The following is a 115,343-nucleotide window of genomic DNA, read 5'->3' on the forward strand; positions in this document are numbered from 1 at the left end:
TGCCTGCCTGATACCACGGTGTATCTGATTGACCTATGGAATAAAGAGCCCGTTAAGGATGGTTTGTATGCCTTCCACTCAAAAGGACTCGCTCCGTTATATAACGACGGTACTCGGATGCTGAAACGCCTAACAGGGATGCCAGGGGATGAAGTCAAGGTGACCCCTGAGCATGTGCTGGTGAATGGTGCTGAAGTCTCTACCGGCATGGCATTAGCCCAGCGTCTTGGTGTGGCGGAATCACAATTTAGCCGCTCATTGACGCTGCAAGAAAACGAATATTGGTTTTCCGGTGAGGCCGCAACGAGTTTCGACTCCCGTTATTGGAATGCCGTTAAGCGCGAGCAGATTGTCGGTCGCGCTTGGCCACTTTGGTAGGAGGTGGATGATGAGAAGACTATGCCTCTTATTCTTGTTGGTTGCTCAATTGTCTTGGGTTCAAGTGTCCTGGGCACAAGAGCCTTTTCCGTTGTCTGACGAGGACAAAAAGATCGTCGAAATGAGCCGCAGCATTTTACAAAGTGCTGTGGATGGCTCATCTGAATTTATTGAGCCTTTTGCACCGGTTGAACAACCTGTGTCGCTCAAACACAGCGATGAATGGTTGATATTTGCGTCGTCCTCATTGGGTGATTCCTCACTGAAGCAGCTATTTAAAGAGGCCAGTGCTACCGGCGCTATTGTGTTGTTTCGGGGAATTCCTGAAGGAAAGACCTTGGGGGCGGCTATCCGTGATTGGCATACGCTGATGGTGGGACTTGATCCTGTTCCTCAGGTTCGAATCGATCCGAAAGCCTTTGTGCACTGGCGGGTGACTAGCGTGCCTGCCATTTTCCGCATAGAAGATGACAAGGTGACTGCAAGTGCACTAGGGGTTTACAGCAAGGACTGGTTGCAGCGTCAAATTGAAACAGGCAATACCGGTTCATTGGGTCAACGCGGTCCTATTCATTCCATTTTAGAACCGGATTTGATGCAAGTGGCGATGCAGCGTTTACAGTCGCTTGACCTGGGCGCGTTAAAGAAAAAAGCCATTGAGCGTTTCTGGTCTCGCCAAACTTTCACTGACTTACCCAAAGCCACGCAGTATCGGATAAGAATGGTTGATCCAACCATCGTCATGAAGCGGCCACTATTGGATGCCAATGGCCGAACATTGATCCCAGCAGGAACGCGTATTAACCCGCTAAAAGCCTTGCCATTTACTCAGCAGCTCGTGGTGTTTAATGCGTCGAACGCTGAAGAAGTGGACGCAGTAGCGCATTGGCTTGAGGGCCAAGATAGGACGCTGCGCCGCATTACGCTTATCACCACGCAGCTCGACCGTGCTCAAGGTTGGAATAGCCTCAATGCGCTCGAAAAGACATTGGACAGTCCGGTTTATCTTCTCAATGCCTCGCTAAAGCAGCGCTTTGATTTGCAAGTCACCCCATCGTTTGTTCAAGCAAAGGGACTCGCGTTTGAAATAGAAGAAATTCCAGCAAAGGAGCTTGTTCATGAAAAAGCTCAATAATACGTATCGTCTGATGCGGACTCTCGTTGTCATGTTTGTCCTAAGCGCCTCTATTCCTGCAAAAGCCGAATTGACTTGCCCAGACGCGGGGTTATTGTCCGGCAAGTTGCTGACGGATGTTTGCTGGTCATGCATTTTTCCTATCCGGGTTGCCGGTCTTCCTCTTGGCTCTGGCAATGTCCCAAGCGGCGCATCAAATAAGTCATTTTGCTTATGTGAAGACAACTTAGGCGTGCCAAGGCCAGGTATTGTTACCAGTATGTGGGAGCCAGCGCGTTTGATTGAACTGGTCAGAACGCCAGGTTGCTCGCCTTCCCTGGGAGGGATTCGTTTACCGTTAGGTGATAGGCGACTGCAAGGTGGTCATGGCGAGGGTGAATACGATACCGGTGATCTCGCTTTCTACCATTACCATTATTATGCCTTTCCGCTTTTGGTCATGCTCGATTTGTTCATGGATGGCAATTGCAATGCCGATGGTTACATGGACTTTGACTTGATGTATTTGTCGGAATTGGACCCAACATGGCTGAACGATGAACTGGCCTTTTTTACTCAGCCTGAAGCGGCTGCCGTTGCCAATCCATTGGCTATATCTGCTTGTACCGCTGACGCTGCTTCATCAACGCTTGGTAAACCCATCGATCAGTTGTTTTGGTGTGCTGGCAGTTGGGGCCATCTCTATCCCTTATCTGGCCACACCTTAGCCTTTGGCTCATTAGCAGAAAACACCAGCCATTTAGCGGCGCGTGCAATCGCGGCTCAACACAGGCGTGGTCTTGCAAGACGAACAATGGGGAACAGTGCGCTATGCCGACCTGTTATCGAACCCATGCTGCCGAAATCCCAATACAAGATGAGTATGTTCTTCCCTGTACCGGAAACTGAAAGTGCGCATGTCATCGGTGAAAGCACCATGAAATGGGGAGAGTGGCGAACAATACCTGGTGCCGGTGAAGATGCGCTCTACATTTTGTGGCGCTGGCAAGACTGCTGTAACTCGGGAGGTTAAATATGAAACCAACACTTTTTACCCGAGTTTTAGCGGGTGTTTTATCAATCACTATGGCGTGCTTGCCCTTACATGGTGTGGCCGCTGATGTGCAGCGCCAATCCGGCCTAAGCGGACAACAAGAAGGTAAGCAATTACTGCAAAATTGGACGATGCCCGCACTTAACGGCAATACATTGTTGGTGCCGAGTGGCAGTGGTAATGAGTCCATTAACTTGCAAGAGCTTTTCCCTGGTATGGATCAGGGCTCATTGGATGTCTTAACGGGCGTTTATGGCTCTGATGCCAGTATGAATCAATTGGGGACGCAGCGCCAAGAGAGCATGGCATCCGAAAGTGGCGCTACGAGTGAGGCGTTTCGCTCGCTACAGCAAATCAAAGACAGGTCTCGGCCAGACATGGTCAATGATCCGCTTTGGGCATTAACCGATGCGGTTCAAACTGACCCCAATCTATTAACCCAAAGCTTCCCAGGCTGTGAGTCTCAAGGTGAAGGCAGCCCAAACTACCAGCAATGTGACAGGCTCAATACAGCGGTTAACAGCTGCACTATTACTCACGATTACACGGCTGGCATCATTGAGCATGTTTTAGGACCAATGAACCTTCGCTCTTGTGGTGAGGGATGTCTTGAAGTTTGGATTGGACGAATTGGCGACAACTACTGGAGTGGCCGTTGTAAAGTGTTTGAACAGGCTATCACTCTCAAAGTCGTGAACCCCGATGCGATTACTTCAGCCGTTCTTGAGTACGCCAAATGGGATGACTACATGCAAGTGTGGCTTGGCGATCAGAAAGTCTGGTCTGGGCCGAACAATAACTTTCCACCAGAAACGGCAGGTCGCTGCGAGCTCAGTACCAGTTGGGAGCGCAATCCAAATACCGATCTCACTGCCAAGCTAAAAGCGGTAGAGCCCGGTTTAGAAGTGCCGGTAAAAATTCGCGTATCGGTTACGGGTAGTGGTGAGGGGTATGCACGCATCAAGGTGCGCTTTGATCCAACCAAGGTGGTGATGAATGATAGTTGGTCGCCGCAATCCTGTATCGAACAAGCAGCGGATATCCCGGCTAAGTTTTCAGACTACAGCATTCAATGCACGGATCAGCCGTCTTCAACCAACGGATGTACGGTGGTCAATGGTGTTTCAGTTTGTGAATCCTACTTTGCCCCAAGCCAAGTGGCTGGCATATCGCCTTTGTGTCGGCGTGTACAAGTCAGTGTGGATGATGAAAGCTATAAGGGGATTGAAAATCAGGCCTGCCAAGTGCTTGAAGCAAATCCTTCCTGTGGATTCATGTCGTCAGAATGTGCCGAGACCAATGATAAAGGTGAATGCATTCGTTTTACCGATACCTATGACTGTGGATTGCAAACCAGCGATCCAAAGTGCGTGGTATCTAATCTTATGCCGAGTAGTTTTGAGGCCTGTGAGCCTACTCAGACGATTACGCCATTCACTGAAATCAAGCATGTACCGGATTACCAGGTGTGCGAAAAGATCAGCACGCTTACTCAGTGTCAGTTAGAGCGACGTGTATCCGCTGAAACCCATCAACAAAGCTGGTCCATTGAGCGCGGTTGCTTTAGCTCTGAAACGCTCAGCTTTGTTCCACAGCACAGCAACACCATGCAAACTGGAAACGCGACGCTGAGTATTTTTGATAATCAAAATACTGAGATAAAAATCACCGAGTCGCCATCCAAGGCAAATGGTTGGAAAACGACACTCTCATTGACGGGCAATAAGGAGACGGTGACTGAGACGAAACCGTCTATTAAATACCCTGAAATGACCTGTCCAAAAGGAACTTTGGTTGGTTCATTGTGTAAGGTCGTTAATGGGTCGATTATTTCGTGGCATGAACCTCAGGAAATCACTCGTTCCAGATGCGAGTCCGGCTGGAACAAAGTCGATTTCGATACTTGCAGCCGAGAAGTTCAGAAGTGTTTGGCTCCTGCGAAACTGAGTGCTTCCTTGACCTTCTCCGGCAAGTACTTAGAGCAAGACGTTGTTCATCAATCAAGTGATCCGGGCATAGACCAATGCTTGATGCAAACGGATCAGTTTACTGCCGTGCAGTGGCAGTGTTTGGATACGGGCACAAAACGAATCGACGGGTTAACGGTTGGTAGTGGCGAGTTGGCCAATCTTGGGAGCCTTTATCCAGCGGTTGTTTCGTCTCCTGCTCATTTAACCAGTCGCGGCAGCTCTGATGGACTGGGACTCTCATGCTGGAGGGCAAGAGCAACCTACAATGCTTCGACTGCTCATCCAGAGTTCAACATGGGCAGCTCAGAAAGCTGGGTAGATGCCAATGGTAATACGCAAACCATCGTCAATAACGGACAAAACACGACCACCAATACGTGTGCCGCGCTAGAGCAAAACCCAGCCTGCCAGTACGTCAGAACCGAATGCACTGAAGGCGGGGCTGGTCATGAAGGCTTCTGCTATATCCAAAGTTTGGTGTATGACTGCGGACAAAGCGTTGAAGTGCAAAATGCACGAATGGAAACTCAATTCAACTGTGAGGGCCCAGTTCGCTGTATGGGCACAGATTGTTTAGAGCCAGAGTCAATCAAGCAGGCTAACTTTGCAGAGGCCGCTGCGATGCTCAATGCTGCGCAGTTTATGACCAATGATATGTCATGTACGGGAGCTGATGGCCAAGATAACGTCGAGTGTACGGTCTTTAAAGGTAATGCTGGCCAGTGCAAAAAAGCCGTTGGTGGCATAGTGGATTGCTGTGAAAAGCCAAGTGGCGTGTCGTTATCGGATTACATCACGATGATAGTGGCGGTTAACAAGCTTGATACGGCAGTCATGGCCATGAATCCGTCTTCGGCAATCTATGGTTCGTGGAATACGCTTAGAGAGCCAATCACGAGCACTTGGAGTGCGGTTAAAGAGCCTTTTGTGTCTGCATGGGACTCTCTCATGGGGGCTGGGCCATCAACGGCTGCTGGCGCTGGAGCGGAGCAAGCTGCGACTGGCTTCATGCAGGTGTTGACCAACAAAACGGCTGAATGGGTAGGTACGACCTTTGGTTCGGGGGCGCAATCGGCACTGTTTAGCAACGTTGGTGGCGCGGTTGGAGCCGATGGTGTCGTATCTGGTGGTAACTTTGCGCTGGGTGGCGCTGCGGGCGCTGTTCTGAGTACGGTTATGACGGCCTACATGATTTATTCAGTCACCATGATCCTCATTCAGCTTATCTGGAAATGTGAGCAGAGTGAGTTTGAGATGAACGCTAAGCGGGTATTGAAGAGTTGCCACTATGTGGGCTCTTACTGCAAGTCTAAGTTCTTAGGTGCCTGTGTTGAGAAACGGCAATCATATTGCTGCTTTACTTCGCCACTTTCACGGATCATTCAAGAACAAGTGCGTCCTCAATTGGGCCTTGGCTGGGGCAGTGCGAAGTCTCCAGACTGTGAAGGATTGACCGCGAGTCAGTTAAACCAGGTAGATTGGAGCCAAGTCAATCTGGATGAATGGATAGGTATCTTATCGATAACAGGCAACCTACCCGAAGTACCGTCACTGGATCTGGAACGACTCACAGGCTCAGGAAGTACGCTAAACGTGGATGGAAACCGTCAAAGTGCCGCAGACAGAGCTATTGAAAGGCTAAACGGAATGGATACCCAGAAACTGCGTCAGGAGGCGACGGAAGAAATTTCGGGGAATAATTGATTTGATAATTCACCATATCCGTGTGTTCTAAATTGTTGTTTGGTTCGGGATGGCCTGAAATACAGCTTATACGTTGGCGGTGATGACAGCCAAGTTTAAAAAGTATCTTTGAATTGATGCTGTTGAGTAGTTTAGTGGCTGCAGCCAAGCTACTATCGAGCAGAGATATGCCCTAAGAAATATCAATTTCGAAGCGTGAATTCTATGTCGAGAGACTAATTCGTTATATAGTGACTTAACTAGATAGTAAGAACCAAAGACAAAAGGAGATCGCTTGGCCAGTAGACCCATTTTCATCGCGCAAGAAGCATTTCCGTATGTAAAAGTCGAAGAGATCGACTTTAAATGGCATCCTGGCTTGTCGGTTACGCAAAAGAAAAATTCGATTAAATCTCTCCATGAAGCTGCAAGCGAACGCGACGCTCAACTGTCCCTTTTAGAGATCTCCACTAAGAGCGATGACCCCCTTGGCGTGAATTTAAGCGCGTTCAATTTGTCCGTTACGATGGCTGATGGTCGATCTGTCCCCGTTGAAAATATATTTCAGTCATCCAAGGTGTTTGAACGGGGAGGGCCATTCAAAGATCTTCTCAATGTCTCGCCAAAGGAGGCTAAAAGAGACCCGAGACTCTTAGAGAGCGGTGATTTAGTTGGTTTCATCAGTAAAAATCGCCTGTGGCCGTTGCAGCCCGTAACCATTTTTTATGATTGGATTTATATCAATACGTTGCGATCGAATAAAAAATTGGCCGAACAAGTCGCGACCTTTAACGCATTCACCGATATCGAGTTTAACCCCAAAAAAAGCATAAATTGCCAGGCCCGATCTGCTGCGCTTTTTGTCTCCTTACAACAAAAAAATCTGTTGGACACGGTGCTGGCCTCACCGGATGTTTTTATCGAAACCTTCTCAAAAAATGTATCTAAAGCCGATCCCAAGCAAAGCCGGCTGTTCTGAGGTTGATCTATGAACGACGTCATCGAAACAGTGCTAAACGCAGTGTTGAGAAAAATTCCCTCTAAAGAGGCGGCTGAAGATTTTGTTATCTCTGAGCTTTCTGTTGCGAATACCGGATTTCTCGAGGTTAAAAATTTCGCTAATTTGAGTGGAGTGAAGCTCGCTGCTGATCCGGCTTCGATGAACCTGAATAAGGCGAGTCTCATGCTCATGGAGTTGCTTGTACCCTTGGGTAACTATCAGTCAACGATTCCGATCAGGTTAGCTGTCATCGACCAGGTTATGAATATCTACGGTATCGGAAAGTACTCTAAAACCGACGAAAGAAATCTAATTAAAGCATTTTGTGTAGAACGGGGCATTGAGGAGCTGCTTCACTTTACCACTGTGGAGAACCTTCAAAGCGTTCTAGATCTCGGATTGAATAGCAAAAGCTATAACGGGGAGATTTTCAAACACCACAAATCTAACGATATGAACCGATTCGATGGTCGTGAACATATGATTTCACTATCCATTTCGTATCCTAACGACCTTATGTTTTACAAATATCGGATGGCTGAACCAAGCCAGAGTTGGGTTGTACTGAGCCTACCATCGAGAATTTTGTGGGAATTGGAATGTCTTTTCTGCTATCGAAACGCTGCAACGAAGGAAATATCTTCGCTGCCGGATGAGTCGTTGTCGGGAGTCAAGGCGCTTGAAAAGATGTTTACGTTTGAAGGCGGAGGCCCGGGGCCAGAGTACCCTTCTGACTCCCAGGCCGAAGTCTTAGTGATGAGTCACATTCCTAGCGAATATATCGACAATATCTACGTCCAGAGTATTGATGATGTCGATTCGAGGTACAGAAGTGTGGTGACTGCTGATGGTTTCTACTTCAACAGGCGAAGTGCTGTAGTGTAAAGAGGGTAGGTGATATGTCTTTGTTTCCATCGTTTTATAAAAAAAAGAGTGCGCTGAACAGCCTGCAAGAACGCGAGCGAAAAGGTAGAGAGCTGTTTCAAAAAGCGCTTAGATTCAATCAGGTTGGGAATCAAACCGAAGCTATCCGATTGTTTACGGAGTCAATCGAGGTTAACCCGCTTCATGCATCGGTATTTCTAAATCGCGGGGCCTGTTTCATGATTCAAGAGCGATCTCTTGAAGCTAAAGATGACTTCAATAAAGTAATAGAGATGGAGCTATCCGGTGAGTCTGTGGACGAAGAGAACTGTTCTGTGGGTGCAAAAGTAAATTTAGCCAAGTTAGGGCGCTTTCTTTCCTTCGAAGAAGAGCACGGTGAAACAGTTAGAGGCCAAATGCGAGATGACGGCATTGATCATTTTTCTAGACGATATGCAGAAGTGCTCTTTGAAAACTTCTTGCTTGAAGATGCCGATTCGGCGACCCAATTCATTTCTGAGGAACTCAGCGAGCTAGCCGAGATGGGTGGAGTTCATCAGGAATTTGCGCTTAATTGTGGGATTGATCACTCTGTTTATTCGAATATCACAACAGACTTTGATACGAACAAGGCCTTTGTATTTTTTAAGAGCGTCTTATGTTGCCTGAGCCGCGATCACGAACAGATGTTTGAAGCGCGCAAGCAAGTGCTACTGAACTTAAAAGAGTTGTCCGAGTCGCGCGAGAACCATACAGCGGGGCTTTTTGATATCAAGATCGACGACCGTTTACAAGCTGAACTTTACAGTGCGGTAAGAGAGTGCAGAACGCTGGCAAACAACCTGATTTTTGGTGCTAGCCAAGATGACATTGCAGAATTTCAATCTGCCGTGATGAGAGCGTTTGAACTGGCGATCCCTATCTATGAAGACATGGCGAGTAAAAACCTTGGTGAAATCAATGCGCTGGTAATCATCGTTGGATTTTATCTGATCGATTTGGCAGATAGTTCATTTAAGGACTCTTCAGAGTTTACTGATCTCGAGATTGAGAACACATGTGACACGTTCTTGACTGCATCTGGTGTACCCCAGGGTAAAGTCGACTCCTCTAGATTCACAAAAAATGTACGTTTAACTATTCGTTGGCTCGAGAGTCAGCAGTAAATTTCAATTTTTTCGGGGTGGTGAAAATATGTTCAACTTATTTAAAAAGACTGTTAAAGCGGAAAAACTACGAAATCTTGGCGATTTATTCTTAAGGGACAGTGAAGTATGGATCGTCGCGATTGTTAAAGGGGGAACCCCCATCTACGTCAACAAAGGGACCAAGCAAATCTTTGAGGTCGATCGTGATGGTGACGAAAAGTTAGATGGTCGAGTTTGTAACTTTATCTTCTCTGGGAATGGTTCATCTGAAGAGGTTCAAGTTTTTGTCGCTTTTGATGATGGTGACTCCTATGGAACCTTCATGATGGGTCAGGCCAATGAAAGTCGTTTAGGCTTCGTTTGTAACGATATATATAAGTCACTCTCGGCTCAGTTTTCTAAACAAGTTTTTTCGAAACCACAGTATAAAACGCAGTATGAATATGTATTCAAAATGTATCGTCGAGATGGTCGTGTATTCCTCGTTAATTCATCACAAACTAAAGCTATGATCATCACGGATGATGAGTTTAAACACGGCAAGGCAGACACTATGAAGGGCCTGTTTTTTGGCTGATAGGGCCTCGCTCATCGAGACGGCCAAGAATTGCTCCTTTCTAAAAGGATGAGCTGACATCCACTCAGATTCTTATTTGGGGTGGGTGGGGTCACATAAGAGGCCATCCTTTTTGCTTACAGGAATAGTTACTTTACTGCTAACTAAATATCGAGCCGCAAGTTTTCTTGTATTTCATCTATCAGTGTTTTTGGTACATCCCATTCCTCAGCAAGCTGACGCCAAGTTGATACGTGCTCAATCGTTGCATCAATAATATCGTCGATTTTCTTCTTGTTAAAAACTGGGCTAAGTTTCTCTAAACTATAGAAATCACTTCGTGTAAAGTTATCTCGTTTACCATTCAAGCTCATCCAATGGCTGTTCACCCATTTACTGCCTGGTTTATAGCTATAAGCTAAATCATAAGCTGGTGCGAGAGACCATTTGTCTTTTTTCAGAATAAAGGCAAAGTTCTTTGAGTGGTCGTCATGATTTCGAGCAATAATATTGAACGTCATACGCTTGAATAGCTGCTCAGCTTCAACAGCAGAAAGCCTCAACTGTCTGGCAATGCCAAATAACTCTGCGTAAGAAAATGCCCCCGGTTTTTTATAATCAACGTGGGCAAGCCCGTTTAGCGTTTGTACGTGTACCTTGCTGTTTTTAATTCGATCAAACCGTTGTGTAATAAAGTGGCGTCGATTGCCTTCATTGAGTAAGCTGCATGGCATCATATCGACACCGCATTTGTTAGCCATTAAATGATAAACAAACTCCATTGCTCCATAGCCTAATGGGTCACCGAAGGTTTCTTGATTTTTGTTGTGTTCACTAACGCCGTCAAATTTCATCAAATAATGAGTAAAACCACTTGGCACTTTGGCTTGGCCGGAGCGAACTTGAGTAAAATCTTCATTAAATGCTAATACGGCTTTCGGTCGTGCTCCTCCCGCACTCATGCCAACAGATAATAAAGACATCATTGCCTCTCTATCGTCTTGGCCATTTTGTTTGAGTTCTACTTCAAAATTACCTCGTGAATCTAAGATTTCTTGTGCAATTGAAACGAGCGATTGGATTTCTACTTGTTGTGAAGCATTTAAACTTCGTAACTTTGTAGCTGGCGCATACTCAAGAGCTCCCATGCCTCGCTTTCCCGTATATTGGAGGCGTTGCAGTGGTGTAATGTCACCCGGTGAACGACCTTGACCTGCAACCCATGCGTTGAGAACTGCGTTACCAAAATCATCAGGTAAGGAGTCAGCGATTAAGCCTGGTAGTCCTTTAAAGGTATTGAAATCCAGTTCAGGAAAGCTATAAATGCGATTCGATAATGGCATTTTGATCGGGGACAGCTCGACACCTTTTTTTATGAAGCCTGGATCATATTCAAATGACCCAAGTCCCTTTTCAGTGTCAAAACTCACTGCACCAACAACATCGTCTTGGTATGTTATTGTAATGACTTCCATTACCATTCTGGTATTTCCTCATCTTTGTTACTGCGCTGGCCAGAGGCTCTCTGCCTTTTCTTTCCTTGCAGTTTGGCCAGCTGTAAGGGAGAAATTTCTTGTTTAGGGAGAAATAGATCAATCTGCTGCGTGAGGTCTAATGCCATTAATATCGCAATCATGATGTCGAGCTGAACTTTTCCCTTTTCTGCATTCAAAACCGTTTTGCGGGCAATGCCAGCAAGATCCGCAACTTCAGATTGTGTTAGGTCTCGATTTAGTCGCGCTTGCTTCAATCTGTCGCCGATCTCTTCTGCTAATGCTGTAGCTGTCACGCCTTTCACTATAAAGTCCTACTTTGGTTACACTATGCTAGCTATTCCTACTTAATGTTCTTAATTTAGGACTTTAATTCGATATTGTCAAGTAGTGATTTCAGTGTCCTTAATTGGTTACATTAAGTAGCTTTTTGTCTGTTAGAGTAACCATTTAGGGACTTTATGTGATTTGTAGGAAGCCCCTTCGAGAGGGGCTGGTTGATGGGAGCCTAGTTGGCGGGGGTATCTGTTTCCTCTACAGTGATATCGTCATCGGTTGAAGGCACCGCTTGCTCAACTTCTGCTTCTTTACCCTTAGCTTGGGCTGATTTTCGTGCTCGAATTTCGATATCAATTATGCGTCGAGCCAGTTTGATGATGCGCTGTTGCCATGCGTAGTTGCCATCAACACGTTGCTTGTTGCTAAGCACGCTGGACAACCAGAGTGTGTCCATTGAAATCATCAATGCATCGAGTTTGCGAACTAAGCCGACAAACTGGCCAACCTGGGGCGAGCTTATTTTGGCGTTGAAGGTTATCGGGTCGGTGTAGTCAGGTACTTCATCGATGCCATTGGACTCCATCAGTTTGTCCAAACGAGCTTGTTCGTTGTCTACCGCTTTAGCACAATCCTCGATCAACTGGCTAATGATTTGTTCCACTTCATCAATTTCGTTCTCATCGCCAATGATGCGCAAGATGACATCGATTCCGTAAAGCGCACTGACCGTCCGTTTAAAAACACGGTCAACGACACGTTGCGCCTGTAAGCTATTAATTGTGAATGATTGTTCAAAGATGGGTTTAGAGTAATTAGGTTTTGCTTGGGCCATAAGTTTGCTCCTGATATGACAATAATCAGTCCCTAGCCTAATCCTCTGTGAGGTAATGGCCTTTCAGCTAGGTGGAAGAATTGAGCATCTTTCTAACTATCCTGTCTGGATAAGACGGTTACACTGACTATCAAATATTGCTGATCTGTTTCAGTGATATCTGCGCCTGAGAGCATGAGCTCAAAGGAAGCCCGCCGCTGAGTATTCTCAGTGGTACTAAGAGGTAGCTAGCCTCCTTAAACAAATAGCCTGCATGTTTTTACATGCGCAACCATGCGTTCCTTACGGTTCGCCTTTTCACCACCCAACTGGGGGAGTTTTCCCCAGTTGGGGGTGACTCCTTCACAACCAAATTAAGGAGTCACCAATGGAATATATCTTCGGATTTATTATCCAAATCGCAGGCATTATGTTGCTTGCAAAACTGAGCTGGTCGCTTTTGCGATTACTTGCTCGTCAAAGCGTGCGCCCGTTTCGATTTGTACTTACTCAAATCAAGCGATTGCTCACACCAACATCAAAACGTCGTCCAATGGCAGTGCCTAAAGCTCCTGGTATGCCCCGTTTGACATCTGCGTTTTACAAAGAGCCACATCAGTACGACATGGCTTTACTCGAAATACCAACCTATCTGCGTCGTCAGTCTTCTTTGCCCAGTCGGGTAGAAGCAACTGTGTGCACAGAGTTCAACTAAGACGAGGAGAACATCATGAAAAACCAAGTAACACTCATAGGCTACGTTGGCTCTGAGCCAGAGACGCGAGCCTATCCATCAGGTGATTTAGTGACCAGCATTTCACTGGCCACTTCTGAGAAATGGCGCGACCGTCAATCCAATGAGCTCAAAGAGCATACGGAATGGCATCGGGTCGTTTTTCGAGATCGTGGTGGATTTAAGTTAGGGCTAAGAGCAAAAGATTTGATCCAAAAAGGAGCGAAGCTTTTTGTTCAAGGGCCTCAGCGCACGCGCTCATGGGAGAAAGATGGCATTAAGCATCGATTGACCGAAGTGGACGCGGACGAGTTTCTGCTTCTTGATAGTGTGAACAAAGCATCTGAGCCATCACCGGCGGATGATGCGAGCTCCCAAGCTAATTGGGCACAAACTTATCCTGAACCAGATTTTTAACCGAGCGATAACGCTTTAACCCAGCCGGGAGTACTTTCCCGTCAGGGGCAGACTCCCACTTTGATTGTCGGAGTCCATAATGGAAAAACCAAAGCTAATCCAACGCTTTGCTGAGCGCTTTAGTGTCGATCCAAACAAGTTGTTCGATACCCTAAAAGCAACAGCATTCAAGCAACGTGACGGTAGTGCACCGACCAATGAGCAGATGATGGCGCTCTTGGTGGTTGCAGATCAGTACGGTTTGAACCCTTTCACCAAAGAGATTTTTGCGTTCCCTGATAAACAAGCTGGGATTATCCCAGTGGTAGGTGTCGATGGATGGTCTCGCATCATCAATCAACACGACCAGTTTGATGGCATGGAGTTCAAGACTTCAGAAAACAAAGTCTCACTGGATGGCGCGAAAGAATGCCCTGAATGGATGGAATGCATCATCTATCGGCGCGACCGTTCGCACCCAGTCAAAATCACTGAGTATCTGGATGAAGTCTATCGACCGCCTTTTGAAGGTAACGGCAAAAATGGCCCTTACCGTGTAGATGGTCCATGGCAGACGCACACTAAGCGAATGCTAAGACATAAATCCATGATCCAGTGTTCCCGCATTGCGTTTGGCTTTGTGGGAATTTTCGATCAAGACGAAGCGGAGCGAATTATCGAAGGCCAAGCAACACACGTTGTTGAGCCATCAGTGATTCCACCCGAGCAAGTTGATGATCGAACCCGAGGGCTTGTTTACAAGCTTATCGAGCGGGCGGAAGCTTCAAACGCTTGGAATAGTGCATTGGAATATGCCAATGAACATTTTCAAGGTGTTGAACTGACGTTTGCGAAACAAGAAATATTTAATGCACAGCAACAAGCAGCCAAAGCGCTCACACAGCCTTTAGCTTCTTAGCGCCACGCATTCATTTTACTAACCCTGGCGGGATTATTCTCCCGTCAGGGGGAAGGTCTCGTCTTTTTTTTGGAGATCTTCCATGACTAAATCAGCCTCACTTTTTCGCTTGGTATTGGTTGTTGCCCTTGTCTTAGGTTCGATTCAAGCCGGTAAAGCGGCAATTGATTCGGTTCAAGCAAGTGTTGTTCAGCACCAAACAGCGTTAGAACAAGCTGCAAAGTAACCACTTAACCCTGAAGGGGAGTTCTCTCCTTCAGGGGAGTCTCCCCTCAAAGGAGGCAATATGAAGGTTATCGACCTATCACAACGTACTCCTGCATGGCACCAGTGGCGCATTGCAGGGGTTACGGCATCTGAAGCCCCAATTATTATGGGGCGTTCACCCTACAAAACCCCTTGGCGATTATGGGCAGAAAAAACTGGATTCGTATTACCGGAAGACCTGTCGAATAATCCAAATGTGCTTCGCGGTATACGGTTGGAGCCTCAAGCAAGGCGAGCATTTGAGAATGCGCATAATGACTTTCTTCTGCCGTTATGTGCAGAAGCCGATCATAACGCAATCTTTCGAGCCAGCTTTGATGGCATCAACGATGCGGGCGAACCCGTTGAACTGAAATGTCCTTGCCAGTCAGTTTTTGAGGATGTGCAAGCTCACCGAGAACAAAGCGAGACGTACCAGTTGTATTGGGTACAAGTACAGCATCAAATACTGGTCGCCAATAGCACGCGTGGTTGGTTGGTATTCTATTTTGAGGATCAACTGATTGAGTTTGAAATACAACGAGACGCGGCGTTCTTAACTGAATTGCAAGAAACGGCGCTTCAGTTTTGGGAGTTAGTACAGACCAAAAAAGAACCGTCAAAATGCCCTGAGCAAGATTGTTTTGTTCCCAAGGGTGAAGCCCAATACCGTTGGACATCGCTGTCTCGACAGTATTGCTCAGCACATGCCGAAGTGGTTCGACTGGAAAATCACATCAAATCTTTGAAAGAAGAAATGCGAGACGCTCAGTCGAAATTAGTCGCTATGATGGGTAACTACGCTCATGCCGATTATGCTGGGGTCAAACTCAGCCGCTACATGATGGCGGGCACGGTGGACTATAAGCAATTGGCCACCGATAAATTAGGCGAACTGGACGAACAGGTTTTAGCTGCTTACCGAAAATCGCCACAAGAGCGGTTGCGTATCAGCACCAATAAGCCAGAGCAGCCCGCTGAAACACCAATCAAAATCAGCCTTGAGCAAGAGAACTTGGTTCTGCCAGGTGACTCGCCTAGCTCATTTTACTTTTAACGTTCACTTGGAGCCGATTTCGGCTCCTTTCTAATGCGCTTACATCGAGTGCATCAGAAAGCAGTTTCACTCGTAGCCAATGCTGGGTACGAATGATAGAGCGAGCTGAACTCTTATATACACAGCCATACCACAATCAACACACCACCCGACGGGGACTTCATTCCCTGTTGGGGCATGGGGCCTCGTCAAAACAGATGAGGTTTACCATGACTGAACAATCCCCATTTTTGGTTCAAGTGAATCAAGCGTTTAATGTCCCGGCTCCGGATGCTTTCGTTCTGGAAGGATTTGGTGCCGACACTACCCATCCAAACATTCCCGTTCGCAAGGACGAGTACGTTTTTAGAAAAGAAGACTTACGTGACGTATTGGCGTTCTTGTCTAACCCAGACGGTGACGGTTTGTATATTACTGGCCCCACTGGATGCGGTAAGACCTCGCTAATTTGCCAAGTTGCTTCTCGATTGAATTGGCCTGTTCAGCAAATTACTGCGCACGGTCGATTGGAGTTGTCCGATCTTATCGGTCACCACACGCTGGTTAATGGCAACATGACCTTTGTGTATGGACCGCTGGCACTGGCTGTAAAGCATGGCCATTTGCTGATCATTAATGAAATGGATCTTGCTGAGCCTGCTGAACTGGCTGGGCTCAATGACATTTTGGAAGGTGCCCCGTTGGTCATCGCACAAAATGGCGGTGAGATCATCATGCCACATAACAAGTTTCGTTTTATCGCTACCGGCAACAGTGCGGGCAGCGGTGATCAAACGGGCTTGTATCAAGGTGTGCTCCAACAGAATTTGGCTTTTCTTGATCGCTTTAGAATCATTGAAGCGACCTATGCAGAGCCTTCTGTAGAGGAAGCCATTCTGGAGAATGTTGCGCCGGGCTTGCCAGAAGTCTTTCGCCAAAAAATGGTGAAAGTGGCTGGTGACATTCGTCGTCTTTTTATTGGGGGCGCGGATGGCGGTGCAGAGCTTAGTATCACCATGTCCACTCGGACCTTGGTGCGCTGGGCAAAGTTAACACTTGCTTTTAAAGGTGCTCCTAACGCAGTGGAGTATGCACTGGTTCGGTCTTTGACAGCTCGTGCTGAGTTGGAGCAACGTGAAGCCATTCACCGTATTGCCGCTGATGTCTTCGGTGACCACTGGGAGGATTGATGATGGAAAAGTGCTTTGCTCTTTACCGTTACAGTCATTCTGATGGGACAGCCAAAGAATGGGCCATTTACGTTGGATCAGATACCCAGGAGATTGAAGTTCGGTTTGGAAAAGCCGGTCAATTGTCGCAGCAGCGATTGATTGATTCGACTGATCCTAACGCTGAAGCAGACCGACGAATCAATGAGAAAATCAACAAGGGTTATCGATTGGTTGGACAAGTCGGCATTGATCATCAAGGGCGGCCATTTGAACTCTCAAATGCGCTAGATAGTGTCGCGTGCGCCAATAACGTCAGTTGGGAGTTTCGTACTCGCAAGGACGTCAATGGCCAAGTCTCGCTGGCGCAAAAAGCGTTGTTCGATATGGCAAAGCTGCTTGAAGCCTATGGTTTGGCTGTTATTGATGATAACCAGGTCAGGATTGGAGAATGGTCATTAGGGTTTTGCAAAAGCGGATTACCTAGTACCAATCAAATCAGCATAGTGTCAGGTGAAGGCGCTGGCATTGTTAACACTGATGATGGCCCGTGGCCATTGTTGCTGTTACTGGCCTTTAAGCGTCAATTACCACCACTGTGTTCGCTCACAGTAGCGAGTCCTGAAGGGATAGAAGTATCCGACCAACTGAAGTTGGAAAAAGATGTATTGCGGTTGCTAGGCAGTGATTTAGAGCGGGTTCGCCCGATTGCTGAAGCACTGGACTTAATGCCTGCGAAAATCGATCTCAACCAATCGTCGCCTGATTCGCAAAATTACTATTTTTGATAGTGATGTTGCCATTAGCGTGTCAACTACTACCACCCAAACGGGGGCCATTGCTCCTGTTGGGAGTGGTGCGTCCCCATCTCGCATGAGGATGCACTATGAGTATTCAAACCCTCGACAAACTTTTGATTTGTCACATCGACTGTTCCATCTGGAGCGGTAGAAAAAAACTAAGGCCTGAAGATTTCAGATTAGCCAATGGCAGCCAACTTCCACCGAAGGATGTTGCCAGCTTAGGGAGTAAAAAAATTTGCGACCCAGAGGCATTGGCGAACTTTGAAAGGCTTAAGAAAGAAGCGCAGCGCTTGTGTGAGCAAGTCGGTGTGCGGTTTTTAGGTGGCTATGCCGTCCCTGAAGACCGAATTGATCAGATTGTTCCAGAGCTTGACCGGATCGGTCAGGAGTTTGCGCAGTGCAAGCAGTTGTTCTTGGACAACTATGATCAGGTGACGTTTGACTGGGTTGCAAAACACCCGGAATTTGCAGATGCAATCCGGCGTGCGCTGTCACCCATTGAAGATGTGGAACAACGGCTTCAGTTCGATTATGCCATCTATCGAATGCAACCGGCTGAACAAGCTGGTGGCTTAGATGACAAGGTCAATGGCATGGGACACACCCTCTTTAGGGAGGTGGCTCGTGATGCCAATGAACTGTTTGAGCGTTCAGTTGCAGGTAAGAATCAAATCAGCCAGCGAGCCCTTAATCCTCTGAAGCGGTTAAGAGACAAGTTGGATGGTTTGTCATTCCTGGATCATCGAGTCCAGCCGATGGTCGAAGCGATGGACAATTTATTTGTTCGTCTGCCGAAGACCGGCCCTGTGACAGACAATCTCTATCACGAACTGATGGCGACCATTTTAATTTTGTCTGATCCAGACAAGATGAGAATGCACGGTGAAGGTCAATTGGATATCAGACAACTGATGCCCAAACCTGAACCTAAACCCGCACAGCCAGTATCTGCTCAGCCAGATAACTTACGTGCAATACCACAACCAACCGTCAGACCAAACCTTGGTTCGACTGTACCAAACTCATTTTATTTTTAACGTCCTTGAGGGCATGTTGCCCTGAAGGGCGCATGTCCTCTGAACTATGTAAGAGGAAATTATGCAATCAACCATCCATAACCCCAGCCAACTGAAGCAGTTTGAAGCACATTTTCGTGGTGTGACTGATGCGGTTGAAAGTGAATCGATACCAGAAGTGGCGTGTTGTCGAACGTTAGTACAACGGTCGTACTCAACACATAGTGTCGTGATCCCCAAGAACCCTGTTTTGATCGCAGATGCGGACGCACAAGGAGCTTGGGTAACGGCCATGGTATTTGTTCCAAACATGGCATTGCAGCAAACCGCTTTTGAGCGGGCCTGGCTGCAATATCAACACGAGGTGTCTACTCAGTTACAAGACCAGTACGGTCTGACATTGGATGACATCCTGAGTTTAGACCAGCTTAAAACGTCATTTGAGCAGCACGAGAGTCCAGCTCAATTGGTGGCTTGGTTAGGTCAAAAATACGATCTGGATAAGCTAAAAGCACAGGTTTAAACACTCACATTCCCAGCGGGGAAGCGCTCCCGCTGAGGGAGTATTCCCCCTAATGATTAGGAGACTCCCATGAATCATCCATTAAAAAACGCACTGCCAATCGTTGCCGCAGCTTATGGCGAAAAGTTTGGTGTGAAGGTGCTTATTCAAGGACAAGATGCGTTTACCGATGGTGAGCGGATTGTGATCCCAACAGCAAACCCAGACGACCCACACTATCAACAGATAGCTTGGGGTTATCTGGCTCATGAAGCGGCGCATATTCGGCATACTAATTTTGACATGGTGCAGAAGGCGTCGTCCAAACCGATCCGTAAGGCACTTCTCAATATCATTGAGGACGTTCGCATTGAAAACGAATTGGCAAAGGATTACCCCGGAACCCGGCGCAGTATTTCGCAAGTGATTGAGTACATGGTGGACACTCAGCAAATGTGTGTACCTGAACAGCTTGAGCCTGCATCTAACTTGCAAGCATGGTTGTTGTTTCGCTTGAGATGCCACTTTCTGGGTCAGAAAGCGCTGACGCCATTGTACCAAGCGGTTGATGAAAGAGTGAGACAACTCTTTCCTGCCGCAGCGATGAGCCGGTTAAGCGCCATGCTGACAGCAGTGCCTAGCTTAGGCTCTACAGGTGAAGTGCTGAAACTTGTCGATGCCATCGTTGCCATGTTGGAAGACGAATCTCGTCCACCACAGGATGAGTCGGATGCTGATAGCGGTAATGACATTGGACAAGATGCGAGTAATGACAGCAATAGCAGTAGTGACAGTCAAACCCCAGAAACAGACTCGTCTGCAACAGGGGATGCTGCTGAAACGGGGGATTCAGATAACTCTGATCAAGCTGACAATTTGCGACAAGCCTTAGAGGCCAGTGCCGCTCAGTTTGAACCCGATACCTTTGCACAAGTGGCAGAAGTGTTGTCGGAACAAGCTGAAGGACATCAGGGTGTCACTCCACTCAGTTTGCCCCAAGCAGAGCAAGCTATGTTGGGTGATGAGGCCATCTTGACCTTATCGGCGTCTGAGTCCGCTCAAATTCGAGCCCGACTTAGGGGCATGGTTCAGTCCAGTCAGGACAATCGGAATCATGCCAAAAGGCACGGTCTTCGAGTTGCAACCCATCGTCTTGCCGCTTCACAAGCAGGTGAGTCGAGATTGTTTATTCAAAGGCAACCTCGCATTGCGCCTAATGCTGCTGTGCACTTGCTGGTCGATATATCGGGTTCAATGGGTAAACCCATTGGCGAAGGTAATCGAAAGTACTTTCATGTTGCCAATGAAGCCGCTTTGGCTTTGGCCATGGCACTGGAAGGCATACCGGGTGTTGTACCTGCGGTCAGTTATTTTCCTGGTATTCATCAGGAAGTTTCTATCGCGTTATTGCCCAAGCAATCGGTTCGACATCGGGCCGCCTGTTTTGACCAAAAACCACGAGGTTGTACGCCTATGGCACAAGCGATGTGGTTTGCGGCAAACAGTTTGTTAGCGCAAAAACAGAAGCGAAAGCTAATGATAGTGCTAACGGATGGTGACCCAGATGACTGGGCTGCCACGCATGACATTGTTGACCGGTGCAGACGCAGTGGCTTTGAGCTGCTGGGGATCGGGATTCAAACACGCAGTGTTGAGAAATTCTTTCCTCAAAGCATCGTGATTAACGACGTCAAAGATCTGAATCGTGAGTTATTCGAAGTAACACAACAACTGTTAATTCAGTAACCACATCAATTTTACCACCCTGCGGGGACGATTCCGTCCCCGCAGGGCATGGGTTCGTCTCCGCTTTTTTTTGGGAGACTCCTATGAAAAACAAAAAGTTCTTAGCTGGCGAAGAAGCCGGTACTTACATCGTTCCTGAGCAAGTGACTGAAGCGGATATCTTAGATATGGCGCTCAAGCTTGCCCGTGGTCGATTGAGTAAAGGTCGAAAAATTGAACAGCCATCGTCGGCGTTCTCATACCTGCAAACACTGATGCACGAGTATGAGCACGAAGTCTTTGGCGCACTGTTTCTTGATACAAAGCATCGCGTCATTCGATTTGAAGAGCTGTTCAAAGGCACTTTAGATGCGGCGAGCGTGTATCCAAGGGAAGTAACAAAACGAGCGCTAGAACTTAATGCGGCAGCAGTGATATTGGTTCATAACCATCCATCGGGTGATCCTGAACCCAGTGAAGCTGATAAACGCATCACTCATCGACTCCGTGACGCCTTGTCACTTGTTGATATTCGAACGCTTGACCATGTCGTGGTCGCATCCGAGGGCTGCGTTTCGCTTGCCGAACGCGGTTATCTTTAATGAATGGGCGCATTGCCTATTCTCCTTCATCACAAAAGCAGTCCTATCAGCACACGTCATCACAGCTCGAATTTCTATTTGAGTTTGATGATGCCCCAGTCACTTGGTCTGACACGGAAGTCTGGCAGTTACGCGAAGGCATTCTATTGGATGCGATCCGTGTATTGCTGGACGGTCGTGTCAGTACTCGATTGCGAAAGGATGTGTTGTCGTGGATTCAAAATGACGAATTAACGCCATTTTGCTTTCGTGTTTGCGCAATGGCTGCCGTTGTCGATCCTGATGTGCTTCGTGATTCCATCATGTGGCTATTAAGACGACATGGTATCCAGCTTGACTAACGTTCCTGTATTAACCAAACGGCTCAATTCAGGACCCAAGCTGACTTTTATCACTTGTGGTAGGAGTCGGCTTTTTACTTAAGGAGGTTATATGGCGATACCTTTACAGATTGACACAGTAAGGCCATATCTTAATGGCCAATGGCTTCAAATACTTGCGGCATTGGTGCCAGAACTTGATGCCGCTATTGCTCGAAAAGGCCGTCATGTGGCTTGCCCTATTCATGGCGGTCGTGATGGCTTTAGGCTGTTCAAAGATGCTGAATATACCGGAGGTGGCGTTTGTAACACCTGCGGGATCTTTCATGATGGTTTTGAACTGTTGTCTTGGATTAATGGATGGAACTTTGCTCAGTCTATTGAAGCAATCGGTCAAGTTCTAGGTATTCAACCCGGACAAGTACCAACTCGGGTAATACCGAGTAACGCTGTTGACTGGAAGACTAAAAAGCAGGAAGAGGACAAAGCGATTATCCATCGCTTGAATCAAACCTGGGGAGAAACGTTTTCTCTTGCAGATACTCGTGCGCAACCAGTTTGGAACTACATGCATCGTCGTGGCATTGTTACGCGGGTACGTCCTGAATGGGATTCGGTGCTGAGGTTTCATCCAAACTTGCCTTACCATGATGAAGATGGTCTGTTTATCGATAGCTACCCAGCGCTGCTAGGTAAAATCGTTACTCAGCAAGGGCGTTCGGCCACGTTTCATCGGATCTACCTTAGTGAAGATGGATTCAAAGCGCCGGTTGAAAAGCCTAAAAAGATGATGCCAATACCCAGTGACAGAACAATCACTGGTGGTGCCATTCCGATAGGTGAGCCTGGTGAGGTACTAGGTGTTTCTGAAGGCATCGAAACTGCTTTAGCGGTTACCAGAGCAACGGGGCAAACATGTTGGTCGGTTGTGAATGCAACGCTACTGGCTAGGTTTGAACCACCAAGTAATGTGAAAATGCTGTACATCTGGGCAGATCATGATCTCTCTGAGACCGGCCTGAATGCAGCGAATGAACTCAAGAAAAAAGCCTGGCAGAAAGGCATTCTGACACAAGTCCTGATCCCTCCGATACCAACGTCACTCGGTGTGAAAAGTTGGGATTGGAATGATGTGCTGAATGTTTACGGTGCCATGGGCTTTCCTAAAGTTCATATCTAATTGAAGGGGCTTCGGCCCCTTTTGACTAATCTGTCAAAACTCAAACTGATGAGTCTAGATTACCGAAGATGTTGGTTCGTTTTTTGATTTTTATCAATCTAAAAAGTAAGGAATTTATTGCAATCGACCCAGTCATTATATAATTTAGATAAATTATATAATGTGTCCGTCAAATGCTGGAGTTCCAGAATGAACGAATACGAGATTTTTGCGCAAATAAAGAGTGCACTCAGTGATGCCCCTCGCAATCAATACACTTCTGAGCTGCATCTGCAAATGATCAAATATGCTGATGAGTTGAAGAACATCACAGCCAAAGAGTTTTGTGAGGGAGTTGGCCTGCGAGGTAGTTTCGGTACGGAATTCAGCAAGATGCGGAATCTGACTCAGCGCTTGAAAGCGGCGGGGTTGGATACTGCAAAAATTTGAGAAATCAAGCAAGCCCATTTGATTTTCAGAAACGGAAATAAGAACAACTATTCATAGGAGACTTTAATGGCGGACTCTGAGCAAACCACAACGACCCCCGAGGCCATGAGGGATTCAGTGATCAGCATGGCGGTTGAGTCCTGGCGCTTTGGCCGGGTGTTTGACCGTCTGCTGATGAAACTCGATGCTGGGGAACAGAACCGGTACAAGAGCCAGTTCCGCTGGTTTATCAAAAAGGTCGAAGAAGCCCTTGAGCAAGCGGATCTGCGAATCGTCAACGTCGAAGGGCATCCCTTCGATCCCGGCATGGCCGCCACTCCGCTGAATATCGAAGAGTTCGATACTAAGGATGCCTTGATGGTCGATCAGATGCTCGAGCCGATCATTATGGGGAAAGAAGGTTTAGTTAAGACAGGAACGGTCACTTTGAGGAAGGTGGAACTATGAAAAATTTCGTTGGCATTGACCTGGGTACAACAAACAGCGCGATCTGCTCCTATGACGGTTCCGAAACCCGCATCTGGAAGAGTCCTGAACAGAATGATGTTACGCCATCAGCTATTTATATTGATCGTCGTGGCAATAAATATGTTGGTAAGCGGGCTTACGATTCTGCACCGCATAGCCCAGACAACTCAGCGATGCTATTCAAGCGTGTAATGGGAACAAGTACGCCAATTCAGTTATCTGCAGTAAATCTTACCAAGACTCCCGAGGAATGTTCAGCTGAAGTACTAAAAGTGTTGTTCGGCTACTTGCCAGAAGAAATTAGAAATGATCCTGATACGGGGACTGTAATAACTGTTCCGGCAGCATTTAACCAGATGCAGAAAGACGCAACAATGCAGGCTGCTAGTATGGCCGGGATCGGGAAAGTTGCACTTATGCAGGAACCCGTAGCTGCAGTAATGAGTGTCATGCGTGCCCGTAATACAGATGGAATGTTTCTAATTTATGATTTGGGTGGCGGCACGCTCGATATTGCCATTGCAGAAAGTATTGGAGGAAGGGTAAATCTTCTTGCTCATGGTGGCATAGCTATGTGCGGTGGTCGGGACTTCGATCGAGTATTAGTCGATAATGTTGTTCGTCCTTGGTTACTTGAAAAGTTTGACCTCCCAGAAGACTTTTCTGTAAATCCTAGTTATAAATCTCTCATTAGACTGGCTACCTGGGCTACCGAGCGCGCAAAAATTGAACTTTCAGCGCGCGAGGAAGTTGTTATTAGTCTCTCAGAAACTGAAACACGAGTTAGAGATCTGAGCGGAGATGAAATCTATCTCGATATCCAATTAAAACGTGAAACTTACGATAATTTGATTGCAGAGCGCGTAGCTGAATCGGTCAACTCAGCTCGCGAGGCTTTAAATAAAGCTGGGCTATCTCCTCATGACCTTGAGAGAATTGTGTTTGTGGGTGGCCCAACCAATTACAAGCCTTTGAGAGATAAGGTTGCTTATGAGCTTGGAATACCTGGAAATACCGATGTGAATCCAATGACAGCCGTGGCCGAAGGAGCTAGTCTTTTCGCTGAATCTATAGACTGGGGTTCCCAGAACCGATCGCGAAAAAGCACCCGAGGTCAAATCTCCTCCGGTGGAGGATTGGAACTATCTTTCAATTACATTGCTCGTACTCCGAATGTTAAAGCGAAGATAGCAGTGCAGCTCGCTGGGCAAGCAGCATCTGGTTCAGAGTTTCAGGTCGACTGCGTCGACACTGGTTGGACCTCAGGCCGCCTGCCTCTCAAGCATGGCGCAACCATCGACGTCACCCTGACAAAAGCTGGTGACAACACTTTCAAGGTATTTGTTTTCGATTCTGTAGGCGGACCCATTGCTCTGCAACAGGACAATATCGTCATTACCCGAACCGCTGCCTCAGTGGATGCAATTCCAGCCTCTCACTCGGTTGGCATTGAAGTATTGGAGAAACTTGGCGGTCGCCCCGTTCTCGACTATCTGGTTCGCTCGGGTGACTCGCTGCCCAAGAAGGGCAAAAAGGTATTCAAGGCCGCTGAGTCGCTCAAATCCGGTGCCTCGGGATCGCTCAACCTGAAACTCTGGGAAGGCGAAATCGAAGACCCCATTACCGACAACCGCCCCATCGGGGTGTTGAAGATTTCCGGCTCCGACTTCGATGACGGCGTGATTCCCGCCGGTGCCGATCTGGAATGCGAATATGAGATCCTGGACTCCGGCAACATCAACATTGAGGTCTCCGTACCTTGCATCGGCGGCACCTTCCACTCCGGTAAGAACTTCTATTCCCGCCAAGAGGGACAGCTCGACTACACCGCCGCGGCCGTCATGGTTTTCGAGGAAGGCGAAAGAACGCTGAATCGCATCGACGAAATCAACGAGGTGGTGGACAACCCGAAGCTGGAACAAGCGCGGCAGAAGCTTGAATCTGCTGTCTCGCTCGATCCAGAGGAAGCTGAGACCGAGAAGTCCCAAGAGGCCATGGAAAAGGTTCTCGAGGCAAGGAAACTTCTTGCCCAGGTCCGAAAGGAGCATCTGAAGGAAATCCGGCAGATTGACCTCGATGGTGTCGTTTCCTTCTTTGATGAGTATATCCGCCAACATGCCCGTCCATCAGAGGCGTCGGCTTTTGACAATCTGGCAAAGACTGCACAGCGCTCAATCGACCGAAATGACAAAGACTTTGAGCACCACCTTGATGAGCTGAAAGGCAAAAACTTCGAGATCCTATGGCGGCAGGATTGGTTCGTGGTCGAGCGGTTCAAATCGATGGTCAACTCGCCCCACCTGTTTGCCGACAAGCACCGTTTCGAGGAACTCGCCCAGATCGGCACGCAACTCATGCGCTCCGATGACATTGAAAAACTTCGCGCCGTTGTCGCCCAGCTTTCGATGATTCAGATCGGCGGCGGCCCAGACAACGAGATGTTCGATGTAGCCAACATTATCAGGGGATGATTTATGGAGAACGACTTATGGCTGCCTAAAGGGTACGAGTTGCCGGATGGTTCGAAAATCCGGTCACGCCTCTATTCCGGCGACGAGTGGCAGATTTTTGATACCAATGGCTCCAACAATATTCTGGTCACGCGCCCGGAGCTGATGCGGAAGTGGAATGATTGCGGTTTTCTCGACGAATCCCTGTTCACAGAGGTCTCGTCTGGAACTGAATCTTTCCGGAGCCTGAGTAGCCATAAGAAGTACTCCCTTACTCCAGTAGAAAATGGCAAGTCACCCGAAAGCAAGGTTGATGCACTGGCCTTTGCTTTCGCCCTCAAAGAGTCTCGGAAGCTATCGCAGGATGCCTCATTTCAAGATGCTGTTTATGTGGAGCAGTACTCCAGACTGCTCCCAACCTGGACGCTGAAACCTCACGTCGATGATCAAGTGGTTTTGGGTACCTGGATCACCGGAGGGGTCGTCATCTCCACAGAGTCCTTCAGGCGTTTGACCACTTTGAAAGGGTGGATGCCTGCTGGCGATCTGGCCGAAATCGTAAAGGCCGCGGGGTTTACCGTACCAGCTGATGCGGGCCTACTGGCCAAGCGCAAGCCCGCCTCTCAAGCTAAGAGCGACGCGAAGGCCGCTATTGCCAAGGAGGCAACCGAACCTGAACAGCCGCAAACGCCTGAAGAATCAGCCGAGGCCAAGGTTTTCAAACTTCCAGGACGGCCGCAGCTCGAGGAGTTTTTTAACGAACACGTCATCGACATAATCTTCAATGCCGAGAAATACCAGGCTTTGGGCATCGATTTTCCTTCCGCCATTGTTCTGCACGGGCCGCCAGGTTGTGGCAAGACTTTTGCCGTGGAGCGGCTTGTCGAGTTTATCGATTGGCCCAGCTACTCGATTGATTCCAACAGCGTCGGCAGCCCCTACATTCACGAAACCAGCAAGAAGATCTCCGAGGTTTTTGACAAGGCAATTGATGGGGCTCCATCCGTCGTCGTGATCGACGAGATGGAATCTTTCCTGTCGGATAGGCGCTCCGGCAGCTCGTCCGGATTGCATCACGTCGAGGAGGTAGCGGAATTCCTTCGGCGGATTCCGGAGGCCATCAAAAACAAGGTACTGATAATCGCTATGACAAATCTGATCGAGATGATCGATCCGGCCATTCTGCGTCGCGGACGTTTCGACCACATCATCGAGGTGGGCATGCCGTCGCGGGAAGAAGTGGCATCGCTGGTGAACTCACTTTTGAGCAAACTACCGAAGGCCGACGGCCTTAACGTGGACAAGATCCTCGATGCTCTCACGGGCAAGGCGCTCTCCGATTCGGCTTTTGTCATACGCGAGGCCGCACGACTTGCTGCCAAGGCCGGGAAGACAGAACTCGATCAAACCAGCATTGAGGCAGCATTGAACAGCCTTCCTAAAGACCAAGAGAAAAAAAACAGACGCATCGGATTCGTCTGGGACGACAAGTAACCGGAGGGGAGCATGGACCTTTTACAAAATCCTTTTCACATTCTAAGTGCCAGCCCCCGCGATAACCGTCGACGGATCATGGAGTTGGCTGATGAACGCAGCCTTTTGCTCGACTCAAGTGAGTGCATGGAGGCACGTTCGGAGTTGACCAACCCCCGGAAAAGGCTCTCCGCTGAAGTCGCGTGGCTGCCAGGTATTGGGCCGAAACGAGCCGGAGAGCTGTTGTCGATCATCGAATCCTCGCCAACGGATTTGCTTGCGGTCGGTAATCTGTCGTCAATTGCTCGGGCAAACCTGCTTGCGGCAGGCATCGCTCGCTTGCCTGAACACAATGCGGATGACGTTGCGGAGTGGATTCTTGAGATTGCCTGGGCTTTTGAGGACCTCGACCCCGATGAACTGAGTGTGATCATCAACGAAGAACGGATTGTTTCCGGCTTTCCGGAGGTGTCGGACCTCTCAGCCGTTGAAGCTGAAATTCAGGAACGGCGGAGACACTATCGCAAGGTCATCAAGTCGGCCCTTGACAACCTTTCCCCAAAAGAACTCGTGGAAGCAGTTACAGTTACCGTCGAATCCGCAACTGATGATGGAGAGGAACACGGCCCTATTCTAATAGCCGACCTCGTCGATTCGTATGAGGTCGAAGCGCAGGGATTCCTTGATAAGGAAGAAGGAAACATAATAGCCCTCGTGGGAAAACTGCGAGCCGCCGTCGATGCGGAACAGTCAGATTCTACCTTGGCCCCCATGGTGAACCAGCTAATCCAGATCGTAAAAAACTGGGATACTGTTGCTCAGCCGATTCAGGTTAGCACGAAGAGCCGAGGGCTCGATCACGACGCGAGTCACCGCGTTGCAAACCTCGTTCGCAGTTTGGCAATCCATATGTTTAACGAGCACGGAAAGCTCGATTTCTCGCAGCAACTCACGAATATGCTGCAGGAAGTGTTCGCGGAGGTTGCCGAGGTTGCCGAACGTACCGCTGAGGATGCAGATGCTCTTGCTGAGATTGCCGAAGAACAGCTTCGCTATGTCGAAGGTTTGGTAAACAAGGCTGAAGAGTGGCGAAGGGAAATAACCTATGAGGCGGAAGTCGGAGCCATTTTCAAGGATAAGCTTCGTATTTCCCCCGAAGGCATTGAGTGGAAAGGTCGCCGCTGGGATTTAGATTCTATCACTCGCGTTCGATGGGGTGGCACCAAGCATTCTGTAAACGGTATTCCAACTGGAACTACGTACAGTATCGTTTTCGGTAACAGCTCAAATTACACCTCAATTGAGCTAAAGAAAGAAGCTACCTACTCAAATTTTATTGACCGTCTATGGAAGGCAGTAGGTGTTCGCTTGTTAACAGAGTACCTACAGGGACTTCGAGAGGGGAAAAAGTATCGTTTCGGCTCTACCATCATGAGTGATCATGGTATGGAGCTGGAAAGGAAAAAACTTTTTGGCAGCAACGAGCGCATCTTTTGCCGTTGGAGCGAACTGGTGGTTTGGAATGGCGCCGGTGTTTTCTGTATAGGAAAAAAAGATGATAAGAAGCTGGCTGCAGCGTTCTCCTACCAAGAAGAGGACAACATTCATGTCTTAGAGGCAGTTATTCGAATGTTTTGGAAACAGGGTGGCGATAGGCTAAGTAGCCTCTTGGGGGAATAAAATTTATGGATGAAAAAGACAACAAACGCGGATTTTCTGGGCTCTCCGATCTGACCTCGGACACCCGGACTGTCCCACATGCTCAACGCCAAACCAGCCCACAGCCATCAGCGCCACAAAAATCAGTGTTCGCCTTGCTGGAGCTGACCAAGTGGCCAACTCTTCCGGCTCCATGGTCGAGCGTTGACAGCGGCGAGACCTGGATCTGGGGAGATTTCTTCCTGACCTTCCAGAAAAAGCCAAAGAACGTTCTTGACCTCACCATGGAAATGCAGGGGAAGAAAGCCGAGTACCGGGGGATGACCTATCACTACGCCATGTCGGTTTTCTACCGCATCGACAGGAATCCTCATGGACCATCGCACCGACCGATCATGACCATTGCCCTCGAGCAGGCCGATATGGGCATGCTGGCCAAAATGCTCGGCAGCGAAGCTGGCGAGCTCCTTCAAGCCGAGGGTGGCAGCAAAATGGGACCGCTGATGATTGGTCTCTTTACCGGCGAGACACGATTGAACCTTGGTGATTATGAAGGCGACACAAGCCCACAGTCGGTCAAGCGGAGGTTTTTCGAAATCCTGGGTCGGCAGTTGGGAGTAAGCGGCCAGCCAAAGATTATAGGCGACCTGGCGCAGGCGCATGGGCATCCGGATACGGGACTGCCCGCCAAAAAGAAAAACTCCGGATGCGCCCCTGTGATTCTTTTGTGCATTGGCATTGGTGGCCTGGGCGCTTGGGGGCTGACGTTCATATGAGGGAGCTCGGCATGGCGGTTTTGCGAGGCCCATATATTGGCTTGAGGATTTGAAATGAATGACAAGAAGGGATTTTCCAGATTATCGGATCTGACTTCAGATGTAGAACCCACATCTGAGAAGGATACAAGTCATACACCTATCCAGGAAAGAGGTGCATCTGGAATAAACCATGAGCATGCCTCCAGGAAACTGCCTGGTGAGGATAGTGATTCTTTTGCAAGAGAATCGGCGAAGGCAGGTTCTGGCAGTTTTTTTTCTGGGATAGTGAAGTTATTGCTGGCTATCCCTTGGCAACTTTATCTTGTGGGTGGTGTTGCAGGCTATTTCTATTTTCAAAGCGGAATTGAAGACAGAGAAATTAGTTCATTTCAAAGCGAAATTAGCTATTACCTCTCGAGAAATAACAACTCGAACAGTGTCCCTTCACTCATGCCAGGGGTTCTCCCTGTTGATCTTGGAGCAAGAACTGTCGACAGGATGCTTTTCCGGATAAAGGACGATTACAAGCCGAAATCTGCTGGAGACGTTTCTTATGTCGTGGGGTTTAATTGTTCAGATGAGGTAGTCGGCTCATATTCAGACGGAGCTTCCGGCTATCAGAAAAGTTGTGACATCTATGTTATCGATGTCCGTAGCCACACCTGGAGTTATGTCGGGAACTTCACCGGCTCCGAACCACCGAAGTCAAAAAAAGGCAGCGGGAGTAGAACGGGATCGCATCCAGCTCAGGACTATCTGAGAAGGGCTGGTGTTATGTGATTGGGGAATTTGTTCAAAGCTCGACATTAATTCAGGCTCTTTCTGGCATTGGCAACGGTGTCCGCAGCGCTTGGGAAGTGACCGTTTTATGAGTGAAATTGGAAGGTTTGACGTGCATGGCTGGTGATAACGATAATGATAAAAAAGGCTTTTCTGGTCTTTCAGACTTGGCGTCCGAGGTCAGTGACATCAATGAGCCCATAAAGCCGGAGCCAAAAACGGAGGCTAAGCCATCAACGCCTAAGCAACCACCCCAGCCCCAGCGGGACACTACGACTTCCGAACCCGAGCAAAAATCTACAAGCTCTCCTCCGCCTGTCGAAACAGTAAACACTGGCAATAACGAGGGCGGCTCTGGCGGCAAATGGATTCTTGGCATTATCAGTGTCATCTTTGTGATCTGGCTGATTAATAATGCAGAGCAGAGCAACAAAAAGCCTTCATATACTCAGCCATCGTCGTCACAGAGCTACGGTTCCCCGAAGAGCACACCGGCTCCGGTTACTCAAACGCAAAGCACCAGCCAAAGTGCCGGGCTGCAATATACAAAGCCTTCGGTCGGCTCCAATAACGTACTGTCCGTACCGGAAATTCGCTGGTGTATCCGCGAAGGCATTCGTATTGAAGCGATGCGCGACATCATTGATAACAATACGGGCATCGATGAGTTCAACCAAATCGTCAACGATTACAACAGCCGCTGCGGGAGCTACCGTTATCGCGAGGGTTCCCAGTCTCGAGCTGAACGTGATGTGGAAGCCTACAGAACCCAGATTGTCTCGGAAGCCATTCGGGAGGCCAGACAGTTGGGACGTTCCTATCAACCATCCTATCCATCTGTTTCACCAGGAGTATCGACCAGCACCGCTCCCAAGAAGCCCAATGCCCAATTCACTAGGGAGGCTCAACAGATCTTAACCGATCTTGGCTACGAACCCGGACCAGTCGATGGTGATTATGGCCGCCGGACTGCGGACTCGGTGAAGGCTTTTCAGCGTGATGCAGGTATCACCCAGGATGGTTGGATCGACCAGGATCTTCTTTCCGTGTTGAGGCGAGTTACCAGCCAGCGTTCCAGCTCGCCTCCGAGAGTTGAATCGAGACCAGCGAAAGAAACAAGAAGGTCAAGTGGAATCCCTGCTAATGCAAGTATTGATTACACCGGCCGCAAGTGGGTTTGCGATAGTGGCTATCGCCCTGAAGGTGATAAGTGTGTGAAATTCTATGTCCCACTTAACGCAAGCGTCGACTACACCGGCCGTAAATGGGTTTGCGACAGTGGTTATCAGCAGGTAGGTAACGAGTGCGTAAAACTTAAAGTTCCTGCGAATGCCAGTATTGATTACACCGGCCGCAAGTGGGTTTGCGATAGTGGCTATCGCCCTGAAGGTGATAAGTGTGTGAAGTTCTATGTCCCCCTGAACGCAAGCGTCGACTACACCGGCCGTAAATGGGTTTGCGATAGTGGCTATCGACCTGAAGGCGACAAATGTGTGAAATTTTCCGTTCCGGCGAATGCCAGCGTTGACTATACAGGTCGCAAATGGGTCTGTGATAGTGGCTACCGACCGGAGGGAGATAGATGCGTCAAGTTTTTCGTTCCTGCAAATGCCAGTGTTGATTACACTGGCCGCAAATGGATCTGTGACAGCGGCTATCAACGTGCAGGTGACAAATGCGTTTCCATTTTCGGGCAATAATTCATGCCTTGGACTTCGGAACACACTAAATGGCTGGTTGACACCGGCGAACGAACGACTGAAGACCGCCGACGGCAAGGAGGTCGAGGTCTGGGAGTTCCGTCATGAGAACGACGAGGCAGTGCTCTCCGCATGGGCGAAACACTTCCGCAATCATATTGCTTTGACGGCGAAATAGATTGTTGGCACAGAGGGCGCAAGTGCTCTCGCGGGGAGTATCTATACCTTTCTTAATTGAAGTTGCAGCGTTGTTGACAGGCACTCACAAACCTCATGACATAGTGTATCTATGTTCACGAAGTGCTCAGAGGCTTTGTTCGTTGGTCGCCTACCTGCAACTCCAAGTTGTTTGGGTATAAATACCATAAAGTTTCTGACCCCAAAGCTGCACTAGGTCCCAGCATACGCGCTGGCGATTTCGGCGAAGTGCTGGTAGCCGATTTTCTTGAATATCTATTCGGCTACTGGGTTCCACGCACTCGCTATAGTGACAAAACCATCCGAAACGAGTCGACAAAAGGCAGTCACATCGGCTTTCATATCGTCAAGGATGGCAAAGCATCTTCGAAGGATAGGCTGGAGATCTTTGAAGCGAAGGCGCAATTCTCAGGAAAGAAGGCCAAGGCGAGACTTCAAGATGTGTAGTCAGAAACACACACGATTCCTTCATCTATCTGGCCAATCACTCTTACGGGGATCTTTAGCATGTTAGCTCAATGAAATTTTCTGGAGCTGACAATGAGAACCCCTTTGTTACCTTGGTTTATCCTGTGGGTGACCATCCCAATCATTATTTTCTTTCTATTCATCTTGCCCGCCCATGCCAGTGATGGTCCATTCTATCAGCGTGGTCAGGAAGGCTGGTTTTGGTATCAGGTCATTCCTGAACCAACGGAGGCTGAAGAGCTTATAAAGCCGGAACTTGGTTCCGTTGAGCCCAGTCAGGACGAGCTAAAGCCCTTCAGTGCTGCCTGGTTTCGTGAGCACATGCAGTCGTTCATGGACAAGGCAATTGATGAGCCGACGAATGAGAACGTCAGAGCCTATCTGTATCTCCAGCGCGTCATGATGGATAAGGGCTCACAGTTTGCTGATGTTAGTCAGCAGGTGGTCATGGGCGATCCTGTCTTGGATGAAATCAGTCGCAGACCCTTGGCTACCTATGCTGCCAATCGGATGGATCGAGAAGCTGGCTCTCAACGAGATATTGCTTTAGGTGAAGTAGCAAAACGGGCTGGCTTGTTCTTCTTCTATCGTTCGGATTGCCCTTACTGCCATGCTCAAGCGCCTATCATCGAATCCATGGCTTTGAACTACGGTTTCGAGGTGTTTGCTATTGCTGTCGATGGCTTGCCTTTACCCGGTGGAGAGTTTCCCAATTACAAGATCGATTCAGGACAAGCACAATCGTTGTCCGTTACGACTGTTCCAGCGGTCTTTTTAGTAGACCCGCCTAATGTCATCACTCCGATTGGCCAGGGCGCAATGAGCCTTGATGAGCTCAATAATCGAATCATTCTTGCAGCCCATCAAGCCGGTTGGATTGACGATCAAACTTACTATGCCACCAGACCTGTTCAACCGGGCGTGTCACTCGCGATGTCAGCCCAAGAGCTTAACGAAAAGATATTACAGGACCCTGAGTTCCTTGTTCGCTATCTGCGTGCACAAGGAGGGTTATAACGATGAAAAAAGTATTTCAAGTATCGCTAATCGCGTGTGCGATTGGTTTTTCGTCTATGAGCCAAGCAAGTTTGCAACAGGAGATGAACCAGTTGTTTGGTTCAATGACCAACAGCACTGCGCCTGGTGTATTCGAGAGTCAACGACGTGGCGTTATATCTGGAGGAAGTGTTGTTGTTCGTAACAGGATCATGAATGAGAACCTCGTCTCCATGGTGCCACCGTCATTCCAAGCCGGTTGTGGCGGCATTGATATGTTCGCTGGAAGTTTGTCATTTGTTAACGCGGATCAGTTTGTTCAATTACTTCGCTCTGTTGCTGCAAACGCCAAGGGATATGCATTCCAATTGGCGCTCAGTGCTATGTGTGAGAAATGCTCCCAGCACATGGAGACACTACAAAAGAAAATCCAGCAGTTGAACGAGTATTTCGGCAATTCCTGTCAAATGGCTCAGGGAGTCGTGAACGATACCCTGGCTGCTTTTGGTAAAAAGGGGCAAACAGAAGCCAGCATGTTGAGCTCACTTAAAGGGGCTGGAGACGTTTTTACCAGTTGGAGTGAATCCAACGGTAAGAACCCTTACGAGAATGCTTCAAGTGTCGCGGCATCTGATGTGAACAAAACGATTAAAGGTAATTTGGTCTGGCGAGCACTGAAACGTCATTCGGCATCAAGCTGGTTTGCATCGGGGGATGACCGTTTTCTTGAAGCAGTTATGTCTGTGACGGGTTCGATCATTGTTGGTGATTTAGCGAATGCCGCTGATGGCCAAGGTAAAGCCCCAAAACTGACCAGACTGAATGGCAATAAAGTGACTATTGAGCATCTAATTCATGGTGGTAACGTCGCTATGTACCGATGTGACACAGTGACACAAGACGGCTGTCTGAATCCGACAATCACTAACGTGACCCTAACCGGGTTATCAACCCAGGTAGAAAATTTACTGCTTGGTACAGGTTCTAGTAACGGCATTATTTTTAAGTTTGCTCGAAATACTGGGGCAGCTAGCACCACCGAAAAGGCTTTTATGACCTCGGCTCCTGCGAGCATTGGCGGCATGATTCGAACACTTTCTGCATTAAATGAAGGGGCCGCTAGGTCGTTTGCTTCAAGAGCGGCACCATTTATTGCTGTTGAGATGGCCCGAGCATTGGTTGAAGACATGCTCAATGCTGCTAGAAGCACCTCTGGTGTGGAAGATCATGCCTATGCGAAGTTGTTAACTGAAGACCTTGAACGTGCTCGTCGCCAAATAAATGAGGAATACGCTGCGTTACAGCGAAGATACGGTTCAGAGCAAGAATTGCTGGCGCATTTTAATCAGGTGATTCAGACCATTCGCAAACAGCGTTATTACACCGTTAAATCTACGGCGCTGGGGGAATAGATAATGTGGGAGATCTATTCCATCGGGGATTCGGCTTTTTTAGAAAAGGTCCTGAATGCTGTCGCGATGATCACTGGTACAGGCGACTTTACTTCAATGGTTCGGATTGGCTTGCTCATTGGGGTATTGATGGTCTCTGTTCAGGCCTTAATGCAAGGTGGTCGTGGGATTAACTTTCAACACGTCTTAGTCTCATGGCTAGTCTTTGCAACCATGTTTGGGCCCAGTACCCGAGTGAGCATTGAGGATGCGTACACGGGACAAGTTCGAGTGGTTGATAATGTGCCCATCGGTGTTGCTGCCGCAGGCAGTACGATTTCGACTGTTGGCTTTCAAATCACGCGATTGTTTGAAACGGCGTTCTCAACTCCCGCCATGACGGAATACGGCTTTGCATCCAGTTTACAGTCACTGATTAAAGTGAGAAAACAGGTGATGGATCGCTCTGGGTTGGGTGATGCAAATCGTGTCGGCGGTTCGGACATAGAGCAATCGTGGTTTAACTACATCAAAGAATGCACCTTGATTGGCATCGATATTAGCCAAAAAAACCTCGATCAGGTGCTGAGTGATCCTAATCCGATGACTGCGATTAGGTTTGATTCGCGCATTTATGGCACTCGAATTATGCTCAGTGGTAGCAGTAGCGATCTGGACTGCACCGATGCCTACAGCCAACTGAAACTCATGACAGAATCAACCTTCATTCCAAGGCTTAAACAGGTTCTGTCGGCCTCATTGGGGACTTCGTCAGCCACGGACACTGATGACGTGATCCGAAATGCACTGAATAACCTTGGTTTGGCTTCGGTTAACACCCAAGAGTACATGACCGCGTCAGTGCTTTTGCCTATTTATGAGCAAAGCGTGACGGGCAAGTATATGGATGATCAAGCTTTCACCGCAGCCGTTATGGTTAACCAAGCGATTGAGCAGCGCAATACACAATGGGCGGCGGAGCAGACCCTGTTCCAAAGTATCGTTCGTCCGATGATGACGTTTTTTGAGGGTTTCATTTACGCCATCACCCCTTTGATGGCCTTTGTGATAGCCCTTGGCCAAATCGGGATGCGAATGGCTGGGAAGTACTTGTTAATCCTGCTTTGGATTCAACTTTGGATGCCTGTCATGGCCATCATTAACCTATATATCCATTTAACTGTTGCTGGGAAAATGTCGGCGCTTGATGCCTTTGCAGGTACAGAAGTGCCATCTTTTGCTGGGATGATGCAGATGGATTCAGTGCTGCAAACCTGGATAGCTACTGGCGGCATGTTGGCGTCGAGTGTTCCGGCGATTTCGCTCATGCTCGTGTATGGCTCAGCAATAACCGCTACCCACTTGGCTGGACGTCTTCAAAACGGTGATGCAATTGATGAAAAGATGGCAAGTCCAGATGTCGCGAAAAATGCCCCGGTAATGCAATCACAGTCAATGTTCCAAAATTCAGCCCTTACGGGTTCTGCTATGACCGGCGCGTCAAACCTACTAAGCAGTTTCTCTGTCGGAAACGCGGTGGGTTCAATGGTCGGCTCTGCAAAAGAATCCATGACTCAGGCAACCCAAGCCTTTAGTCGTCAGGTTGGGAATACTATGAGTCGAACTTTTGGTGAAAAGCTAAGTTACGACAACCTGTCTTCGGTTGGACGTCAGATCGGCTCATCTAACTCCGCATCTAGCGCCGTTGTTAATCAGGTTACTGATGACCTGCAAACTCGGTATGGTTTTGGAGACGATAAAAAAGATGCTGTACGTGGCTTGGTATCGGGCGTGCTATCGGGAGGCCTAAGGGTCGGTGGCGATGGAACCATTACTAATCCCGGTGAGAAAGAAGTTGCTGATAAGGGCTTTCTTGGAAGGCTTCTTGGTACTGGCGGCAATGATTCTCCACAGGGCAACTTGCCAGGAGTCGATAAGCCAGACTCATCTCGTGTACCAAAACTATCAAGGGTACGAGCAGGGCTGGATTTAGGTGGTAACTTTAGTGGCCAAGTTGAGTCGTCAGAAGGCAGTTCTCGATCTACGACCGCAAATACGCTCACTGGGGAGATGCAAAGCTTGGCATCAAGTGATTCACGACGTGCTGAGTATCGCGATGCGATGGTTAAGGACCTTTCAGACTCAAGACGTTCTGGCGTTGAAATGTCGTTGTCTAACCAAGACTATCAGTCACTTCAGAGTTCAGCACAAGACGTTGTCACGGCATCAAATCGCTTTAGTGAGCTTGATCAGGCCAGCTACAGTCTATCAGGACAAAGAAATACTGATGGTGCGACGTTAACCCGATTAGCGGCGGACAATCCTGAAGTCATGGATTATTTAGGTCGCTATATGAACCAGCATGTTGAAGCAGGTAACCGTTTACGTGAAAACCTTCCAATGTATCAGCGCTTGCTACCTGATGATAATCAGGCGTATGTAGCGGCAGCTATGGAGTCTTTAACATATAGCAACTCTTCAACGCCCGCTGAACGCGACAATGATTATCAAGCTGCAATGACGGTTATGGCCATGGCTACCGGAGCCGATTTACGATCAATTCAGCCGCGCTCAAATGAAGGCTTGTCATCAACTGCACCTACTTTTGGTGGTACTCAAAGCCAAGTTGAATCGGGTGTATTGGGCGGCTACGAGGATGCAGCAACAGTTCAAACTCAGTTCAACGCAGCTCAATCGGCTTACCAAACCAATCTGTCTGGTATAGATGGACAGTTGAATGCGCATCAGCAGCAAGCTCAGCAGGCCGTAGCTACTGACACAAGTACCTATCAATCTGGACTAAACAGTGAAGCTGGATCTCAGTGGCGATCACGCATTATGGCTGATGATAGCGGAGTTTCTGGTGCTGAAATGTTCTTCAACAGCGCCAGTGCTATTGGTGATTTCAGTGGCAAGCATACTGATGCAGCACTGCATACCTTGAATCACTTTGGCGAAGACTATGAGAGTTACAAAGAACAAGCGCTTGAAGATCCTGGCTCACGAGGTTTCTTGCACAATGCTACGGTGGCTAGCAAATCAACCTGGGATGGCTTAAAAGCCGCCGTTGATGCAGGAACCTCTTTGGAAAACCCTTTGACGGCGTTTAATGATGCATACAGTGGATCGAGTTCGCAGTATGCCTCCGAAGTAAACTGGGGCACTAAGTCTGAAGCCATGTTGGCTGGGGCATTCGGTGCGGCAGTTAACAATCGATATGGTGAGTTCTTAGAACAGTATGCCGATGATTTTAAACAGGAAGCATACAGCGAAGGGCAGAGAATGGGATTGACCCCGATTCAAAGTCAAGTGTTCGCTCAAGCTTTCAATGAAGGTTTGGCGGGGCGCGTTTTCAACTCTGAAGACTCATCGAGTTGGTCGCCTGAAATGCTTGGCCTAAGGGAACAAATGCTAAATGAGTATCGTCAAAAGGATGAGAGTGGCGCTTACATCCCCGACAGTGTGTCCGAAGAAGATAAAGCATTTGTGGATAAGCAGATTGCAGTGATCTCAAATGCATCCCTTGCGGGAGATTATGCTCAGAACAACTTGATCGATATTAGGGCCTATAACCAGGCATCAGGAAGGAACTAAAAACAGAAGGTAGCCAGCTTGTGGTGGGCTGGCTATTTTTTTGGCTTTTTGGGATACCTAGGATAAAAGCCATCAAAAAACGAATGGAGCTTATACCAATACCATTTTTCTTCAATGCTCAAAGTTCTACCCGAATCTTTAACTTGGCTGCTCAAGAATCTAATTCCAGTACAAATAGCTAAGAAAAAGAGTCCCAAACCAACAATTGTCCAACTCGCTTGCCAATATGCGATTGCTACAAGCATAGTAATGATGGCTATAAGTCCGATGGGATTACAGGTCGCTTTGAATCCCAAGTAGCTGAAAAAAACGACGGTGCAGAACAGAAATGGCAAAGCCGCTAACTTGGCAGATGCCGTTAATATTTCTGATGGAAAAAAATGAGCCGCAGCCAAAGTCGCCAGAAAAAGCCCCAGTGATATAACCCAGCAGCGTGCTGGTAAAGATTTAAGTAAGCTTGTCATCTTAGTACTCTCAAAGTGCACGGGCGGTGCACAATCAAATCATGTATCAGCATGTTAGTTCTCATAAAGTGCTCTAGTGGTTTGCTCGGCCATAATCTCGCACACAGGACATTTAAGCTGAATGCGCTGTTGAGATACCGTCAAATACAGACTACCGCATCGACACCGGTGTAAGGATGCAAGCTGTGATCTTAAATCACGAGCTAGAACCCAACCTTCATTGATGGTCAGTTTTTTCCAGGGGATCTCAGCTGGAAGATCTGCCTCTTCTCTTGCAACCAAGTACGCATCGTAAGCCTTCATCAAAGCATCGATATTTAATTTCTTGTAGACATTATCACCACCAATATTGACATAAAGCGCCATCAGCAGGGAGCCTTCAACTAGGGCTCTTCTGCTTTTAACGATGGCATCAGATTCTGGCAATTGACCAGGACAAGGTGACTTGCCAGTCACTTCTTTGTGCAGCCTTCTGATAATGTGGATTGGCAAACCTGTATCGAGCGCGATAATGGTCGTTCGAAATCCGTACTTAATAAGCAGCGAGGCTCGGGTAAACAGCTCACTTTTGGACAGGTTATCAATCATGCATCCCCCTTGTTGTTTAGGGTTGATAATAAATAAGCGATTCTTGGGATACCTGTGCCTTTGCTCTTCACCATCTCAATCAGTTGGCTTTGGTTACCCCTTGGTTGAAACAGCATGAATGATGAGGTCGCCACTCGTTGCAGGTCGTCAACACCGGCATTAATCAGTGCATCCACCACGTCGCGTGTAAGTCCAAAGCGCAAGACCGCCTCTTGCGGATCAATTCGCGCTAATTCACGTGCTGCGTGTAGGTACGCCAAATTTAATTGATAGAAGTCTTGTTGATTGGTTGTCATTGACGGACCTCCAGTTCATGTAAAATATTGCGATAGATAGAAAGCACTCTTTGCCCATACCAGCGTGCACGTTCTTCGTTCCAACTGTGATAGCGGCCTATGCCAAGCTCTAAATCGTTTGGTGAAGACTTGATTGCTTCGGCCAAAATACTGGAGCCGACAGTAAGGTTGGTGATGGGGTCTAGCAGTTCGGCTGCTGAGCTCACTCGATGCCCATGCCAATGCAAATTGATTTGCATAAGGCCAATATCGAGCTGGTATTTTTCACTCTCTTGAAGTGCCTGGTTTAACAGTTGCTCCGCTTCTGTCTTAGATTTGGCGTAGGTTGCGTTTGAACCATTGCGAATTGCGTATGGCCATGGACTGGTCATGTTAAGACCTCGATGTGAGGCCGACTCAGCCAAGGCAACGGCGTAGAGCATGACTGGATCAATACCAACACTTTGTGCTACTTTTTCCCACTGATAGCCCGGAAACGCATAGACTGAAGTGCTTGCGGACATGGCTATCACTAGGGCAACGGTTTTTGCTTTAATCGTTTTCATTTTTGTCCTCTAATTGATTTCCGAGAAGCGCCTGAATGGCTTTCGGGCTTATTCTTTTCAAAGGCACTGCGCTAAAATTGGCGATGCCTCTCGTGTAAACTTGTGCCGCTTTTGACCAGTCACCCACGGCAACAGGCGCTTGTATATCAAATCCTTTTTGCTGGTTGTGATGGTCTGCAATACCCTGTAATAGCCTTGGGTATTCACCCACTTCGTCCCGCAGCAAGTAAGCCTGGTAGCGTGTTAAAAACTCTTTTTGCTTAAAGGGGTATTCCCTGTCATCAACCTTGCAGAGTTCAACCCATCCACCCATATCTGAAATCACGCGGTGAATAAGCGCATCGTCAAACATCACGGATGTCCAAGCGCCAACCTGACGAACAGCCTTGTCAACTTTGTTCCAAGCAACCATGGCTCTTGAACCCGAGTTGCCATCGATATGCTTGATGACGTCAGCGGGCTTTGGAAAAAATTGCCCAGTATCCGGTGATTGAATATGCCGAGTCAGACCGATTCGCACTTCTTCAATGCTATAAGCACGAAGGGCTTCAAATGCGATGGATAGCAATTGCGGTGATACGCTTTTGCCATACATGGCCCAAGCGGCTCCCCAAACCTCAGCAAACTCGCGTTTATCAACCTCCTGCACTTGAACGAACCTCCCGAATACCTGGTCCGGCCCAACTTTCAGCGATGCGACGATTGCTTTCTTCAATATTCAACTGGTGATTGCTGCCTTTTAGGCTCGTCGGTGTTTGCTGTGCTTCATCAATGCGAACGTACTCGTCTTCCCATTGCCGGTTTAAAAGCCAGTTATGTGGCATAGGGGTCTTAGTCCGATCCTGATATTGCAATCGGTTTTCACGTTGCTCTTTCCAGCGTGTTAGCACTTCCAAGGCGAGTTCATGGTCTTCATTGAGGCCCATGCGTAGCCATTCTTCTTTGGCTTTCGCTTTCTTTTCTTTGCGTATTTGCACATCCCAGAAGTCTTCAAACTGTATGTGGGCAACAGTTTTTACTGTTGATTTATTGCTTCTCTCAGAGTCATCCGACCGTTGAGAGTCCCTTACCGGGTTGCCATCAGGCATAAACAATGATGAAAATTCTTCTGGAAGCCGAGCTTGGAAAGCGGCAAGTGACTTCAAAAGCGATGCCATACCAACGAAGTCGGCAGGTACATCTTTAAGCAACCGAAAGGCTGCCTTACCTTGGTTTGGGTTTTCGATTGGGTTGTGCTTCAGAAAGCTCCGAATCAAAGTCCAACCGGATTCCTCGCAACGAATCAGGAACTTATCTTGTTCTAACTCACTTAAAGCCTTAGCAACTTGTTGCTCATCCCAGTTCAAGTCAGAAGCAACGTAACCAATCGGCAACCGAAAGCAGCCAAGCAAATTACAATGTGGGCATGTAAGCAAATACAGTCCTAGCAACTTCGCAGAGTCACTCCAGGACAAAACGTTTTGCTTTAGCCAAAAGCGGGTGTAGACCTTGCCATAATCACGCATGGAGGTCCTCGCTTCTGTGTTTACGTAAAATGCTGACCATTACTTGCCCTTAATCCTACTGGTTACTGGCTTTCAGCTCGCTTGGGCATTCGGGGTAGATGTCCGGTCTTAACTGAGATCGGGTTACCTGTCCTTGCGTAGCTTGTTCGATGGGTAAAACGAATTCAGCGGGAACACGTCCTGATTTATTCAACCAAAACCAGACGTTTTGCTGTTTTGAGTTGATGGCTCGCGCTAATGCTGATTGCCCGCCGACCAAGTCAATGGCACGGCGGAGATGTTTTTGTGTCGTGTTGAACACTTCCATACCGTCTCCTGTTACAATAAAAACTGTTACAAGATTGAATGTTACAGTTTAAACTGTAGATAAGTCAACAGTTAAAATTGTTGAAAGGCTACAGTTTTATTTGTAGAATACGGGCTTATGAAAACTTTATCCGAACGACTAAACCATGCCTTGCAGCTTACTGGGGTGACTCAGTCTGAGTTGGCTCGTCGCATTGGTATCAAACAGCAGTCGATCAGCCAGATTTGCTCTGGTAAATCGGCTAGGTCTCGTTACACCATGCAGATCGCGGAGGCGCTTCGCGTGAATGCTCATTGGCTCGCCACAGGTGATGGCGAGATTGGCTTGGGGGTCGGTAATGTAGAAGTCGGGCCTGATATTAAGGGAAGAATTCCTCTCATTAACTGGGTTCAGGCCGGTGATTGGACTGAAATAGCGGAGGGATTTGCCCATGAAGATGCTGAGGAGTGGCGTGAAGTCACTGGGAAAGCACATGAGGGTTGTTTCGCACTTCGCGTAAAAGGCGACAGTATGGAAAATCCAAGCGGAAAAAAATCCATACCTGAGGGAGCAGTGATCGTTGTTGATCCTGAGTTACCGTACTCTTCAGGTTCATTGGTTGTTGCGCGTTTGGATGATTCGAAAGAAGCAACCTTTAAGCAGTTGGTTATTGATGGTGAACAGAAGTATCTAAAACCTTTGAACCCGCAATACCCGGCAATACCGATCAACGGCAACTGCACCATCATCGGTGTAGTACGACAAGCTATCATCGATTTCTGGTAGCGAAGGAATTTGTGGTTTAGCCACAGTTGTTCATGAGCTGAAGAAGCAACGATTGCAAACAGCTACAACTGAGCATTGGCGCACGCTGAGAGTAAATGGTAACCGATTAGATAACCATTGATTGTTTATAAAGTCAAGATCAGCGAAAATAGCGGCCAATTACGATTAACACGACGGATTTGACAAGCGAAGAACTGAAAAGAGAGTACTTCCAAAAGTGTGTACAAATCCGTGTACAAACTAAAAGAATTTATACATGGCAAACCAAGATTTTCTCAATGAAATCAATAAGCGAAGGACCTTTGCTATCATCTCCCACCCTGATGCCGGTAAAACCACTATCACCGAAAAACTGCTGTTATTCGGAAACCTGATTCAGAAAGCCGGTACGGTAAAAGGCAAAAAGGCTGATCGTCATGCGACGTCAGACTGGATGAGTATGGAGCAGGAGCGGGGGATCTCGGTTACTTCTTCCGTTATGCAGTTTCCGCATAATGGCCGTATCGTTAATCTGCTGGATACACCGGGTCACGAAGACTTCTCGGAAGATACCTATCGCACACTGACCGCTGTGGATTCCGCGCTGATGGTTGTGGATGGTGCTAAAGGTGTCGAGGACCGGACCATCAAGCTGATGGAGGTTTGTCGTTTACGTGACACGCCGATTCTTTCTTTCGTCAACAAAATGGATCGGGATATTCGTGATCCTATTGATTTGCTGGATGAGATCGAAGACGTTCTGAAAATTGCGGCAGCTCCTATTACCTGGCCTATCAGCATGGGTAAGGATTTCCGTGGGGTGTATAACCTCTATACTGATACCATTCATGTATTCACGCCTGGCCAGGGAAGTATTATTCCTGATGACATTCAGGTCAGTGGTCTTGAGTCGGACGAAGCCCGTGAATTATTGGGCGATTTATATGACGATTTCCTTGAAGAAGTAGAGTTAGTTCGTGGTGCGAGCCATGAGTTCGAGCTTGAAGAATACCTCGCTGGTCGTCAGACCCCGGTTTATTTTGGTACGGCGCTGTCTAACTTCGGCGTGCGTGAAATGCTGGACGGTTTTGTTGATTTTGCTCCATCACCTGCGCCGCGCGCTTCGCTAACACGAGAAGTTGAAGCTGATGAAGAAAAGTTCTCCGGATTCGTCTTTAAGATCCAGGCGAACATGGATCCTAAACATCGTGACCGTATTGCTTTCATGCGGGTCTGCTCCGGTCGTTACTCGAAGGGCATGAAGATGCGCCATGTGCGTATCAAAAAGGATGTGAAAATTGCTGATGCGGTGACTTTCCTTGCGGGTGACCGTTCTAATGTGGAAGAAGCCTGGTCTGGCGATATTATTGGTTTACATAACCACGGTACGATTCAGATCGGTGATACTTTCACTGAGGGTGAAGAGCTGAAATTTACGGGTATTCCACATTTTGCACCGGAAATGTTCCGTCGGGTCCGAGCTACAGATCCTATGAAAATGAAGCAGCTGCAGAAAGGTTTGCAGCAGCTCTCAGAAGAAGGTGCGGTTCAGTTATTTCAGCCGATCAATAAAAATGATCTGATTCTTGGTGCGGTTGGTCAGCTTCAGTTTGAGGTTGTTGTTTATCGCCTTAAAGATGAATACAAGGTGGAATGCATTTATGAACCGATCAGTGTGGCGACTGCCCGTTGGGTTGAGTGTGATGACGATCGGAAGCTGGAAGAATTCCGTCGTAAAGGTGGGGATAATCTGGCACTGGATGGTGGTGGGTTGTTAACCTATCTGGCGCCGACCCGGGTTAACCTGAGTTTGACTGAAGAGCGTTGGCCAGATTTACAGTTCCGTGCAACTCGCGAGCATTAATCTTCACGATTCAAAAAGACCGCTGTAGTTAAAGATTACAGCGGTTTTTTTATGTCTCGAGTTCGGCTTATGATGAAGTGAATAGTTTCAGTCGCTTTGTGAGTAAACTTTTGAATCGGATTTTTAAATAGGTAAGGCATGTGGAAATAATCGACAGTCATTGTCATCTGGATTTTCCGGTATTGCAGTCGCAATTAGCCGATGTGCTGTTACGAGCAAAAAGTGCAGGAGTAAATTGTTTTGTGGTACCGGGTGTAAATCACGCTAACTGGGCAAGGGTTCTTGAGTTAAGCCGGCAGCATATAAATATTTATGCCGCGTTAGGCGTTCATCCTTGCTTTCTTGATACTGATAGCGAAAGCTCATTGGTGGAGTTAACTGATTATTTTGCTAAGAACGCTGATGACATTGTTGCTGTTGGTGAAATTGGGCTGGATTTATATGAGTCTGATAAGGACTCTGTGCGTCAGCTAAGCATTCTTAACCGGCAACTACAGTTAGCAGCTGATTTTAATAAGCCGGTTATTCTGCATGTACGTAAAGCGCATGACCTGATGTTAAAACAGCTGAGACGAATTAAGCTTGAGCGGGGTGGTGTCGTACATGCCTTTAGTGGCAGCCTGCAACAGGCTGAAGAATACATCAAACTGGGATTTAAGTTAGGTGTAGGCGGCAGTATTACTTATGAAAGAGCTAAAAAATTACGCCGGACTTTTGCGCAGTTACCTCTGGCGTCTTTAGTGTTGGAAACGGACTCTCCGGATATGCCCCTGTGCGGTTATCAGGGGGAAATTAATTATCCAGAGCGTGCGGCATTAGTTGCGGCTTCGCTGGCAGATTTGCGGAATATATCATTGGCAGAAGTTGCTGAAATTACTTCCGAAAACAGCCAGGCTATTTTTAATATCTGAAATTAGTAGCGCGTTTTTGTTCGTTCTCGAAAGTTCTATTGCCCGGAATGAGAGGCTTAGCTTTGGTCTGGCGATTAAGAGAGTTGATTTGTTGTTCGATTAAAGTTTTAAATTAATCAGGCGTTAGCATATTTATTTGCTGTGTATTTTCCTGCGGATACAAGACTGGAATGAGTCGGAAAGCTATGCGGTAAAGTGGCCAGAGGAAGGCAGAAAAGGAAGACAGTTACTTATTGCATGGATGCAGTGTCACGAGTGAGGTTCAGTGGAAGCACTATGGATGTGTTTCTTAGACGAAATCTAACAAGTGTTGTATCGCAAGGGGTGTATTGATGGGAAGTATGCAGACAGTCATACCCAAAATTTTGGTTATTGATGATGTCCATGCCAACCTGAAGGCAATGCGAGTGCTGTTAAAAGATATTACGGCTGAAGTTGTTACCGCAGATTCAGGCAATAATGGTTTGGCGCTGGCCTTGGAAGAGCATGTTACGTTAATTCTCTTAGACGTGAATATGCCAGGTATGGATGGTTTTGAAGTTGCTCAGCTACTGAGTGAAATGGAAGAAACCCGGAATATTCCAATTATTTTCATTACTGCTTTTCAGCATGATGAGGAAAAACGATTGCAGGGCTATAACGCCGGCGCAATTGATTACATCCAAAAACCGGTTAATCCCGATATTCTTTTGTCGAAAATTCATGTTTTCCTGAAAATGTGGTCTCTACGGTTTGGGCTGGAGCAGGAGATTTCCCGCCGGCGTAAAGTTGAGAAAGAAATCGAATATCTTGCGCAGCATGATGCGCTGACTCATCTGCCAAATCGTCGCCAGTTACATATTGAAATTGAGCGAATGATTGACCGAACCTCCCGGACTAAAGAAAAATTTGCAGTATTGTTTCTTGATCTTGATGGCTTCAAGAGAATTAATGATGAGCTGGGCCACGAAGCGGGCGATGCCTTTCTGAAAGATGTTGCTAAACGGTTTCGCAGCCAGATTCGCAGTTTTGATGTTATCGCCCGTTACGGTGGTGATGAGTTTATTGTTTTATTGTCGGATTTATCGGATTCACTGGCATTAACTAATCGTCTAAAACAGCTGACGGCTCAGGCTCAGCAGCCTTTTTTTTGGGAAGGTAATGACTTAAAGGCTGGTGTCAGTATTGGTGTGTCGGTATTTCCTGATCATGGCCGGGATGGTGATACGTTGATTAAGCGGGCTGATGCCGCTATGTATCTGGCTAAAGATGCCGGCCGTAATACTTTTCGTTTTTATACTGATGCACTCAACAACAGTTTACAGCGTCGGCTGTTGTTAGAACGGCATATTCAGGATTCTCTCAACAATGAAGAGTTGGAAGTTTATTATCAGCCAATCGTTAATGCTTCAGATGGCGTGCCAGTTGGCGCAGAATCTCTATTGCGCTGGAACAACCAGGCGTTAGGGGTGGTATCGCCTGCAGAGTTTATACCGGTGGCTGAAAGCTGTGGAATGATTCATCAGCTGGGTATTTGGGTATTGCGTCAGTCGGTAGCAACTATGCAGCGTTGCCCCGGGATTGCTTTCAGTGTTAATGCTTCTGCATTGCAGTTTAATGATAATAATCTGTGTGCTGAGCTGGTAAGTCTTTTGGAGAGTGGATCGCTTGCGGCAGATAAAACTGCAATAGAAATTACAGAAGGTTTACTGTTATCGAATACAGATGATGTTGATGCCAGGCTGGAACAGATTCGTGAAATGGGCATAGGTTTGTCGATTGATGATTTTGGTACAGGCTATTCAGCATTAGGGTATCTGAAGCGTTGTCCGGTTAATCGGATTAAAATTGACCGGACTTTTGTGGCAGGAATACCGGAAGATATGGAAAGTGTTGCACTGGTCCAGGCTATTATCGCGATGGGCCATGCATTAGGCTTAGAGGTGATTGCTGAAGGAGTGGAAACTGAGCAGCAATGGCATTTTCTCAGAGATGAAGGTTGTGACATGGCGCAGGGGTATTATTTCTCTCTGCCCTTGCCGCAAAAGGAATTTATTGAATATTTGCAGTGCAATCGTTAACAGTTGTGTGGCAGTAGTAGCGTGCAGTGGCCCGGCAAACAATAAGAAAAGCATTTATTAAGACGGATCTGAATATCATGACGATTAAGCGGCTAATACTGGCAACGTTTATAACAATGTTGCTGTTCTCCATCAGCCTGGTAGCGGTGGTTTTTCTTGTTTTTAATAATCAGAAAGAACTGATTCAAAGCTATGACAACCGATATAAATCTTACTTGCTGGCTGATCAGCTGCGACAAAGCTCTGATGATTTAACACGCTTCGCCAGAACCTATGCCGTTACCGGCGATGAGCGTTATCTGAAATATTACCATGATGTCTTAGATATTCGTGACGGCAAGAAACCGCGACCGGAAGCCTACGAGCGTATTTACTGGGATTTCTTTGCCGCCAGAGATGTTGCCCCCCGTCGCGATGGGAATACTGAATCTCTGCACAATCTGATGGAAAAAGCGGGCTTTGATAAGACTGAACTGGCCAAACTGGCTCAGGCCGAAATTAATTCTAATGGTTTGGTCCGTACCGAAGAGATAGCCATGCATGCAATCCTTGGCCAATACGAGGATGGACAAGGCAACTTTACGATACAGGCTGAGCCTGATCCCCAACTGGCAGCACAGCTATTGCACAACAGGGATTATCACTTAGAAAAAGAGCGGATTATGCGGCCGCTTGATGAATTCTTTGTGATGTTGGACACGCGTACTTCCGGGGAGGTGGCGAGCTACCTGGGGCGCAGTGATGTTTTGTTGCTGGTTCTGAAAGTCATGGCAGTTGCTCTACTCTTATTATCATTAGGGCTCGCCTGGTTATTAGTACGTATTGTCTTGAAACCGCTGGGTGGTGAGCCGGTTAAGATGAATCAGATTGCTAATTCAATATCGAGTGGCAATCTTGACTTGAGCTTTGATGATAAAGCCGTGGATGGCAGCGTTTACCATGCATTGCAACTGATGACCGAAAATCTACGCGAAACCAGTGAAGCTAGTAAACAGCGTGCCTGGCTGCAGGAAGGCGTGGTATCTGTCAGTGAAGTCTTACGCCAGGAGCGGGATATTGACGTTATGTCTGAAGTGGCATTGCGGGTGTTAGCCCGATACGTAGATGCGCAGGCGGGCAGTATGTATTTGTGGCGTGATGATGAGTTGGATGATGGTCAGGGAGTGCTGGAGCGTGTTGCTGTATTTGCTCATCTGGATATTGGCCGGGAAAACCGTCGTTACCATTTGAAGCAGGGGTTAATCGGCCAGGCCGCCGCTGAAAATGACATTGTTATTGTTGATGATGTACCAATGGGGTATCTGACTCTGGCGTCAGGCTGTGGTCAGGCTGAGCCGCATAGCATAGTGTTGGTGCCTTTCTCTTTTCGCAGTGAGCTTAGAGGCGTGATTGAGCTAGGTTTTCTGAATAAAATTGATATTTCTGTTAAGGAACTGCTAGAGGCATTGCGTGAGCCGCTCGGTATTGCTTTTGAAAATGTAACGACCCGTAATACTCTGAGTGTGGCTTTAAAAGATTCTCAAAACCTTTCTGAAGAGCTGCAAACTCAGCAGGAAGAACTTCGCATAATGAATGAGTCGTTACGTTCTAAAAGTAGCGATCTGGAAGCGCAAAAAATTGCTCTTGAGCAATCCCAGAAAGATATTCAGGCTAAAGCGACAGAGCTTGAACAGACCAGCCGCTATAAGTCAGAGTTTTTGGCGAATATGTCTCATGAGCTGCGTACCCCGCTAAATAGTTTGCTGATTTTAGCGCGTTCGCTTGCCGGTAATGACGAAGGGAATCTATCACTGGATGAAGTTGAATCTGCCGAAGTTATTCAGGATAGCGGTAAGCATTTGCTGAACCTGATAAATGACATTCTCGATCTTTCTAAGGTTGAAGCTGGAAAGATGCTGGCTAGCGATGAAGACATTGAACTGACCCGGCTGATTCGCAGTTTAAACCACCGCTTTACACCAATGGCGACAGATAAAGGTATTGGCTTTTCTATTACCCGTGAAGCCGGTGTGCCGGAAAACTTCGTCAGTGATTATGTTCGTTTGGAGCAGATACTGACTAACCTGATAGGCAACGGCATTAAATTTACCAATGAAGGAGTTGTGAGTGTCCGGTTTAGCTTGCAGCCCAAAGCTGCTGGCGGCAACTGGCTGGCTATCGCAGTGTCGGACAGCGGTGTTGGTATTGCGGAAAATCAGCAGGAGAAAGTGTTCATGGCTTTCCAGCAGGCTGACGGATCAACTACCCGTGAATTTGGTGGTACAGGTCTTGGCTTGTCGATCAGTAAAGAATTAGCGCATTTGTTAGATGGCGAGATAGATTTGCAAAGCATACCTGGCCAGGGTAGTACGTTTACATTGCGCATTCCTGAGCGTAAAACCGTCATGCAGGTTAAAGCGGCGCTCAAACCTAAAGTAGCGGCAACTTCTGCGGCTTTATTTGAGTCTGCTGATCTGATCCAGCCTTCTTTGAATGCAGTGGCTGATCTGGGAGAAGATGACCGACATTGCCTGGATGAAGACCGGCCTTTATTCCTGATTGTTGAAGATGATTCTAAGTTTGCCAGAATCCTGTATCAGACCTGTCATCAGCAAGGTGTTCAGGCACTGGTGGCAGGTGATGGTGAAACCGGACTGATGCTGGCGAAGCAGTATCCAATAACGGGTATTGTGATGGATTACATGTTGCCGGGAATGGATGGTGACGATGTTATTAGCCAGTTACGAGCCGATGAAGCAACCCGGCATATTCCGGTGCATGTTATGAGCGCTCTGGATAACCTGGCTGATCTGAGTCAGCGCGGGGCTGACAGTCAATTGGTTAAGCCGGTCACAAAAGAGCAGATCGTAGATGTACTGCATCAAATGTATGGTGCCAGTCAGGCACAGAAATCACGTTTATTAATTGTTGAAGATGATGCAGCGGGAAGTCTGGCGTTGCAACGTCTGTTGAAGCAGGATCAGCTTGAGCTTGAGCTGGATTTTGTGCACACCGGTAATGGTGCTTTGGATGCAGTTTCCCGGCAAAAATATGTGGCTATCATTCTGGATTTAGGTTTGCCGGACATGACCGGGTTTGAGGTATTGAGATCCTTGAGTGATCTGCCTCAGGAGGTATTGCCTCAAATTATTGTGCATACCGGTAAAGAGCTGACCAATGATGAATATCTGGAGCTGAGTCAGTACACCGATAAAATAGTGATTAAATCAGCGCGATCTCCTGAGCGCCTACTTAGTGAAGTGTATCAGTTCGTGAACGATGTTAATTCTGAAGAACATGCTGCGGTCAGTGCTGTGGTGTCAGCGCCTGTAGAAGGCGACCTGGAAGTTGTTGATGAAGCAGATAAACAGGTAGATCTTCATGGCCGTACCGCTTTGCTGGTTGATGATGATATGCGTAATACTTTTGCGCTGGCAAAAATTTTACGTAAGCAAAAAATGACTGTGCATATTGCTCCCAGTGGTCAGAAAGCGCTGGAATTACTTGATGATGTTGGTGATATAGAAGTCGTGCTTATGGATATCATGATGCCTGAAATGGATGGCTATGAAACCATAGCCAGAATTCGTAAAAATGATCAGCATATTAAGTTGCCTATTATCGCCTTAACAGCAAATGCTATGCCTGGTGATAGGGAAAAATGCCTGCAAGCAGGTGCGGACGATTATGTATCTAAACCTGTTGATATTCAGGGGTTGATGTCGCGTATGCAGCAGTTGCTATGAAGCACTCTGCTGTTTGTAATATGTCAGAACAAGATACTTTTGTTGAAAAAACGATAATGGACGTGTCGCATCAGTCGCTTGAATTACATGAGTTGGATTTGCTGCTGGAAGCGCTTTATCGCTTTTGTGATTATGATCTGCGCCAATACGGGCGAAGATCTTTAATGCGATTAATTCAGAATATTCTTGCAGAGTATGGTTTACATCATGTGTCTGATCTAATTCCTATGGTGGCGCATGATATGTCCTTCCGAAGGACCGTCATTGACCGTTTAACCGTGAGCTATTCTGTCATGTATCGTGATCCAGAGCTGTTTAAGCGGCTAAGGGATGATGTCTTTCTGTATTTACAAAGTTTTCCACGGTTATCAGTCTGGGTTGCCGGTTGTGCAGATGGTGAGGAAGTGTATTCTCTGGCGATCTTGCTGGCCGAAGCCGGCTTACTGGAAAGAACTCAGCTGTACGCTACAGATATTAGCCCTAAAGCACTTGAGAATGCCCGCTCCGGTATTTTGCAGCGCCCTCTGGATGATGATGTCATTCAGCGCTATCAGGCTTCAGGCGGCACTGATGACCTGAAGCGTTACTTTTCTTCTTTCAATGGTCAGCTTCAGATCGATAGTGATATTTTGCAGCGAATAGCTTTTGAAAAACATGATTTGGTACAGCAGCCCAGCCATGTTTCTGCGCATCTTATTTTATGTCGAAATGTATTTATCTATTTTGACCACAGGCTGAAAAATAAAGTATTGGCGAAGCTGGGGGATGCCCTGATGGTTAATGGCTTTTTAGCCATAGGTGTAGAAGAAAGTATTAGCTTGTGTGAAGACTATGGCCGGTTCGATATTTTAAGCCGTAAAGCAGGGCTCTACAGGAAGAAGCTTGGCTACTAAAAATACGTATCAGATAACCGACTGCTGAATGTTCAGCAGTCGGTTTGCCAGATGTGCTTAGTTATCACTCATATCGTCAAATGGATTATCGATTTTCAGGTCTACCGGATTCGCGTAACCAGGTAACTGAATTTCGCTGTCGGTCATTGTTAAATCTTCACCCGTCAGAACGTTGTGATCATAACGGTAAATAGGTTTACTCAGACCTTTGATGGAATGCTCGTCATAGTCTTTAGCGTTGGTCAGTGTCTCGGCAAGCTTGTCCTTGTAACGGGACATCGCTTCTTTTCCGTGACGTTTGGTAAGCATTGCTTCAGTGACCTTTGGTGAAAGCATAACCGCGCTGGCATTATTACCACCAAAACCTTTTGAGTTAAGGATGACCGAGTCCATTCCGTCAGTACCGACCTGCATGTGCTGATTGCTCAGGTGCAGATTAGTGGCGTGAATGTCATCAGCAAACTCAGGTGTAGTGACGATACCCGGAATAATACCGTGTTCCCAAACCCCCAGGGATAAGTTCAGCTGATCGCCCCCAGCAGTGCCTTGCGAATGCCCCAGATAACACTTCATCGCTGCTACCTTCCAGGCTGGAATGTTGAATGCTTTGGCTGTTTCGTTGATAACGTGGGATTCAGTTACCCGGTTTTGCGGGGTGCTGGTGCCATGCGCCTGAACAAAGCTGCGCTGACGGAGGGATTCTTCGCCCAGCATGCTGCTAACCAGAGAGGCCGCTTTACCCATTGTAATGTAGTTGCCGATACCCGGTGCCGAAATTGATTTCTTATGGCCATCAGCATTCACGAATACTTCTGGAATTGAGCCGTGAATCTGTGCACCCAGTTCCAATGCTAAATCGTCGCTCATCAATAATGTGAACTGACAGGATTCAGCAATGGTGAAACCACAGTTATTACCGAACGGGCGACAAGCTTTACGATAATCATCTTTGCTCAGTGCAGATAACTTATCGAGGGCTAAAAGTGCTTTGTCTTCAGCCAGCGCACCCATCGCCCGGAAGCCTTCAATTATTTCTGGTGTTACCGGGGCGTCGCTTCCGCCAACCAGTACAACTTTACGGCGGCCGCTGCGAATATCGTTCACTGCGCTGCGCAGGTTATACAAATAAGTTGCGCAGGCGCCCAGTGCTCCTCCGGTGACACCAACACTGCCAAGAATATAGGCATTAATAAAGTCGGCTGGCATTTGTGCGTAGCCCAGCGGCATATTCTTTGATGTAGTACGTTTACCAATAGACGGAAATTTAACCAGACCACCAAATCCAAGGTCATCCATCTGACCGATGGAGTTACTGGCATATACGCCTATCTGGTCAGGTGCGACACTGTCAGCAATAAGGTCCCAGGGGATACCTGCTGAGTTTAACGCGTCAGACGCGCCAAAAACTGTCATTTGGAGATTACGCGGATGGTTGCGTGACTGATACAAGGTGCCTGGTTTGAATCCTGTCGGCAGCTGGCCAGCAGTGCGTACCTGTGCGCCGCGGGTATCTGGCAGAATTGTACTCAGTTCACCACTAAAGGTTACTTCAACCTGATTCGCATTTAATTCTTTAACCTGCCAGTTCTCAGGTATTTGTTGAGGCATCTGACGTTTGCGCAACGTAAAAGTAACGGCTTCAGCACTGCTTAGCTTTGCAGGCTGATTAAAAACGACATTGTTTACGTCGAAGCAATCATTTTCGATGTGACGAATCAGGGTATTGTCTTTTACCTGATCAGCCAAACTTTCAGCTAACTCTGTTACCGGGCGCTGTTTACCCTCTGAATCGACATAATGTCCGTTCTCAAAGCCAGCCAGTCCCATAAGTGTTGCCAGATCTAGTAAAGTCTCAGCGCGACTTGTCTCATCTAGTTCGTCGAGAATAAGACGACGGTAACCATGGTGAAAGGAACTGCGACCGGCCGGACTGATGCCGCCGAAACCTACAATAACCGGGAGTTGAGACAAGGGACTTTCCTCGGAACAGAATCTTACGAATATATTAACGACCGATTCTATAAGTTGTAACACTGACTGACTAGGGGATAGAGTGGGGAATTTTCATAAACTCAGTAAATATTCATATTAGCTGACTATAATTTTCATCATTCCAGTGTAAGTGTGTGTGATTTGTTAATCGCATGGAAGTTTGGGGAGATAGGCGCTGAATTTTTTGCATCAGTTGTAGTCAGAGCCTGTGGCGTCGCCGGTAGAACCGGCAGTGAAAGAATTTTGAGGTGAATCTATGAAGAAATTAACTGTCCTTGCCTGTGCGTTGGTACTGTCTGGATGTCAAACCCTGGATCCTTATACGCAAGAGCAGAAAACAGGAAACGCGACTAAAGGTGCGGGCATCGGTGCACTGGCCGGTGCCGTATTAGGTGCGGCTGTTTCCAGTAAAAAAGACCGTACTAAAGGTGCAATTACCGGGGCACTGGTTGGCGGTGCTGTGGGCGGTGGTGTTGGTTACTATATGGATCAGCAAGAGATGTTATTACGTCAGGAGCTGGAAGGGACTGGTGTACGGGTTGAGCGGGTCGGTGATGAAATTCGCCTGATCATGCCGGGGAATATTACCTTTGCTACTGATTCGTATAATGTCGCTCCGGGTTTTAATGGCGTGTTGGGCTCTGTGGGCAAGGTGCTGGTTAAGTTCGATAAAACAATCGTGAATGTGGACGGCTTTACTGATAGCACCGGTTCTGCAGAATACAACCAGGAACTTTCAGAGCGTCGGGCAGCTTCGGTTGCTCAGCATCTTGCTAGTACCGGTGTTTCAGATCTGCGATTGCAGGCGCGTGGCTACGGTGAACGTTATCCGGTTGCGAGTAATGATACAGCCACAGGACGTTCTCAGAATCGTCGGGTAGAAGTACAGATTCGTGGTACTCAGCAATAAGTTTTAAGATTGTAAGTCTGCAAATGCCGGGAAGCTTTAATTAGCCCCGGCATTTTTGTATCTGATTATGCATAAACTGTCAGTCGTTAATGGGTAATGACTACATCGTCTGGTTGAATATTGTAAGTGCTGCCTTCCTGAGTGAGGCGGCCAACAGCGAAGAAAGGTTGTACTTCAGTAACTGTAATGCTGCTTTGTGTATTGGTTAGCTGAACGTTCTCGCCTATGCCATTGGTATAGAAGCTGGATTTCCGGTAGACGCTTAGACGATCTCCGACGTTAATGCCTGACTGTGAGCCGGCATTAAACCATATGAACGTGCCATCTGTACGGGTGATACTGGCAGCAAAAGGTTTGCACCTAAGCTCAGTTTGCAGATCATCTGTGATCTGATTAATGAGCATTTGGGTTTGCATTCCATAATCCTGCTTCCAGAAAGCAGCGCTGGCGAAACCAACTTTTGCTTCTGGCTCCAGATTCCAGCGTCCGGCAACGACGTATTGTTTGCTGAAGAGTAAGGCACCACTGAAGCCGTCATGGATGAAAATATCGACGACCAGATTACGTAAATGGCGCTTGCTGCGGTAATCCTGGCGGTTATAAAAGTCGACTAAAATGTTGCGTTTAAGCGCGATGGTATCTGGGTCATGCATCGTCATATCACGAATGACACCAGATACAACGTATTGCACATCTAATTGCTGGATTTCCTGAAGGACAGTAGTAATAGCACCTGCAGACAGTTGTCGGGATGGTGCTGTCTGGATACTAGGGTGCATAGTGAGTAACCCTGCGTTGCGTGCAGTCAGCTGGGTTTTTTCATTGATGTTATTGGTAAGTTGGGCGCTGAATTCAGATTGGATGTTTTCCAGTGACCCCAGAATAGCCTGTGTTGGTGCTAGTAATGGGAAAGCAGTTACAGCCAGTGACTTCATGTAGCCTTGGCTACGTATTCCGCCACGGCAGTCTGCTTCGTATTCTACTTCAGCCCGAATTCTTACATGTAAGGTCTGATTACGGATAGCTTCATCAAGAATTTCGATGTCATTGACCTGACCAAGTGTCTTAATTTGCATGTTATCAATACTGAGAACACCGTCAGTTACTTTTTGTGTGCTGCTGACAAATACGCTGGCTTGTAGAGCTGCCTGCTGAGATGCATTGCGAATGGCGTTTTGTCTGGCGGAGTCTAGATCACCGTCAAAAATCATTGACTGGCCCTGGGCTTCGATAGTGATGGCCGTTGTCAGAGCTGAAAATGATAAAAGTAATGTGGCACAAATCAGGCGTAACAGATTAAACATAAGCGTCAGGTCACCGATACAATACATATGTGGGTAGAGAATATGCTATTCAGGTGGATAAGATAGCATCCTCAGCAGAAAATTATGGTAATTTAGTCTGGAATTAATCCAGATGGTTGCAATGGAGTAAATTTTGAAACTCAGCCCTGTAATTCAGTGCTGTAGCTACAAGTGTTCTTTTGCAGTTTTCTGAAAGCGTATAATGGCAGATGTGATCAGCTGATGAAATATTTACGACAACTGGGAATTAGTCTTGTTTTTATTGGGCTTGCTGGCTGTGCGCAGAACCAGTCTCTGACGAAGGTGCAGCTTGAGAGTATTAGCCCGGAAGCCGCCCAAACGCTGCGTGAAACCCAAACGGAAGCCGTTCAGGCTGAGCGCGAAGCATTGACGCGTGAAGTGATTATGGTTGATGCGGTATCCACTGGTACCGATGCAATGAGTGAGGTGGTTGCTCAGATGGCGGTTCAGATTGATACCGGACTGGCTAAGAACCGTGTTAAGAAGTTGCCTATCGCTATTTTGCCTTTTAAAAATCTGGATGCAAAAACAACGCCGGCAGGGCTTGGTGAGCGACTCAGTGAAAACATGATTTTTCAGATGCAGCAGCATGGCTATAATCTGGTGGATTATCGGGCTGTGAGTTTGAATACGACACTTAAGAATCCTTTGTCCCGGGATAACCTTTCTTCTATTCGTAACCGTTTCCGGATTCATTATGTTTTGACCGGGACGTATGCGCGCCATCCTGATGGTCTGGTTATTAATGCCCGTGTGCTGGATACCACGACCCGCCAAATTATGGCGACAGGTCAGTCACATGTCTCAGTTGCCCGGTTAGAAGGTGAGATCCCCGGATATGATCCGCTGGCAAGCGATGCAGCCGGCTTGATTATTGAAAATGGTCAGGGGAGAGCGCAATGATTGCTTTTGTGGGAAAGCTACAGCGGATTTTATTGGTTGCTCTGTTTACTGTGTCGTTAGCGGGTTGCGAAACTTTTGTTGAATCTACAAAAGACATTGTTAGTGCGTTGCCGGATTTACCTCCACGGGTTGATGATAAGCCTTTACCACCTGAATGGGTTCAGGTAACTGGGTACGCACCAATCAGTTTGCAGTCGGGCCTTAATCGACAGCATAAAATTTTAAATGCAATTAAAGCTTCTAAACTGGATGCATACCGGGAGTTGACAGCCGTCGTTCATGGCCAACATTTGGCGGGTACGACATCTGTGCAGGATATGGTTTTGCAAAGTAATACTTTTCAGGGAGCCGTGGCAGGTATTATTCGGGGAGCCCGGGTAGTGAAAAGCTATCCTATACAGGATGATGTTTATGCAACCATTCTGGAAGTGGATCTCAATCAGTTACAACGCGCCTGGCGTGATAGTCAGTAATTTTGATTACTAATAAAAAAGGGCATGATGAGATGCCCTTTTTTTGTGTCCTGTGTTGTTACTCAGGCTTTTTTATTTTATCAAATGCAGCGAGTTGTTCAGGCGTTGCTTTCTGTTGGTGGTTGGCTTTCCATTCGGCATAAGGCATGCCGTATACCTGTTCGCAGGCATCTTCATAGCTGATATCTACGTTCTGTTCGTCGGCTGCTGCTTTATACCATTTAGACAGGCAGTTGCGGCAAAAGCCTGCCAGTATCATCAGATCAATATTCTGAACATCTTTGCGGCCGTCCAGATGTTTAACCAGACGACGGAAGGCTGCTGCTTCCAGCTCAGTTTGTTGTTGCTTATCCATGTTTATTCCTTACTTCGGCCTGCAGTGTCGGGCAGGCAGGGTTATTGTTCGGCTTGAATATGTTCGTCCAGTTGTTGACATATATCTTTTTGCAGGGCGTCGCACAACGCATTATCTGTGAGTGGGTTGCCATGTATATCGCTAATAAAGAAGTAATCCTCTACGCGTTCGCCGATGCTAACAATCTTAGCGTTGCGTACAGATATTCCATGAGTCATGAAAATACGCCCCAACCGGGCAAGTAATCCCGGCCGGTCCGGGGTCATGACTTCCAAAGTCGTCAGTTGCTTATCAGTATCATTGATAATGTTAACTCTGGTGGGGTTGGCAAAAAGCTTCAGCTGACGAGGCGTGCGGCGGTGAATAATGTTTGGGTATTCTTCCGGGTTGTTAAGTGCAGTTACCAGGCTTTGTTGAATATATTCCAGATGCGCAGCGTTGTCTGTCAGTGGTTGGTTGTCAGCAGCAAGTACGGTGTAAGTATTTAGTGTTTGTTGGTTGTTATCGGCAACCATGATACGTGCATCCTGAATGTTCAGGTTTAGCTGATCCAGTGCTGAAGCGGCAGCAGCAAACAGGTTAGGCTGATCGCGCATGTAAATGAACACTTCAGTGGCGCCTTCAAAGGAACGTCGAGATGTCTCATGCATTTTTACCAGAGGTAAGTCTGAATCGCCGTGCTCAAGAATGGCACGGGTTTGCCAGGCAATATTCGGGGCCTGTTCGCGTAAGAAGTATTCGTCGCCAAGGTGTTCCCAGAAACTGAGCACTTCCATTCCCCCGCAACCATTGCGTTGCAGTTGCACCATGGCTTCGTGCTGAGTCTGTTCAATACGATCTTCTTTGTTTATCGGGTTTTCCAGCCCGCGCTGCAGAGCGATCTTAGTATCTGAATATAGCTGACGAAGCAGTGCAGCACGCCAGCTATTCCAAAGAGTATGGTTGGTGGCGTTGATATCTGCCACTGTCAGTATATAAAGATGATCCAAGTGATCCAGGTCCCTCACTTGCTTAGCAAAATGCTGAATAATGTCTGGATCCGAGATATCTTTTCGCTGTGCAGTCATAGACATCAGCAGATGATTACGCACCAGCCAGGTCACTAAGTGGGTATCCCATTTACCCAGATGGTGGCGTTCGCAGAAAAGCTTTACGTCCTCAGCACCCAGTTCAGAGTGATCACCGCCGCGGCCTTTGCCAATGTCGTGATATAAGCCGGCAATATATATCAGTTCAATTTTGGGGATCTGGTTAATGATCCGGTGTGCAATCGGAAACTGTTCGCTGTTATCTGTATGGCGGAACTGACGAAGCTTCTGCACTACTTTCAGGGTGTGAGCATCAACCGTATATATGTGGAACAGATCATGTTGCATCTGGCCGATGATTTCGCCAAATTCGGGTAGATAGCGGCCCAGAATGCCGAACCGGTTCATGCGCTTCAGTTCAGTTGATACTTTAAGGTTGCCGCGCAGTAATTCCATGAATAGGGATATATTGCGGATGTCTTTACGGAAATCATCATCAATACGGTGCCGGTTATTCAGAATAAGGCGGATGGTCGAGGCGCGTACACCTTTGATCTCTTCGTTTTCAGCGAGCAATACGAATAGCTCCATCATTGCGAAGGGGTGGTGTTCGAAGACGCTGGGGTAAGCTGCTTTTATATAGCCGTTATGCAGATTGAAACGCTTATTCAGCGGTTCGATTATCTGTTCTTCACCGACGCTTAGTATCACTTCATCAAAATACTGTAGCAGCATGTTGTTGAATTCAGACATGGTTTTTGCAACACGGTAGTACTTAACCATGAACTGCTCAACGGCGAGTGCGCCGTCCTGGTTTTTATATCCAAATAAGTCTGCAAGCGTGCGCTGGTGGTCGAAAAGCAGGCGATCTTCACGGCGTTTGCAGTGCATGTGCAGAGCGTAACGTACTGTCCAAAGATAGCGTTCACCTTTTTCCAGAGTGTCTAACTCTGACTCGGTGACAAAACCGTGATCTACAAGGTCATGTATGAAGGTTGTACCAAAGTGTCTTTTTGCTACCCAGCCAATCGTTTGTAAGTCTCTGAGGCCGCCAGGAGATGCTTTGAGGTTTGGTTCAAGGTTATATTCAGTATCGTTGGTTTTATCGTGACGACTTTTTTGCTCATCGATTTTGGCGAGGAAGAATTCTTTATCACTCCAGGCGCCTGAAGTGACGCGATGGAAGATTCTGTCATGCAGGTTTTGGTTGCCTGTGATTAATCGTGATTCAATCAGGTTGGTCGCTATCGTGATGTCTTTTACGGCTTCCTGATAGCATTCTTCGAGGGTTCTTACGCTGGAGCCGATATCAAGGTTGATATCCCAGAGAAGGGTAAGAAAACCACTGATGCTGGCTTGCATTTGTTCGTCTTCAACTGCATCAAGAAGAATAAGTAAGTCTACATCTGAATGGGGGTGTAATTCTCCCCGGCCGTAGCCACCTACCGCAATAAGGGCGAAGCCGTTGTTATCTGGCCATTCAAAAAGGTTCCAGGCTTGTAATAGTAATTGGTCGACCAGCCAGGCACGGCCATAAATAAGCTTGCGGATGTCCTCGCCCTGAATAAAACGTTCATCCATCAGCGCCTGAGCGTTCTTCAGTGTTTGTTTGAATGCAACGATTGGTGATGCAGCTGTTGCCAGTTCAGCGCTGAATTCGGCTGCTGAGAATAGCGTTTCATCAGCAGCGAAAAGGGTGTCGGACATTTTGGAGCCTGTTTCAGGTTTACATTTAGAAGTTTTCTTCCTGACGTCTAGTCAGTACTTCATAGCCATCTGCAGTGACCAGAATAGTGTGTTCCCATTGAGCAGAAAGACGCTTATCAACAGTTTCAACTGTCCAGCCGTCTCGCTTAAGTAGCTTAACGTGGCGTTTACCCGCGTTGATCATTGGCTCAATCGTGAAGATCATGCCTTCTTCCAGAGTTACCCCAGTGCCTGCTTTGCCATAATGCAGGACCTGAGGATCTTCATGAAAGCCTTCGCCGATACCATGGCCACAGTATTCGCGAACCACGGAGTAGTGATTGGATTCTGCGAATTGTTGAATGATATGGCCTATGTCACCAAGTTGTGCACCTGGCTTTACAAGTTCCATTGCTTTGTACAGACACTCCTGAGTGATAGCCGCTAGTCGTTCAGCGTGAGGCTGGGCTTTGCCAACAAAAAACATTTTGCTGGTATCGCCATGATAGCCGTCTTTAATGACAGTGATGTCGATATTGATCATATCGCCATTTTTAAGTGCTTTGTCATTTGGAATACCATGACAAACAACATGGTTCACTGAAGTGCAGATGGATTTCGGGAAACCGTGATAGTTAAGCGGAGCGGGGATGGCCTGTTGCTCATTAACAATGTAATCATGACAGATTTGATTGATTTCATTAGTGGTAACCCCTGGTTTTACGTGAGGTTCAATCATTTCTAAAACTTCCGCCGCCAGGCGTCCGGCCACTCGCATTTTATCGATGGCGTCGGCTGTCTTAATTACTATGCTCATATTTACCCTTAAACTGTATGTGCTGGGACGGTGTTGAGAGTTATTGTCGGCAAGCGCCTGCTGCATACTCTCTTATATAGTCTGAGCGGGGCATTGTAGCGAATTAAGCCTCTAAGAACAAAACAAGCACTTCAAAATATGCTTATATTATGGTATAAATCCGCCCGCAAATTTACGTAGCTGTCTCCGGTGATCCCGGTGCTGCCCGTGAATTATAAATAATCCACACATGTACCGACACATTGCCTTGGGTGCCGCTTGCGGTTGGGGGATGGGGTGCATGGAGGTTTAACCCTAACATTAGGAATTTGAAAAATGGCACAAGTTACAATGCGTGACCTGCTGAAAGCAGGTGTTCACTTCGGTCACCAGACCCGTTACTGGAACCCTAAAATGGGTAAGTACATCTTTGGTGCTCGCAACAAAATTCATATCATCAACCTGGAGCACACTCTGCCTGCTCTGAATGGTGCTCTGGATGTTGTTAAAGGTATGGCTGGTAACAAGAACAAGATTCTGTTCGTTGGTACTAAACGTGCTGCAAGTAAGTGCATCAAAGAAGAAGCTAGCCGCTCTGGTATGCCGTACGTAAACCACCGTTGGTTGGGTGGTATGCTGACTAACTATAAGACTATCCGTCAGTCTATCCGTCGCTTCCGCGACCTGGAAGGACAAAGCCAGGATGGTACTTTTGCTCAGCTGACTAAGAAAGAAGCTCTGATGCGTCAGCGCGAAATGGAAAAGCTGGAACGTTCAATCGGTGGTATCAAGGACATGGGTGGTCTTCCAGACGCACTGTTTGTTGTTGATGTTGATCACGAACGTATCGCTATTAACGAAGCAAACAAGTTGGGTATCCCTGTTATTGGTATCGTTGATACTAACAGCAACCCAGATGGCGTTGACTACGTTATTCCAGGTAACGATGATGCTTTGCGTGCGATTCAGATCTACGTAAAAGCTGTTGCTGACGCTTGCTCTGACGGTAACGAAGATGTTGCTGCCGAAAAAGGCGAGTTCGTTGAAGTTGAAGAGCCGAATGCAGCTGCTGAGTAATCAGGCTGTAAGCGATCTGGGTATTTAGTATTCGGATTCGCGAGAGGGGAGCGGTAAGCTCCCCTTTTTTCAATGTGAATTTTAAAGTTTGTGTACGAGGTACAACAAAATGGCAAGCTTCTCCGCTAAGCAGGTAAAAGAACTGCGTGATCGTACCGGTCTGGGTATGATGGAGTGTAAGAAAGCATTGGCTGCTGCCGATGGTGACGTTGATAAGGCAATTGAAGAGCTGCGTAAAGCATCTGGCATGAAGGCTGCTAAAAAAGCTGGCCGTACTGCTGCTGAAGGCGTTGTGGTTGTTCAGGTTGCTGAAGACAACAGCTTTGCAATTGCTGTTGAAATTAACTCTGAAACAGATTTCGCTGCGCGTGATGAGAACTTCGCTGCTTTTTGTCAGACTGTTCTGGCTAAAGCATTTGCTGAAAAGCAAACAGATGTTGAAGCTCTGATGGCTGGTGAACTGACAGAAGTGCGTGACGCCCTAGTTCAGAAAATCGGTGAGAATATTGGCGTTCGTCGCATTTTGCTGGTTGAAGGTGATGTGGTTTCTGCATACGTTCACGGTACTGGTAACCTGGCAGCTCTGGTTGCACTGAACGGCGGTAACGCTGAACTGGCTAAAGACATCGCTATGCATGTTACTGCTGTTAACCCACAAGTGGTTAGCAAAGAAGATATGCCTGAAGATGTTGTAACCAAAGAAAAAGAAATTATCCTGGCTCAGCCGGATATGGCGAGCAAGCCTGCTGAAATTGCTGAGAAGATGGTTGTTGGTCGTATCAACAAATTCTTGGCTGAGAATAGTTTGGTTGAGCAGCCGTTCGTTAAAAACCCTGATCTGAAAGTTGGTCAGTTGGTTAAAGATGCAGGCGCAAGCGTTGCTTCTTTCGTGCGTATTGCAGTAGGTGAAGGTATTGAAGTCGAGAAGAAAGACTTCGCTGATGAGGTTGCTGAGCAACTGAAAGGCTAATACCTGCCTTCTAATGGATTGCTCATTTTTACAGGTGCGCAATCCATTTCTTTCTTGTTACACTGCTTCTAACTTCAGTCTTGGTGGAGACGCAATCAATGTCGGCCTCGAGTCAGCCTTCCAAAAAATTTAAACGTATTCTCTTAAAACTCAGCGGCGAAGCCCTAATGGGCGATGAGAACTTCGGTATTGATCCGCAAGTTTTGAATCGAATGGCGCTGGAAATTGGCCAGCTGGTAGGTATTGGTGTTCAAGTAGGTATAGTTATCGGTGGTGGTAACCTGTTTCGTGGTGCTGCACTGAGCGCTGCCGGTTTAGATCGGGTAACTGGCGACCATATGGGGATGCTGGCTACCGTGATGAATGCTTTGGCTATGCGGGATGCGCTTGAGCGTTCGAACATCAAAACACGTGTTATGTCGGCGATTCCGATGACGGGTGTAGTTGATGATTATGATTTCCGTAACGCTGTTCGTTATCTGAATCAGGGCGATGTTGTGATTTTCTCGGCAGGAACCGGTAACCCGTTTTTTACGACCGACTCTGCGGCGTGCTTGCGTGGTATCGAAATCGGTGCTGATGTTGTGATTAAGGCAACTAAAGTTGATGGAGTTTATACGTCTGACCCGGTGAAAAATCCGACAGCAAGACGCTATCGTCATCTGAGCTTTGATGAGGCGATTGAACAGCAGTTGGGCGTAATGGATTTGACGGCTATATGTCTGAGTCGTGATCATGATATGCCATTGCGCGTTTTTAATATGAATAAGCCTGGTGCCCTGGCAAATCTGATTGTTGGTGGCGATGAAGGCACCGTGATCGATAATAATGAGACGGTAGGAGATAAGTATGCTGAATGAAATTGCTCAGGATGCTCAAGAGCGGATGCAGAAAAGCCTGGAAGTGTTGGCTAATAACCTGAAAAAAATTCGTACAGGCCGTGCGCATCCAAGTATTCTGGAAACTGTAATGGTGTCTTATTATGGTTCTGATGTGCCGCTGAGTCAGGTGGCTAACATCTCTGTAGAAGATGGTCGGACATTGTCTATTTCTCCGTGGGAAAATAATCTTGCTCCGGATATTGAAAAAGCGATTATGAAGTCTGATTTAGGTTTGAATCCGTCTTCTGCTGGTGCTGTGATTCGTGTGCCGATGCCAATGCTGACTGAAGAGACGCGCAAAGGTTATATTCGTCAGGCGCGCCAGGAAGCTGAAAAAGGTCGCGTGTCAGTGCGTAACGTACGCCGTGATGCGAATGGTGACCTTAAAGACCTTCTGAAAGAGAAGGAAATTACTGAAGATGATCTGCGTCGTGGTGAAGATCAGATTCAGAAATTGACAGATAAATTTATAGCTGATGTTGATAAGTTTCTTGAAGAGAAAGAAGCTGACTTGATGGAAATCTGATAGGGATATGCCCGGTTTTATTTTGAATAAATCCGGGCGATTTTTTTGATGGCAGAAAAACTTCATCTTAACCTTCCCGAAGGGAAGTCCGCCCCCCGGCATATTGCAATTATTATGGATGGCAATAACCGTTGGGCTAAAAAGCATAAGCGTGTCAGCCTTTCAGGGCATAAGGCGGGTGTTGCCAGTGTTCGCAGTGTCATTGAAGGGTGTGTAGAGCTTGGTGTTGAAGCTTTGACGCTATTTGCATTTAGTAGTGAAAATTGGCAGCGGCCTGCGCTCGAAGTCAAAGGTTTGATGGAGCTGTTTGCGTGGGCGCTTGATCGTGAAGTAGGCAAGCTTGATAAGCACAATATCCGCCTGCGTATTATTGGCGATAAGTCACGGTTTAATAAGAATTTACAAGATAAAATTGCCAAGGCTGAAGCTCAAACTGCCGATAATACCGGGCTTGCGTTGAATATAGCGGCTAATTATGGTGGTCGTTGGGATATTGCCCAGGCTTGTCAGCAGCTTGCGAAAGCATGTGTAGATGGGCAACTTAATCCGGCTGATATTACAGAGTCAATGTTGGGTGAGTATATTAGTCTGGCTGATATTGCAGTACCTGATTTGTGTATCAGAACGGCTGGTGAGCAGCGTGTTAGTAATTTTCTGATATGGCAAATGGCATATAGCGAGTACTACTTTAGTGACTTGTTATGGCCTGATTTTGATAAGCATGCATTGGTTCATGCTATCGAAAGTTACTTGGGCCGAGAACGTCGATTCGGTAAAACCAGCGAACAACTAGAGTCTGAGAATGCTTAAACAACGATTGATTACTGCCCTGATTTTAGCTCCGTGTGCATTAGCCGGGCTGTTTTTTCTTTCGTTAGATCTATTTAAACTCTTTACTTGTGTCATTGTTTTATTTGCTGCCTGGGAGTGGGCCGATCTTTCTGGTGTGCCTGCTGCCAGTGCGCGTGTTGCATACTCTTCGTTTGTGGCTGCTTGTATTGCTTTAGTGGACTACAGTCTGACAGTTCCTCAATTTCAGGACTTTATGCTACCCACCGTCCTGTTCTGGATAATGGCATTATTCTGGGTTTTCCGTTTTCCTGCAGTCCGTGGCTGGCATTCCAGTTGGCAGCGTTTAATCATTGGTTTGCTTGTGCTGGTGCCTAGTTGGATGGCGTTAGTGAGCATTCGTCAGCATCCTGATGGCAGCGTATTTATGTTAATGCTGTTGTTACTTGTGTGGGGTGCTGATATTGGTGCTTATTTTGCCGGTAAAACCTGGGGGCGTAAAAAGCTGGCGCCAAAAGTGAGTCCAGGTAAAACAATGGCTGGCTTTTGGGGTGGTATCGGCAGTTGTGTGATTATTGCAATAGGTTTTGTTATTTATCTTGAGCTTTCAATGTTAGATGGTTTTTATCTGATTGTGCTATCGATAATCGCAGGGTTAGCTTCAGTATTAGGTGACTTATTTGAAAGTATGCTGAAGCGCCAGCGGGGTATCAAAGATAGTAGCAAGTTGTTGCCTGGGCATGGTGGTGTACTGGATCGTATCGATAGCATTACTGCTGCAGCACCTATGTTTGTTCTGGGTGTGCATGTGCTGACGACTGTTTAAATCAGGGAGTCAGGGTGATGGAGTTTTTTACGACTATTCTTGCCATGCTTGTCACTCTTGGAATTCTGGTGACCATTCATGAGTATGGGCATTTTTGGGTTGCAAGACGTTGTGGTATTAAAGTAATTCGTTTTTCTGTTGGTTTCGGTAGGCCTCTGGTTCGGTGGCGAGATAAACAAGATACTGAGTATGTCATTGCTGCTATTCCGCTGGGTGGCTATGTTTCAATGCTTGATGAGCGGGAAGCTGACGTACCTGAAAATCTAAAGTCTCAGGCATTCAACCGTAAAACTGTATATCAGCGTTTTGCTGTGGTTGCTGCGGGTCCGCTGGTAAATCTTATTTTTCCTGTTTTTATTTATTGGGCTTTGTTTCTTTCCGGAACGAATGAGGTCGTTCCTGTTATTGGTGCCGTTAAATCTGACAGTATTGCTGAAGTGGCCGGTATTCGTCCTGGAGGTGAGGTTATAGCTGTCGATGGTTACAACACACCGACCTGGGATGACATTAATTTAAGACTGGCTGCGCGTATTGGCGATGAAGCAATAATTCCTGTTGAGATTCGTTATGAGGCTCAGCTAAATAGTAAAATATATAACTTAAATTTGCAGAACTGGCAGTTTGACCTTGAAACTGAGAGCCCGCTGCATTCTGTTGGTATTGATGCTTTCCGGCCTGCAGTGCCAGTTATAATTGGACGTGTGGAATCGGCGGGTCAGGCAGAATTGAGTGGGTTAAAGATTGGCGACGAAATTTTAAGTGCTAATGGCAAGCCTGTCGGGCAGTGGGAGAGTTTTGTTGCTTTCATTCAAAAAAATGCAGGGCGTGAGTTAGAACTTGAAATTTTGCGGAACGGTCAGTCTATGTTGCTGTCCATTATCCCGGCAGAAAAACGTTGGGATAACGGCGAGATTACCGGGTATATCGGTGCAGGTGTTCAGCCCGTAGAGTGGCCTGAGAACATGCGCAGAGTCGTTCAGTATGGTGTGTTTGAGTCGGCAGAGCATGCGATCCGTAAAACCTGGCAGATGATTACGCTGACCCTTGATTCTATTTGGAAAATGCTTGAAGGAATCTTGTCGGTAAAAAACTTGAGTGGACCGATAACCATTGCTAAAGTGGCAGCTGCCTCGGCGGCATCGGGTATCGAAACCTTTGCCAGCTTTCTTGCATATCTGAGTATTAGTCTGGGAATATTGAATTTGCTCCCAATTCCAATGTTGGATGGAGGGCATCTTGTGTATTACTGCGTAGAGATGATTCGGGGCCGGCCAGTGTCTGAAAAAATACAGGCAATAGGGTTAAGGCTGGGAATGGCTGTATTGTTTACTTTGATGGGTGTCGCAATCTTTAATGATCTGATGCGGCTTTAATTACCAAAATAACGACGAAAAGAAGTGGTTCATGAAACGCAGATTCGGAGTTCTGTTTTCCCTGGCTTTGCTTGCATTTGGTTCGCAGGCAGAAACATTCAAAGTAGAAGATATTCGCCTTGAGGGTATTCAACGGGTAGAGCCAGGTTTAGCTCTGCGTTACTTCTCAATAGCATCCGGTGAAGAAGTGGATAGCACAGAGTTAGCCAGTGCTACACGTCGCTTATTTAAAACTGGTTATTTTGAAGATATTCAGCTTGAACGTGATGGTAACGTTCTGATTCTTCGGGTAAAGGAACGTCCAGCGGTTAGCCTTATTCGTCTTGAAGGTAATAGTGTTATTGACGATGAGGCTTTGCTGGCTGGGCTGGAGCAAACAGGTTTAAAAGAAGGTGACGTGTTTAAACGTGCCACTCTTGATCAGATTCGTCAGGATTTATTGCGGTTATATGTAGGGCGAGGCCGGTACGGTGCTGATATTGAAACTGACGTCGAACCATTAACGGGTAACCGGGTTGCTCTTAATATAAATGTAACCGAAGGTAAAGTTGCTACAATTCAGCACATTAATATCGTTGGAAATACAGTATTTGAAGAAGAAGATCTGACCGACTTATTCAGTTTGAAATTGCCAGGCTTCTGGTCGTTTATTACAGATAGTGGTCGTTATGCCCGTGAGAAATTGGCAGGTGATTTAGAGAGATTACGTTCGTATTATCTTGATAGGGGTTATGTGAATTTTAATATAGATTCCACACAAGTTTCCGTATCTCCAGATAAGAAGCATATATTTATCAGTATTAATGTTACTGAAGGCGATCAATACAGTGTTAGCAGCGTTGATGTAACTGGTGATTTGGTTGTTCCAAAAGAAACCTTAATGTCTGCTCTAACAGTTGAAGGTGGCCAAGTGTTCTCTCGTGAGAATGTAACAACTTCTCAAACAGCGTTAGAGCGTAAACTTGGAGATAAAGGTTATTTATTTGCAAATGTAACGCCAGTTCCTGAGCTTAATGAAGAAGATAAGACGGTGTCTCTGCGTTATTTTGTTGCTCCGGGTAAGCGAACTTACGTACGTCGGATTAATATTACCGGTAATACGGCAACTTCTGATGAAGCTGCACGGAGAACAATTACTCAGATGGAAGGTGCTATAGCATCATCTGAGAAAATTGAAACGTCAAAAGGACGCATAGAGCAGACAGGGTATTTCAAATCAGTAGATGTTAATACTGCACCTGTACCTGGAACAGATGATCAGGTAGATCTGAATTATGTTCTTGAAGAACAGAATTCTGGAAGTTTAACTGCAGGTATAGGCTTTTCAAGAACATCTGGGTTGATCTTAAATTTAGGAATTCAGCAAGATAATTTTCTTGGTTCAGGTAAGCAAGTAGGGATGCGTATTGAAAAATCAGATGTACGTAAAGAAATAAGCTTCAATTATCTTGATCCTTACTACACTGTTGACGGGGTTAGTCGTGGCTTCGATGTGTATATTCGAGAAAGAAATTTTACGAATAGTAATACCAGTAATTATCTAACAGACGAACTGGGTGCCAGAGTTAATTTTGGTTATCCTATTGATGATTTTCAGAGAATTAACTTTAGCTTGGGCGCGGAGCAAGTTAAGCTGAAAACAAATGGTACTAATACTGCTCAGGAAGTCTTTAATTTTATAGCTAAGGAAGGAAGTAGCTACACTAACTTTATTACTTCTTTACGCTGGACAGAGAATAAGCTTAATCGCCGGGTATTTCCTACTCGGGGAACATATCAGAGTGCTGAACTTGAGTTGGCAGTTCCAGGAAGTGATCTTACCTATCACTCAGAAAAGTATGAATTTAAATGGTACAAACCATTAGATAATGTAGAAGACTGGGTTTTTTCCACAAGAGGTCGATTAGCTTATGCGGGCTCATTAGGCGGGAATGATTATCCGTTTTATAGGAATTATTTTAGTGGTGGGTTGAGTTCTGTTCGAGGATTTAAAACTAATACGTTAGGGCCTAGAGATTCTAAAGATAAAGCTTTTGGCGGTAATGTTCAGACTGATGCTAGCGTTGAGTTAATTGTACCGGTCCCTTTTATTAAGGATACTTCTTCTATTCGTGCGCTAGTGTTTTTGGATATAGGTAATGTTTTTCAAACCGAATGTTTAGCAGGAAGTACAAATTGTCAGTCAGGGATTAAGTTTGATGAACTGCGTTATTCAACGGGTGTTGGCTTTAGTTGGATTACGCCTGTAGGTCCACTTTCATTTGCTTTAGCTAAGCCGCTGAATTCTAAATCTGGTGATGATGAGCAAACATTTGAGTTTGCACTTGGACGGACTTTCTAAGGAGAACATGTGTGAATATTTTTAAAGGTATTAGCTTTTTTGTAGCGATTATTTTGAGTACATCAGTGTTCGCCGATAAAGTTGCAACATTAAGTGTTCAACAAGCATTACTAAGTAGCCAAGCTGCTGAGGCTTTTCGACAGAAAATGGATGAAGAGTTTAGGCCGCAAGCTGCACAGTTAGCTGAACTTGAAAAACAGGTAAAGCAGATGCAGGGTGAGTTACAAAATGCTCAGGCTGCTGGTGCTAGTCAAGCTGATTTGCAACAGAAAAATTTGCAGTTTCAAAAGTTAGTGACTGAATATCAGCGTCAGGGTCAGGAAGTACAACTACAGCAGCGTGAACGTGAACAGGCTTTTTTGAAAAAAATGCGCCCGCGCCTTGATGTGGTAATTCGTGATTTGATTGAAAAGGGGGATTATGATGTTGTGCTTAATAAGCAATCCACAATTTATGCGAAGCCCGAGTTGGATATTACTGAGCAAGTCGTTGATCTGCTGAATAAACAATAAGTTGGTAATTTCGGGTTTGCAGTATTCACTAGAACAGTTAGCTGATTATCTTGGAGCAACCCTGGAAGGGGACGAAGTTGAGATAAAAGGTTTAGCAAGCTTAGAACTTGCTAATGAGCAGCAGTTAACGTTTTTTCATAGCGCTAAGCCGCGTTATATTCAGCAATTAAAAAACTGCCGGGCTGGTGCCGTATTGATCAGAAATGAGCATAAAGAGATGGTGAGTGTTGCTCGTCTGATTGTTGAAGATCCTTATATTGCTTATGCTCGGGTTAGCCAGTTATTTAGTGGTTCTGATGTTGAGGCTGAGGCTGTGATTTCAGCCAGTGCAGTTATCGCAAATACTGCGGTTGTTGGTACTAATGTTAATATTGGACCCAATGTTGTAGTAGGAGATAATTGTAAAATTGCTGATGATGTTCATATTGGCGCGAATGTAGTGTTGGGCTCTGATTGTGTAATTGGGAAGCGATCGGTACTTCAAGCTAATGTAACATTTTACGATGATGTACAGCTTGGCGATGATTGCCGTATTCATAGTGGTGCAGTGCTTGGTGCTGATGGTTTTGGGTTCGCGCACACGGAAGGAAGTTGGCTGAAAATCTATCAGCTTGGTGGTGTGAGAGTTGGAAGTCAGGTTGAAATTGGCGCCGGTACTACCATCGATCGCGGTGCACTTGATCATACCTATATCGGTGATGGTGTTATCATTGATAATCAGGTTCAGATTGCTCACAACGTTGTTATAGGTAATCGAACAGCTATAGCGGGCTGTACGGCTATAGCTGGTAGCACTCATGTAGGTGAAGCTTGCACCATTGCCGGTGCCTGTGGCATTACAGGGCATTTAGAAATAGCCGCAGGATCACACGTTACGGCTATGTCACTTGTTAGTAAGAGCATCGATGCAGCGGGTGCTTATTCATCAGGCACAGTTGCTGAGCCACATCAGCAATGGAAGCGAAATGTTGTGCGTTTTCGTCAGCTTGATGAAATGTCACGCCGATTGAAAAAATTAGAAACAGAATTTAAGCAATACAAAGTGAAGGTTGATCCGAATGATGGATGTTAATGAGATCCGTAAATATTTACCCCACCGTTATCCGTTTTTATTAGTCGACAGGGTGGTTGAGCTAGTACCAGGGGAATCCATCGTTGCTTATAAAAATGTTACGATAAATGAGCCTTTTTTTAATGGCCATTTTCCGGATCATCCGGTAATGCCTGGCGTTTTGGTTGTCGAAGCTATGGCTCAGGCAGCAGGTATTCTTGGTTTTAAAACCATGGATAAGACGCCGCAGGACGGTTCGATATATTATTTTGTAGGGTCTGATAAGCTGCGATTTAAGCGACCGGTAGTGCCAGGCGATCAGTTACAGCTTGAAGCCAATATTATTTCTGAAAAGCGTGGCATTTGGAAATTTGATGTAAAAGCGACTGTGAATGGTGAACTTGTAAGTTCAGCAACTATCCTCTGTGCTGACAGAAAGGTCTGAGATTGATTCATCCACAAGCTATAGTTGAACCTGGCGCTAAGCTCGCTGCAGATGTTGAAGTAGGTCCCTGGACCTACATTGGTGCAGATGTTGAGATTGGTGCTGGTTGTCGCATTGGACCTCATGCGGTTATTAAAGGCCCCACAAAAATGGGCCAAAACAATCGCGTCTTTCAGTTTTCAAGCATTGGTGAAGACTGTCAGGACAAGAAGTATCAGGGTGAACCAACTGAGTTAATCATCGGCGATGATAATGTGTTTCGTGAAGGCTGCACAATTCATCGGGGTACTATTCAGGATAATAGTATTACAAAAATTGGTGATGACAATTTATTCATGGCAAATGTCCATGTTGCACATGACTGTATAGTTGGCAGTCATAATATTGTTGCTAACAACGCAGCGATTGCCGGACATGTTCATATTGGAGATCACATCATCCTAGGTGGATTTACTGCTGTTCACCAGTTTTGTCATATTGGTTCACATAGTATGTGTGGCGCAGGGACCGTGGTTTTACAGGATATTCCTGCCTTTGTTATGTGCAATGGCAATTCAGCAAAACCACATGGTATTAATTCAGTAGGTTTACGCCGTAAAGGTTACAGCGATGATGCGATTCGTAGTATTAAGCGTGCCTATAAACTGATATATCGCAGTGGTCTGAAGCTGGATGAAGCATTGGATGAATTGCAGGTAATGGTTAAAGATTGTGCTGAAGTACAGCTGATCATCGACTCTCTTAAATCTTCTGAACGTGGCATTATTCGCTAATCACTTCTAAGGCCGGACGTATGAAAGTAGCTGTCGTTGCCGGTGAGGCGTCAGGAGATATTCTTGGCGCTGGTCTGATTAAGGCATTACGTCAATCTGTACCTGATCTTGAGGTTTGTGGCATTGGTGGAGAGCTGATGCAGGCAGAAGGGTGTCGTTCTTTATATCCAATGGAACGTCTGTCTGTAATGGGGCTGGTAGAGGTTCTGGGACGTTTACGGGAGTTGCTCGGGATACGCAAGCAGCTTACCCAGCAGTTGATCGATTGGCAGCCAGATGTTTTTATCGGTATCGATGCGCCTGATTTTACGCTGAACTTGGAAGGTAAGCTGCGAGACGCAGGTATACCTACCGTTCATTATGTCAGTCCGTCTGTGTGGGCCTGGCGAAGTAAGCGGGTTTTCAAAATTCTAAAAACAACAGATCTTATGTTGACGCTGTTGCCTTTTGAAGCACGCTTTTATGAACAGCATGATATGCCGGTTAAGTTTGTTGGTCATCCATTGGCTAATATGATTGAGCTTGAGCCGTCTATATTAGACGCGCGTCAACAAATAAAAATCCCTGCAAACGATACGCTGATAGCCCTTATGCCTGGTAGTCGCGGAGGTGAGCTAAAATATCTTGCGCAGCCTTTTCTGGATACAGCGCGATGGCTGTATCAGAGAAACCCGGAATTACAGTTTATCCTTCCTGCTGCCAGCCAGGCGCGTTTTGATTCATTGAAAGAGTTAATTGAGTCTGATTACAGCGACTTGCCTGTCCGGTTGCATTTGAAAGAGTCCCGCCTGATTATGCAAGCTTCTAATGCTGTTTTAATGGCATCAGGTACGGTTACGTTAGAAGCTATGCTTTTGAAAAAGCCGATGGTTGTCGCCTATAAAATGGCATCGCTGACGTATCAAATATTGTCACGTTTAGTAAAAACACCGTATATCTCTCTGCCTAATTTGTTAGCGGGTGAAAAATTAGTGCCTGAAGTGCTTCAGAATGATGTGCGGCCTGAGGTTTTGGGGCCTTTAGTTGAAGAAGCTTTGCTTGATAGTAAACAGCAAGGACCTGTAACGCAGCGTTTTCATCAGCTGCACATTCAGCTTCGTCAGAATGCGGATGAACAGGCAGCTGAATCGGTATTACAGCTTGTTGCTGATAAGAGAGGGCGCTTGCATGCAGATTCAGGGATTTGATTTTCGGGGTCAGCAGTTAGTGGCAGGTGTTGATGAAGTTGGACGAGGTCCTTTAGTTGGACGGGTTGTTGCCGCTGCCGTTATTTTAGATCCCAGTAAGCCTATTGCAGGACTGACAGATTCAAAAAAACTTACCGAAAAAAAGCGTGAAGCTTTATATCCTTTAATTCAGGAGCGTGCTCTTGCCTGGTCTATCGCCTGGGCAGAGGTGGCAGAAATCGATGAGTTAAATATCCTGCATGCTTCAATGCTGGCAATGAGTCGTGCAGTTAATCAACTGACCCCTGCTCCGGAATATGCATTAATAGATGGTAACCGTTGTCCTCCAGGGTTGGTTTGCCCGTCAGAAGCAATAGTGAAGGGTGACTTAAAAGAGCCTTCCATAAGTGCTGCATCAATATTGGCAAAGGTATACAGGGATCGGGAAATGAAAGCTCTGGATGTTGAGTATCCTGACTATGGATTTGCTCAGCATAAAGGTTACCCTACACCGTTGCATCTTGAGAGGCTTAAAAAGTATGGCCCGATCTCAGAGCATCGTCGCAGTTTTAAGCCTGTGGCCCGTTTACTTGAACAACATTCAGTTTAATTAATTTGGTTAACTTATGAATAACGCTCCCGGTTTTGTCCATCTGCGTCTGCACAGTGAATTTTCATTGGTAGATGGTCTGGTTCGTATTAAAGAACTGATGGGGGCCGCAAAAAAACAGCAGATACCTGCAATAGCACTTACTGATCAGACAAACTTTTTTGGTCTGATTAAGTTTTTCAAAGCCGCAACAGGTGCTGGCGTTAAACCTATATTTGGTTCAGATGTCTGGGTTGTAAATAGTCTTGAAGATGATGAAGCGCATCGCTTAACGCTATTGGCCATGAATGAGGAAGGCTACCGTAATCTTACCGAGCTGATTTCATTAGCCTATGAGAAAGGTCAGAATGTTTTACATGACCGGGCGGTGATTCTTAAAGAGTGGATTGCGGCGCAACCGGAAGGATTGCTTGCGCTTTCCGGCGCTAAAGAAGGTGAAATTGGCAAAGCGTTGCTGGCCAACAGTGATCAGACGGATGTTTTATTGGCGCAGTGGCAGGCGATTTTTCCACAGCGGTTTTATCTGGAAATTCAACGAACCGATCGCACTAATGATGAAGAGTGTGTGCATGCTTCTGTAAAATTAGCGCAACGTAGCGGCTGTCCCTTAGTTGCTACTAATGAGGTTATGTTTGTCAGTCCTACGGATTTTGACGCGCATGAGGCTCGGGTATGTATTAACCAGAGCCGCACACTGGAAGACCCTACTCGTCCGAAAGACTACAGTGAAAATCAGTATCTGAAATCCGCTGAAGAGATGCAGGCGTTATTTGCAGATATTCCTTCGGCCATTGCTAATACCATTGAAATTGCCAAACGCTGTAATTTACAGCTGGATCTCGGGACATATTATTTACCTAAGTATCCGATTCCTGATGGCATGACCATGGATGAATTCTTTGCTGATGTATCCTGGAAGGGTCTTGAAGACCGCCTTGAGATATTGCTGGATAAAGAAGCTGAGGATTACGCCGAACAGCGAAAAGCATACGAAGACCGGATGAACTTTGAGTTAGATATTATCACTCAAATGGGTTTTCCCGGTTATTTCCTTATCGTAATGGACTTTATCCAATGGGGTAAAGACAACGGCGTACCCGTTGGGCCTGGACGTGGTTCGGGTGCAGGTTCGTTAGTTGCCTATGCGCAGAAAATTACCGATCTCGATCCGCTGGAATATGACCTCCTTTTTGAGCGATTCCTGAATCCTGAGCGGGTATCAATGCCGGATTTTGATATCGACTTCTGTATGGATAACCGAGATAAGGTTATTGATTATGTAGCTGAAACATACGGTCGGGACGCGGTATCTCAGATTGTAACTTTTGGTACTATGGCTGCAAAAGCGGTTGTCAGAGACGTAGCCCGGGTACAGGGTAAGGCCTTTGGTTTAGCAGATAAACTGTCAAAGCTCATACCTTTTGAAATAGGTATGACACTCAGTAGGGCTATGGAAGAAGAGCCTATGATGCGTGAGTTCGTTGATTCCAGCGAAGAAGCGCAAGAAATCATGGACATGGCCTACAAGCTTGAGGGTGTCACCCGAAACGTAGGTAAGCATGCCGGCGGGGTGGTTATTGCGCCAACCAAGCTAACCGATTTTTCCGCGACTTATTGCGATGAGCATGGTCACGGGCTTGTTACACAGTTTGATAAAGGTGATGTTGAAGAAGCCGGGTTGGTTAAGTTCGACTTCTTAGGTCTGCGTACGCTCACTATTATCGACTGGGCTGTTAAAACTATTGATGGGATTAGAGCGAAAACAGGCGAAGAGCCTCTTGATATTGCTTTAATCGATCTGGAAGATTCTACTACTTTCGATTTGCTTCAATCAGCTGAGACAACTGCTGTATTCCAGTTGGAGTCCAGCGGAATGAAGGACCTGGTAAACCGGCTTAAGCCAAGCCGGTTTGAGGATATAGTGGCACTGGTGGCACTATTCCGACCAGGGCCATTGCAATCGGGCATGGTAGATGACTTTATTAACCGTAAGCACGGTTTGGCTGAATTGGCTTATCCCCATGCTGATTATCAGTTAGAAAGTCTCCAGCCGGTATTGGAACCTACCTACGGCATTATCCTGTATCAGGAACAGGTAATGCAGATTGCTCAGGTGATGGCAGGTTATACCCTTGGCGGCGCAGATATGCTGCGTCGGGCAATGGGTAAGAAAAAGCCTGAAGAAATGGCGAAGCAGCGGGTCTCTTTTCTTGAAGGTTGCGAAACAAATAATATTGACCGGGATTTGGCGGGTAATATTTTTGATCTGGTGGAAAAGTTTGCCGGTTATGGTTTTAACAAATCACACTCTGCTGCATATGCACTGGTGTCTTATCAGACAGCCTGGCTAAAAGCACATTATCCTGCACCCTTTATGGCGGCTGTATTATCTTCAGATATGCAGAATACCGAGAAAGTGGTGATCTTCATTGAAGAATGCCGCTCGATGGAGTTGCCGCTGGTACTGCCGGACGTTAACTGTGGAGAATATCTGTTCACGGTAAATGACGCGGGTGAAATTGTCTATGGTCTGGGAGCTGTTAAGGGTGTTGGTGAAGGACCAATTGAGTCGATTGTAGAAGGAAGAAAGGAAGGGCCGTTTAAAGATATCTTTGATTTCTGTAAACGTGTTGGCAGCAAAAAAATTAATAAACGGGTGATGGAAGCACTGGTGCGATGTGGTGCTTTAGATAAGCTTGGTCCGGACCGTGCTCAGTTGTGGGCAGCGATTCCTGAAGCGTTAAAAGCAGCAGATCAGAGTGAGCGTAATCAGAACGCAGGTATGTTTGACTTGTTTGGCGATATGGAGGCTGAGGATCCCCGCGATCCATATGCTGATTATATAAAGCTGCGTTGCTGGACCGATAAAGAACGTCTGCAGGGCGAGAAAGATACGCTTGGTCTGTATGTGACGGGTCATCCTATAGATGAATATGAAGCTGAGCTGCCAAATATTATTTCCAAACGGATTGTTGAGCTACAGCCTGCCAGAGGCCAGCAGCAAAAAATGCTGGGTCTGGTGGTTGATATACGGATGAAGAAAACCAAAAAAGGTGATCCGTTGTGCTTTATTACACTTGATGACCGTACTTCCCGTATAGAGATTACCCTGTTCGGTGATAGTTTTGACGAACATCGTCACTTACTGAATAAAGATGCAATTTTATTGGTTGAAGGTGAAATTGCGCATGATGAATATTCAGGTCGTACTAAAGTTAGGGCGAATAAAGTTATTAATATCACTCAGGCACGTGCCCGTTATGCTTCGCATATTCAGGTAAACTGCCAAGCCGAACAGCTAAAAGAGCGTCAGCTCAAAGTATTGGAGCAGGTTTTAGAGTCCTCTAAAGGCGCTGCGGCGGTGAGTGTTGCATTACAGTACAGCAGAGAAGACGCATCGGCCCGTGTTTATCTTGGTGATAACTGGAAAATCGAGCCCACTGACGAAGTGTTACTTAAACTTAAAGATCAGTTTGGCGGCGATGCTGTGTCTATTTGTTATTAAATAACCGCTAAGTGTGGACTGATACTGGTTCTTGATTCCATGTGCGGGTACACTTAGCAGAATTTTTTTCCGTTACCGGGACGCGCCCGGCAGCGACTTAGAAACAAACGGAATACGTTAAGCATGAATCCCAATTATCTGGATTTTGAACAGCCAATTGCTGACTTGGAAGCGAAGATTGAAGAGCTGCGTCTGGTCGGTAATGACAACGAACTGAATATTGAAGAAGAAATCAGCAAGTTACAGGCGAAAAGCAGTAGCTTAACTGAGTCTTTATTTTCTGACTTGAGCGAATGGCAAGTTTCACAGCTGGCGCGTCATCCTAAGCGCCCGTATTCGCTTGATTATGTAAAACACATCTTTGATGATTTTGAAGAACTGCATGGTGATCGCCATTATGCGGATGACCAGGCCCTAATTGGTGGGATTGCGCGCCTTGATGGTCGTCCTGTTATGATCGTTGGTCATCAAAAAGGTCGTGAAGTTAAAGAGAAAGTACGTCGTAACTTCGGCATGCCGCGTCCTGAAGGCTACCGCAAAGCGCTGCGTTTGATGGAAATGGCAGAGCGCTTCAAAATGCCTGTACTGACGTTCATTGATACACCGGGTGCTTATCCGGGTATTGGTGCGGAAGAACGCGGTCAGAGTGAAGCCATTGCCTTCAATCTGGCAGTTATGTCGCGACTGAAAACGCCTATTATCTCCACTGTTATTGGTGAGGGTGGCTCCGGTGGTGCTCTGGCTATCGGTGTTTGTGATGAGTTATTGATGCTGCGGTATTCAACCTATTCTGTGATTTCTCCTGAGGGTTGTGCATCTATTCTTTGGAAGAGTGCTGACCGTGCTCCTGATGCTGCTAAAGCAATGGGTCTGACATCTGACCGCTTGTTTGGGTTAGGTCTGGTTGATCAGATTGTTGATGAGCCATTAGGTGGTGCACATCGTGATCACGGTTTAATGGCTGCAAACCTTAAAAAGCACTTGTTAGATACCTTGGTACGTTATGACGAATTCAACACAGAAGAGTTGTTGGAGCGTCGTTACGAGCGTCTGATGGCTTATGGTGTTGATCAGTAAGCGACTCGCTGAATTAAGAAGAACCGCCGGAATTTCCGGCGGTTTTTTTGTTTTAGGGTGCTGGCTTTGAGTATTGGTTTTAGTGCGCAGGTTTTAGAGTACTATTTAGATAATTAAGCAGAGTAGATATTATCGTAATGAGTGGTGTATCTGTGGATGATTTATCACAACGCTTTCAAAGACAGCTGACTAAGGTTTCAGGTATTCAACGCTGGATTATTGCTCTGAGTGGCGGTCTGGATTCGATGGTTTTGCTGGAGCTGGCAGCCCGCTTTTTACCAGCAAAGCAAGTAACCGTTTTGCATGTAAATCATCAGTTGCAGTCTGAGGCTGGCGAGTGGCAGCTGTTTTGTGCACAGCAGGCTGAGCAACGTGGTCTGACTTTTCGTGCTGAGAAGGTTCAGCTTGAGGGTGGGAGTGTCGAAACTGCTGCTCGTAATGCGCGATATTCTGTTTTCGAAGATAAGATGTCTTCTGATGTTTGCTTAATGATGGCGCATCATGCTGATGATCAGGCCGAAACTTTGCTGTTCCGTTTGCTTCGGGGAGCTGGCGTCAGAGGTATGGCAGCTATGGCCGTCCAACGCAAACTGAATAATGGTAAGCTGCTGCGACCTTTGCTGGGATGTTCACGTTCTGAGCTGAAAAGCTGGGCAATTCGGGAAGGTTTAAGCTGGGTAGAAGATCCCAGTAATTCAGATACTCAGTACGACCGTAATTATTTGCGTCAGCAAGTGTTGCCATTACTCGCTAAACGATGGCCGCGGGTGAATGAGCGTCTCAATGCTACAGCTTGTCATCTTGCAGATGCTGAAGCGCTTCTTGAAGAACTTGCTCAGGCCGACCTGGAGGCCTGCTTGGCATCAGCTAATACCTTGTCTCTTACTGAACTCAAATTGCTGTCCGGGCGCCGTCAGGTCAATGCTCTGCGGTACTGGTCTCGTCAGTTTGGCCTGATGTTGTCAGAGGGGCAAGTAGATAGTTTACGTGTTATGGCAGAGGCTGCTGCTGATTCACAGCCTGAATTGCTGTTAGGTGATACAGTTATTCGTCGTTACCGTTCCAAGCTATACATTGATCCAGTGACTGAAAGTTTACGGTGGCAGGAGTGCTTGATTGATGTGTTGGCGTCAGGTCTTTCGCATGGCGGTGTTTTGACGCTCAAGTCTGATGCCGGTAAGGATTTAGACTCATGGCTGATGGGCGTGGACATTCGTAGCCGGCAGGAAGGTGATAAATGTCATCCTTTAGGTCGGCCGGGTAAATCATTAAAGCATTTGTTTCAGGAGGCCGGAGTGCCTCCCTGGCAGCGTGATAACTGGCCTGTATGCATCAGGGCTGGAGAGATAGTTGCTATACCTGGAATCTGTATTTGCCAGAGTTGGTGTGACGGTGAAAATAAGCCGCCTTTCTGGCTAGATTGGCAACCGTCTGCATTGTTTGCTGTGGGTGATTCTGGTACCCTGTAGCCCCATCTTATGTTGCTGTTTTATTCAGACTGAATCTCACCAATAGATACCTGTTTCGGCCGGTATTTTTTATTGCGTGGAGAAAATATTCCGTAATGGAATGTGTGATAAAGCAGCGTTATCCAAGTTTATGACCATATACAGGTTCCACATGACGCGTTATATCTTCGTCACTGGCGGTGTTGTTTCTTCGTTGGGGAAAGGCATTGCATCCGCTTCACTTGCAGCAATTCTTGAGGCGCGGGGGCTTAAAGTCACCATGCTCAAGCTGGACCCTTATATTAACGTCGATCCGGGCACGATGAGCCCTATTCAGCACGGTGAAGTATTTGTCACTGAAGATGGCGCTGAAACTGATCTGGATCTGGGCCACTATGAGCGTTTTATCCGTACAACTATGGGTAAGCGTAATAACTTCACTGCGGGCCGGGTTTATCAGCACGTGTTACGCAAAGAACGTCGCGGCGACTATCTGGGTGGAACAGTTCAGGTTATCCCGCATATTACCGATGAGATTAAACGCCGTGTCATTGATGGTGCCGGCGATGCTGATATCGCGTTGGTAGAAATTGGCGGTACGGTCGGTGACATTGAGTCGCAGCCGTTCATGGAAGCTGTGCGTCAGTTGCGTGTTGAACTGGGCTTTAATCGTGCCATGTTCATGCATTTGACCTTAGTGCCTTATATCAGAACGGCTGGTGAGATTAAAACTAAGCCCTCACAGCACTCTGTAAAAGAGTTACGTTCGATTGGTATTCAGCCAGACATTCTTGTTTGTCGCTCAGAAGTTGCTATCCCTGCCAGCTCGCGTCGTAAATTGTCTTTGTTTACTAACGTAGAAGAGCGCGCAGTTATTTCTTTACCAGACGCAGACTGTATCTACAAAATTCCGCGTTTGTTAAGTGAGCAGAAACTGGATCAAATCGTTGTAGAGCGTTTTAACCTTGATTGTTCAGCCGCTGATCTGAGCGAGTGGGACCGGGTTGCTGATGCCAAGCTGAATCCGCACCGTGAAGTGACCATCGCGATGGTCGGTAAATACATGGAGTTGCTGGATGCGTATAAGTCGCTGATCGAAGCAATTTCTCACGCCGGCATTGAGTTGCGTACTAAAGTAAATATTAAGTATATCGATTCAGAACATGTTGAACGTGATGGTGTAGAGCTTCTGTCAGATGTTTCTGCAATTCTGGTACCCGGTGGCTTTGGTGAGCGTGGCGTAGAAGGCAAAATTGCTGCAGTAAAATATGCCCGTGAAAATAAAGTACCGTACCTGGGTATCTGTTTAGGTATGCAAGTCGCAGTAATTGAATATGCCCGTCATGTTGCGGGTATAGCCGATGCAAGCAGTACAGAATTTGATTCTGAAGCTAAGAATCCACTGATTGGTTTGATTACAGAGTGGATGACAGAAGAAGGTGTGACTGAGCTGCGTGGCAATGCTGATGATCTGGGCGGTACTATGCGTCTGGGGGCTCAGGTTTGTCATCTGACTGAAGGTACAACATCAGCGACTGCGTATGGTGCTACTGAAGTTAAAGAGCGCCATCGCCATCGCTACGAAGTTAACAACAACTACGTTTCACAATTGGAAGAAGCTGGTTTAGTAATTGCGGGCCGGTCTGTAGACGGTGAGTTGGTCGAGGTTGTGGAAGTGCCGGATCATCCCTGGTTCGTTGCTTGTCAGTTCCATCCTGAGTTCACATCTACGCCGCGTGACGGTCATGGTTTGTTCCGTGGATTTATTGAAGCTGCCTTAACTCAGGCAGATCTGGAAAAGTAATATCTAAGTAATATTGGAGTTCAATTAATGGCAACAATTGCTGATATCAAAGCTCGTGAAGTGCTTGATTCCCGTGGTAACCCAACCGTTGAAGCGGATGTAATTCTTAGCACTGGTCAGCAGGCGTCTGCCTGTGCACCTTCCGGTGCGTCTACAGGTTCACGCGAAGCGCTGGAACTGCGTGATGGCGATAAGTCCCGTTACCTGGGGAAAGGCGTACTGAAAGCGGTTGCTGCTATTAACGGTGAGATCCGTAATAGCCTGGTAGGCATGGATGTTACTGATCAGCGTGCGCTGGACAATAAAATGCTCGAGCTGGACGGTACTGAGAACAAAGCTAAATTGGGTGCAAATGCTATCCTGGCGGTGTCTCTGGCGGCTGCTAAAGCAGCAGCTATTAGCAAGAATGTTGAGTTGTATGAACATATAGCTGATCTGAACGGTACTGCTGGTCAGTTCTCTATGCCTGTACCAATGATGAATATTCTGAACGGCGGTGAACACGCTGATAACAATGTTGATATCCAGGAGTTCATGGTTCAGCCGGTTACGACGGATAATTTTGCTGATGCACTGCGTTGTGGCGCGGAAATTTTCCATGCGCTGAAAGCTGTGCTGAAAGCACGTGGTCTGAATACTGCTGTCGGTGATGAAGGTGGTTTCGCACCTAACCTGGGTTCTAACGAAGAAGCGCTGGTTGTCATTAAAGAAGCTGTAGCAAATGCCGGATACGAGTTGGGCAAAGATGTTACTCTGGCGCTGGACTGCGCTGCATCTGAATTCTACAAAGACGGCAAGTATGATCTTTCCGGTGAAGGTAAGGTATTTGATTCCGAAGGTTTCGGTGACTACCTGGCTAACCTGACCGAAAATTATCCGATCGTTTCTGTTGAAGATGGTCTGGATGAGTCTGATTGGGACGGTTGGGCAAGCCTAACCCGTAAGATTGGTGATAAAGTACAGCTGGTCGGTGATGATCTGTTTGTAACTAACACTAAGATTCTGTCCCGCGGTATTGAACAAAACATTGGTAATTCAATCCTGATTAAGTTCAATCAGATTGGTTCTTTGTCTGAAACTCTGGATGCCATTACGATGGCGAAAGATGCAGGCTTTACCGTTGTTATTTCGCACCGTTCCGGTGAAACTGAAGATACAACTATTGCTGACCTGGCAGTAGGTACAGCAGCAGGCCAGATCAAAACTGGTTCACTGTGTCGTTCTGACCGTGTTGCTAAATATAACCGTCTGTTACGTATTGCTGAACAGTTGGGTGATAAAGCCGTATATAACGGTTTGAAAGAGATTAAAGGTCAGGCATAACACTGACTGAGTTTTAAAAACAAGGGGGCGGAATGCCTCCTTTTTTAACTGAGGATCGGCGTCGATATTTTATGTTTCGCTGGCTTGTTTGGATTTTAATTATTGCCGTCACCGGCCTGCAGTATCGCCTTTGGTTTGGTGAGGCGAATTTGCGTGAAGTTTGGGCGCTGCAATATGAAATTCAGAATCAGCAAACTGAAAATGATCAATTAGTCGAGCGTAATCATCGTCTTCAGGCTGAAGTAAAAGATCTTAAAAAAGGTCTTGCTGCGTTGGAAGAGCGTGCCCGTAATGACTTAGGTATGGTGCGTGAAGATGAGACTTTTTTTCAGTTAATCCCCGGCAAGACATCATTGCCTGATGATGCTCCCTGATAGTTTTATTCCCTGGATATATCAATGACCACAGCGTTTCCAACAGAACTGAATTATGCCTACGGTGAGCCGCAAGCGACGGCGGTGATTCGTCAGCATCCTGAGGATTTCCAGGTAACTGAAAACCTGGCATTTGAGCCAGATGGCGCAGGTGATCATGTTTATTTGTATATTCGTAAAACGGGTGAGAATACTGATTGGGTTGCCCGGCAGTTGGCGAATTTTTGTCAGGTAAGCCCGCGTGAAGTTGGTTATGCAGGTAAGAAAGACCGACACGCAATAACAGAACAATGGTTTAGTGTACATATGCCAGGCCGGTCACCACTTACCTGGTCTTTGTTTGGAGGTGACTCCATTCAGGTTCTAAAGGCAACAAAGCATGGTCGTAAACTGCGTCTGGGCAGCTTGACGGGTAATCGCTTTGCCATTCGCTTGCGTAATGTTACTGATGCTGATGCTGTTATTCAGCGTTGTGAACTGGTACGTCAGGGGGTTCCAAATTACTTTGGCGAGCAGCGTTTCGGTCATCACGGTGGCAATCTCGTTAAAGGTGCTGCCTTGATCAAAGGCGAGTATAAAGAGCGACAGAAGCATAAGAAAGGGATGTATATCTCGGCAGTGCGCTCTTTCCTGTTTAATCAGGTGGTTTCTGCTCGTTATGCAAATGCAATCACACCGATGACGGGTGATGTTCTTATGCATCAGGGGAGCCAGAGTTGTTTTGTGTTTGATGCCCAAGATGCAACGATTACAGAACGTTTAGAAAATCTGGAAGTTCATCTGACAGCTCCAATGTGGGGGCGTGGGCGTTCTATCTGTACCGATCAGGCATTTGAGTGGGAAATTGCACAGTTGGATGCTTATCAGGAGTTGCAGTCCGGCCTGGAGAATTTGGGGCTTAATCAGGAGCGGCGTGCGTTACGTTTATTGCCGCAGCAGCTCGAAGTGACTAAGGAAGCAGACGATCAGTTATTACTAAGCTTTGATCTGAGCGTTGGTTCGTTTGCAACCAGTGTGTTACGGGAAATTTGTCAGGTAGAAAACGCGCAGCGTGGAGAGTTTTGATGCGAATTTTACTGTCTAATGATGATGGTGTGTATGCCCCGGGTTTGGAGATGTTAGCAACAACTCTGGCAGAAAGTTTTAGTATTGACGTTGTTGCTCCTGACAGAAACCGTAGTGGTGCCAGTAATGCACTGACACTTGACCGGCCTTTAGAGGCCCATCAGCATCACAATGGTTTTTACAGTCTTAATGGTACGCCAACGGATTGTGTTCATCTGGGAATTTCAGGTGTGCTTTGCGAGAAGCCTGATATTGTTATTTCAGGTATAAACGCTGGCGCGAATCTAGGCGACGATGTTATCTATTCAGGTACTGTAGCTGCTGCTATTGAGGGTCGTTATCTGAATCTTCCCCCGATTGCTGTTTCTATGCTGGGAAGTCATCCAGATAATTATCAGGCTGCAGCCATTATTATTCAGCAGCTACTGGCTGATATTCATAGCTTGAATCTGGCGCCCCGTACAGTTTTAAATATCAATGTGCCAGATAGGCCGTTAGAAGATATTAAGGGCATGCAACTGGTAAGGTTGGGGCATCGGGTACTCGCTGATACTCCTGTAGAATCTGTTGATCCGAGAGGTACGAAGCGCTATTGGATTGCAGGTGCCGGTGCAGCAGCAGACTGTGGCCCTGGTACGGATTTTTATGCGGTTCAGGAGGGCTATGTAGCCATTACTCCGCTGAATGTTGATATGACTCAGTATTCAGGAATGGATAACTTAAGCCATTGGCTGGAAAATCTGAGTGACTGATTATTAGTATGTGGTTTGCTGTTTATTTGATGGTAAAGAACAGAGTGTCTAAGGAGTTGTTTTGAATAAATTACAGTTGCAGGGAATCGGTATGACCTCGCAACGCACCCGCAGCCGTTTAGTGCAGCGGTTGCAGGATCAGGGCATTATTGATCCGCAGGTGCTGGATGTGATGGCAAGTACTCCCCGACATATTTTTATTGATGAAGCTCTGTCACACAGAGCTTACGAAGATACAGCTTTGCCAATAGGTTTTAACCAAACAATTTCTCAGCCTTATATAGTCGCTAAAATGACTGAGTTACTGTTAGCTGAAGGGGCTTTGAAAAAAGTTTTAGAGGTTGGTACAGGATCTGGGTATCAGACAACTGTGTTGGCTCAGCTGGTTGATCAGGTGTATAGCGTGGAGCGTATTCGTCCATTGCAGGAAAAAGCCCGTAAGCGTTTACAGTTACTGTCTTTACGTAATGTGAACTTACGGCATACTGATGGCGGCATGGGATGGGCTGAAAGAGGGCCGTTTGATGGTATTTTAGTTACTGCTGCACCTGAACAGGTTCCAGCAGAATTGCTTCAGCAATTGGCAATTGGTGGCCGTTTGGTAATTCCGGTTGGTGGTCGCCAGCAGGAATTAAAGTTGGTTATTCGTGAGTCTGAGACAGATTTTACGACAGAAGTACTTGAAGCAGTTAAGTTTGTACCGCTCTTAAGTGGTACAGTGCGTTAAAGTATGTTGAATTAAGATATTAAGTTCAAATAGTTAGCTAAAAGATTTGCAGTGGCAGGAAGGAAATAGTGTCAGCACGGATTAAGTTGTTCTTAAAAGGTATGCTCATGGGAGCTGCAGATGCTGTGCCAGGTGTTTCTGGTGGCACTATTGCGTTTATTACCGGCATCTATGAGGAGCTGATTAACAGTATTAAATCCGTTGATATGGATGCTGCCCGGTTATTTCTGTCAGGAAGTTTTAAAGATTTCTGGAAACACATAAACGGCAGTTTTTTGTTGGTATTGATACTCGGAATTGTGACGAGTATTGCTACAGTTGCTGGCAGTGTATTGTATTTGCTTGATACCTACCCAGTGATGCTGTGGGCTTTTTTCTTCGGATTAATTCTCGCGTCTTGCTGGTTGATTATGAGCCAAATTGACACCTGGAATATGTGGCTGACATTGATCTTTGTTGTCGGCGCTATGTTTGCGTATTTAGTGACATCCATTACCCCTACTGAAATAGAGCCTACTTCGCTGGCGGTATTTCTATCTGGTATGGTGGCCATATGTGCGATGATTTTGCCAGGTGTTTCAGGCAGTTTCATCCTGTTAGTTATTGGCATGTACACGCCAATTTTAAGCGCGGTTAAAGCATTTGATGTCCAGCTGCTAGGGTTGTTTCTTGCTGGTTGCGTTGTTGGTATCAGTGGTTTTTCCCGGGTTCTGAGCTGGATGTTTGTGCACTATAAAATGGCAACGCTGGCGGTGCTGGCTGGCTTTATGCTTGGTTCGCTGAATAAAATCTGGCCATGGAAATATACAACAGCATACGCCATTAATCGTCATGGCGAGCAAGTACCACTTGCACAGGATAATGTATTACCTTTGAGTTACCAGGCGCTGACAGGAGAGCCGTCGTATTTATATGCGAGCCTTGCGCTGATGGTATTGGGTGGGGCTATTGTGCTGTTGATGGAGCGCGGTTTATCTTCACAAAGGTAACGCTTGGGAGTCTTGTGTATGGCTGGAATGTTCAACCAACAATTATTTGCAATGATGCTTCTGTCGTTGTTGGTAATGACTGGTTGTTCCAGCAATAGCGCTTATGCGCCTATCAGTGATTTATCCGCAGCTGACAAGCGTAGAGCAAACACCAGTGCACTGCGAAGCACTAATGCCAGTGGTTACACAGTGCGCCGAGGTGATACCTTATATGGTATCGCATTCAAATACGGGCTTGATTACCGCCAACTGGCCCGCGCGAATAATATTGATGGCTCTTATGCTATTTATCCCGGTCAAAAACTTTCTCTGAAAACGTCTTCGGTTGCCCGTGGTTCTGACGCGGCACCTTTAGCAGACCGGACTACTACAAAACCTCAAAAAACTGCTAAACCTGTTAAAACACAGCCACGTGCAACGCAAAAAACAGCATCTAAAGTAAAAAATACCCAAAATGAGACTAAAGTTAAAAAGCCTGTGAAAAAGCCTGCTACGGCGGGCAAGAGCGTAGCTTTAGCGGCAAACCGGAAGCTGCAATGGCGCTGGCCAACCAAAGGCAGGATTGTACAGGGCTATAGCAGCAGTGGTAAGGTTAATAAAGGTATCAACTTTTTGGGTGAGCGGGGAGAGTCTGTTTTTGCGGCTGAATCCGGCAAAGTTGTATATGTCGGTAGTGGGCTCTTGGGTTACGGTAACTTGGTGATAATTAACCATAATCAGACCTATTTGAGCGCTTACGGGCACAATAGCAAAATTCTTGTAAGGGAGAATGATGTTGTAAATATCGGTGATAAGATCGCCGAGATTGGCAGTAGCGGTGCCACCCGTAACATGCTGCATTTTGAGATACGCCGGAATGGGAGTCCGGTCGATCCAAAGAAGTACTTGCCCAAAAGAAGATAGCCTGGACACACAGTTAATGGAACTATTTGAGGTGGGTCGATGGAAAATATTGAAAATAGCGAGCAAGATACAGCCACAGTAACCCCTGATCGTGAAGAGAGCGCTAAGCCTAAATTCATGAATAGTGGTCGTGGTAAAGGCAGTATGGCGCATAATGATTTATTAAACGCCAAAACCCTGGATGCAACACAACTCTATCTTAATGAGATTGGTTTTTCGCCGTTGTTGTCTGCTGAAGAAGAAGTGTATTACTCTCGGCGGTCTCTTAAAGGCGATGAAGCATCGCGTAAGCGAATGATCGAAAGCAACCTAAGGCTGGTTGTTAAAATCGCCCGACGTTATATAAATCGGGGCCTGACACTTCTGGATCTTATTGAAGAGGGTAACCTCGGGCTGATCAGAGCAGTGGAAAAGTTTGATCCCGAGCGTGGCTTCAGGTTTTCAACCTATGCTACCTGGTGGATACGTCAGACGATTGAACGGGCGATTATGAATCAGACCCGAACAATACGCCTTCCTATTCATGTGGTTAAAGAACTGAACGTGTATTTACGGGCTGCCCGTGAATTGGCTCAGAAGCTTGATCATGAGCCTTCAGTAGAAGAAATTGCCAAAGCTGTTGATAAGCCGGTAGAGAATGTTGAACGAATGTTTGGCCTTAACGAGCGTGTGACTTCGGTTGATACACCGGTAGGCAAAGATTCCGACAAAATGCTGCTGGAAACAATTCCGGATGAAGAAAGTTCTGATCCGGAAACCCTGTTACAGAATTCCAATATCAGCGGTAATCTTAATCAATGGCTGGATATGCTGCCGGAGAAGCATTCTGAAGTATTATCCAGACGATTCGGCTTACGTGGCTTTGAAATGAGTACGCTTGAAGAAGTTGGCCGTGAAATAGGTTTGACCCGTGAAAGAGTAAGGCAAATTCAGGTTGAAGCTTTACGTAAGTTACGTGAAATTGTTGAACGTAATGGGCTCAGCGGAGAAGATTTGTTACGTTAATTGTTCATCAACGCCTGAAGCATGTTTAAGAATCGCTAGCTTAAATGTGCTTTAGTTCCCTGGTGGTTGGTGTAACTTAAGCGTGACTAAAAGACGTGATTTAAAGGACGCGACTTAAAAAGCGCGTAAAAAACGGGACTTAAGTTTTGAGCTTAAGTCCCGTTTTTTTTGTGCTAATTACTTAGCAGTAGTGTGGCGTGATACTTAGTCTCGCTCAACAGCTAGTGCCGTGCCCATTCCGCCGCCAATGCATAATGTAGCCAGGCCTTTTTTGGCGTCACGACGTTGCATTTCATGTAGCAGGCTAACAAATACTCGACAGCCTGAAGCGCCAATCGGGTGGCCCAGTGCGATAGCGCCACCGTTTACATTGACAATCTCAGTGTTCCATCCCAGATCTTTATTTACCGACATAGCCTGAGCTGCGAAGGCTTCATTGGCCTCAACCAGTTCCAGATCACTGATATTCCAACCGGCTTTTTCAAGTGCTTTCTGAGTCGCACAAATCGGACCGGTACCCATAATAGATGGGTCGACACCAGCGCTTGCATAAGATTTGATACGTGCGAGTACAGGTAGGCCAAGCTCTGTCGCTTTTTCAGCGGAGCAAAGCATAACAGCGGCGGCACCGTCGTTAATAGTTGAAGAGTTACCTGCGGTTACTGACCCATCTTTTTTGAAGGCCGGACGTAACTTACCTAAAGCTTCAGCAGTTACACCTGCACGTGGTTGCTCATCGGTGTCAAATACAATGTCATCGCCACGGCGCTGTGGGATCACGACAGGTACGATTTCGTCTGCGAACTTGCCTGCAGCCTGGGCAGCTTCTGCTTTGTTCTGAGAAAAGGCTGCGAATGCATCCTGCTCTTCACGGGTGAAGCCGTATTTTTCAACGATATTTTCAGTAGTGATACCCATGTGATAGTCGTTAAACGCATCCCACAGGCCGTCCTTGATCATAGTGTCGACCATTTTCCAGTCACCCATGCGGGCGCCGTTTCGGGAGTTTGGCAAAACGTGAGCAGATGAGCTCATGTTTTCCTGGCCACCCGCAATGATTACGTCGGCATCGCCGCAGCGTATTGCCTGGGTTGCCAGCTGAATGGCTTTAAGGCCTGAACCACATACTTTGTTGATTGTCAGTGCAGAAACTTCAACGGGTAAACCTGCGTTTACACCAGCCTGGCGAGCGGGGTTTTGTCCACAGCCTGCGGCCAGTACCTGGCCCATGATGACTTCTTCTACCTGGCTGCCATCAATGCCTGATTTTTCTAACAGGCTTTTGATTACAGTTGCTCCAAGGTCGCTGGCTGCAACCGAGGCAAGGGCTCCGTTAAAACTACCAATTGCCGTACGGCTTGCAGCTACAACTACTACGTCACGCATAATATTCCCTCTTGCTTATCAAAACTCGGCTTTAGGATAAGGGATTCTGATGACTGTTTTATTGCATTGAGAGCAGAGAAAACAGTGTTATCTCAGAGATTATCCGGCAGCACTATTTTATTTTGTGCACTGCAGTAAAACATAGGCGGAATTGATCTGCAACGCAGTATTCCGAAGGGTGTTTTGCAATTTACGGATAATCAAAGGTTTAGTAGATAGTACTCAGGAGCGAATCTGCCAGTGCGATAAGCATAGAGGAAGAGGAGCGCGTTATTGAAGGTGCATGAAAGTGATGATGTAAAAAGTAAAGCGGGAGCGTACCTCCCGCTAAGATAATATCTACAGGTCAATAACATAATTATCGATCAGTCTTGCTTTGCCAAGATAAGCGGCAGCTACCAATACTAATTCTTTATCATCCGGCTGAGCTGGCTGTAAATCATAGCGGCGGCAAATATTGAAGTAATCTGGTTTAAAGCCTGCAGCTTCAAGCTGTTGCTGGGCATTCGCCTGTACTTCTGAATAGTCGCGCTGACCTGCTTCAAGCTTCCCGATGGCTTCGCGAATAGTACGGTTCAGCAAAGGTGCAATTTGCATTTCAGCTTCATTTAGATAGCTGTTTCGTGAGCTGAGAGCCAGACCGTTTTCAGCCCGCGCAATAGGGGCACCCTGAATTTCCACGGGTAAAAACAGGTCTTCTGTCATTCGGCGAATAACCATCAGTTGCTGGAAATCTTTTTCACCAAAGATTGCAACGTCAGGACGCACAATACCAAATAGTTTGCAGACAACAGTTGCTATGCCACGAAAGAAGATTGGACGGGTAACACCGCAGTGTAATTGCGAAATACCCGGAACTTCAACCAGAGTCTGGATAACCTGGCCATTTGGATACATGTCTTCTAGCTGAGGCGCAAATAAATAGTCGCAATCCGCATTAATCAGTTTTTCCTGATCGTCCTGCAAAGTGCGGGGGTAGGTATCAAGATCTTCATTTACACCGAACTGGAGAGGGTTAACGAAGATGCTGGCGACGGTAATATCAGCATTACGGTTCGCCTGATGAATTAGTTGGATATGACCTTCATGAAGGTTACCCATGGTTGGAACGAAAGCGATGCGCTTTTTTGCAGCACGCTCATTTCCCAGAACTGTTTGCAGTTCTGCAATGCTGTGTATAGTTTGCATAATCTGAAATCCGAATTATGAGCCGGATAGTTCCCGGCTCTGGCGTGGTAGCCGTTATTCGAAGCCGTGTTCCGGCCCAGGAAAGTTGCCTTCTTTGACAGCATCGGCATATGCCTTAAAGGCATTGGAAATACTGTCAGCTTCCTGCATAAAATTTTTCACGAAACGGGCTTTCTTACCCGGAGTGATACCTAGCATGTCGTGCATAACCAGTACCTGTCCATCAGTATCAGCACCTGCGCCTATGCCAATGACAGGGATACTCACAGCTTGGGTAACAGCTCGGGCCAGTTCGCTTGGCACGCATTCCAGTAACAAAAGGCTGGCACCAGCCTGCTCCAGGCGACGGGCGTCATCAAGGATTAGTTGTGCAGCGTCGTCATTACGTCCTTGCACCTTATAACCACCGAGGACGTTAACCGTTTGTGGTGTTAAGCCAAGATGGGCGCATACGGGGACGCCTCGCTGTACCAGCAGCTCTATGGTTTCGTCGAGCCAGGCAGCGCCCTCAAGCTTGACGATGTGTGCACCTGCCTGCATTAATGCGGCTGCGCTTTCCATTGCCTGGGCTGGAGTGCCATAACTCATGAATGGCATATCCGCCATGATCATTGCGTTCTGGCTTCCTGCGCGAACGGCAGAGGTATGATAGGCGATTTCTTCAACGCTAACGGGCAGAGTGCTGTCATTGCCCTGGAGGACCATTCCTAAGGAATCACCTACCAGTAACACTTCAACACCCGCATCGCTGATTTGCTTGGCAAAACAGGCATCGTACGCAGTCAGAACCGCGAACTTCTCACCGGCCTGCTTTCGGGTAAATAGTGTGTGTAGGGTAACCTTGCTCATAAGTCTAACCTGATTTCTATGACTCTCAGGCGGGGATTATACCTATGCGACAGGGGATTAACTATTCCTTATGTTGCAACTGCGGAATAAAAACCTAGCAAATAAGTATAAGCCGTAAGCTTACTGATCGATGGCCTCAAGAGTACCTATTGGACAGCTTTTCAGAAGTTCTGCTATCCGAGTGCCGTCCGGCAGGGCGATATGAGGTGCCAGTTCTGCCAGAGGGTAAAGTACAAAACTGCGTTCTGTCATAAAGGCATGAGGTACGGTCAGGCGCTCATTCTGAATAGTCTGCTCGCCATATAGAAGCAAGTCTAAATCCAGCGTGCGGGGGCCCCAGTGCTGGATTCTTACCCGTTGATGAGCCTGCTCGATAGCCTGCAAAGCATCCAGAAGTGCCAGAGGTTCTAAGGTGGTTTCAAAGCAGGCAACAGCATTGATGTAATCTGGTTGACCCGGAGGACCAACAGGATCACTGCGATAAAGGTGTGAGCTGGCGTGTGCGCGACAGTTAGGCAGTGCTGCTAATTCTTCCAGTGCATTGCTGACCTGGCTACGAGGGTCTTCAAGATTACTGCCGAGTCCGATGTAGCAAAGTTGCCAGTTGTTCGTATCAGTCATTTTGAGGCTGCTGCTTTGGCTTAGAAGGGCGACGGCGACGGCGACGGCGCTTTGGAGCCTCGTCAGTATTTGCTTCACGATTCATTTCGATACGGTTACCCGGATTGCTATCCTGATAACGTGTCCACCATTCACCCAGACCATCGAGTTTTTCACCACTGTTTTCACGCAGTACCAGTAAATCGTAAGCTGCCCGGAAGCGCGGATGCTCCATCAGGCGGTCTGCGCGTTTACCCTGGCGACGGGAAAGGCGTAATTGTAATTCCCAGATTTCTCTTATAGGTGTAGAGAAACGCCGTGGAATCGCAGTTTGACGAACTTGTGCAGCAATTACCTGGTTTGCTGCTTCATGCAAGGCAGGTAAGGGGTGCATGCCATCTTCGTCCTGAAGGCGTTGCATACGCTGAGTCATCGGATACCAGAGAAGTGCTGCGAACAAAAAAGCTGGTGTAACGCTTTTGTTTTGCTGTAGGCGTCTGTCGGTATTGCTCAATGCATTTAGCACTAGAGTTTCAACCGGCATGTCCTGTGGGTTCTTCAGGCTGGCTGCGGTTTGCTGGAATAGCTGTTCGAACAGGCCGTAATGACGGGTTTGTTCAAATGAAGCGACGCCATGGCCGGACTGGAATATTTTCAGCGCTTCGTCAAACATTCGGGCAGGGGCAATGTCTTTTAATAGCGGTGCCAGACGTTTGATTGGTTCAGCGCTTGCTGGTTCAATGTCAAAATCAAGTTTTGCAGCAAAACGGGCAGCGCGAAGCATTCTTACCGGGTCTTCACGGTAACGGGCATCTGGCTCGCCTATCATGCGCAGAACTTTGTTTTTCAGATCAGAATAACCGCCGGCAAAGTCATAGATACTGTGATCCCGTGGGCAATAGTACAGAGCGTTTACAGTAAAGTCCCGGCGCAGAGCATCGTCTTCAATTGTGCCGTAGACATTATCCCGAACGATCATGCCACTGTCATTTTGACGGCCATGTTCGCCATCAATATTTTCCTGTTTGCTGTCATGGCTGGCGCGAAAAGTAGCGACTTCAATTAAATCACGGCCGAAGCGAACATGCAGAAGCTTAAAGCGACGGCCGATCAGGCGCGAGCGACGGAACAGTTCGTGAGCTTTTTCCGGGTGTGCGTTAGTTGCCACGTCAAAGTCTTTTGGGCGTTTATTCAAGAGGAGATCGCGAATGCAACCACCTACAAGATAGCCTTCATAACCTTCATCCTGAAGATGATAGACAACTTTCATTGCCGCGTCGTTTAAGTGCCGACGTGGAATATTATGTTCATCCTGATGAATAACAAGTTGCTCTTTTTCGGATGAGTGAGCAGGAGTGTATTGGTCGTTCACGGCGTCAGTCGTCGAGGCAGGTTGAGAGGCCACAGCAGGCTGATCATTGTGCCGACGTTTACCGGAGGCATTGCGCAGAAAGAAGAAAATTGCTGCGATGCTAATGACAAGTATAACGAGTACGCTTATTTCCATGCTGAAGTGTTACTTATGCAGGCCTGATTAAAACGCGCATCTTATCATGAATTTATGTGTAAGCGCGCTTCTGACTGCTAGCGAATTAGGATATTTATTGTTCAGGTAAAATACGTGGGGTTTTGCGCTGTAACACGCAGATGGCCGCGTATAGAAAAGCAACGGAAATGCATACAACAATTGAAATTTTTTAAGTAATAAAGGTCTTCAGAATGAAGGAGATGGGTAAAGCTGACCGCTTAGTTAGACAACAACGCTAGTGTTAGCTTGTTGTTTTTATTTCTAAGCACTGATTTCGGGACCGTTGTAAAAAGGCGTCAATTTCAGCGATCAGCTTTAAGCCTCATTATTATTTTTATTCGAGGCGGTTTACTTAGGTCACTCACAATCTGGGTTTTATTTTTATTATGATTATGTGTGTTAAGTATTCTTTTTCTTGTTGATCTAATTATTGCAGGTGGCGTGCCACTTTTTGTAACTATATGTTTTTAAAAGTTTTTGTGTTTTTCGAACACTTGTTTGTTACCATTTTGTAACATTTAGACTTGAAAAAGTGTTACCTCTCTACACGTTTTGTGACTTTATGGTGGGGTGAAAGGTAACACTTTTGTAACCATTGCCAGTAACACATGTGTTACCGGCAATTTAAATCGATCAGGCTTTTTTAGGTTTACGTGGAATGCCAAGTTTCTGACGACGTTCCCACAGGCATTTACGGCTAATGCCTAATTTTTTTGCTAATGCTGTTTCACTCATACCTTCTTGGTTATCGAGCACAAAGCGCTGAAAATAATCATCAAGTGACAGGTTCTGCTGATCTTGGCGGTTACTATCATTAGCAGCTGAGTTAATTGCCGTTGGCATGCTGTTTTTGTGGGTTGCTACAAAATTAGTTTCCAGCGATGCCAGTGAGTCGACTTCTAGGTCGAGGCCAAGTAAGTCAGTGTCTATGAAGTCGCCATCAGCCAGAATGACTGCGCGTTCTACAGCGTTTTGTAATTCACGTACATTGCCTGGCCAACGGTAGTGCAGCATGGTCTGGCTAGCGTGGTGAGAGAATTTTAAATTGGACTTGTTATTTTTACTGCCGCTGTTGCGTAGAAATTGCTGAGCAATATCGAGAATATCCTGACCACGATCTTTCAGTGGTGGCATATGTAACTCCATTACATAAAGACGGTAGTACAGGTCTTCACGAAACAGGCCCTGCTTGGCCATTGCTTTCAGATTTCTGTGGGTTGCAGCAACAAGGCGAACGTCAACTTGCTTGGAGTTGACCGCACCTACTCGACGTATTTCGCCTTCCTGAAGAAAACGTAATAAACGCGCCTGAGCTTCCAAAGGCAGTTCACCTATTTCATCAAGAAACAATGTGCCGCCATTGGCTGCTTCAATTAAACCGCTACGGCTGGTGTCAGCACCAGTGAAGGCACCTTTTTCGTGACCGAACAGCTCAGACTCAATTAATGTGTCAGGTATAGATGCACAGTTTACCGAAATCATCGGTGCATTTGCGCGGGGGCTTTGCTGATGGATTTCCCGTGCAGTGAGTTCTTTACCCGTTCCTGATTCACCTTGTATCAAAACAGTTGCGTTGGTTTTTGCTACTTTACTTAACCGTTTGAATAGTTCCAGCATGGGAGCGCTGTTACCGGTTATAGTGTTTTGTGAAGGTTGGGGTTCAGAGTCTTTGCTTTCAGAGTTTGATGGCTTAGCTGTTCGTTGCAGAATATTTGCAACGGAGGCTAGCATCTCTTCGTGGTCGAATGGTTTAGCGATGTAATCAACGGCACCAAGTTTCATGGCGTCTACAGCAGAGCGTAAGCTTGCATAGCTGGTCATGATTAATACCGGAACCTGGTTTGCGAGTGTGATCAGATCAGTTCCGGGTGCGCCTGGTAATCGCAGGTCACTGATGATCAGGTCGAATGATTCCAGGTTGTTTTCGCTGGTTGCCTGATCGACTGATGCCGCATCGGCGACATCATAGTCATTTTTTTCGAGCAGTCGTCGTAATGCAGAGCGGATAATGCTCTCATCTTCAACTATCAGAATACGGCTCATCTGGTTTACCTTTTTGCCTGTGTCTTGAGTTCCTGCATGGAATTACGCACTGCTTTCCGTGGCAGGAATAGGTAAGGTGATAACCACCTGTGTGCCTTTATTCTGTTTGTTGTTGGCGGGGCTAACGATATTAATACTACCATAATGCTCAATGATGATGTTATAGACCAAAGATAGTCCAAGACCTGTACCTTTATCCGGATCTTTGGTGGTAAAAAACGGTTCGAATATTTTTGCCTGGTGTTCTGCTGAGATACCACTGCCCTGATCCGTCACACGGATAACGATAGAACCTTCTTCATAAGCTGCATCAATACAAATCTCATCCTGCTCACCAGAGGCATCGCTGGCATTGTTCAGTAGATTAACAAACACTTGAAGTAATCTCTGTGGATCACCACTGATTAGCATGTCTGTCGGTGTTTCATTCATGAAGCTGATTTGTTTACTGCGGGTATCCAGTGAAACCAAATGGATGGCTTCACCTATCAGTTCATGCAGATTTAACGATGAGTGTGCTTCCTGTTCTTCTCCTTGTCCGGTATGTGCAAAGCGGACCAGAGACTGCACTATGCGGGTAATACGCTTGGTTTGAGTCAATATTTGCTGTCCGGTTTCAAGTACTGGTTCACTGTCAGTTTCCAGTTTTAAGTTCTGCGCTAGGCAGGCAATACCTGTTACCGGGTTACCTACTTCATGGGCAACACCTGCAGCGAAGCGGCCGATTGATGCAAGGCGTTCACTGTGAGATAGCTTATTAACTAACGTTTGATGTTCTGTTTCGTCTTCGACCAGAATAACTGCTGAGTCAGTGTCATGCGCGAGGCTGGCTTTGTGCAGACTAAACCAGTGTTCGTGGTTATCGAATATTAAACGCTGGGATAACAGGTGAGCGCCTTCTTCAAGGGCGAAGTTGTGCAACAAGTCTGCCCAGGGATTTGGCAGTTCATCCAGAGTTTTACCTAATACCTGAGAGTGCGGCAGTTCAGTCAGTAGCTCCATCTCTGCATTCCAGAGAATAATTTTCCCCTGGTCGTCAAGAGAACAGGCTCCAATAGGCAGCTTTTGAAGGGTGCTGCGGTGGTGGCGACGAAGGTTGTCCAATTCAGCAGCCAGGCCGGTTAGCTTGGCGTGGTAGGTTTCCAGCTGGTTTTCCAGCAAGTTTACGTCGCGGGTTTTAAAGGTGTCGGAAACCTGGCTGCTGGCGGGTCGGAGTAAAGAGGCAGCTTCAATAGGACCAAGCAGACCACTGAGGTTATTTTCAATCTGCACATGTAAGCGCAACAAGTTAACGGGTGAAAGTCTGTTATTGGCCAGGTCGAGTTCATGCAAGGCAGCATTTACTTCCCGATAAGCAGCGGATCGTCCTAATCGTGGGGTAAGCAGATTGATGTACTGATCACTGTCTTTAATGGTTAGTTGAGGCGCTGATAGCTGCTGCGGCGCTGAAACCAGACAAGCGCTGGCAGCCTGGAACTCTTCCGGTGAGTTATCCAGCAATACCGAGAGTAAGACAAAAACAAAAATATTGGCGACCAACGAATACATAGCTGCCTGATGCCACTCACGTATCTCTGGATAAGAGAGCAAGAAACTGCTGCTGTCGAAGCCGTTAAACAGTGGTGCCAACATAGTCACCAGCCAGATACTCATGCCTGCAATCACACCGCCAATGAAGCCAATACGGTTTGCTGATGCCCAGAAAAGTGTTGCGATAACACCGGGCAGAAATTGTAAAAAAGCAATGAAGGCAATAGTACCCAGTAAGTGCAGGTCGTGTTGTTTACCTATGTTGATGTAAAAAAAGTAGCTGCCAAGCATCAGAGTAATGATCAGACTGCGGCGTAACCAGAGTAACCAGGAATAAAAACGTTGGGTTTTTGGCGCGGGTAATAACGGCAGAATCAGATGGTTTTGTAGCATTGAAGCCATAGATACTGTCGCGACAATAATGATTCCGCTGGCAGCCGCCAGGCCGCCAATAAATGCCAGCATGGTGAGGAATTCAGACTGAATGCCAATACCCAAATGCAGAATCAAAAATTCTGGATCGTTGGCTAACTGCAGTTTCATGCCAGCCCAAAGAATAGGGGGGATTGCGAGTGCCAGTAGTAACAAATACAAAGGCACGCCCCAGCTGGCTTTATAAAGGCTTTCTGAAGATGTGTTTTCCGTGAAAATCATATGGAACATATGTGGCATCACAATGGCTGCTGCAAAAAAGCTCAGAAGCATGGTGCGCCAAGTATCGCTGTCCAGTGGTGTGTAGAAGGTTTCTAACACCACAGGTTGTAACTCAAACCATTCATTGAGGCCGGTTGGTCCGCCAAGAATGTCAAAGAACGCATAGAGACCAATGCCGCCCAGGGCAATTAACTTGAACAATGAGCTGGTAGCCATCGCAACTACCAGGCCCGCATGGCGGTGTTTCAATGAAGGGTAACGGGCACCGAAGAGAATAGAGAACAGTGCGATGATGCTGCAAAAGCCCAGTGCAATTCTGTTTGAAGAAAAGTTACTGCTGAGAATATGCAGGGAGTCCGCGACAGCCTGAATTTGAATTGAAATTAGCGGTAGGGTCGCAATCACCGTCATCAGTGCAGTCAGTGTGCCTGCTCCGGCAGAGCGAAACCTGAAAGCAAATAAATCAGCTAATGAACTTAGCTGATTCTTGCGGGTTATTCGCAGTATCGGAATGAGAATAAGTGGTGCGAGAAAGAAGGCCGCACTGGCGCCAAGATAAGAAGCCAGAAAGCTATAGCCGGATTGCTGAGCAAGCCCGAATGTTCCATAAAACGTCCAGGCGCTTGCATAGATGCCCAGTGACAGAACATACGTAAGAGGGTGGCGAATAATACGGCGTGGAATCCAGCCCCGTTCGGTGATGTAAGCAGCGCCAAATAATAATGTCAGGAACGTGATACCGGCAATCAGCAGGTCGTTAAAGTTAAAACTCATTACGGCGATAGTTCCTTTCCAATAGCACAGCAATAATGATTAACACGGCCCAGAGAATGAAAGGTCTGTACCAGGGGGTGTCATGTTCCTGCCACCATTCCATCAGGGCTGGGGAGAGTAAGTACACGCCAACGACGAATACCAGCATTAATCGGTATAACTGCATATCAGTCTCTCTTTGCCTGCCGGGTTTTAGGGTAAAGCAGGCTGCGGTTCAGGGTTGCCAGATAATTGTAGATTGTGCCGGAACCTGGTTAATCTGCCAGTGTTGGATGGCCCAGGCAAGGATATCTTCTTTATTACTGTCTGCCAGGTCAGTTGGTGGCTGCTGGCCAAGAAAGTTAAGTGCCGCCAGTAATTGAGGCACTGGCTCATCGTCTAAAGCCTGAGCGAATGTTTGCTTGCTGAGTTTTTGGCCTTGTAGATTTCCCGCAACAGGTATGTGTGCGTATGCGGGGATAGGTAAATTGAGGCGTCGTTGCAGCTGTAATTGTTTGGGGGTTGAATCAAGAAGATCAGAGCCGCGTACTATGTGACTTATCTGCTGTACGGCATCGTCCAGTACAACGGCTAGCTGATAGGCAAAAAAACCATCCCGACGATAAAGGACAAAGTCTTCGCTGCAAAAGGCTGGTTGTTGTCCCTGAATACGATCTTTGAATTGGGCATCAACTGGATTTGTTGCTGCAGGTACGAAGCAACGTATTGCACAGCCGTTGGTTTCAGCAGGCAAGTGTTCCCGGCAATAGTTATCGTAAAGGTTGCTGCCACTGCGCTGGCGCAATTGCTGTCTTGAACAGTTGCAATAATAAGCATTCTGATTTGTGATCAGCTGCTCCAGACTTTCCCGGTAAAAATTATGCCGCTTACTTTGATATATAACTTCGCCGTCCCAGGTAAAGCCAAAGTTTTCCAGGCAATGCAAAATGGCAGTGCTGGCGCCGGCTATTTCTCTTGGGGGGTCCAGGTCTTCAATACGAACAAGCCATTTGCCTTGGTGATGTCGAGCATCAAGATAGCTAGCCAGGGCGGCAAGCAGGGAACCAAAGTGCAGGGGGCCAGTGGGTGAGGGCGCAAAACGTCCGATATAGGTCATAAACGCTCGTGGCCGGCGGAAGCCGGCCACAGAGGGAATCAGATGCCCAATTGTTTTTCTTTGATCTCTGCAAGTGTTTTGCAGTCGATACAAAGTGTCGCAGTTGGACGGGCTTCCAAACGGCGGATGCCAATCTCAACGCCACAGGCATTACAGTAACCGTAGTCATCTTCATCGATGGTATCCATGGCTTTGCCGATCTTATTGATCAGCTTACGCTCACGGTCACGGGTACGTAATTCCAGGCTAAATTCTTCTTCCTGGCTGGCGCGGTCACTAGGGTCGGCGAAGTTGGTCGCATCTTCTTGCAGATGATTGACCGTACGATCTACCTCTTCCATAAGTTCCTGCTTCCAGGCAAGAAGGATATTCCTGAAATGATCCTTTTGCGGCTCATTCATATATTCTTCGCCTTCCACAATTGGGTAAGGTTCGAAGTGTGTAAACTGTGTGTCTTGATTGGGCATATCTCTGCCTCGCTTCTCGCTACCTACGCCGGCGGTAATAATCCTGATTTCTACCGGCACTTAATAATGTGATTACGCAAATATAAACACAAGAATCAGAAGGGAGCTGACGTTACCAGAACCTTTCGGCTTAGGCCAGCCCTTACGACGAAAAATCATCTTAACGACATATAATTGTAGATTCATATTGATATCAAAGCGTTGCTGATTTCTCACACTGGGTACTTTGTAGGCCTTAACAGTTGCAGGCTGAAGCGAAAAGTTCGCTTTCAGATAGCATAATCCCCCTGTTTTATGATCACACTAAGGTATACTGCGCAGCATTCTTTTAGCCTGTTTATTGATGAGATTTTTCAGATGAGCCAGTGGTCGGACCGAGTCCGCGATATTGAGTCTTTTAAAGTAATGGAACTGCTTAAGCGCGCTAAGCAGCTGGATGCGCTAGGGCACGACGTAGTGCACATGGAAGCAGGGGAGCCTGACTTTGCTACAGCAGGTCCGATAGCAGAGGCCGGTATCACTGCAATTCAGAATGGCCATACTCAATACACCCCTTCTGGTGGGATTCCGGAGCTACGTCATTTAATAGCAGAGCATTACGCAAATACCTACGGTCTGGATATTTCTCCTGAACGGGTACTGGTTACCTGTGGAGCTTCTGGCGCATTGCTTATGGTGTTCTCTTTATTAGCGAATCCGGGTCAGAAGTTTATGATGGCTGATCCCGGCTATCCATGTAACCGTCAGTTCTTACGGCTGGTCGAAGCGCGGGGGCAACTGGTGCCGGTAACCGCTGAAGATAATTTTCAGTTAACACCGGAACTGATAGAGCAGCACTGGCAAGCAGATACCGCAGGGATCCTGCTGGCATCACCTGCCAACCCAACTGGCAGCGTAGTACACCGGGACGAAATGGAGCTGATCTCGCAAACAGTGAAAACACTGGGCGGACATAGGGTCGTGGACGAGTTATATCACGGACTGACATACGGCTGTAATGCACCGTCGATCCTTGAAGTGGATGCAGATGCTTTCGTACTCAATAGTTTTTCTAAGTATTTCGGTATGACTGGCTGGCGCCTTGGATGGACAGTAGTACCTGAAAACGCCGTAGCCGATATGGAAAAACTGGCGCAGAACCTGTTTATTTCACCACCTACTATTGCGCAACATGCCGCCTTAGCTGCATTTAAGCCGGAAACTTTAAGTATTCTTGAGCAACGTCGCCATGCGTTTAAAGAACGTCGTGATGTCTTAGTAGAAGGTTTGCGTGCGTTAGGCTTTGTTATTCCGCTAATGCCTGAAGGCGCTTTTTATGTGTATGCCGATGCATCTCGCTTTACCGATGATACTTTCTCGTTCTGCTGGGATTTGCTGGAAGAAGAGCATGTGGCGGTAACACCAGGTGTTGATTTTGGTACTCACCGGGCCAATGAGTTTATCCGTTTTTCTTATACAACCAGTGTTGAACAGATCGAAAAAGCGCTGGAGCGACTTGCACGGCGGTTACAGTCATGAAACTGGACAACATGCTCGAAGGGCGGCTTATTAAACGTTATAAGCGCTTCTTAGCGGATATTGAATTGGATAATGGTCGTGAATTGACGGTGCATTGTCCAAATACAGGTTCGATGAAAAACTGTGCTGATCCGGGCAGCCGGGTATGGATTCAGGATTCAGGCAATCTGAAGCGTAAGTACGTTTTTGGCTGGGAACTGGTTGAAGTCGAAGAACGTTATCTGGCGTGTATTAATACCGGCCGGGCTAATCATCTGGTACGTGAAGCAATTGAATCTGGCGTTATTGAAACGCTGCAGAACTATGGAACATTGCGTACAGAAGTTAAGTATGGTGCTGAGAACAGCCGTATTGATTTATTACTTCAGGATGAACACCGGGCTGACTGCTATGTGGAAGTAAAGAATGTAACGCTTTATGAAGGTGATGGACTGGGTACATTTCCGGATGCTGTGACCACCCGGGGAGCCAAGCACTTAAGGGAGTTAATGGCTATGGTGGCTGAAGGTCATCGGGCAGTGTTGCTATTTTGTGTGCCGCATACTGGGATCGAAAGAGTTATGCCAGCAGATCATATTGATCCTGAATACGGGCAGTTACTGCGTGAAGCGGTTAATGCCGGTGTGGAAGTGATTGCTTATGGTGCGCATATTTCAGCCGACGAAGTAAAGCTGGTGCAGCAATTACCGGTCATACTTTGATTCTGCATGTTAGCGAGATGCATTAGTCTTTATTAAATTAGCCTTATCTAATATTATTGCGCCTTTGTATTCTGTTAAGTGAAACAGTGCTTACTGATATCGCTACAAAGGGGCAATGAATGACCGCGATGATTATACCGGCACTGGCCGGTGGTTTACTGATTGGCATATGTGCGGTGTTGATGATGGCCTGGCTGGGACGTATCGCGGGTATTAGCGGTATTCTCTGGCAGGCTGTTAGCCAACCTTCACTTCTTCCCGGCGCCATTTGGCGTATTTTCTTTTTGGCAGGTCTCTTACTGGGCGCATGGCTAGTGCACCAGTTAATGGGACAGGCATTGCCTGCAGTTCCTGAATCAGACACCTGGGTAATTATACTCGCCGGTCTGTTGGTTGGTTTTGGTGCACGGCTGGGTGCAGGTTGTACCAGCGGTCACGGAGTTTGTGGCATTGGCAGGTTGTCTAAGCGTTCACTGGTCGCGACAGTTGTCTTTGTTCTGGCAGCCATGTTGACGGTATTTATTATTTCGGTAATGGGGCACGTATTATGAGAGTGCTTACTATGACGTGTTTTACCGAAGCGTCCTTAGCTTTGTTCTGTGGGGCGCTTTTTGGTGCCGGGCTGGCGCTCTCCGGAATGACGGACCCGGCCAATATTATAGGCTTTCTGGATATTAGCGGAGACTGGAATCCACAGTTGGTATTTGTGCTGGCGGCAGCAGTAGGTACTTCTGTAGCAGGTTTTTACGGATTGCAAAAACGTTCTAAGCCCGTGTTTGCGCAACAGTTCCACTGGCCTGACGCAGCGTATATCGATTCGCGGCTAGTAAGTGGCGCAGTATTATTCGGAATAGGTTGGGGGCTTTATGGTTATTGCCCCGGACCAGCGCTTGCTGCACTGGTATATGGACAATCTCATACTGTTATCTTTGTTGTTTCGATGTTGGTGGGTATGCTGGCTTTTCAATTGCTACCAAAGCCACAAGCAAAGCCATAAAAAAAACAGCGTAACGTTAGAGTGGCGGGATACATAGCTGGCCATCGATAATATCAAACTCTACCGGCTCCAGTGATACACCATTACAGGGGCCGGCAATACATAACCCGGAATCTATGACAAATAATGCACCGTGAGTGGCACACTGAATAAATTGTTTTTGCGGCTCAAGAAATGTGTCTGGCATCCATTCCAGCGGGACACCGCGGTGTGGACAGCGGTTTTCATAAACATAGAGTGCATTGTTTTTTCGTACCGCAAAAACGCCCCGGCCATCGATTTCAAAGCTTTTACTTTGCTCTTCTGTAATCTCATTGGCGGCGCACAGCTGTCGCATGTTGAATTCTCCGTCGAAAATTGTGTCTATCTTATCGCGTGAGTGACAGGCTGGACAAAGGTAATGTTTGCTCAGAACATATTCAGGCAACAATTTACACAATATTGGGGTCTGATAAACTCTCGTTTTATTTTTTGCTGCGTCTTTCAGGTAATCTTTTCAGATGCAGGATCTTTAGTTCTTTTTTCAGGATTTTTATTAGTTTATGGCCAAAAAAGCAGCGGCAAAGCGTAAGTCGCGAAATACTAAGTCTAAAGCGACGAAGCCTTCCTGGTTACGGCGGCTTTTTTGGCTGATGTTTAAATTGGGTCTGCTTGCCAGTGTCTTTGCGGGCATTGGCCTGGTTTACCTGGATATTCAGATTCGGGACAAGTTTGAGGGTAAGCGCTGGGCGTTGCCGGCGAAAGTATATGCCCGCCCGCTGGAGTTATACCCGGGCCAGGTGTTGAGTCGCGAAAGTCTTAAGCTGGAGTTGAAAGGGCTTGGGTATAAGTTTCAGGCACGGGCCAGTCAGCCCGGTACCGTTGAGTGGGCCAGCAAGCGTGCACGGATTTATTCCCGTGGTTTTGATTTTGTCGATGGTCTTGAGCCAAGCCGACGTTTGCTGGTGGACTTTGCGGGTGGTTCCGTCAGTCGTATCCGCGATGATGCTGGCCGCAGTGTTAATTTAGCGCGTCTTGAGCCTATTCAGATCGGTGGTATTTACCCTAAATCGAATGAAGATCGTGACTTGCTACAGATTGAGCAAGCACCGCCATATCTGGTGGAAGCACTTGTGGCTATTGAAGATCGAGATTATTACTCCCATTACGGTGTATCGCCAAAAGGTATTGCCCGGGCAATGTGGGTCAACCTGAAGGCCGGTCGCATTGTTCAGGGTGGTAGTACGCTGACCCAACAATTGGTTAAAAATTTCTACTTAACTTCTGACCGTTCATTCGTACGTAAACTGTTGGAAATCCCGATGGCGTTTTTATTGGATCGCCATTACAGCAAAGATGAAATACTCGAAGCCTATTTGAATGAGGTTTATCTGGGGCAGAAGGGCAGTCGTTCTATTCATGGTTTTGGCCTGGCGAGTCAGTACTTCTTTGCTCAACCGATTCAGGAGTTAAAGCTGCATCAGGTTGCGTTGTTAGCCGCAATGGTTAAGGGACCTTCCTATTATGATCCGCGCCGTAACCCTGCCCGGGCGAAAAAGCGCCGTGATCTTGTACTGAAGGTGTTAGAAAATGAAGGTGCAATAACTGCTAAGCAGCGTCATCAGGCCGCTCAACAGCCTTTGAGTGTAGTGAAGCAAAAGAGCCTGCATCGCGGAGCGTATCCGGCCTATCTGGATCTGGTGAAGCGCCAGCTTCGTGAAGAATATCCAGATGAAGTCCTGAGCAGTGATGGCTTACGAATTTTCACTGCACTGGATCCGGTTGTACAGGCGAATGCTGAGCAGAGCCTGGTTTCCAGCGTGAAGAAGCTGACAAAGAAATACGGTAAAAAAGTCGCCAAATTGCAGGGCAGTATGGTGGTTAGCAATCCGTATAGCGGCGAAGTACTGGCAGTTGTTGGCGGTAAGAATACCCGCTATCAGGGCTTTAACCGGGCAATAGATGCGATTCGTCCGGTAGGCTCTCTGATCAAACCAGCGGTGTATCTGACGGCGCTGGAAAAAGGCTACACCCTGGCATCATTGCTCGAAGATGAACCACTTACTGTCGATTTGCCTGATGGCTCCTGGACACCGAAAAATTATGACCGTAAGAGTCATGGTGACGTACCGTTGTATTACTCGTTGGCTAAATCGTACAACCAGTCCACGGTGCGACTGGGAATGGATGTTGGTGTTGATGAAGTACTGGACACCTTACGTCGGTTAGGTTTTGACCGCGATATACCGGCCTATCCTTCTCTGTTTTTGGGGGCGACTGCTATGTCGCCAATAGAAGTTGCGCAGATCTATCAGACAATTGCAGGTAATGGTTTCCAGTTACCACTACGTGCAATCCGGATGGTTGCGGATGCCGAAAATCAGGAGCTTTCCCGGTACTCGCTGGTGGTGCAGCAAACGGTTAATGCCGGACCGATGTATCAATTACAGTTTGCTTTGCAGCAAGTAGCGCACATAGGAACAGCCCGTTCAGCGTATGCCAGCTTGCCGCAGAGTCTGAATCTGGCCGGTAAAACAGGTACTACAAATGACCAGCGCGACAGTTGGTTTGCTGGTTTTACCGGTGATCGTTTGGCAGTTGTTTGGTTGGGTGCTGACGATAACAGCACTTTACCGTTAACTGGCAGCAGCGGTGCATTGAAAACCTGGGTTGAGCTGATGAAGCGAGAGCGGCCGCAACCTTTGGTTCTGGACCAGCCATCAGCAGTCGAATATCTATGGGTGGATGAATTAACCGGACTGGGGTCGGCGGAAGAATGTGGCGGTGTACAGTTACCGTTTCTGCTGGAGAACGAGCCTCAGGAATATATTCCATGCGCCGCAGCTTATGCACCTGGCTATGTGGCAGATGAACCACTGGACTGGTTTAAAAACTGGTTTAGGTAGATATGTTTGTCTTGCTTAGTGATTTGTCCGTTGCTAAGACGGTTCTTAGCAAGTGTGTTACTTAGAAACTAAGATTTATGCCGGGTGGGACGCAATGTCTAGCCCGGTTCATTTTACTGCTTATTAAGCATTTTTCCGCTCATCGCTTTTGCCAGGCAAAATATTCCCCACAGGACACAAAATGTATGACTGGTGATGGCGTACAGCAACACCATACTTATGCCTGTCGGGCTGTCTGAAAATCCCAGCCATAACAAACCACTTCCCCCGGCAATAATGCAGGTAGCAATAAGACTGCCGTTAAGTGCCAGACGAAGGTGATAACGCGCCAGCAGGGAATTACTTTTAGTACTTCGACAGTTCAGCCAGACCAAGACTCCCAGCGCAATTCCTGGCAGCGCCAGCAAATGCACCAGATAAAGCAGTGCTCCAAAACTGGCAAGTTGCTCTCCGGAATTTTTGGCTGGCTGCATCCGTACATCCTCTCTTTTTTTGACGGTCATTCCCTGACGACTTCTCTGCGTTTCATCACTGACAGTAATCACTATGCACTGTTGTAACCCATAAGTTTTTTTAAGCACTTGATCATGGTCAAGGTGGCTGAGGTTGCGCAATAGGAGAATGCTGACTCGTAGTGGTTACTGGGGCTAATGAACTGTTTTCAGTGTGTTAGTTAAAGGTGCAAAGGGTGGAGATACCTTTATGAATGAAACATTTACAAAATCAATGGCGAGGAACATCTTCTTTGGCGGAAGTCTGTTCTTCTTTTTGCTGTTGGTCGGTTTATCTGCGGATACCGTGCAACGGCTGCCCGAAAGGGATAACCGCGAAAACCTGACGCCGCAGGTGGTGCTGGGTAAGAAAGTCTGGGAAGACAATAATTGTATTGGTTGTCATACCTTGTTGGGTGAGGGCGCTTACTTTGCACCGGAGCTGGGCAATGTGTATGTCCGTTACGGTAATAGTAAAGAAGCAATTAAAGGCTTTATTAAAAGCCGTCCTGTTGATGGTATCCCTGGGCGTCGCAGCATGCCGCAATTCAACATGTCTGAAGAAGAGCTGGAAGCAGTTGCTGAGTTCCTCAAGTACATGTCAGAGATAGACACCAATGGCTGGCCACCTAATGTTCAAGGGTAAGGGACGATTATGAAGTATCAATCTCAAATGGTAGCCAAACCGTACTTTATAGCGGCAATTGGCTTATTTGTCGGACAGATCCTGTTCGGCGTGATTATGGGGATGCAATATGTAGTCGGTGACTTCCTGTTTCCGGAAATACCGTTCAACGTTGCCCGTATGGTCCATACGAATTTACTGATTGTTTGGTTGTTATTTGGCTTTATGGGTTCCACTTATTACATGGTGCCTGAAGAGTCGCAAACCGAACTGTACTCTCCAAAGCTGGCGATGTTGCTGTTCTGGGTATTTCTGGTAGCGGGTGCGCTGACTATCATCGGCTATCTGGCTGTCCCTTATGCCACTCTCGCACATATGACGGGGAATGAATTGTTGCCAACAATGGGACGGGAGTTCCTTGAGCAGCCGACAATTACCAAGATCGGTATTGTACTGGTGGCGCTGGGCTTCCTGTTCAATATTGGCATGACGCTGTTACGTGGCCGTAAAACCGTTATCACTATGGTGCTGTTTTTAGGCCTGGTAGGTCTGGCTGTGTTCTTCCTGTTCTCTTTCTATAACCCTGAAAACCCTGTGCTGGATAAGATGTTCTGGTGGTGGGTTGTTCACTTGTGGGTTGAAGGTGTTTGGGAACTGATTCTGGGTGCAATTCTGGCATTCACCCTGATCAAGGTTACTGGCGTTGACCGTGAGGTTATTGAGAAATGGTTGTATGTCATCATTGCGATGGCGCTGATCACCGGCTTGCTGGGTACTGGTCACCACTATTTCTTCATTGGTCTGCCTGAGTACTGGCTGTGGATCGGTTCTGTGTTCTCTGCAATGGAACCTGTACCGTTCTTCATGATGACATTGTTTGCCTTCAATATGGTGAATAAGCGTCGCCGTCAGCACCCTAACCGTGTTGCAGTTCTCTGGGCATTGGGTACTGGTGTTATGGCATTCCTGGGGGCTGGTGTATGGGGCTTCCTGCACACGCTGGCACCGGTTAACTATTACACTCACGGCTCACAGATTACTGCAGCCCATGGTCATATGGCCTTCTATGGCGCATACGTAATGATTGTGCTGACTATGATCTCTTACGCGATGCCTATGCTGAATGGCCGTGAAGCGGCGAACAGCATTAAGTCTCAGGTTACTGAAATGTGGGGCTTCTGGCTGATGACTGTATCTATGGTCTTCATCACGCTGTTCCTGACGGGTGCAGGTATCCTGCAGGTTTATCTGCAACGCTTCAGCGATGCGCCACTGCCATTCATGATTGTTCAGGACAAGATCGAACTCTTCTACTGGCTGCGTGAAGCTGCAGGTCTGGTATTCCTGCTGGGTCTGATCGTGTACATCATCAGCTTCTTTGTTAAAGGCGAAGAAGCGCGCCTGAAGCCTGCTGAGCAGACTGTCATTGAGTGAGTTGTCACTAAGAAAGTTGTATCCCTCCCCGTTCGCGGGGAGGGCATTTTTCATAGAAGTGAAGTTATGAAACAGCCAAGCCAACGCATAAGAACTCTGACCCGCAGCGCATTTTTTGCGCTGTTTCTGGTTGCGCCGGTGCTGGATGTTTTTCGTTATGACCTGACTGCCGGGCATTTTGTTATTTTTACCTACCCATTGAGTCTGGGGCTGGAATCGATCCAGGGTAACGATGCGGCGGTGCAGATTCTTCTGCGGGTGCTGTTGCCAGCGGTGATACTGATTACTGCCGGTATCTGGATTGCTTACCGCTTTGGAAGGCTTTACTGCGGTTGGCTCTGTCCGCATTTTTCTGTGGTTGAACTGATTAACGGCCGAATGCAGAAGCTGCTGGGCCGACCTACCATCTGGGAAGCGGGGTCAAAACCTCACAGTATTTCTTCCTGGTTAATTCTTGTCACTGTTGCGGTGCTCATTGCCTTTATCTGGGCCATCGGGTTGCTGGGGTATTTGCTACCTCCGTTGACGCTTTATAGCGATTTATTAAGCGGTGAGCTGGGGTTTACCAGTTGGCTGTTTTTAGGCGTGGCCACCACGCTATTTTCGATTGATTTTCTATTTGCGCGGCATCTGTTCTGTAAATTTGGCTGTGCGTTAGGGGTGTTTCAAAGTCTGGTTTGGATGATGAACCCCAAAGCGCTTATGGTCAGTTTTGACGCGCAGCGTGCTGCCCTGTGTAAAGACTGCGATAAAGCCTGTGATAAAGCTTGCCCGATGCGTTTGCCGGCTCGCAGTATTAAGCGCAAGAAGTTTACCTGCACTCAGTGCAGTGAATGTATTCAGGCCTGTAATGAGGTTCAGAAAGATAATCCGGATGGCAGTTTGCTGCACTGGGGAAATGGTGATCCCCGACGCAGTGCGGATGCCGATAAAATTATTCCCAGCGTTGATATAGGGGCCCGGAAATGAACGCGCAGGCTGAAATTCAGATGAAGCAGTTGCCCGGAGATTTTGCCATTTGGCTGTTTATTCTTGCCGAACTGAGTGTGTTCGCGCTGTTCTTTATTTTGTATGCGATTACCCGGGCACGTTTTCCTGAAATGTTTGCAGAAGGCCAGGCGCAGTTGAATGTACTGGCGGGTGTGGGCAATACGCTGGCATTGCTAACTAGCAGCTGGTTTGTGGTGCGTGCGCAACAGAAAGTACATGCAGGTCAGAAGGGCGGTAATGTTTTTCTGACACTGGCGCTGGTCTCTGCCTGTGTATATCTGTGGATTAAAAGTGCGGAGTACCAGCATTCAGTTGCGCTGGGATTTGACCTCAGCACTAACGATTTTTACTTTTTTTACTACGGCCTGACAGCTTTTCATATGTTCCACGTCATTCTGGGCATGCTGATTTTAATGTTACTGATGCTGCAAAACTGGCGAGGGAAGTACCGTAGTGGGCGTATGAACGAGTTCGAAAGCGGAGCCTGTTACTGGCACATGGTGGATCTTCTCTGGTTAGTCCTCTTTCCTTTGGTATACATCTTATGAGCGAATCACGTTTGTCGGACTGTATCTGGATATTATTGATTTTGGTCACGGTCGCCATGGCATATTTCGGCGAGAATAGTGTAGTTACCTTTGTAGCAGTTGTGCTGATTCTGTCTGCCAGTGCGGTTAAAGCATTTTGTGTTGTGGATTACTTCATGGGGTTGAGAAAAGCCCCGCGGGTATGGCGTTTTATGTTACTGGCATACGCTCCGGTGATTGGGGTGATTGTGAGTGTGACTTATCTGTTTTGAGCAAAAGCTCAGATCGCTTCGCGGCGAATGACGGCGTTCGCCGTATGGAGAAATATGTGATGAATAATCTGACAACAATTGATACTTCGGCAGCGGGATCTACTGCTTTTTATCAGCCACAGGGCAACGAAGAAGCGTTGTTTATGCACGCTTATGAGCATCAGTTGCCGGTATTGCTGAAAGGGCCTACAGGATGCGGAAAAACCCGTTTTATCAGCTATATGGCTGATAAACTTGGTCTGCCGCTACATACAGTCGCCTGTCATGATGACTTGAGCGCGTCTGATCTGGTTGGTCGTCATCTGATTGGTGATGGCGACACGATCTGGAGTGATGGCCCCCTGACCCGGGCGGTGCGTGAAGGCGGTATCTGTTATCTGGATGAAGTGGTCGAAGCCCGAAAAGATACCACAGTAGTGATTCACCCGCTGACGGATGACCGTCGGATTCTGCCGATTGACCGTACCGGAGAAGTGCTGGAAGCACCGGATAACTTCATGCTGATCGTGTCGTATAACCCTGGATATCAGAATGTGCTCAAAGGGATGAAGCCAAGCACCCGGCAACGTTTCCTTTCGATGAGTTTTGACTATTTACCCTCGGCTGAAGAGGCCGCCGTTATTGTCCATGAGACCGGGGTTGATCAGACTATTGCCGACCGTTTAGTAGCGCTTGCTAACAGTCTGCGTGAACTGAAAGATCAGGATCTTGAAGAAGGCGCGAGCACCCGCTTGCTGATGTATACCGCGACGCTGATTGCTGCCGGTTTTGAGCCATTACAGGCATGCCGTGCGGGAATGATTGAGCCTCTGACCGATGATGCACAAACCATTGTTGGCCTGATGGAGCTGGTACAGGCAACTTTCGGCACCGAGTGAAATACATAGTAATTGCTACGTGAAGAGGCAGTAATGGAAGAGCGGGTTGGTCAGGTATGGGACAGGTGGATCACTAAACTGGCGTATCAGGGGTATCCTGAGGCGGCAGTTCAGCTGGATGATGTTAAAGCTGCGTTGGGTGTCTTCTACCGTGGCTTAGGCGGTGACAGTGGTCTGACGATCAGTGCTACGACACCGACATTGCACCGTGCCCGCCGTAACTGGCTGCACCGGGTCGCCGGCACCGGCAGTAAAGTAGAGCTGGCCTGGTATGACGAACGTTGTCTTTACCTGCCACAACGTCTGGATGTTTATCCACAGGCAGATCTGAACCGGGAACTGTATTTCTGGCTGGCGGCGCTGGCTGGTACACCAGCGTCTGCCGACGTACACCGAGGCATGAACTGGCTGGTGGATAATCAGCAACGCTGCTTACAGACTTTATCCTTGTATCCCGGCTTAAAACCCCGTTATCAGCGCTTAGTGGAGGCCTTTATAGCACGTCGTGATCCGGCTGAACTGAAACATGGCGGTCAGGCTGCTGTGTTGTCGGTAGTCTATCAGGCATTACGTGACCCTGGTTCTGTCACTCAGTTACCTGCTGATGACTTTGCGCCCGATCCGGTGCCGCTGTGGTTGCATCCTAATCCACCTCGCGCGGAAGGTCTGCATAGTGAAGATAATGGCAAAGACCGGGATTCTTCTCAGGGGCAAAGTAAGGAAGGTGAACAGCGCCGCCGTCAGGCTGAGCGGGTAGAAAAACCGGAAGAAAATGGCACAACGCTGGGGGTACGGCATGAGGCGGATTTGTTCTCATATGCAGAGTTTTGCCAGATGGACCGCGGTTGTGATGATGAAGACGATCTG

General features: G+C 47.1%; 107 protein-coding genes (2 of these 107 only partly in view). 80 read left to right on the top strand and 27 right to left on the bottom strand.

Features of this window, described 5'->3' with window-relative positions; all coding sequences use genetic code 11:
* The 8 genes from OCU49_RS03645 to OCU49_RS03680 all read left to right on the top strand — a co-directional run.
* Positions 1–378 carry the 3' portion of a S26 family signal peptidase gene (locus OCU49_RS03645; protein WP_446680423.1) on the top strand. It extends 114 nt beyond the left edge of the window, so only the last 378 of its 492 coding nucleotides appear in the window; its start codon lies off the left edge, out of view; it ends in the stop codon at positions 376–378.
* A gap of 7 nt (positions 379–385) precedes the next feature.
* A complete protein-coding gene (locus tag OCU49_RS03650) occupies positions 386–1,513 on the top strand; it encodes a TrbC family F-type conjugative pilus assembly protein (RefSeq protein WP_022609811.1) in 1,128 nt (375 codons plus the stop codon).
* Positions 1,497–2,525: a TraU family protein gene (locus tag OCU49_RS03655; RefSeq protein ID WP_039995231.1), complete on the top strand. Its 1,029-nt coding sequence runs from the start codon at positions 1,497–1,499 to the stop codon at positions 2,523–2,525. Before OCU49_RS03650 ends, OCU49_RS03655 begins: the two co-directional genes overlap by 17 nt.
* Positions 2,526–2,527: 2 nt before the next feature.
* A complete protein-coding gene (gene traN / locus OCU49_RS03660; protein WP_055464772.1) occupies positions 2,528–6,220 on the top strand; it encodes a conjugal transfer protein TraN in 3,693 nt (1,230 codons plus the stop codon).
* Positions 6,221–6,494: 274 nt separating this feature from the next.
* Positions 6,495–7,178 (top strand): DarT1-associated NADAR antitoxin family protein, encoded by a 684-nt coding sequence (locus OCU49_RS03665; protein ID WP_055464773.1) that lies wholly within the window; start codon positions 6,495–6,497, stop codon positions 7,176–7,178.
* 9 nt (positions 7,179–7,187) lie between these two features.
* Positions 7,188–8,084: a DarT ssDNA thymidine ADP-ribosyltransferase family protein gene (locus OCU49_RS03670; RefSeq protein WP_055464774.1), complete on the top strand. Its 897-nt coding sequence runs from the start codon at positions 7,188–7,190 to the stop codon at positions 8,082–8,084.
* A gap of 14 nt (positions 8,085–8,098) precedes the next feature.
* The gene (locus OCU49_RS03675) at positions 8,099–9,229 is read left to right on the top strand and encodes a tetratricopeptide repeat protein (RefSeq protein WP_055464775.1); all 1,131 of its coding nucleotides are present in this window, start codon (positions 8,099–8,101) and stop codon (positions 9,227–9,229) included.
* 28 nt (positions 9,230–9,257) lie between these two features.
* Positions 9,258–9,788, top strand: a complete 531-nt coding sequence (locus OCU49_RS03680) for a hypothetical protein (RefSeq protein WP_055464776.1) — start codon at positions 9,258–9,260, stop codon at positions 9,786–9,788.
* Between the two features lie 143 nt (positions 9,789–9,931).
* Here the strand turns inward: OCU49_RS03680 and OCU49_RS03685 are convergent, their stop codons facing one another.
* The 3 genes from OCU49_RS03685 to OCU49_RS03695 form a co-directional block, all read right to left on the bottom strand.
* Complete coding sequence (locus OCU49_RS03685; RefSeq protein WP_055464777.1) at positions 9,932–11,248, bottom strand: type II toxin-antitoxin system HipA family toxin; 1,317 nt, start codon at positions 11,246–11,248, stop codon at positions 9,932–9,934.
* Positions 11,242–11,565 (bottom strand): helix-turn-helix transcriptional regulator, encoded by a 324-nt coding sequence (locus OCU49_RS03690; RefSeq protein ID WP_261843657.1) that lies wholly within the window; start codon positions 11,563–11,565, stop codon positions 11,242–11,244. Before OCU49_RS03690 ends, OCU49_RS03685 begins: the two co-directional genes overlap by 7 nt.
* 203 nt (positions 11,566–11,768) lie before the next feature.
* Entirely contained in the window at positions 11,769–12,371 is a 603-nt protein-coding gene (locus tag OCU49_RS03695) for a hypothetical protein (protein WP_055464779.1), read from the bottom strand.
* Positions 12,372–12,738: 367 nt separating this feature from the next.
* Here OCU49_RS03695 and OCU49_RS03700 point away from each other — a divergent pair, with 367 nt between their 5' ends.
* The 25 genes from OCU49_RS03700 (at position 12,739) to OCU49_RS03815 (ending at position 39,361) form a co-directional block, all read left to right on the top strand.
* On the top strand, positions 12,739–13,065 hold the full coding sequence (locus tag OCU49_RS03700; protein WP_023584057.1) for a hypothetical protein: 327 nt from the start codon (positions 12,739–12,741) through the stop codon (positions 13,063–13,065).
* A 15-nt stretch (positions 13,066–13,080) separates the two neighbouring features.
* Complete coding sequence (locus OCU49_RS03705) at positions 13,081–13,500, top strand: single-stranded DNA-binding protein (protein WP_012368368.1); 420 nt, start codon at positions 13,081–13,083, stop codon at positions 13,498–13,500.
* A 79-nt stretch (positions 13,501–13,579) separates the two neighbouring features.
* Positions 13,580–14,398 (top strand): phage recombination protein Bet, encoded by an 819-nt coding sequence (bet, locus tag OCU49_RS03710; RefSeq protein WP_000414662.1) that lies wholly within the window; start codon positions 13,580–13,582, stop codon positions 14,396–14,398.
* 82 nt (positions 14,399–14,480) lie between these two features.
* The gene (locus OCU49_RS03715) at positions 14,481–14,624 is read left to right on the top strand and encodes a hypothetical protein (protein WP_261843658.1); all 144 of its coding nucleotides are present in this window, start codon (positions 14,481–14,483) and stop codon (positions 14,622–14,624) included.
* A gap of 60 nt (positions 14,625–14,684) precedes the next feature.
* Entirely contained in the window at positions 14,685–15,701 is a 1,017-nt protein-coding gene (locus OCU49_RS03720; RefSeq protein WP_261843659.1) for a YqaJ viral recombinase family nuclease, read from the top strand.
* 209 nt (positions 15,702–15,910) lie between these two features.
* Positions 15,911–16,870, top strand: coding sequence for an AAA family ATPase (locus OCU49_RS03725; protein ID WP_001959209.1), 960 nt, complete (start codon positions 15,911–15,913; stop codon positions 16,868–16,870).
* Positions 16,870–17,637 (top strand): hypothetical protein, encoded by a 768-nt coding sequence (locus OCU49_RS03730; protein ID WP_261843660.1) that lies wholly within the window; start codon positions 16,870–16,872, stop codon positions 17,635–17,637. The genes OCU49_RS03725 and OCU49_RS03730 overlap by 1 nt, the downstream gene beginning before the upstream one ends.
* Positions 17,638–17,735: 98 nt before the next feature.
* Positions 17,736–18,689: a DUF3150 domain-containing protein gene (locus OCU49_RS03735; protein ID WP_085627050.1), complete on the top strand. Its 954-nt coding sequence runs from the start codon at positions 17,736–17,738 to the stop codon at positions 18,687–18,689.
* A gap of 61 nt (positions 18,690–18,750) precedes the next feature.
* Positions 18,751–19,191, top strand: coding sequence for a hypothetical protein (locus OCU49_RS03740; RefSeq protein WP_032469941.1), 441 nt, complete (start codon positions 18,751–18,753; stop codon positions 19,189–19,191).
* Between the two features lie 69 nt (positions 19,192–19,260).
* On the top strand, positions 19,261–20,916 hold the full coding sequence (locus OCU49_RS03745) for a VWA domain-containing protein (RefSeq protein WP_261843661.1): 1,656 nt from the start codon (positions 19,261–19,263) through the stop codon (positions 20,914–20,916).
* Between the two features lie 83 nt (positions 20,917–20,999).
* On the top strand, positions 21,000–21,497 hold the full coding sequence (gene radC, locus OCU49_RS03750) for a RadC family protein (RefSeq protein ID WP_238134355.1): 498 nt from the start codon (positions 21,000–21,002) through the stop codon (positions 21,495–21,497).
* Positions 21,497–21,838 (top strand): plasmid-related protein, encoded by a 342-nt coding sequence (locus OCU49_RS03755; protein ID WP_261843662.1) that lies wholly within the window; start codon positions 21,497–21,499, stop codon positions 21,836–21,838. Before radC ends, OCU49_RS03755 begins: the two co-directional genes overlap by 1 nt.
* Before the next feature lie 91 nt (positions 21,839–21,929).
* Positions 21,930–22,997 (top strand): DUF7146 domain-containing protein, encoded by a 1,068-nt coding sequence (locus OCU49_RS03760; RefSeq protein ID WP_261843663.1) that lies wholly within the window; start codon positions 21,930–21,932, stop codon positions 22,995–22,997.
* A gap of 189 nt (positions 22,998–23,186) precedes the next feature.
* Complete coding sequence (locus tag OCU49_RS03765; protein ID WP_261843664.1) at positions 23,187–23,426, top strand: HTH-like domain-containing protein; 240 nt, start codon at positions 23,187–23,189, stop codon at positions 23,424–23,426.
* 66 nt (positions 23,427–23,492) lie between these two features.
* On the top strand, positions 23,493–23,873 hold the full coding sequence (locus OCU49_RS03770) for a hypothetical protein (protein ID WP_109247970.1): 381 nt from the start codon (positions 23,493–23,495) through the stop codon (positions 23,871–23,873).
* Positions 23,870–26,365: an Hsp70 family protein gene (locus tag OCU49_RS03775; RefSeq protein WP_261843665.1), complete on the top strand. Its 2,496-nt coding sequence runs from the start codon at positions 23,870–23,872 to the stop codon at positions 26,363–26,365. The genes OCU49_RS03770 and OCU49_RS03775 overlap by 4 nt, the downstream gene beginning before the upstream one ends.
* A gap of 3 nt (positions 26,366–26,368) precedes the next feature.
* Positions 26,369–27,838 (top strand): ATP-binding protein, encoded by a 1,470-nt coding sequence (locus tag OCU49_RS03780; RefSeq protein ID WP_261843666.1) that lies wholly within the window; start codon positions 26,369–26,371, stop codon positions 27,836–27,838.
* Positions 27,839–27,850: 12 nt separating this feature from the next.
* Entirely contained in the window at positions 27,851–29,497 is a 1,647-nt protein-coding gene (locus tag OCU49_RS03785) for a hypothetical protein (RefSeq protein WP_261843667.1), read from the top strand.
* 5 nt (positions 29,498–29,502) lie between these two features.
* Positions 29,503–30,252, top strand: coding sequence for a hypothetical protein (locus OCU49_RS03790; protein WP_261843668.1), 750 nt, complete (start codon positions 29,503–29,505; stop codon positions 30,250–30,252).
* A 54-nt stretch (positions 30,253–30,306) separates the two neighbouring features.
* Positions 30,307–31,014, top strand: a complete 708-nt coding sequence (locus tag OCU49_RS03795) for a hypothetical protein (protein WP_261843669.1) — start codon at positions 30,307–30,309, stop codon at positions 31,012–31,014.
* A gap of 116 nt (positions 31,015–31,130) precedes the next feature.
* Entirely contained in the window at positions 31,131–32,714 is a 1,584-nt protein-coding gene (locus tag OCU49_RS03800; protein ID WP_261843670.1) for a peptidoglycan-binding protein, read from the top strand.
* A 300-nt stretch (positions 32,715–33,014) separates the two neighbouring features.
* Positions 33,015–33,359: a Hachiman antiphage defense system protein HamA gene (locus OCU49_RS23795; RefSeq protein ID WP_512699306.1), complete on the top strand. Its 345-nt coding sequence runs from the start codon at positions 33,015–33,017 to the stop codon at positions 33,357–33,359.
* A gap of 93 nt (positions 33,360–33,452) precedes the next feature.
* Positions 33,453–34,397, top strand: coding sequence for a thioredoxin family protein (locus OCU49_RS03805; protein ID WP_261843671.1), 945 nt, complete (start codon positions 33,453–33,455; stop codon positions 34,395–34,397).
* A 2-nt stretch (positions 34,398–34,399) separates the two neighbouring features.
* Complete coding sequence (locus tag OCU49_RS03810) at positions 34,400–35,788, top strand: conjugal transfer protein TraH (RefSeq protein ID WP_043116926.1); 1,389 nt, start codon at positions 34,400–34,402, stop codon at positions 35,786–35,788.
* 3 nt (positions 35,789–35,791) lie between these two features.
* Positions 35,792–39,361 carry a conjugal transfer protein TraG N-terminal domain-containing protein gene (locus OCU49_RS03815; RefSeq protein WP_261843672.1) on the top strand — a complete coding sequence of 1,190 codons (3,570 nt, stop codon included), beginning with the start codon at positions 35,792–35,794 and terminating at the stop codon, positions 39,359–39,361.
* A gap of 32 nt (positions 39,362–39,393) precedes the next feature.
* On the opposite strand, the gene eexS is transcribed toward OCU49_RS03815, so the two are convergent.
* Genes eexS through OCU49_RS03850 form a run of 7 tightly spaced genes read right to left on the bottom strand, consistent with a single transcriptional unit; the run spans position 39,394 to position 43,066 of the window.
* Complete coding sequence (gene eexS, locus OCU49_RS03820; protein ID WP_078461284.1) at positions 39,394–39,825, bottom strand: entry exclusion protein EexS; 432 nt, start codon at positions 39,823–39,825, stop codon at positions 39,394–39,396.
* Positions 39,826–39,879: 54 nt separating this feature from the next.
* On the bottom strand, positions 39,880–40,413 hold the full coding sequence (locus OCU49_RS03825; protein WP_261843673.1) for a FlhC family transcriptional regulator: 534 nt from the start codon (positions 40,411–40,413) through the stop codon (positions 39,880–39,882).
* Positions 40,410–40,709, bottom strand: coding sequence for a flagellar transcriptional regulator FlhD (locus OCU49_RS03830; protein ID WP_000210563.1), 300 nt, complete (start codon positions 40,707–40,709; stop codon positions 40,410–40,412). The genes OCU49_RS03825 and OCU49_RS03830 overlap by 4 nt, the downstream gene beginning before the upstream one ends.
* Positions 40,706–41,254 (bottom strand): lytic transglycosylase domain-containing protein, encoded by a 549-nt coding sequence (locus OCU49_RS03835; RefSeq protein ID WP_261843674.1) that lies wholly within the window; start codon positions 41,252–41,254, stop codon positions 40,706–40,708. Before OCU49_RS03835 ends, OCU49_RS03830 begins: the two co-directional genes overlap by 4 nt.
* The gene (locus OCU49_RS03840; protein WP_261843675.1) at positions 41,241–41,903 is read right to left on the bottom strand and encodes a DUF6475 domain-containing protein; all 663 of its coding nucleotides are present in this window, start codon (positions 41,901–41,903) and stop codon (positions 41,241–41,243) included. The genes OCU49_RS03835 and OCU49_RS03840 overlap by 14 nt, the downstream gene beginning before the upstream one ends.
* Entirely contained in the window at positions 41,890–42,759 is an 870-nt protein-coding gene (locus OCU49_RS03845; RefSeq protein ID WP_261843676.1) for a hypothetical protein, read from the bottom strand. The genes OCU49_RS03840 and OCU49_RS03845 overlap by 14 nt, the downstream gene beginning before the upstream one ends.
* Before the next feature lie 55 nt (positions 42,760–42,814).
* Entirely contained in the window at positions 42,815–43,066 is a 252-nt protein-coding gene (locus tag OCU49_RS03850; RefSeq protein WP_000451746.1) for a helix-turn-helix domain-containing protein, read from the bottom strand.
* Positions 43,067–43,183: 117 nt separating this feature from the next.
* Here OCU49_RS03850 and OCU49_RS03855 point away from each other — a divergent pair, with 117 nt between their 5' ends.
* The 6 genes from OCU49_RS03855 (at position 43,184) to OCU49_RS03880 (ending at position 53,263) form a co-directional block, all read left to right on the top strand.
* A complete protein-coding gene (locus OCU49_RS03855; RefSeq protein ID WP_000854920.1) occupies positions 43,184–43,831 on the top strand; it encodes a LexA family protein in 648 nt (215 codons plus the stop codon).
* A 256-nt stretch (positions 43,832–44,087) separates the two neighbouring features.
* Positions 44,088–45,674, top strand: coding sequence for a peptide chain release factor 3 (locus tag OCU49_RS03860; RefSeq protein WP_261843677.1), 1,587 nt, complete (start codon positions 44,088–44,090; stop codon positions 45,672–45,674).
* 140 nt (positions 45,675–45,814) lie between these two features.
* Complete coding sequence (locus OCU49_RS03865) at positions 45,815–46,585, top strand: TatD family hydrolase (RefSeq protein ID WP_261843678.1); 771 nt, start codon at positions 45,815–45,817, stop codon at positions 46,583–46,585.
* A gap of 332 nt (positions 46,586–46,917) precedes the next feature.
* The gene (locus OCU49_RS03870; RefSeq protein ID WP_261843679.1) at positions 46,918–48,645 is read left to right on the top strand and encodes a putative bifunctional diguanylate cyclase/phosphodiesterase; all 1,728 of its coding nucleotides are present in this window, start codon (positions 46,918–46,920) and stop codon (positions 48,643–48,645) included.
* 77 nt (positions 48,646–48,722) lie between these two features.
* On the top strand, positions 48,723–52,370 hold the full coding sequence (locus tag OCU49_RS03875; protein ID WP_261843680.1) for a response regulator: 3,648 nt from the start codon (positions 48,723–48,725) through the stop codon (positions 52,368–52,370).
* The gene (locus OCU49_RS03880; RefSeq protein ID WP_261843681.1) at positions 52,367–53,263 is read left to right on the top strand and encodes a CheR family methyltransferase; all 897 of its coding nucleotides are present in this window, start codon (positions 52,367–52,369) and stop codon (positions 53,261–53,263) included. Before OCU49_RS03875 ends, OCU49_RS03880 begins: the two co-directional genes overlap by 4 nt.
* Before the next feature lie 57 nt (positions 53,264–53,320).
* On the opposite strand, the gene OCU49_RS03885 is transcribed toward OCU49_RS03880, so the two are convergent.
* Positions 53,321–55,234 carry a beta-ketoacyl synthase gene (locus OCU49_RS03885; protein ID WP_261843682.1) on the bottom strand — a complete coding sequence of 638 codons (1,914 nt, stop codon included), beginning with the start codon at positions 55,232–55,234 and terminating at the stop codon, positions 53,321–53,323.
* 277 nt (positions 55,235–55,511) lie between these two features.
* On the opposite strand from OCU49_RS03885, the gene OCU49_RS03890 reads away from it, so the two are divergent.
* Positions 55,512–56,165 carry a YiaD family glycine zipper/OmpA-like lipoprotein gene (locus OCU49_RS03890; protein ID WP_261843683.1) on the top strand — a complete coding sequence of 218 codons (654 nt, stop codon included), beginning with the start codon at positions 55,512–55,514 and terminating at the stop codon, positions 56,163–56,165.
* 86 nt (positions 56,166–56,251) lie between these two features.
* Here the strand turns inward: OCU49_RS03890 and OCU49_RS03895 are convergent, their stop codons facing one another.
* The gene (locus OCU49_RS03895) at positions 56,252–57,469 is read right to left on the bottom strand and encodes a flagellar assembly protein T N-terminal domain-containing protein (RefSeq protein ID WP_261843684.1); all 1,218 of its coding nucleotides are present in this window, start codon (positions 57,467–57,469) and stop codon (positions 56,252–56,254) included.
* Between the two features lie 222 nt (positions 57,470–57,691).
* On the opposite strand from OCU49_RS03895, the gene OCU49_RS03900 reads away from it, so the two are divergent.
* Positions 57,692–58,393: a FlgO family outer membrane protein gene (locus tag OCU49_RS03900; RefSeq protein WP_261843685.1), complete on the top strand. Its 702-nt coding sequence runs from the start codon at positions 57,692–57,694 to the stop codon at positions 58,391–58,393.
* Positions 58,390–58,866, top strand: coding sequence for an LPP20 family lipoprotein (locus OCU49_RS03905; protein WP_261843686.1), 477 nt, complete (start codon positions 58,390–58,392; stop codon positions 58,864–58,866). The genes OCU49_RS03900 and OCU49_RS03905 overlap by 4 nt, the downstream gene beginning before the upstream one ends.
* A gap of 58 nt (positions 58,867–58,924) precedes the next feature.
* On the opposite strand, the gene OCU49_RS03910 is transcribed toward OCU49_RS03905, so the two are convergent.
* From OCU49_RS03910 to map, 3 genes are read right to left on the bottom strand one after another with little or no spacing between them, the layout of a single operon-like run.
* A complete protein-coding gene (locus tag OCU49_RS03910; protein WP_261843687.1) occupies positions 58,925–59,221 on the bottom strand; it encodes a DUF1244 domain-containing protein in 297 nt (98 codons plus the stop codon).
* 41 nt (positions 59,222–59,262) lie between these two features.
* Entirely contained in the window at positions 59,263–61,956 is a 2,694-nt protein-coding gene (locus OCU49_RS03915; RefSeq protein ID WP_261843688.1) for a [protein-PII] uridylyltransferase, read from the bottom strand.
* A gap of 25 nt (positions 61,957–61,981) precedes the next feature.
* Entirely contained in the window at positions 61,982–62,752 is a 771-nt protein-coding gene (gene map / locus OCU49_RS03920) for a type I methionyl aminopeptidase (RefSeq protein WP_261843689.1), read from the bottom strand.
* 315 nt (positions 62,753–63,067) lie between these two features.
* On the opposite strand from map, the gene rpsB reads away from it, so the two are divergent.
* The 26 genes from rpsB to rpoS all read left to right on the top strand — a co-directional run bounded on the left by rpsB (position 63,068) and on the right by rpoS (position 91,043).
* Positions 63,068–63,808, top strand: coding sequence for a 30S ribosomal protein S2 (gene rpsB, locus OCU49_RS03925; protein WP_261843690.1), 741 nt, complete (start codon positions 63,068–63,070; stop codon positions 63,806–63,808).
* Positions 63,809–63,917: 109 nt separating this feature from the next.
* Positions 63,918–64,778 carry a translation elongation factor Ts gene (gene tsf, locus OCU49_RS03930; protein WP_261843691.1) on the top strand — a complete coding sequence of 287 codons (861 nt, stop codon included), beginning with the start codon at positions 63,918–63,920 and terminating at the stop codon, positions 64,776–64,778.
* 98 nt (positions 64,779–64,876) lie between these two features.
* Positions 64,877–65,638 carry a UMP kinase gene (pyrH, locus tag OCU49_RS03935; protein ID WP_261843692.1) on the top strand — a complete coding sequence of 254 codons (762 nt, stop codon included), beginning with the start codon at positions 64,877–64,879 and terminating at the stop codon, positions 65,636–65,638.
* Positions 65,628–66,185, top strand: coding sequence for a ribosome recycling factor (frr, locus tag OCU49_RS03940; RefSeq protein WP_261843693.1), 558 nt, complete (start codon positions 65,628–65,630; stop codon positions 66,183–66,185). The genes pyrH and frr overlap by 11 nt, the downstream gene beginning before the upstream one ends.
* Before the next feature lie 48 nt (positions 66,186–66,233).
* A complete protein-coding gene (gene uppS / locus OCU49_RS03945; protein WP_261843694.1) occupies positions 66,234–66,995 on the top strand; it encodes a polyprenyl diphosphate synthase in 762 nt (253 codons plus the stop codon).
* Positions 66,988–67,800, top strand: a complete 813-nt coding sequence (locus OCU49_RS03950; RefSeq protein ID WP_261843695.1) for a phosphatidate cytidylyltransferase — start codon at positions 66,988–66,990, stop codon at positions 67,798–67,800. The genes uppS and OCU49_RS03950 overlap by 8 nt, the downstream gene beginning before the upstream one ends.
* Positions 67,801–67,817: 17 nt before the next feature.
* Complete coding sequence (rseP, locus tag OCU49_RS03955) at positions 67,818–69,173, top strand: sigma E protease regulator RseP (protein WP_261845186.1); 1,356 nt, start codon at positions 67,818–67,820, stop codon at positions 69,171–69,173.
* A gap of 31 nt (positions 69,174–69,204) precedes the next feature.
* A complete protein-coding gene (gene bamA / locus OCU49_RS03960; RefSeq protein ID WP_261843696.1) occupies positions 69,205–71,514 on the top strand; it encodes an outer membrane protein assembly factor BamA in 2,310 nt (769 codons plus the stop codon).
* Positions 71,515–71,525: 11 nt separating this feature from the next.
* Positions 71,526–72,026, top strand: coding sequence for an OmpH/Skp family outer membrane protein (locus OCU49_RS03965; RefSeq protein ID WP_261843697.1), 501 nt, complete (start codon positions 71,526–71,528; stop codon positions 72,024–72,026).
* 16 nt (positions 72,027–72,042) lie between these two features.
* Entirely contained in the window at positions 72,043–73,098 is a 1,056-nt protein-coding gene (lpxD, locus tag OCU49_RS03970; protein WP_336605364.1) for a UDP-3-O-(3-hydroxymyristoyl)glucosamine N-acyltransferase, read from the top strand.
* Complete coding sequence (gene fabZ / locus OCU49_RS03975) at positions 73,085–73,522, top strand: 3-hydroxyacyl-ACP dehydratase FabZ (protein WP_261843698.1); 438 nt, start codon at positions 73,085–73,087, stop codon at positions 73,520–73,522. The genes lpxD and fabZ overlap by 14 nt, the downstream gene beginning before the upstream one ends.
* Before the next feature lie 2 nt (positions 73,523–73,524).
* Positions 73,525–74,295: an acyl-ACP--UDP-N-acetylglucosamine O-acyltransferase gene (lpxA, locus tag OCU49_RS03980; protein ID WP_261843699.1), complete on the top strand. Its 771-nt coding sequence runs from the start codon at positions 73,525–73,527 to the stop codon at positions 74,293–74,295.
* A gap of 20 nt (positions 74,296–74,315) precedes the next feature.
* Positions 74,316–75,482 carry a lipid-A-disaccharide synthase gene (gene lpxB, locus OCU49_RS03985; protein ID WP_261843700.1) on the top strand — a complete coding sequence of 389 codons (1,167 nt, stop codon included), beginning with the start codon at positions 74,316–74,318 and terminating at the stop codon, positions 75,480–75,482.
* Positions 75,463–76,071: a ribonuclease HII gene (rnhB, locus tag OCU49_RS03990; protein ID WP_261843701.1), complete on the top strand. Its 609-nt coding sequence runs from the start codon at positions 75,463–75,465 to the stop codon at positions 76,069–76,071. The genes lpxB and rnhB overlap by 20 nt, the downstream gene beginning before the upstream one ends.
* A gap of 16 nt (positions 76,072–76,087) precedes the next feature.
* Positions 76,088–79,576: a DNA polymerase III subunit alpha gene (gene dnaE / locus OCU49_RS03995; protein ID WP_261843702.1), complete on the top strand. Its 3,489-nt coding sequence runs from the start codon at positions 76,088–76,090 to the stop codon at positions 79,574–79,576.
* Between the two features lie 123 nt (positions 79,577–79,699).
* Positions 79,700–80,653: an acetyl-CoA carboxylase carboxyl transferase subunit alpha gene (accA, locus tag OCU49_RS04000; protein ID WP_261843703.1), complete on the top strand. Its 954-nt coding sequence runs from the start codon at positions 79,700–79,702 to the stop codon at positions 80,651–80,653.
* Between the two features lie 137 nt (positions 80,654–80,790).
* Entirely contained in the window at positions 80,791–82,122 is a 1,332-nt protein-coding gene (tilS, locus tag OCU49_RS04005) for a tRNA lysidine(34) synthetase TilS (RefSeq protein ID WP_261843704.1), read from the top strand.
* A gap of 151 nt (positions 82,123–82,273) precedes the next feature.
* The gene (gene pyrG / locus OCU49_RS04010; RefSeq protein ID WP_261843705.1) at positions 82,274–83,905 is read left to right on the top strand and encodes a CTP synthase; all 1,632 of its coding nucleotides are present in this window, start codon (positions 82,274–82,276) and stop codon (positions 83,903–83,905) included.
* 27 nt (positions 83,906–83,932) lie between these two features.
* A complete protein-coding gene (eno, locus tag OCU49_RS04015) occupies positions 83,933–85,228 on the top strand; it encodes a phosphopyruvate hydratase (protein WP_261843706.1) in 1,296 nt (431 codons plus the stop codon).
* Between the two features lie 32 nt (positions 85,229–85,260).
* Positions 85,261–85,602: a cell division protein FtsB gene (gene ftsB, locus OCU49_RS04020; protein WP_376787889.1), complete on the top strand. Its 342-nt coding sequence runs from the start codon at positions 85,261–85,263 to the stop codon at positions 85,600–85,602.
* A 24-nt stretch (positions 85,603–85,626) separates the two neighbouring features.
* Positions 85,627–86,667: a tRNA pseudouridine(13) synthase TruD gene (gene truD, locus OCU49_RS04025; RefSeq protein ID WP_261843707.1), complete on the top strand. Its 1,041-nt coding sequence runs from the start codon at positions 85,627–85,629 to the stop codon at positions 86,665–86,667.
* A complete protein-coding gene (gene surE, locus OCU49_RS04030; protein WP_261843708.1) occupies positions 86,667–87,419 on the top strand; it encodes a 5'/3'-nucleotidase SurE in 753 nt (250 codons plus the stop codon). The genes truD and surE overlap by 1 nt, the downstream gene beginning before the upstream one ends.
* A gap of 91 nt (positions 87,420–87,510) precedes the next feature.
* The gene (locus OCU49_RS04035; RefSeq protein WP_261845189.1) at positions 87,511–88,146 is read left to right on the top strand and encodes a protein-L-isoaspartate(D-aspartate) O-methyltransferase; all 636 of its coding nucleotides are present in this window, start codon (positions 87,511–87,513) and stop codon (positions 88,144–88,146) included.
* A gap of 68 nt (positions 88,147–88,214) precedes the next feature.
* The gene (locus OCU49_RS04040; protein ID WP_336605365.1) at positions 88,215–89,135 is read left to right on the top strand and encodes a polyprenyl-phosphate transporter; all 921 of its coding nucleotides are present in this window, start codon (positions 88,215–88,217) and stop codon (positions 89,133–89,135) included.
* A gap of 18 nt (positions 89,136–89,153) precedes the next feature.
* On the top strand, positions 89,154–90,038 hold the full coding sequence (locus OCU49_RS04045) for a peptidoglycan DD-metalloendopeptidase family protein (protein WP_261843709.1): 885 nt from the start codon (positions 89,154–89,156) through the stop codon (positions 90,036–90,038).
* Positions 90,039–90,077: 39 nt separating this feature from the next.
* On the top strand, positions 90,078–91,043 hold the full coding sequence (rpoS, locus tag OCU49_RS04050) for an RNA polymerase sigma factor RpoS (protein WP_261843710.1): 966 nt from the start codon (positions 90,078–90,080) through the stop codon (positions 91,041–91,043).
* A 204-nt stretch (positions 91,044–91,247) separates the two neighbouring features.
* On the opposite strand, the gene OCU49_RS04055 is transcribed toward rpoS, so the two are convergent.
* From OCU49_RS04055 to dksA, 10 genes are all read right to left on the bottom strand, one after another.
* Complete coding sequence (locus tag OCU49_RS04055; protein ID WP_261843711.1) at positions 91,248–92,429, bottom strand: acetyl-CoA C-acetyltransferase; 1,182 nt, start codon at positions 92,427–92,429, stop codon at positions 91,248–91,250.
* Positions 92,430–92,768: 339 nt separating this feature from the next.
* Positions 92,769–93,617, bottom strand: a complete 849-nt coding sequence (gene panC, locus OCU49_RS04060) for a pantoate--beta-alanine ligase (RefSeq protein WP_261843712.1) — start codon at positions 93,615–93,617, stop codon at positions 92,769–92,771.
* 54 nt (positions 93,618–93,671) lie between these two features.
* The gene (gene panB, locus OCU49_RS04065) at positions 93,672–94,466 is read right to left on the bottom strand and encodes a 3-methyl-2-oxobutanoate hydroxymethyltransferase (protein WP_261843713.1); all 795 of its coding nucleotides are present in this window, start codon (positions 94,464–94,466) and stop codon (positions 93,672–93,674) included.
* 120 nt (positions 94,467–94,586) lie between these two features.
* Positions 94,587–95,087, bottom strand: coding sequence for a 2-amino-4-hydroxy-6-hydroxymethyldihydropteridine diphosphokinase (folK, locus tag OCU49_RS04070; protein ID WP_261843714.1), 501 nt, complete (start codon positions 95,085–95,087; stop codon positions 94,587–94,589).
* Positions 95,080–96,573: a polynucleotide adenylyltransferase PcnB gene (gene pcnB, locus OCU49_RS04075; protein WP_261843715.1), complete on the bottom strand. Its 1,494-nt coding sequence runs from the start codon at positions 96,571–96,573 to the stop codon at positions 95,080–95,082. The genes folK and pcnB overlap by 8 nt, the downstream gene beginning before the upstream one ends.
* Before the next feature lie 654 nt (positions 96,574–97,227).
* Positions 97,228–98,637, bottom strand: a complete 1,410-nt coding sequence (locus OCU49_RS04080; RefSeq protein ID WP_261843716.1) for a sigma-54-dependent transcriptional regulator — start codon at positions 98,635–98,637, stop codon at positions 97,228–97,230.
* A 42-nt stretch (positions 98,638–98,679) separates the two neighbouring features.
* Positions 98,680–101,595, bottom strand: a complete 2,916-nt coding sequence (locus OCU49_RS04085; protein ID WP_261843717.1) for an ATP-binding protein — start codon at positions 101,593–101,595, stop codon at positions 98,680–98,682.
* Positions 101,585–101,761 carry a hypothetical protein gene (locus OCU49_RS04090; RefSeq protein WP_261843718.1) on the bottom strand — a complete coding sequence of 59 codons (177 nt, stop codon included), beginning with the start codon at positions 101,759–101,761 and terminating at the stop codon, positions 101,585–101,587. Before OCU49_RS04090 ends, OCU49_RS04085 begins: the two co-directional genes overlap by 11 nt.
* 48 nt (positions 101,762–101,809) lie before the next feature.
* Entirely contained in the window at positions 101,810–102,691 is an 882-nt protein-coding gene (gene gluQRS, locus OCU49_RS04095; RefSeq protein ID WP_261843719.1) for a tRNA glutamyl-Q(34) synthetase GluQRS, read from the bottom strand.
* 38 nt (positions 102,692–102,729) lie between these two features.
* Positions 102,730–103,158, bottom strand: a complete 429-nt coding sequence (dksA, locus tag OCU49_RS04100) for an RNA polymerase-binding protein DksA (RefSeq protein WP_261843720.1) — start codon at positions 103,156–103,158, stop codon at positions 102,730–102,732.
* Positions 103,159–103,515: 357 nt separating this feature from the next.
* Here dksA and OCU49_RS04105 point away from each other — a divergent pair, with 357 nt between their 5' ends.
* The 4 genes from OCU49_RS04105 to OCU49_RS04120 all read left to right on the top strand — a co-directional run bounded on the left by OCU49_RS04105 (position 103,516) and on the right by OCU49_RS04120 (position 106,374).
* Complete coding sequence (locus tag OCU49_RS04105) at positions 103,516–104,676, top strand: pyridoxal phosphate-dependent aminotransferase (protein WP_261843721.1); 1,161 nt, start codon at positions 103,516–103,518, stop codon at positions 104,674–104,676.
* Positions 104,673–105,377 carry a DNA/RNA nuclease SfsA gene (gene sfsA / locus OCU49_RS04110; RefSeq protein ID WP_261843722.1) on the top strand — a complete coding sequence of 235 codons (705 nt, stop codon included), beginning with the start codon at positions 104,673–104,675 and terminating at the stop codon, positions 105,375–105,377. The genes OCU49_RS04105 and sfsA overlap by 4 nt, the downstream gene beginning before the upstream one ends.
* A 119-nt stretch (positions 105,378–105,496) precedes the next feature.
* The gene (locus OCU49_RS04115; RefSeq protein WP_261843723.1) at positions 105,497–105,928 is read left to right on the top strand and encodes a YeeE/YedE family protein; all 432 of its coding nucleotides are present in this window, start codon (positions 105,497–105,499) and stop codon (positions 105,926–105,928) included.
* An 11-nt stretch (positions 105,929–105,939) separates the two neighbouring features.
* Positions 105,940–106,374, top strand: a complete 435-nt coding sequence (locus OCU49_RS04120; RefSeq protein ID WP_261843724.1) for a YeeE/YedE family protein — start codon at positions 105,940–105,942, stop codon at positions 106,372–106,374.
* Between the two features lie 16 nt (positions 106,375–106,390).
* Here the strand turns inward: OCU49_RS04120 and OCU49_RS04125 are convergent, their stop codons facing one another.
* Positions 106,391–106,711 (bottom strand): Rieske (2Fe-2S) protein, encoded by a 321-nt coding sequence (locus OCU49_RS04125; protein ID WP_261843725.1) that lies wholly within the window; start codon positions 106,709–106,711, stop codon positions 106,391–106,393.
* 205 nt (positions 106,712–106,916) lie between these two features.
* Here OCU49_RS04125 and mrcB point away from each other — a divergent pair, with 205 nt between their 5' ends.
* The gene (mrcB, locus tag OCU49_RS04130; protein ID WP_261843726.1) at positions 106,917–109,259 is read left to right on the top strand and encodes a penicillin-binding protein 1B; all 2,343 of its coding nucleotides are present in this window, start codon (positions 106,917–106,919) and stop codon (positions 109,257–109,259) included.
* 113 nt (positions 109,260–109,372) lie between these two features.
* On the opposite strand, the gene OCU49_RS04135 is transcribed toward mrcB, so the two are convergent.
* On the bottom strand, positions 109,373–109,732 hold the full coding sequence (locus OCU49_RS04135; protein WP_261843727.1) for a hypothetical protein: 360 nt from the start codon (positions 109,730–109,732) through the stop codon (positions 109,373–109,375).
* A 229-nt stretch (positions 109,733–109,961) separates the two neighbouring features.
* Between OCU49_RS04135 and OCU49_RS04140 the strand changes: the two genes are divergently transcribed.
* From OCU49_RS04140 to OCU49_RS04170, 7 genes are all read left to right on the top strand, one after another.
* Positions 109,962–110,396 carry a c-type cytochrome gene (locus OCU49_RS04140; RefSeq protein ID WP_261843728.1) on the top strand — a complete coding sequence of 145 codons (435 nt, stop codon included), beginning with the start codon at positions 109,962–109,964 and terminating at the stop codon, positions 110,394–110,396.
* Between the two features lie 9 nt (positions 110,397–110,405).
* Positions 110,406–111,809 carry a cbb3-type cytochrome c oxidase subunit I gene (locus tag OCU49_RS04145; RefSeq protein ID WP_261843729.1) on the top strand — a complete coding sequence of 468 codons (1,404 nt, stop codon included), beginning with the start codon at positions 110,406–110,408 and terminating at the stop codon, positions 111,807–111,809.
* 66 nt (positions 111,810–111,875) lie between these two features.
* The gene (locus OCU49_RS04150) at positions 111,876–112,778 is read left to right on the top strand and encodes a 4Fe-4S binding protein (RefSeq protein ID WP_261843730.1); all 903 of its coding nucleotides are present in this window, start codon (positions 111,876–111,878) and stop codon (positions 112,776–112,778) included.
* On the top strand, positions 112,775–113,347 hold the full coding sequence (locus OCU49_RS04155) for a cytochrome c oxidase subunit 3 (protein ID WP_261843731.1): 573 nt from the start codon (positions 112,775–112,777) through the stop codon (positions 113,345–113,347). Before OCU49_RS04150 ends, OCU49_RS04155 begins: the two co-directional genes overlap by 4 nt.
* Positions 113,344–113,598 (top strand): cytochrome C oxidase subunit IV family protein, encoded by a 255-nt coding sequence (locus tag OCU49_RS04160; protein WP_261843732.1) that lies wholly within the window; start codon positions 113,344–113,346, stop codon positions 113,596–113,598. Before OCU49_RS04155 ends, OCU49_RS04160 begins: the two co-directional genes overlap by 4 nt.
* A gap of 59 nt (positions 113,599–113,657) precedes the next feature.
* Positions 113,658–114,476, top strand: coding sequence for a CbbQ/NirQ/NorQ/GpvN family protein (locus OCU49_RS04165; RefSeq protein ID WP_261843733.1), 819 nt, complete (start codon positions 113,658–113,660; stop codon positions 114,474–114,476).
* A 33-nt stretch (positions 114,477–114,509) separates the two neighbouring features.
* On the top strand, positions 114,510–115,343 hold the start of the coding sequence (locus OCU49_RS04170) for a nitric oxide reductase activation protein NorD (RefSeq protein ID WP_261843734.1). It continues 1,038 nt past the right edge of the window; the window shows 834 of its 1,872 coding nt (coding positions 1–834); the start codon lies at positions 114,510–114,512; its stop codon lies beyond the right edge, outside the window.

The sequence above is a fragment of the Aliamphritea ceti genome, from assembly GCF_024347215.1.
GTDB classification, from domain to species: Bacteria; Pseudomonadota; Gammaproteobacteria; order Pseudomonadales; family Balneatricaceae; genus Amphritea; species Amphritea ceti.

Bases quoted from the DNA above. Each gene is read 5' to 3' on its own strand.
- OCU49_RS03650 (WP_022609811.1), top strand. From the start codon at position 386: ATGATGAGAAGACTATGCCTCTTATTCTTGTTGGTTGCTCAATTGTCT.
- OCU49_RS03655 (WP_039995231.1), top strand. From the start codon at position 1,497: ATGAAAAAGCTCAATAATACGTATCGTCTGATGCGGACTCTCGTTGTC.
- traN (WP_055464772.1), top strand. From the start codon at position 2,528: ATGAAACCAACACTTTTTACCCGAGTTTTAGCGGGTGTTTTATCAATC.
- OCU49_RS03670 (WP_055464774.1), top strand. From the start codon at position 7,188: ATGAACGACGTCATCGAAACAGTGCTAAACGCAGTGTTGAGAAAAATT.
- OCU49_RS03675 (WP_055464775.1), top strand. From the start codon at position 8,099: ATGTCTTTGTTTCCATCGTTTTATAAAAAAAAGAGTGCGCTGAACAGC.
- OCU49_RS03680 (WP_055464776.1), top strand. From the start codon at position 9,258: ATGTTCAACTTATTTAAAAAGACTGTTAAAGCGGAAAAACTACGAAAT.
- OCU49_RS03685 (WP_055464777.1), bottom strand. From the start codon at position 11,248: ATGGTAATGGAAGTCATTACAATAACATACCAAGACGATGTTGTTGGT.
- OCU49_RS03695 (WP_055464779.1), bottom strand. From the start codon at position 12,371: ATGGCCCAAGCAAAACCTAATTACTCTAAACCCATCTTTGAACAATCA.
- OCU49_RS03700 (WP_023584057.1), top strand. From the start codon at position 12,739: ATGGAATATATCTTCGGATTTATTATCCAAATCGCAGGCATTATGTTG.
- OCU49_RS03705 (WP_012368368.1), top strand. From the start codon at position 13,081: ATGAAAAACCAAGTAACACTCATAGGCTACGTTGGCTCTGAGCCAGAG.
- bet (WP_000414662.1), top strand. From the start codon at position 13,580: ATGGAAAAACCAAAGCTAATCCAACGCTTTGCTGAGCGCTTTAGTGTC.
- OCU49_RS03715 (WP_261843658.1), top strand. From the start codon at position 14,481: ATGACTAAATCAGCCTCACTTTTTCGCTTGGTATTGGTTGTTGCCCTT.
- OCU49_RS03720 (WP_261843659.1), top strand. From the start codon at position 14,685: ATGAAGGTTATCGACCTATCACAACGTACTCCTGCATGGCACCAGTGG.
- OCU49_RS03725 (WP_001959209.1), top strand. From the start codon at position 15,911: ATGACTGAACAATCCCCATTTTTGGTTCAAGTGAATCAAGCGTTTAAT.
- OCU49_RS03730 (WP_261843660.1), top strand. From the start codon at position 16,870: ATGATGGAAAAGTGCTTTGCTCTTTACCGTTACAGTCATTCTGATGGG.
- OCU49_RS03735 (WP_085627050.1), top strand. From the start codon at position 17,736: ATGAGTATTCAAACCCTCGACAAACTTTTGATTTGTCACATCGACTGT.
- OCU49_RS03740 (WP_032469941.1), top strand. From the start codon at position 18,751: ATGCAATCAACCATCCATAACCCCAGCCAACTGAAGCAGTTTGAAGCA.
- OCU49_RS03745 (WP_261843661.1), top strand. From the start codon at position 19,261: ATGAATCATCCATTAAAAAACGCACTGCCAATCGTTGCCGCAGCTTAT.
- radC (WP_238134355.1), top strand. From the start codon at position 21,000: ATGAAAAACAAAAAGTTCTTAGCTGGCGAAGAAGCCGGTACTTACATC.
- OCU49_RS03755 (WP_261843662.1), top strand. From the start codon at position 21,497: ATGAATGGGCGCATTGCCTATTCTCCTTCATCACAAAAGCAGTCCTAT.
- OCU49_RS03760 (WP_261843663.1), top strand. From the start codon at position 21,930: ATGGCGATACCTTTACAGATTGACACAGTAAGGCCATATCTTAATGGC.
- OCU49_RS03765 (WP_261843664.1), top strand. From the start codon at position 23,187: ATGAACGAATACGAGATTTTTGCGCAAATAAAGAGTGCACTCAGTGAT.
- OCU49_RS03770 (WP_109247970.1), top strand. From the start codon at position 23,493: ATGGCGGACTCTGAGCAAACCACAACGACCCCCGAGGCCATGAGGGAT.
- OCU49_RS03775 (WP_261843665.1), top strand. From the start codon at position 23,870: ATGAAAAATTTCGTTGGCATTGACCTGGGTACAACAAACAGCGCGATC.
- OCU49_RS03780 (WP_261843666.1), top strand. From the start codon at position 26,369: ATGGAGAACGACTTATGGCTGCCTAAAGGGTACGAGTTGCCGGATGGT.
- OCU49_RS03785 (WP_261843667.1), top strand. From the start codon at position 27,851: ATGGACCTTTTACAAAATCCTTTTCACATTCTAAGTGCCAGCCCCCGC.
- OCU49_RS03790 (WP_261843668.1), top strand. From the start codon at position 29,503: ATGGATGAAAAAGACAACAAACGCGGATTTTCTGGGCTCTCCGATCTG.
- OCU49_RS03795 (WP_261843669.1), top strand. From the start codon at position 30,307: ATGAATGACAAGAAGGGATTTTCCAGATTATCGGATCTGACTTCAGAT.
- OCU49_RS03800 (WP_261843670.1), top strand. From the start codon at position 31,131: ATGGCTGGTGATAACGATAATGATAAAAAAGGCTTTTCTGGTCTTTCA.
- OCU49_RS03805 (WP_261843671.1), top strand. From the start codon at position 33,453: ATGAGAACCCCTTTGTTACCTTGGTTTATCCTGTGGGTGACCATCCCA.
- OCU49_RS03810 (WP_043116926.1), top strand. From the start codon at position 34,400: ATGAAAAAAGTATTTCAAGTATCGCTAATCGCGTGTGCGATTGGTTTT.
- OCU49_RS03815 (WP_261843672.1), top strand. From the start codon at position 35,792: ATGTGGGAGATCTATTCCATCGGGGATTCGGCTTTTTTAGAAAAGGTC.
- eexS (WP_078461284.1), bottom strand. From the start codon at position 39,825: ATGACAAGCTTACTTAAATCTTTACCAGCACGCTGCTGGGTTATATCA.
- OCU49_RS03825 (WP_261843673.1), bottom strand. From the start codon at position 40,413: ATGATTGATAACCTGTCCAAAAGTGAGCTGTTTACCCGAGCCTCGCTG.
- OCU49_RS03830 (WP_000210563.1), bottom strand. From the start codon at position 40,709: ATGACAACCAATCAACAAGACTTCTATCAATTAAATTTGGCGTACCTA.
- OCU49_RS03835 (WP_261843674.1), bottom strand. From the start codon at position 41,254: ATGAAAACGATTAAAGCAAAAACCGTTGCCCTAGTGATAGCCATGTCC.
- OCU49_RS03845 (WP_261843676.1), bottom strand. From the start codon at position 42,759: ATGCGTGATTATGGCAAGGTCTACACCCGCTTTTGGCTAAAGCAAAAC.
- OCU49_RS03850 (WP_000451746.1), bottom strand. From the start codon at position 43,066: ATGGAAGTGTTCAACACGACACAAAAACATCTCCGCCGTGCCATTGAC.
- OCU49_RS03855 (WP_000854920.1), top strand. From the start codon at position 43,184: ATGAAAACTTTATCCGAACGACTAAACCATGCCTTGCAGCTTACTGGG.
- OCU49_RS03860 (WP_261843677.1), top strand. From the start codon at position 44,088: ATGGCAAACCAAGATTTTCTCAATGAAATCAATAAGCGAAGGACCTTT.
- OCU49_RS03870 (WP_261843679.1), top strand. From the start codon at position 46,918: ATGGGAAGTATGCAGACAGTCATACCCAAAATTTTGGTTATTGATGAT.
- OCU49_RS03875 (WP_261843680.1), top strand. From the start codon at position 48,723: ATGACGATTAAGCGGCTAATACTGGCAACGTTTATAACAATGTTGCTG.
- OCU49_RS03880 (WP_261843681.1), top strand. From the start codon at position 52,367: ATGAAGCACTCTGCTGTTTGTAATATGTCAGAACAAGATACTTTTGTT.
- OCU49_RS03890 (WP_261843683.1), top strand. From the start codon at position 55,512: ATGAAGAAATTAACTGTCCTTGCCTGTGCGTTGGTACTGTCTGGATGT.
- OCU49_RS03895 (WP_261843684.1), bottom strand. From the start codon at position 57,469: ATGTTTAATCTGTTACGCCTGATTTGTGCCACATTACTTTTATCATTT.
- OCU49_RS03900 (WP_261843685.1), top strand. From the start codon at position 57,692: ATGAAATATTTACGACAACTGGGAATTAGTCTTGTTTTTATTGGGCTT.
- OCU49_RS03905 (WP_261843686.1), top strand. From the start codon at position 58,390: ATGATTGCTTTTGTGGGAAAGCTACAGCGGATTTTATTGGTTGCTCTG.
- OCU49_RS03910 (WP_261843687.1), bottom strand. From the start codon at position 59,221: ATGGATAAGCAACAACAAACTGAGCTGGAAGCAGCAGCCTTCCGTCGT.
- OCU49_RS03915 (WP_261843688.1), bottom strand. From the start codon at position 61,956: ATGTCCGACACCCTTTTCGCTGCTGATGAAACGCTATTCTCAGCAGCC.
- map (WP_261843689.1), bottom strand. From the start codon at position 62,752: ATGAGCATAGTAATTAAGACAGCCGACGCCATCGATAAAATGCGAGTG.
- rpsB (WP_261843690.1), top strand. From the start codon at position 63,068: ATGGCACAAGTTACAATGCGTGACCTGCTGAAAGCAGGTGTTCACTTC.
- tsf (WP_261843691.1), top strand. From the start codon at position 63,918: ATGGCAAGCTTCTCCGCTAAGCAGGTAAAAGAACTGCGTGATCGTACC.
- pyrH (WP_261843692.1), top strand. From the start codon at position 64,877: ATGTCGGCCTCGAGTCAGCCTTCCAAAAAATTTAAACGTATTCTCTTA.
- frr (WP_261843693.1), top strand. From the start codon at position 65,628: ATGCTGAATGAAATTGCTCAGGATGCTCAAGAGCGGATGCAGAAAAGC.
- uppS (WP_261843694.1), top strand. From the start codon at position 66,234: ATGGCAGAAAAACTTCATCTTAACCTTCCCGAAGGGAAGTCCGCCCCC.
- OCU49_RS03950 (WP_261843695.1), top strand. From the start codon at position 66,988: ATGCTTAAACAACGATTGATTACTGCCCTGATTTTAGCTCCGTGTGCA.
- rseP (WP_261845186.1), top strand. From the start codon at position 67,818: ATGGAGTTTTTTACGACTATTCTTGCCATGCTTGTCACTCTTGGAATT.
- bamA (WP_261843696.1), top strand. From the start codon at position 69,205: ATGAAACGCAGATTCGGAGTTCTGTTTTCCCTGGCTTTGCTTGCATTT.
- fabZ (WP_261843698.1), top strand. From the start codon at position 73,085: ATGATGGATGTTAATGAGATCCGTAAATATTTACCCCACCGTTATCCG.
- lpxB (WP_261843700.1), top strand. From the start codon at position 74,316: ATGAAAGTAGCTGTCGTTGCCGGTGAGGCGTCAGGAGATATTCTTGGC.
- rnhB (WP_261843701.1), top strand. From the start codon at position 75,463: ATGCAGATTCAGGGATTTGATTTTCGGGGTCAGCAGTTAGTGGCAGGT.
- dnaE (WP_261843702.1), top strand. From the start codon at position 76,088: ATGAATAACGCTCCCGGTTTTGTCCATCTGCGTCTGCACAGTGAATTT.
- accA (WP_261843703.1), top strand. From the start codon at position 79,700: ATGAATCCCAATTATCTGGATTTTGAACAGCCAATTGCTGACTTGGAA.
- tilS (WP_261843704.1), top strand. From the start codon at position 80,791: ATGAGTGGTGTATCTGTGGATGATTTATCACAACGCTTTCAAAGACAG.
- pyrG (WP_261843705.1), top strand. From the start codon at position 82,274: ATGACGCGTTATATCTTCGTCACTGGCGGTGTTGTTTCTTCGTTGGGG.
- eno (WP_261843706.1), top strand. From the start codon at position 83,933: ATGGCAACAATTGCTGATATCAAAGCTCGTGAAGTGCTTGATTCCCGT.
- ftsB (WP_376787889.1), top strand. From the start codon at position 85,261: ATGCCTCCTTTTTTAACTGAGGATCGGCGTCGATATTTTATGTTTCGC.
- truD (WP_261843707.1), top strand. From the start codon at position 85,627: ATGACCACAGCGTTTCCAACAGAACTGAATTATGCCTACGGTGAGCCG.
- surE (WP_261843708.1), top strand. From the start codon at position 86,667: ATGCGAATTTTACTGTCTAATGATGATGGTGTGTATGCCCCGGGTTTG.
- OCU49_RS04035 (WP_261845189.1), top strand. From the start codon at position 87,511: ATGACCTCGCAACGCACCCGCAGCCGTTTAGTGCAGCGGTTGCAGGAT.
- OCU49_RS04045 (WP_261843709.1), top strand. From the start codon at position 89,154: ATGGCTGGAATGTTCAACCAACAATTATTTGCAATGATGCTTCTGTCG.
- rpoS (WP_261843710.1), top strand. From the start codon at position 90,078: ATGGAAAATATTGAAAATAGCGAGCAAGATACAGCCACAGTAACCCCT.
- OCU49_RS04055 (WP_261843711.1), bottom strand. From the start codon at position 92,429: ATGCGTGACGTAGTAGTTGTAGCTGCAAGCCGTACGGCAATTGGTAGT.
- panC (WP_261843712.1), bottom strand. From the start codon at position 93,617: ATGCAAACTATACACAGCATTGCAGAACTGCAAACAGTTCTGGGAAAT.
- panB (WP_261843713.1), bottom strand. From the start codon at position 94,466: ATGAGCAAGGTTACCCTACACACACTATTTACCCGAAAGCAGGCCGGT.
- folK (WP_261843714.1), bottom strand. From the start codon at position 95,087: ATGACTGATACGAACAACTGGCAACTTTGCTACATCGGACTCGGCAGT.
- pcnB (WP_261843715.1), bottom strand. From the start codon at position 96,573: ATGGAAATAAGCGTACTCGTTATACTTGTCATTAGCATCGCAGCAATT.
- OCU49_RS04080 (WP_261843716.1), bottom strand. From the start codon at position 98,637: ATGAGCCGTATTCTGATAGTTGAAGATGAGAGCATTATCCGCTCTGCA.
- OCU49_RS04085 (WP_261843717.1), bottom strand. From the start codon at position 101,595: ATGAGTTTTAACTTTAACGACCTGCTGATTGCCGGTATCACGTTCCTG.
- OCU49_RS04090 (WP_261843718.1), bottom strand. From the start codon at position 101,761: ATGCAGTTATACCGATTAATGCTGGTATTCGTCGTTGGCGTGTACTTA.
- gluQRS (WP_261843719.1), bottom strand. From the start codon at position 102,691: ATGACCTATATCGGACGTTTTGCGCCCTCACCCACTGGCCCCCTGCAC.
- dksA (WP_261843720.1), bottom strand. From the start codon at position 103,158: ATGCCCAATCAAGACACACAGTTTACACACTTCGAACCTTACCCAATT.
- OCU49_RS04105 (WP_261843721.1), top strand. From the start codon at position 103,516: ATGAGCCAGTGGTCGGACCGAGTCCGCGATATTGAGTCTTTTAAAGTA.
- sfsA (WP_261843722.1), top strand. From the start codon at position 104,673: ATGAAACTGGACAACATGCTCGAAGGGCGGCTTATTAAACGTTATAAG.
- OCU49_RS04115 (WP_261843723.1), top strand. From the start codon at position 105,497: ATGACCGCGATGATTATACCGGCACTGGCCGGTGGTTTACTGATTGGC.
- OCU49_RS04120 (WP_261843724.1), top strand. From the start codon at position 105,940: ATGACGTGTTTTACCGAAGCGTCCTTAGCTTTGTTCTGTGGGGCGCTT.
- OCU49_RS04125 (WP_261843725.1), bottom strand. From the start codon at position 106,711: ATGCGACAGCTGTGCGCCGCCAATGAGATTACAGAAGAGCAAAGTAAA.
- mrcB (WP_261843726.1), top strand. From the start codon at position 106,917: ATGGCCAAAAAAGCAGCGGCAAAGCGTAAGTCGCGAAATACTAAGTCT.
- OCU49_RS04135 (WP_261843727.1), bottom strand. From the start codon at position 109,732: ATGCAGCCAGCCAAAAATTCCGGAGAGCAACTTGCCAGTTTTGGAGCA.
- OCU49_RS04140 (WP_261843728.1), top strand. From the start codon at position 109,962: ATGAATGAAACATTTACAAAATCAATGGCGAGGAACATCTTCTTTGGC.
- OCU49_RS04145 (WP_261843729.1), top strand. From the start codon at position 110,406: ATGAAGTATCAATCTCAAATGGTAGCCAAACCGTACTTTATAGCGGCA.
- OCU49_RS04150 (WP_261843730.1), top strand. From the start codon at position 111,876: ATGAAACAGCCAAGCCAACGCATAAGAACTCTGACCCGCAGCGCATTT.
- OCU49_RS04155 (WP_261843731.1), top strand. From the start codon at position 112,775: ATGAACGCGCAGGCTGAAATTCAGATGAAGCAGTTGCCCGGAGATTTT.
- OCU49_RS04160 (WP_261843732.1), top strand. From the start codon at position 113,344: ATGAGCGAATCACGTTTGTCGGACTGTATCTGGATATTATTGATTTTG.
- OCU49_RS04165 (WP_261843733.1), top strand. From the start codon at position 113,658: ATGAATAATCTGACAACAATTGATACTTCGGCAGCGGGATCTACTGCT.